This window comes from Janthinobacterium sp. SUN100, assembly GCF_030397705.1.
GTDB lineage: Bacteria > Pseudomonadota > Gammaproteobacteria > Burkholderiales > Burkholderiaceae_D > Janthinobacterium > Janthinobacterium kumbetense.
This window is the reverse complement of sequence record NZ_JAPUBU010000008.1, coordinates 115344-230686: the sequence shown is the minus strand read 5'-3', so window position 1 is coordinate 230686 and position 115343 is coordinate 115344. Positions and strand designations below refer to the sequence as shown.

The following is a 115343-nucleotide window of genomic DNA, read 5'->3' as shown; positions in this document are numbered from 1 at the left end:
ATGACAGGCAGTACCGCAGCCCCGTCGGCTACGATCCCGCGCTGGCGCGCGCCTTGCTGGACCGCTTCGGCTACAAGGCGGGCGCCGACGGTTTCCGCACGCAGCCGGACGGCACGCCCCTGATCCTGACCATGCATACGGAACCGAGCACGGTGGGACGCTTGCGCGATGAGTTGTGGCGCCGCAACCTGAACGCCATCGGCGTGCGTGTGGAGTTTAAAAGCGACAAGAAGACGGAAATCATCAAGGCCTCGCGCCTGGGCAAGGTGCAGATGTTCGAGACCAACTGGATCGCCGACTTCCCCGATGGCGATAACTTTATGCAATTGTTGTACGGCGGCAACGTTGGCCGCGCCAACTATGCCCGCTTCAACTTGCCCGATTACAATAAACGCTATGAGGAGGCGCGCCTGCTATCCGATACGCCGCGCCGACGCAGTCTGTACTTCGACCTGTTTCAGCTGATCCACGCTTACACGCCGTGGGTGTTGCTGACGCATCCCATCTCTGCCGACCTGCAGCAACCGTGGCTAAAAAACTACAGGCGCCACCCCGTGGAATTCACGTCCTGGCGTTATCTGGACGTGGACAAAACCAGGGCTAGCCCCGCAGGCAAGTGACCATGTCGCTGAAAAGGGCATTCATTCCAAAAAGTTATGGTTAGGAAAGCATTTTTCATTGGCTGGGCCCGGATGCATCGCGCTACTCTGAAAATGAAAACAAATAAAGTCATGCGCAAATGTCATAAAAAAATGTACTGCGAGACAGACAGTTGCGACGTGAAAAAAAACAGCCTGACTTGAGAACTCAAGTTTCGATTGCCCAAATAAAGGAGAGACCCGTGAAATTGAAGAAGCTAGCGCAATTGGTGGCATTGATGGGGGTGGTGGGACCGGTGATGGCACAGGAAGCGGCGGCGCCAGCAATGCAACGGGTCGAAGTCACGGGCAGCAGCATCAAGCGCGTCGCCAAGGAAGGCGCGCTGCCGGTGCAAGTCATCACCTTTGATCAGATCGAAAAGCAGGGCATCACGACGACCGAGCAACTGGTGCGCACCCTGTCGGCGAATGGCACGGGCGCCGATAACATGACTTCGGGCAATAACGTGTTTGGCGCCGATGCCGACCGTGTCAGCGGCGGCGCCTCGTTCGCCTCGCTGCGCGGCCTGGGACCATCGAGCACCCTGGTGCTGTTGAACGGCCGCCGCATCGCCACGCATGGCGCCAGCGGCAAGTCGGTCGACCTGAACTCCATTCCGCTGGGTGCAATTTCGCGTGTGGAAATCCTCAAGGATGGCGCCTCGGCCATCTACGGCACGGACGCCATCGGCGGCGTGATCAATTTCATTCTGAAAACCAATTACAGCGGCGTGGAAGCGTCCGTTTCCACCAACGATACGCAGGCAGGCGGCGGCGCCACGCGCCGCGCTTCGCTGCTGGCAGGCACGGGCTCGCTGGAAAGCGATCGCTACAACATCATGGCCAGCCTGACCGTCGACAAGGCGCAGCGCCTGAACGGCAGCGACCGTTCCTTCGTCAACGGCTACCAGCCGGGCCGTGGCCTGTCGCCCGATACCACGGGCACGCCGTTCGCCAACCAGATGGCGGGTGCCGGCACGGCGCTGGGCGCCTCGTTCCAGCTGCCCGGCGACGCGAATAAATACCTGCAAGCCAATCCGTTGAGCTTCCAGGGCAAGTGCGACAGCATCGCCGGCATGTCGCAGTACCAGACGGAGCTGTGGAAAGACGTGACCTCGCCGCTGCGCACCAAATATTCCTGCGCCTACGACTATGGCGCCGACTATGTGCTGCAATTCCCCGTCGAACGGGCCAATCTGTTGTCGCGCGGTACGTTCCAGCTGGCGCCAGACCACCGCATGTTTGTCGAAGTGCTCGGTTCGCGCACCAAGGCCACGGCCATTTTGACGCCGATGCAGGTGCAGGCGACCATCGCCAACAAGAATCTGTATCCGGTCGGCGGCGCGTATTACCAGGACCTGTCGGCCTACATCCCGTCGTTCGACAAGACCAAGCCGATTTCCTACAAATGGCGCGCCAATGACGTGGGGAACCGCACGCAGGAAAACACGACCGACAATGCCCGCGTGCTGGTGGGCTTTGAGGGTAACTTTGGCAAGTGGGATTACAAGGCCGGCATTTCGCGCGCCGAAAGCAGCACCAAGACCAAGCTGACGGATGGCTATTCCTATACGGACAAGCTGTACGCGGCATTGGCGACGGGCATCATCAATCCGTGGGTGGGCGCCGGCCAGAGCCAGACGGAAGCGGCCAAGCAATTGATCGAATCGACCAAGTTCCGTGGCGACTTCCAACATGGCAAGACAACCCTGACGCAGATCGATGGTTCCGTCTCGGGCGAGCTGTTCCAGCTGCCGGCCGGTGCGCTGGCCATGGCAGCCGGTTTTGACTTGCGCCGCGAAGGCTACAGCTTCGGGCAAGATGTCGACGCCATCCAGATCCTGCTGGCGCCAGGCAATGCCGCATTGAAAGATGCCAGCCGTACCGTCAAGGCCGTGTATGCCGAATTGCTGGTGCCGGTCACGAAGGACCTGGAAATGCAGCTGGCCATCCGCCGCGATGATTACAGCCTGGTGGGCGCGACGACGAATCCGAAAGTGGCCTTCCGCTACCAGCCGACGGACTTCCTGCTGTTCCGTGGTTCGGCCAGCAAAGGTTTCCTCGCGCCAAGCTTCCAGCAGCTGTACTCCGGTTCGCTGAGCCAGGAATTGCCGAACGGCGTGATCGACCAGGAAGGCTGCGCCAAGCATCCGGGCGTGCCCGAATACTGCGCCATCGACCGCCTTGACTACAAGACGGGCGGCAATACCAACCTGAAACCGGAAACGTCGAAGCAGGGCAGCGTCGGTATCGTCATCGAACCGGTGAAGGGCTATTCCGCTTCGTTCGACTACTGGGCCATCAACACCAAGGACCGCATTCTGAACCGTACGCCGCAAATCGTGCTGACCAACTACCAGGCGCTGAACCAGTACATCCACCGCAATCCGGACGGCACCATCGAGTACGTGCAGGCGGGCTGGATCAACGCGGCAGGCAGCCGCGTGCGCGGGCTGGACGTGGGCTTGCGCGGCGAAGGCAAGATCCGGGACGCGAAATGGACGGCGACCCTGGATGGCACGTATATGGACAGTTTCAAGTTTGCGGAATATCAAGGCCAGGAATACCAGGAACTGGTCGGCAAGTTTTATACGCGCGACCTGTACCTGCGCTGGAAACACAATGCCAGCTTCGGCGTATCGCGCGGCGACTGGAGCGGTTTGCTGATCCAGAGTTTTTCGTCGGGCTACAAGGACCAGGTGCCGAATGGCGGCAAGGGCGCGCCGCCACCGGGCTTCAAGCCGGACGTGTCCAGCTACACGACGTATAACTTGTCGGGCACGTACACGGGCTTCAAAAATACCACCATCACCGTGGGCATCCAGAACTTGTTCGACCGCGATCCACCGTTCACCGCGCACAACGTGGATGAAGTGGTGGGCGCCGGCTGGGACCCGCGCGTGGCCGACCCGCGCGGCCGTTCGCTGTCGTTCCAGCTGAAGTACAAGTTCATGTAAGGCAACCATGCCGGCGGCGATCCCGCCGGCATGCTAACCTCGTGCGGCGGCGCCTGGCGTCGCCGTTTTTTATTCCAGGAAAGGGCCGCATGTCCAGTCAGACCAATCTCAGCCGGCGCCACTTCGGCGGCTTGCTGGCCGCCACCCTCGGGGCGGCAGGCACACCGGCATGGGCGGCGGCCGCGCAAGGGAAGGGAAAACGCATGCAACAGCAACACGCATTGATCAAACCGGCGCGCCTGCGCGACGGCGACCTGGTCGCCATCATCGCACCGGGCGGTTTTACGGATGAGGAGTCCATCGCCAAGGCCCAGCGCAATATCGAATCGCTGGGACTGCGCGCCAGCCTGGGCGCGAACATCCGCGCCGTGCACGGCAACTATGCGGGCACGGTGCAGCAGCGCCTGGACGACTTGCACGCCGCGTTCCGCGACCCGGACGTCAAGGCCGTGTGGGCCATCCGCGGCGGCTCCGGTTGCATTTCGCTGCTGGCGCTGCTCGACTATGGCTTGATCCAGCGCAACCCGAAAGTGCTGATCGGCTATTCCGACATCACGGCGCTGCACCTGGCCATCGGCCGCCAGACGGGCCTGGTGACGTTCCACGGCCCCGTGGCGTCATCCACGTTGTCCGATTACACGGTGACGCAGCTGCGCAATGTGCTGATGACGCCGCAAGATAGTTACACGATCCCGATGGCGCTGGACAACCACCGCCGCGCGCAGACGCAGCCGAACTTCGCCATCCGCACCGTGCACGGCGGCCAGGCGACGGGACGCTTGACGGGCGGCAACCTGTGCATGGTCAGCGCGCTGGCCGGCACGCCGTATGCGGCCGATTTCCGCGAGCACATCCTTTTCCTCGAAGAAATCAATGAAGTACCGTACCGCATCGACCGCATGCTGTGCCAGCTCGACCTGTCCGTGGGCTTCAACACGGCGGCGGCATTGATGCTGGGCATCTTCGAGCATTGCGAGGCGGCCGAGGGCGACACGGCGCTGACCCTCGATGCCACCCTGGACCAGCATTTGCTGCCATTGAAGGTGCCGGCCGTCAGCGGCTATTCGTTTGGCCACATCCGCCACCAGTTCACGATACCGATGGGCATCCTCGCCACCCTGGATGCGGATCGGCAAACCTTGACCTTGCTGGAAGCCGCCGTGAGCTAGTCTGTTCGTTCGCGCACGGCACAGTACGGGGATAGTCAGTATGCTAGGGGCATGTGCGGCAAGGCATCGGGCCATGCCGGCATCCTTGAACGGTTTGCTCATGATCAACCGCCGCGCCAGCGCCTACATTTTGAGCCACCCGCTGGCCTTCGTGCTGCAGGTGCTGAAGGGCTTTCGCGCCAACCAGGGCTTGCTGCTGGCGGGCGCCGTCGCGTATTACTCGCTGCTGTCCATCGTGCCTTTGCTGATGCTGGTGGTGGTGGCCCTGTCGCACGTGATCGCGCAGGACGAATTGCTGCAGACAATCGGCCATTACCTGGAATGGCTGGTGCCCGGGCAATCGAAGGCTATCGTGGCGGAAGTGGCGCATTTCCTCAACAATCGGGGCGTGATCGGCTGGCTCTTGCTGCTGACCATGCTGTTTTTCAGTTCGCTGGCGTTTACCGTGCTGGAAAACGCCATGAGCGTGATTTTCATTCACCGCGTGGCCATCCGCCGCCGCCATTTCCTCATTTCCGCCGTGTTGCCGTACTGCTACATCCTGTGCCTGGGCGTGGGTATCTTGCTGATCACCCTGGTGGCGGGCAGCTTGCAGGTGATGAGCGAGGAAAGCGTGCGCTTCTTGCGCCACGACTGGGGCCTGGAAGGCGTGTCCGGCGTGTTGCTGTATTTGCTGGGGCTGGCGGGGGAAATCCTCGTGCTCAGCTCAATCTACCTGGTCATGCCCGTCGGACGGCTGTCGATCACGCATGCGCTGATCGGCGGCGTGACGGCGGCCCTGCTGTGGGAAATCGCGCGCCATGTGCTGGTCTGGTATTTTTCCACCTTGTCGCAGGTCAATATCGTGTATGGCTCGATGACGACGGCCATCGTCGTCATGTTCAGCCTGGAAATAGGCGCCACCTTGCTGCTGCTGGGCGCGCAAGTGATTTCCGAGTACGAAAGGGTGGTGCGAGGCGGCGAAGAAGACAAGCCGCTGGCGCTAAGGACTTGATTTAAAAAGATTATTGCACTGCACAAAAAGCTGTGCTATACTCCGTTCAGTGATTGAGATTCGCTTGCGAATAGTCTCACTATCCAGGCTCAGCGCGGCGACCGACAGGTGTAATGTCGATGGCGTGACAGTGCGAAAGAGTGGATTTTTGTAATTCCGGATACGTTGGTCGATTTACACTTGGAGTCACCATGCAGATAGCATGGGAGTCCGAAAATCAGGAGGCACTTTGCAGATAGCACTGGCGTCCATGACACGATTAAAGCATTGGTAATACATTGGAACAAAGCCCGCGACCGCGGGCTTTTTTTTCGTCTGTGGCTGGCGCCTTGGGCAACCTACTGCGCAGCCCGTTCTCGACTCGGCGTTACTCAAGCCGACATCGAGCTTGCTCGCGACGGTTGCTCAAGGCGCCGAGACTTTTACCGCTTCACGCGCCTTCTTTCCTTGCTTATAAAGCTCTGGCGATGAGTATCTTCTGGATATCGCTGGTCCCCTCATAAATCTGGCACACGCGCACGTCGCGGTAGATGCGCTCGACGGGGAAGTCGGATACATAACCGTAGCCGCCGTGCACCTGGATGGCGTCCGAGCAGACTTTTTCCGCCATTTCCGACGCAAACAGCTTGGCCATGGCCGCTTCTTTTAAACACGGCAATCCCGCATCCTTCATGGCCGCCGCGTGGCGTATGAGTTGCCGCGCCGCTTCGATCTGCGTGGCCATGTCGGCCAGGCGGAATTGCACGGCCTGGTGTTCATAGATGGGCTTGCCGAAACTTTCGCGCTCGCGCGCATAACTTAACGCCGCTTCGTACGCGGCGCGCGCCATGCCGACGGCTTGCGAGGCGATGCCGATGCGGCCGCCTTCCAGGCCGGACAGGGCGATCTTGTAGCCTTGTCCCTCTTCGCCGATCATATTTTCCGCCGGGATGCGGCAATTCTCGAACAGGATTTGCGCCGTGTCCGACGAATGCTGGCCCATCTTCTGTTCCAGTCCCGCCACGATGTAGCCGGGCGTGTTCGTCGGCACCCAGAAGGCGCTGATGCCGCGCTTGCCAGCCGCCTTGTCGGTCACGGCCATGACGATGGCCACGTCCGCATACTTGCCGCTGGTAATGAATTGCTTCGTGCCGTTGATCACGTAGTCATTGCCGTCGCGCGTGGCCGTCGTGCGCAGGGCGGACGCGTCGCTGCCCGTGTGTGGTTCCGTCAGGCAAAACGCACCCAGCATGGTCCCTTGCGCCAGCGGACGCAGCCATTGTTCCTTTTGCGCATCGTTGGCGTACATCATGGCGATGCTGCACACGGGGCAATTGTTGACGGAAATGATGGTCGAGGTGCCGCCATCGCCGGCGGCGATTTCTTCCAGCACCAGAGCCAGGGACACGTAGTCGAGGCCGGCGCCACCCAGCGCTTCCGGCACGGCCACGCCAAAGGCGCCCAGCGCGGCCAGTTCCTGCAATTCTTCTTTCGGGAAATGATGTTCCTTGTCCCAGCGGGCCGCGTTGGGCGCCAGGCGCTCGCGCGAAAAACTGCGCAGCGCTTCCTGGATCATGGTCTGTTCTTCATTGAGTATCATGGGACGTCGTCTCGTTTGTTTTTATCGTGAATTCAGGGAGTTACCAGCCGATGGGCTTGCCATCGTAGTTGCGGAACACGGCCTTGTCCGTGGCCGGCAGGCTGGCCAGGGTGGCGCGGATGCCGGCAGCGCTTTCCTCGGGGGAAATATCGGCGCCGGAGCCGCCCATGTCCGTGCGCACCCAGCCCGGGTGGAAAGCCACGCAGCTGACGCCTTGCGGGCCATGCACGAGGGCAGTGTCGATCAGCACGGAATTCAGGGCCGCCTTGCTGGCGCGGTACAGCGAACCGGTGGGATTGCCCCGCTCGCTCAAGGAACCCATGTGCGAGGACAGCACGGCCAGCTTGCCTTTCGCGTTGGCCACCAGCGGCGCCAGGATCGGCAGCAACCGCATGGCCGCCAGCACGTTCGTGTGCATGACGAGGTCGAAATCGGCTTGCGCGGGGAAACCGTCGTGGCGGGGGCCGTACACGCCCGCGTTGAGGATGGCCACGTCGAGCTTTTCATCGTCGAGTTTCCAGCCCAGGCCGGCACAGCCTTCCACGTCCGTCACGTCCAGCTGGTGCGCTTCCGCGCCCAGTTGCTTGAGGGCGTCGCAAGCGTCCGGTGTGCGGGCCGTGGCGATGACACGCCAGCCATCGTGACGGTATTGACGGACGATTTCGTGGCCGATGCCGCGCGAGGCGCCGATGATCAATGCGGTAGGCATATGTTTTCTCCCTGAAAATAAAATGAAAGGGCGCGCACCGTGAACTGCGGTGCGCGCCCGTGCTCAGGAAGAGCTTATACCAGTTCGATCGCCATCGCCGTCGCTTCGCCGCCGCCGATGCACAGGGCTGCCACGCCGCGCTTGCCGCCGGTTTTTTTCAGGGCGCCCAGCAGGGTGACGATGATGCGCGCGCCCGAGGCGCCGATCGGGTGGCCCAGCGCGCACGCGCCGCCGTGGATGTTGATCTTGCTGTGTGGAATGTCGAGGTCGTGCATGGCGGCCATCGGCACGGCCGCGAACGCTTCATTGATCTCGAACAAGTCCACATTGCTGCTGTTCCAGCCCGTTTTCGCGTACAGTTTTTTCACTGCGCCGATGGGGGCCGTGGTGAATTCGTTCGGCGCTTGCGCATGCGTGGCGTGGCCGTGGATTTTCGCGATGACGGTGCAACCGAGTTTTTTCGCCGTCGATTCGCGCATCAGCACGAGGGCTGCCGCGCCATCGTTGATCGACGAAGACGAGGCGGCCGTGATGGTGCCATCCTTCTTGAACGCCGCCTTCAAGGTCGGGATTTTTTCCAGGCGGGCTTTTTGCGGGCCTTCATCGATGCTGACGATGGTGTCGCCGCCGCGGCCGGACACGGTCACGGGCACGATTTCCCATTCGAAACTGCCATCCTTGGTGGCCGCTTGCGCGCGTTTGACGGATTCGATGGCGAAGGCATCCTGCGCTTCGCGCGTGAAGTGATATTGGCTGGCGCACTCTTCGGCAAACGTGCCCATCGAGCGGGCGTTGCCCTTTTCATCGCGGCTGTAGGCGTCTTCCAGGCCATCCATCATCATGTGGTCATAGATCATGCCGTGGCCGATGCGGTAGCCGCCGCGCGCCTTCGGTACCAGGTAAGGGGCGTTGGTCATCGATTCCATGCCGCCCGCCACTACCACGTCGGCGCTGCCGGCGAGCAAGGTGTCATGCGCGAACATGGTCGTCTGCATGGCCGAGCCGCACATTTTCGACAGGGTCACGGCGCCCGTGGAATCGGGCAAGCCAGCCTTGCGCAAGGCTTGGCGCGCTGGCGCCTGGCCCTGGCCCGCCATCAGGCAATTGCCGAAAAACACGTGTTCCACGGCATCCGGCGCCACGCCGGCCCGTTCCACGGCGGCGCGGATGGCCACGGCACCCAGGTCGCTGGCGGTGACGTTGGCAAAGTCGCCCTGGAAGGCGCCCATGGGGGTGCGCGCGGCACCGACGATTACGACTGGATCATTCATGTTGGATCTCCGGTTAGGGGTGGGGATGATGACTGCATACAAAAACGCAGGTGCTGCGGATAAGGGAAGACGTCCTCGATATGGCCGTCTTCGATGCGCTGTTTGCGCGCCTGCCAATATTGCGCCGTCAACAGGTCGGCATGGTGCTGCATGAAATAGGTGCGGATACGGGGATTGCCCAGCAGGAAGGTGCTGAATTGTTCGGGAAACACATCGTGCTTGCCGATGGGATACCAAGGTTCGGCCGACATTTCTTCTTCCTCCGTGCGCGCCTGGGGAATGACGCGGAACTGGCAATCGGTGATGTACTCGATTTCATCGTAATCGTAAAAAACGACACGTTGATGACGCGTGACGCCAAAATTTTTATACAGCATGTCGCCCGGAAAGATATTCGCCGCCACCAATTCCTTGATGGCATTGCCGTACTCGACGATGGCGTGTTCGACCAGGTCGTCGCGGCCTTCCTTCTCGGCATTGCTCAGCCACATGTTCAGCGGCACCATGCGCCGCTCGATGTACAGGTGGCGGATGATGATCTGTTCGCGGTCTTCTTCGATCAGCGAGGGGGCGAACTGTTTCATCTCGGCCAGCAATTCCTCGGCAAAACGGGCGCGGGGAAAGGCCACGTTGGAATACTCGAGCGTGTCGGCCATGCGGCCCACCCGGTCGTGGTGTTTCACCAGCAAATATTTTTGCTGGACTTGCGCGCGCGTGGTTTCCTTGGGCGGCGGGAAAAAATCCTTGATCACCTTGAAGACATACGGAAACGACGGCAGGGCAAACACGAGCATCACCAAGCCGCGGATGCCGGGTGCGCTTTCGAAGTGGTCCGACGAGTGTTTCAAGTGCTGCAGGTAGTCGCGGTAAAACAGCGTCTTGCCCTGTTTTTGCAAGCCCAGTATCGTATAAATCTCACTGCGCGGCTTGCGCGGGAGCAAACTTCGGAGAAATTGCACGTAGGCCGACGGTACTTCCATATCGACCAGGAAATACGCGCGCGTAAACGAAAACAGCACGGCGATCTGTTGTTGCTCGAACAGCACCGTGTCGAGCACCAGCTTGCCGTGACGGTTGTGCAGGATGGGCACGACAAACGGGTATTCGCGGTTGCCGTTGATGCCCTTGCCGACCAGATAGGCGCCCTTGTTGCGGTAGAACAAACTGGTCAAGACCTGGATCTGGTGGTTCGGTTCGATCCTGTCGCCGCCGAACAGCTGCTGCAGCCGCGCTTCCACCTGGGCCACGTCACGCTCCAGGTTGGCAAATGCGCAATCCAGCTGGAAGTGCGTCAGCATGCGCGTCAGGGTGTGGCGCAAGCCGTCCTTGCCCGGGTAATACACGCGGTAGGTGGGGACCGGGTCTTGCGTTTCGATGTATTCCGTGGACACGACGGGACGCACGAAAATATAGTCGTTATTGAAATACGTGCGGTGCAGGATGTTGCAGCAGACGGAATTGAAGAAGGTTTCCGCCAGTTCCGGCTGCTTGTGTTCCGTCAGCATGCCGATGTAGTGCAGCTTGAGTTCGCGCCACACTTCATCGCTCAACTCCGACTCTTCATACTCATCTTCGAGCATCTGCACGCATTCCTGCACGCGCTTGTCATAAAAGTCGATGCGTTCGCGGGCCGCCGTCTGTGCCGCGGCCCAGGCGCCTTGCTCGAAATACTGCTTGGCTTGCTGGCTGGTTTCGCGGAACAGGCGGTAATGCTTGTCGAAGCCGTCGCGGATGGTGCGCGCGATATCGAATGCAATCTGGGAAGAGAGCAGTTTGGGGAAGGCAATGTGCGTCATAGCTGTGCTCGCATAAATAGCTCTTCACCCAGTCGATAGCCGCGCGCCCGTGCTTACTTGGTTTCCGCAAACAGTTCGCGGCCTATCAGCATGCGGCGGATTTCGCTGGTCCCGGCGCCGATTTCGTACAGCTTGGCATCGCGCCACAGGCGGCCGGCAGGGAATTCGTTGATGTAGCCGTTGCCGCCCAGGGCCTGGATCGCTTCGCCCGCCATCCACGTCGCCTTCTCCGCACTATACAGAATGGCGCCGGCCGCATCCTTGCGCAACTGGCGCACGGCTTCCGGCGTGGTGGCGCGGTCGCACGCCTGGCCCACGGCATACACATATGCCTTGCACGCCATCATGGTCGAATACATATCGGCCAGTTTGCCCTGCATCAATTGGAATTCGCCGATGGGCTGGCCGAATTGCTTGCGGTCATGTACGTAAGGCACGACCAGGTCCATGCAAGCCTGCATGATGCCCAGCGGGCCGCCGGACAGCACGGTGCGCTCGAAGTCGAGGCCCGACATCAGCACGTTGACGCCCTTGCCCAGGCCTCCCAGCACGTTTTCGGCCGGCACTTCGCAATCCTGGAACACCAGTTCGCCCGTGTGCGAGCCGCGCATGCCCAGCTTGTCGAGCTTTTGCGCGATGGAAAAGCCCTTGAAATTCTTTTCGATCAGGAACGCCGTCATGCCGCGCGGACCCGCTTCCAGGTCGTTTTTCGCGTACACCACCAGCACGTCCGCATCGGGGCCGTTGGTGATCCACATCTTGGTGCCGTTCAAGACCCAGCGGTCGCCCTTGAAGTCGGCGCGCAGCTTCATGCTGACGACGTCCGAACCCGCGTTCGGTTCCGACATGGCCAGCGCGCCGATGTGTTCGCCCGTGATCAGCTTTGGCAGGTACTTGGCCTTTTGTTCAGCCGTGCCGTTGCGCTTGATCTGGTTCACGCACAGGTTCGAGTGGGCGCCGTAGGACAGGCCGACGGAAGCCGAGGCGCGCGAAATCTCTTCCATGGCGATGATGTGCGCCAGGTAACCCATGCCGGCGCCACCGTACTCTTCGCTGACGGTAATGCCGAGCAGGCCCATATCGCCCATCTTGCGCCACAGGTCCATGGGGAACTGGTCGGTGCGGTCGATCTCGGCCGCGCGCGGCGCGATTTCGGCGGCGGCAAATTGTTGGATCGCTTCGCGCAGCGAGGCGATGTCTTCGCCGTGGTCAAAGGTCAAGCCTGGGAGATGGAGCATGTCGTCCTCGTCGTTATAAGTGTGGCGGTCATGGATGCCGGGTCAGTGAAGCTATGATACTCAGTTGTGACGTTTACGTAAACGTAAAGCGATGCGCGCGCGGCCTGCGCCGCCGCATCGCTGCCTAGCTGGTTTGCGCCTTATCCAGGTTCAAGTCCGCCAGCATGTGCGCGCAAGCGTCTTCATGCGCGCTGATTTCCGCCAGTGCCATTTCGATATCGATGCGCTGCTGTTCCAGGGTTTGCCGGTGTTGCGCCAGCACGCCCAGGAAGCGGTCCATCTGCGCGCGCGTGTCCTTCGGCGACTCGTACATGTCGACCAGGCTCTTGATCTCCGACAGCGCCAGGCCCAGGCGCTTGCCGCGGAGGGTCAGTTTCAATCGGGTGCGGTCGCGCGGCGTGTAGACGCGGCTGCGCCCGCCCGCGCCTTCGCGTTTCGGACTGAGCAAGCCCTGGTCTTCATAGAAACGGATGGCGCGCGCCGTGATGTCGAATTCCCGCGCCAGTTCGGTAATGGTATAGGTCGTCATTGCTGCGGGCGGTGTCGGTTGCATGGGTGGTCGGTCGCTGGATGGGTGCTGCAGGGTAATGGGGGGCAAAGTGCCGTTTACGTCAACGTCAATACTATTGTAGCGTGCCCTGCCCGTGCTGCAACAAAGAAAAAAGAGGACGTGGACAGGGGAATTTGGCGAATAAGGCAACAGTTACTGAAAATAAATTGATTCTTCTGGCGCAAACGCGCTTAAGATCGAGAGTTGGTGGCCAAGATGACACCAAAAAGAGCTTTCCTGGCATAACAGCGACATTCTTTTCGCTGCGATGGCAGTAAAATTTTTCGGGCGCAGATTCTTTCCAACCGGCACGATCAAAAAACAACGTTTCACTCTGAGCACGTTGTTCGAATCGTTTCCATGTTGGAAACAAAATGGCCCTTCTGAAAACTTTGTCTACAAGAAATTGTATGACATGGGCATTGCGTACATCGGTAGAGGAGGGCATTATCCGATACCGTACGTTGTAATGCCAAACCGAGGCTTTGAATCGTGCTGCAGTGCGAAAATCAAGGCCAGCCGCGAATTTGACCCGAAGCCACGCAGAATCACAAGAGAAAATTCGGCCCACTTTTCTACCCGGAAAGCCCGGCCGGAGTGTTAATTGTTAATTGATGCTCTTTTCAAATGTAACATTCTGTATGGTCATTCAAGAAACTGACTTTCATGTTACAACATGAAATAGTACACCTATGAATTCTTCTAACGAACGCGAAAGCTTCAGCCAGCGACTTCAGTTGGCTCTCAAAAACGCCCATTATTCTCCAGACAGCCCGACCAGACTGGCCCGGGAATTCAATATCCGTTTCGACGGGCGCCCGATTACCGTGCATGCAGCTAGGAAATGGTTAGTAGGTGAAGCAATTCCGACGCAAGAGAAATTGCGCATGATTGCCCAATGGTTGGGCGTTCCGGCGGAATGGTTGCGTTTTGGCGGCCCGGAAAGCGCCACGCCGAATGGCGAAGCGGGCAGCGCTTTGTCGCGGTTTGAGTCCGCCGATGTGAAATTAATTGCCGATTTGCAAAGATTGGATGAACATCATCGTCAAATCGCGCGAGAATTTATTCGCATGCTGGTCAGAGTCAACTACCAAAAGTAAGCATTCAGGCCATCCCCGGCCGGCGCCGTCCGCCTTTCGCTGGCGGCGCTCTTCCTGTCCTTTTATTTGCGCAACGTCATACTGGAGACATGATTTTGTCGCACAATAAGACCTCGCATGTTGCGCTGCAGCGGAATTATTTGACAATAATCCCGCGCGCAGCGGCGCAGCGGCCAATACCAGCGCATAATCACATCAGAAGCAGCCAGTTCATCCACTACGGAGCCGAGCATTTGAGCCGTCTTATGAAAAGTAACTACAGCAATACCGCGCAGCTGAAGGACTTGATGACCGTGCCCCCCATGACTGCCGCGCAACATGCGGAAGTGATGCGCAAACGGATCGCCCACCGCAGGATGGTTGAAGAAGCCAGGGATTTGAAGCAGGCCAGTGCCCACCAGTTCGACAAGCGGTGAGGGATGCCTGACCAAAGCTGCTGCGCGTCGGCATAGGTAGTTTGCGATGCTCACCGGCTCGGCGCCCCCGTACTAAAGTACGGTTGCATTTCTCGGCCGCAAATCACTGCCGCTCGCTACGCTTTTGTCAGGCATCGTGACGTGCGTAGTTGGTGATGTAGTCTGTTAGTTTGTTGTTGACTGGTCTGAGGCTTTCAAACCATTCCAGCGCGGCGCCAGGCTGTGCTCGATGCCCAGCAGGTCGATGACGCGCGCTACCGTATGGTCGACCATCTCCGCAATGCTTTGCGGGTGGTGATAAAAGCTGGGTAGTGGGGGGAAGATGATGCCGCCCATTTCCGTCACGGCCGTCATATTGCGCAGGTGCGCCAGGTTGAACGGCGTTTCGCGCACCATCAGGATCAGGCGGCGGCGCTCCTTGAGCACCACATCGGCTGCCCGCGTGATCAAATTATCCGACAGGCCATGGGCCACGGCCGCCAGGGTCTTCATCGAGCACGGCGCGACGACCATGCCATCCGATTGAAACGAGCCGCTGGCGATGCTTGCGCCGATGTCGCGCAGCTTGTGCACCACGTGCGCCTGCGCTTCGATGTCCTTGCGCCCCACGCCCGTTTCCTGGTGCAGGGTCAATACGGCTGCATCCGACAAGACCAGATGCGTCTCGACGCCGGGGATGGCGCCGAGCAATTGCAGCAGCCGCAAGCCATACACGGCGCCCGTGGCGCCCGTGATGGCCACGACGATACGGCGCGGCCGCTGCTGTTGACTATCAGGCATCGAGCAGGGACTTCAGTTCGCCCGATTCAAACATTTCATTCATGATATCGGAACCACCGATGAACTCGCCTTTGACATACAGCTGCGGAATGGTTGGCCAGTTCGAGTAATCCTTGATGCCTTGGCGCACTTCCGGGTCATCCAGCACGTTGACGGTAGCGATGTTTTCCACGCCGCATGCTTTCAGGATCTGGATGGCGCGGCCGGAAAAGCCGCACTGCGGGAACTGGGCCGTGCCCTTCATGAACAGCACGACTGGCGTGTTCGTCACGGTTTCTTTGATCCAGGTTTGTACGTCGCTCATAGCTGCCTCTGATGGGTAAATAAATAGATGCCGTCATTTTATAAGAAAACGCCGGCACGGGTATGCGCTCAAGTCATAAATCGGGCAAGTCAGCCACGTTGACGCTTATAACTGTTTGCCCAAGCACACCGATTGTGCCGCGCCCACGTATTTGCCCCAGGCAACGACGGGTGCATAGCCGTGTTTGGCATAAAACGCCACGGCGCGGGTATTCGCCACGCGGGTGGACAGGTGCAGCCGCGCATAGCCGAAGCAGCGCGCCTGCGCCTCCACATGGGCCAGCAGGGCCGCGCCCAGGCCACCTTGGCCGGGGCGCGCATACATGCGCTTGAGTTCTGCCGTGGAGCTGTCCGGCCCGCCCAGCGGGCGCAGGGCGGCGCAGCCCAGCAGTTCACCGGCGCCATCGCGGGCAATATAAAAACCGCCGCGCGGCGTGGCCGCCTCGGCATCGAAGGAAGAACGGCCGCTGTCGCCATTGATGCGCAGCAATGCTTCCGACAATTCGTCGAGCAGCAGCTGCGCATCCGGGCCGGCCGCGTCCGCCGCCAGGATGACAAGGTCCTGCCCGGCGGCCACGAACTTAACCGCGCAGCTTGGCGAACGCGGCGGCCATGCTGCCGGCCGGTTCCGGCGCGTTGCGCGACTGCGACTGGTGCTGCGCCATGCTGCGGCGGTCGTTGCGGTCGCCACGTTGCTCCGGCTTGCTGCCCGCCTGCGGCGCGCTATCCGTCAAACGCATGGTCAGCGCGATGCGCTTGCGCTTCTCGTCGACTTCCAGCACTTTGACGCGCACGACTTGTCCCGCCTTGACCACCGTGTGCGGGTCCTTGACGAAGGTGTTCGACAGGGCCGAGATGTGCACGAGGCCATCCTGGTGCACGCCGATGTCGACGAAGGCGCCAAAGGCGGCCACGTTGGTGACCACGCCCTCGAGAATCATGTCCGGACGCAAGTCGCGGATTTCTTCCACGCCTTCCTTGAAGGTGGCCGTCGTAAATTCCGGACGCGGATCGCGGCCCGGTTTTTCCAGTTCCTTCAAGATATCGGAAATGGTCGGCACGCCGAAGGTTTCATCCGCATACTTGGCGGGGCTGAGTGTTTTCAGCAGCGCCGTTTCGCCGATGACAGCCTTGATATCCTTCTTGATATCGGCCAGGATCTTTTCCACCAGCGGGTACGATTCCGGGTGGACGGCCGAGGCGTCCAGCGGATTTTCGCCGCCCATCACGCGCAAAAAGCCCGCTGCCTGTTCGTAGGTCTTGTCGCCCAGGCGCGGCACGGCTTTCAGCGCCGCGCGCGAGGCGAACGCGCCCTTCATGTCGCGGTAGGTGACGATGCTTTGCGCCACGCTGGCCGACAGGCCGGAGACGCGCGCCAGCAGCGGCGCCGACGCCGTGTTCACGTCCACGCCCACGGCGTTCACGCAATCTTCCACCACGGCATCGAGCGAACGGGCCAGTTGGCTTTGACTCACGTCATGCTGGTACTGGCCCACGCCGATCGATTTCGGGTCGATTTTCACCAGTTCGGCCAGCGGGTCTTGCAGACGGCGGGCGATGGAGACGGCGCCGCGCAGGGACACATCCATGTCCGGCAACTCTTTCGAGGCGAACTCGGACGCCGAATACACCGACGCGCCCGCTTCCGAGACGACGATCTTCGTCATCTTCGCTTCCGGATGCTGCTTGATCAAATCCTGCGCCAGCTTGTCCGTCTCGCGCGAGGCGGTGCCGTTGCCGATGGAAATCAGGGACACATTGTGCTTGGCGGCAAGACGGCCCAAGGTATGCAAGGAACCATCCCAGTCGTTCTTCGGCTGGTGCGGGTAGATCACGGCCGTGTCGACCACTTTACCGGTGGCATCGACCACGGCGACCTTGACGCCCGTGCGCAAGCCAGGGTCCAGGCCCATGGTGGCGCGCTGACCGGCGGGCGCGGCCAGCAGCAGCGCTTTCAGGTTGGTGGCGAAGACGTTGATGGCGTCGAGTTCCGAGCGTTCGCGCAGCGCGCCCATCAGTTCCGTTTCCAGATGCATGAAGCTTTTCACGCGCCAGGTCCAGCGCGCCGTATCGGCCAGCCATTTGTCGGCCGGACGGCCCTGTTGCTTGATGCCGAAGCGGGCGGCGATGCGGCCTTCGCACGGGTTGTGCGGCGCATCCCATTTCGGTTTTTCCGCCTCCGTATCCAGGCGCAGGGTGACGTCGAGGATGCCCTCGCGGCGGCCGCGCAGCAGCGCCAGCGCGCGGTGCGATGGCACTGTGGAAATGGTTTCCGAGTAATCGAAATAATCGGCGAATTTTTCGCCTTCGTCCTGCTTGCCTTCCACCACTTTCGATTCGACGATGCCGTGTTCCTGCACGTATTCGCGCAAGGTTTGCAGCAGGGTTGCATCTTCGGCGAAACGCTCCATCAGGATCTGGCGCGCGCCGTCGAGGGCCGCCTTGGTGTCCGCCACGCCCGGGTTGTTGCCGTCGGCACTCGTGAACGCTTCGCGCAGGAACTTGCCCGCTTCCATTTCCGGCGTCAGTTCCGGATTGTCCAGCAAGCCGTCGGCCAGCGGCATCAAGCCCGCTTCGATGGCGATCTGCGCCTTCGTGCGGCGCTTTTGCTTGTATGGCAGATACAAGTCTTCCAGGCGCGTCTTGTCTTCCGCGTGCATGACGGCGTCCAGCAGCTCGGGCGTCATCTTGTTCTGTTCCGTGATCGAGGCCACGATGGCGGCGCGCCGCTCTTCCAGCTCGCGCAGGTAGCGCAAGCGCTCTTCGAGCAGACGCAGCTGGATATCGTCGAGGCCGCCGGTCGCTTCCTTGCGGTAACGGGCGATGAAGGGCACGGTGGCGCCTTCGTCGAGCAGTTCGATGGCGGCGGCAACCTGCACCGGTTTGGCGGCAAGTTCAAGGGCAAGACGTTGTTCGATAGTGGGCAGCATGGTTGTTTCCAGAGCGATCAAGCCTGGAATGATACGCAATCGGCGCGATTGCGCAATCTTGACAGCGCAAATGGACTGTGCGTTGACAACAGCTAACGGGGTGGCAGCAGCGGGGCCGGCAGCAGCGGGCTGGCGGGCGTCGGCGGCGGCGGGCGCTGCGGCGTGACGGATTTGCCAAAGGCATTGCCCATGCGGTGTTCGAGGGCGGCGCGGTTGTACAGGCCCAGCTGGTTCGACGGGCGCTGCATGATCGCTTCCGCGCCGGACAGGGCGGGCGGCTGCCGGTTCACGGTGTTGCTATCTGGCAATAATTTTTCATTCAAGCAAGACATCGATTGCGCGCGCTTGCCATTGACTTCCACTTCCACGCAACCCTTCTCCGGCGCGGCCGCCTTCACGACGACGGTGTGCTCGTCCGCCTGCGCGGGCAGGGCGGCGCAGGCCAGCAGCAATAGTGATAACAGGCGTGCCATGGTGGCTCCCGCAGTGGTGGATCAGGCGTTCAGCATAGCAAGATCATATGTCGCGGCGATGACACAGGCCGGCATGCGGGCCGATGCCATGTCATGCAGTTGTCATTTTATGAAGCTACCATCTTGCCATTCTGCAGACAACATTGCAGTCAAGACACTTCATGAGCAGGATTTTTCGTTGATTCCCCTGGAAAATGACACTAAGCCACCGCCGCGCCGCAACGGGCAATGCCCTGTCCGCCTGCTTGCTGATGACATTCATGACATTGATGACATTCGTGCGGCCGGCTGCGGGTGCGGACGGTGCTGACGCCAGCGCGCACTCGACCCTGCGCTTCGACTTGCCCGCCCAGCCGCTCGATGCGGCCCTGGTGGCGTTCGGCGAAGTGACCGGGTATTCCGTGCTCGTCAGCAGCCAGCTGGCGGCCGGTCGCGTGGCAGCGCCCGTGCGCGGCGACTACACGCCGGCCGAAGCGCTGCAGCGCTTGCTGGCAGGCACGCAGCTGGGCGCGCGCTTCAGCGGCAGCAACGCGTTTACCTTGCTGGCGCTGGCCGACGTCCCCGTGGCGCCGGCGCCCGTGCCAGCCGAGGCCGCCCCTGCCGCGCTACCGTTGCAAGGCTATGCGGCCATCCTGCAGCGCTCGCTCACGCGCGCCCTGTGCCGCTTGCATCCGGACGCCTTCGGCCGCTACCGCCTGGCTTTCCAGCTGTGGCTTGACGAGCGGGGCAAGGTGCGCGCCGTACACGTGCTGGAACCGAGCGGCGTGGAACAGCGCGACCGCGCCGTGCTGCAGCGTTTGCGCAGCCTGCTGATGGATGGCGCGCCACCGGCGGGCTTGCCGCAGCCGCTGACGATTTTATTGACGCCGCGGCCCGATCCGGATGCCGACTGCGCGCCCTACCTGCTGGCCGGGGCGCCCTGACCATGCCGGAATTGCTCAAAACCACCTTGCGCAAGCTGTTCCTGGAACGCTACGGACAGTTTCGCCGCCACTTGCAGCGCCGCCTGGGCTCGGAAGACCTGGCCAATGACGCGCTGCATGAAACGTATCTGCGGGTCGAACGGATGAATGCGCCCGAGGCCATCAGCTACCCGTCCGCCTACTTGATGCGCATCGCCATCAACATTGCGGAAGATCAACGCCGCGACAATGCGCGCCTGCTCAGCTTGCCGGATATCGACGACCTGTACGAGATGGCCGACGAGCTGGCCGACCCGGCCCGCACCTTCAGCGCGCGCGCCGAACTGGAAGAACTGGAACGGGCCTTGCAGGAGTTGCCGAAACGCCGGCGCGCCATCGTCATCGCCGCCCGCGTCGACCAGTTGCCGCACCGCGATATCGCCGAGCGCTTCGGCATTTCCGCCCGCACGGTAGAGAAGGAATTGCGCGCCGGCCTGGAACATTGCTGCGAGCGCATGGGACGCGATTTCATTCAGCGCTTCGGTCCCGGCGCGGGAAAAACGTCTAAACATCATGACTGAACAAGCGGAAGACGACATGAGTGTCATCCAGAAGGAAGCGCAGGCGTGGGTCGTGCGCCTGGCCTCGGGCCAGGTCAGCGAGCGCGATGCGCAAGTGTTTCGCCACTGGTGCGCGCGCAGCCGCAAGCATGCCAACGCGTTTGCCGAGGCGCGCGCCGTGTGGGGCGCCATGGCGCCGGCCGCGCGCGCCGTCAAGCGGGCGCAGGCGCCTGTCAACACGGCGCGGCGCGCCTGGCTCGGCGGCGCCGTGGCCGCCTCGCTGGGCTTGCTGGTGCTGCGCCCGCCCATGGACCTGTGGCCGGCCGTCGCGGGTCTTGCCGCCGACTACGCCACGGGCACGGGCGAACAGCGCGAAGTGGCGCTCGATGGCGGCGTGCTGGTGCAGATGAATACGCAGACGCGCCTCGACGCGGCGCCCGTGCAGGACGGCGCCGCGGCGCTGGTGCTGCTGGCGGGCGAGGCGGAATTCCAGGCCGGCTTGCGCGGCGCGGCGCGCGTGCGCGTGCAGGCGGGCGACGGCACCGTGTCGGCCGGCAGCGCCCGTTTCAATATCCGCCTGTTCGGCCAGGAAGTGTGCGTGACGTGCCTGGCGGGCCGCCTGCGCGTGGCGCAGGCCGGCAACGATGCGGAACTGGCGGCCGGCCAGCAGCTGCGCTACCGGCCCGAGCATTTCGGCATCGCCCGCGCGGTGGCCAGGGGCGACGTCAGCGCGTGGCGCCAGCGCTTGCTGGTGTTCAAGCAAAGCACCCTGGCCGAGGTGGTGGACGAGGTGAACCGCTACCGTCCCGGCAAGCTGATCCTCAATGGCGACGCCTTGAAACTCACGCGCGTGCAAGCGAGCTTTTCGCTCGACCGTCTCGACGACGTGATCGCCCTGATCCAGGACGCGTATGGCGCGCGCGTGACGCGGCTGCCGGGCGGCATCGTGCTGTTTGGCTAGCGATGCACGCCGATGGCATGCCGCCAATTATGACATTTTCATGACCTTTTGCAGTCCCGGACCTTGTTCCCTGTCAATGCTGCTGGAAGCCGCGAATCAGTGCCTGCCGCCCGCCCCGTGCGTGCCGCGCGCCGCCTCGCGATATCGGTCAGCAACGGAACATGAAAAGGGAATGTCGCCATGCAGCGAAGCAAGTCGGTCACGAAACACGCATCCTCCTCCGCCATGGCGGGCAACCGCAGCGGGCGCCCGGTGCGCCTGAAACCGCTGGCGCTGGCCATCGCCGTGCTGCTGCAGGCAGGCGGCGCGCAGGCGCAGCAGCCGTTCAGCGGCGCCTGGTTTGCCGGCAAGGGTGCGCAGCAGGGCACGGCCGCGGCCACGGGACGCTTGCCGAATGGCCAGGCCATCCTCGGGACGGACAATAAGCAGGCGCAGCAGCAAAAAGCCAATGCCCAGCTGCAAAGTTCGCTGAACAATCTGCAACTGGCGGCGCGCGCCATCGCCGTGCAGCAGGCGGCCCAGCAGGCGGCGCGCCAGGCGGCCATCGCCGCCGGCTCGAAGGTGCCGGAAGGCCTGGCCGAAGGCGGCTTGAAAGTCGACAGCAACAGCCTGACGGCGGGCTGGTTCAATGCGAACGGCCCCACGCAGGCGCAGGCCGACGGCAAGACCGTCGTGACCGTCAAGCAGACGGCCGACAAGGCGATCCTGAACTGGGAAACGTTTAATATCGGCCAGAATACCACCCTGCAATTTGACCAGTTGGCGAACTGGTCCGTACTCAACCGCGTCAACGATCCGCTGGCCCGTCCCAGCCAGGTCCGCGGCCAGATCAAGGCCGACGGCACGGTCATGCTGGTCAACCGCAACGGCATCGTGTTTACGGGCAGCAGCCAGGTCGACACGCGCAGCCTGGTGGCCGCCGCCGTGGGCATGAGCGACAGTCAATTCAAGAAGGGCATCTACAGCGAAACGCAGGGCACGGGCTTCAAGCCCACGCTGGCCAATGACCTGGCGCTCAACGGCAGCGTGGTCACGCACGCCAACGCCACGGCCGACGTGGTGGTGCAGGCCGGCGCGCAGATCAGCACGCGCAAGCCGCAGACGGTGACGGAAGGCGGCGGCTATGTGCTGCTGGCCGGGCGCGAAGTGCATAACGGCGGCAGCCTGTCGGCGCCGAATGGGCAAGTCACGCTGGCCGCCGGCGACAGCTTCGTCATCCGCAAGGGGCTGGGGACGGACGCCAACCAGACTTCGAGCACCCGTGGCAACGAGGTCGACGTCAAGTTCAACGCGCAAAGCGGTGCCGGCAAGGTGACGAATGCGGGCCTGGTGCAGGCGCTGACCGGCGACGTCACCCTGACGGGCCGCGACGTGAAGCAGGCCGGCGTGTTGCTCAGCAGCACCAGCGTGACGACGCGCGGCACCGTGCACCTGAAGGCCGACGGCAGCGAAGGCCTGGTCACGCTGGCTCCTGACAGCCTCACCACGGTGCTGCTCGACGACAGCGGCGCCACCGCGCTGGATGTGCAGCGCGACGCGCTCATCAAGGATTCGGCGCTGCTCAGCGACGGCGCCTATAACCGCCGCGACCTGTCGCTGATCCAGATTGCCTCCGGCGGCGATATCGCCTTCGACAGCGGCTCGCTGACCCTGGCCACCGGCGGCCAGGTCAATGCGCTGGCCACGCGCCGCACGCAAGTGGCGCGCGGCGCCGCCATCGACGTCTCCGGCGCCGTCGGCGTGAACGTGGCGATGGCTTCGAACAATGTGCTGATCAATGCGCAGGGCAACGAGCAGCGCGACGCGCCGGGCAACCGCGACAGCAAGGCCCTCAACAGCACCGACCTGTGGGTCGACCGGCGCGACCTGGTACGGGTCGCGGCCGGCACCAACGGCTATCCGACTGACCGCTGGTACACGGGCGGCGGCTTGCTCGAAGTGAGCGGCTATCTGAACACCAGCGGCCACGGCATCGGCGAATGGGCGGCGCAGGGCGGCACGGTGGCCTTCCAGGGCGGCGAACTGGTGACCCAGGCCGGCTCTAAGCTCAACGTGTCCGGCGGTACTTTCGACGTCCAGACGGGCATGATTCGCCAGAGCTGGCTCAGCGGCAAGGATGGCCAGCTGTACCGGCTGTCGACGGCGCCCGGCGACGTGCTGTATACGGGCGTCTACCAAGGCTACGCCGCGCACCACCAGCGCTGGGGCGCGGAAACGACGGAAAATTTCGCCAATCCCCTGATCGGCGCCCAGCAACGGCTGGAAAACGGCTATACCGTGGGCCGCGATGCGGGCCGCGTGGTGGTGGGAACCACATCGGCCGTGCTCGAAGGCGCGATCGAATCGAGCGTATTCCAGGGCGAGCGCCAGCAGGATGCGCGCGACGCCACCCTCGACAGCTACCGCCAGTCGCAGTTGGCCGCCGCCCGCAGCGGCCAGCTGGTGCTGGGCCAGCTGGCGCCCGTGTATGACGCCGCCAGCGCGCAGCTGCGCGACAATCCCGCGGCGCTGCTGAAGGCCATCCACATCGGCGCCGGCGGCGCCAGCGCCGGCAATCTCCTGCGCGAAGATGCGCTGCCCGAGAATCTGGTCGGCAAGACCTACCTGGACGCCGGCTGGCTCAACGCACAACACCTGGGCGGCATCAAGGCCTATGCCGGCAGCGCCATCGAGGTCGACACGGCGGTGCAGGTCACGCCGGGCGGCGAAATCGCGCTGCATGCGCCCCAGGTCAAGGTCAACGCCGGGCTGACGGCGCGCGGCGGCAGCATTGCGCTGGGCGACATCGTCAGCAAGCCGACCACCGGCACCACCGCCTGGCTCGATACGCCGGTCGCCACGCCGGCGGCCGGAGCAAAGGTGGGCATCGAGGTGACGGCCGGCGTGACGCTCGACACGCGCGGCCTGTGGAGCCAGCTCAAGCTGGATCCGGCCAACACGTCCGGCTTGCCCTATGTCAACGGCGGCGCGGTGGCGCTGGTCAGCAGCGGCACCGTCAACCTGGCGGCCGGCAGCGTGATCGACACGTCCTCGGGCGCGGCCGTGCTGGCCGACGGCAAGCTGAAGGGCGGACGCGGCGGCGACATCAGCTTGCGCTCGAATCAGAACGATCCCAACGGCGTCAAGTCGGAGACGCTGGTGCTCGATGGCGAACTGCGTGGCTACGGCGTCAACGGCGGCGGCACGCTGACCATCGACAGCGGCACCGGCGTGGCGCTGGGCGGCGGCGTGCTGGCCGGCAATGGTGTGTTGCTTGCAGGCCAGTCCGTCCCCGTGCACCTGACCTTGGCGGAAGCGTTCACCATCAAGGCCGGCACCGTGCTCGATGCCGATTTCAGCTACGTGAGTACGCTGGTCCCTGCCGGCCAGCCCTTGCTGGACTTGCCGGATTTCAGCGCGGCGCGTCCCTACACCCTGCCGGTCGCCTGGGTGGTGCCGCCCGCCTCGATCAGCTATGAATTCATCTTCATCACCGACAGCAAAGGCATCGTCTACACCAGCGGCATGACCGTGCCGGCCGGCGTCACGCTCACGGGCGTGCGCGGCAAGCTCGGTTCCGGCTACCTGGTGCCGGCCAACGCCTTCCCGAACGGCATGCCGGTGCCCGCTTTCAACGCCAGGGTGGCCGCCGGTACCGCGTTCGTGGCTGACGTGACCTTGCAGGCGGGCGAGCGCTTGCTGGCCGGCAACCGTGCGCCGAAGGACCTGGTGGTCAAGCCGCTGCTGGTGCTGGACAATGAGATGTTCCAGCGCGGCTTCGCGCACTACAACATCAACGGTCAGCAGGGCGTGCAGGTGGCGCAGGGCGCCACCATCGACGTCACCATGCCATTGCTGCGCGCCGACCTGGCGCTGGCGGCGCAATTGCCGACCGGCACCGATTCCGCCGCCGTCCTGCAACCGTGGCTGGCCCCGCTATGGCAGGAAAATGCCGTGAAAGGCGTGCTCAAGCAACGCGCCGGCGCCGATATCGCGCTGTCGGGCGGCACCCGCAACGCCAAGGCGCCGGTGGTGGTGGGCCAGGGCGCCACGCTGCGCGTGGATGACGGCAAGAGCATCAGCCTGACCGGCAATGGCCAGATCACCGTGGAAGGCACATTGAGCGCGGCCGGCGGCCGCATTTCCGTGTTGCCGGGCATGCTGGTCACCGGTGGCGAGATCAACCGTCCAGACGGCAGCGCCAATGCCCAGTCGATCTGGATCGGCGAGCGTGCGGTACTCGACGTGGCCGGACGCGCGGCCACCGCCACCGACGCCCAGGGCGGCGTGTATGGCCATGTGGGCGCCGGCGGCACCATCGAGATCGGCGCCAGGCATAACCTCGACGCCACCCAAGTCGAGGCGGCCGACGCCTTTGTCATCGTGCGCCCCGGCGCACGCCTGGAAGCATCCGGCGCCGCCGCCTTGCTCGACCTGCCCGGTCAGGGCAGCGTGCAGGTGGCCAGCGACGGCGGCAGCATCGCGCTGAGCTCCTTCCGCGGCTTGTTGCTTGACGGCACCATGCATGCGGCAGCGGGCGGGACAGGCGCGGCCGGCGGCACCTTGGCGCTCAACCTGGAAGCGCCGAACTACGGCATCGTCGGCAAGCTCGACTTGAAGGGCCTGGGCGTGGAAGACGCGGTGCGCGTGCCGCGCGAGCTGGTGCTGTCGCGCCTGCAGGGCGAAAGCAGCCTGGCCGCCGACCTGCAGGTGGGCGACAGCGATCCGGCATTGCGCTATGGCGTGGCCCGCCTCGGTGCGGACCGCGTGGCCGCCGGCGGCTTCGACCACCTGGCCTTGCTGTCGAACGGCTTGATCAGCTTTGATGGCAACCTCGACCTGTCGATGGGGCAGAGCCTGCGCCTGACGTCCAGCGCATTGGCCCTGGCCGGGGATGCCGGCGGCGCCAGCGCGCAAGTCAAGCTGGCGGCGCCCTACATCCGCCTGGCCGGCACCAGCCGCACCCAGAGCGACGACCACCTGATGCCCAATCCGGTGCGCGGCTCCGGCAACGGCGGCGTCGGCAGCGGCAAACTGGGCGTGCCCAACGTGGACGACCACGCCAGTCTGACGCTGAATGCCGCGATGATCGACCTCGCCAATGCCGTCAATGTCGGCAGCAACGGCGTGATCGGGCAAAACGCCGCCGCCGACCTGGAAGTCAAGCGCGATGCCTTTGGCGAGCTGGCGCTGCGTTCGAGCGGCGACATCCGCATGCGCACGGCGGCCGCGCTGTACACGCCCGGCAACCTGACCCTGGCGGGCGCGCAAATCTATCCGGTGAGCGGCGCCACCGGCAAGGTGGAGGTGGGCAAACGTAACGTGATCAACGAATTCGGGCAATTGGCGACCGAGTTCGATCCGGCCCGCAAGCTGACCATCGAGCGCAGCGGCGACCCTGCCGCGCCGTTGCCGGCCCTGCCCTACTCGGTGTTCGGCTCGCTTGAACTGAGTGCCGGCACGGTGAACCAGGGTGGCGTGGTGCGCGCGCCGCTGGGAAAAATCACGCTGGGCCAGAATACGAATGGCGCAGTGACCGGCTACACCAATCTGCTGCCTGGCAGTGTGACGTCGGTCAGCGCCAACGGCCTCGTGATGCCGTACGGCGGCTCGCTCGATGGCCTGAGCTACATGATGGACGGCGTCGACGTCGCGTACAAGGGCGTGGGCAATGACCCGGCCGTCGTGCTCACCGGCAAACACGTCGATGTGCGCGCCGGCGCCGTGCTCGACCTGTCAGGCGGCGGCACCCTGACCGGCGCGGCCTTCCTGGCCGGACGCGGCGGCTCGACGGACGCCCGCCTCAACCCGCTGGTGCAGACGTCCGGCAAAGGCAGCTTCGTGCTGCCGGGCCTGGCCACGAATCCCGTCTACGCCATCGTTCCGGGCGCGCAGCCGGGCTATGCGCCCATCGTGGCCGAGAATGGCGCCGGCGATCCGGCGCTGGGCCGCCAGATCACCGTCGGCGCCGGCGTGCCCGGCCTGGCCGCCGGCACCTATACCTTGCTGCCGTCGAGCTTTGCGCTGCTGCCCGGCGCGTTCCGGGTGGAGCTGAACGGCCTGGCTGCCGGCGGCTTGCCCGTCGGGTCGGCCACGGCCATGCGCAACGGCTCGTTTGCTACCGCCGTGCAGCTGGGCACCAGCAATACCGACCGGCGCGCGGCGCTGCCATCGCAGGCGGTATTGACGCCGGCCGACGTGCTGCGCAGCTATTCGCAATACAATGAAACGAGCTACGGCGCATTCGCGCTGGCGCAGGCGGTGCGCGACGGCGTGCCGCGGCCGCTGCTCGAACGCGACGCCAAGGCGCTGCACATCGAACTGGTGCAGTCGAATGCGGGTGCTGGCGGCACGGGCGTGATGCAAGATGCGCTGCGCTTTGCCGGCACGACCAACTACACGCCAGGCAAGGACGGTTTCGGCGGCAGCGCGCTGCTGCTGGGCGGCTCCGGCAAGAACTACGAAATCATCGGCGGCGCCAGCGCGCCCACCGTCGACTTCAAGGGCATGGCGGTGCGGGTCGACGCCCTGAACGCCATCGGCGCCCCGCGCCTGGGCATCGGCGCTTTGCCTACCGTCAACTACAGCAGCACCAACGGCAACCAGCAAGCCAATATCGCCCAGTTCCAGGGCGGCGTCGATAACATCGTGGTGCGCGACGGCGCCGTGCTCAAGGCTGGCGAAGTATTCCTGGTGACCAATAGCAAGGCTGGCGGCATCGTCATCGAACAGGGGGGCGGCATCAATACCCTGGGCCGTGGCGCCGCCGCCTGGGATTCCAGCAACGGCTATGTGTATGCGCCGGGCAAGTCCAGCGTGCTGGCCGTGTCGAATGGCCGGCTGGACATGCTGGCGCCCGGCGTGAGCACTGATCCGCGATCCGGGCCGGGCCGCATCGACATCGGCGCCTGCGCGGCGGGCGCCGTGTGCAGCGGCAGCACGCCGCTGTATTCGGAAGGCAGCATCGTCGCCGCCACCGACCAGAGCTTCAACCTGCGCGACGCCACCACCTATGGCACCCGCAACCTGGTGCTGGCTGTGGGCGGCATCAATGTGGGCAGCGCGGCGTCGCTGGCCGCCATGGCCGCGCGCGACGCGTTGCCGGCCGGACTGACCCTGAACCAGGGCATCCTCGACCGCCTGCTGCGCGGCGACGCCAGCGCGGGCGCGCCGGCGCTGGAAAGCCTGGCGCTGACGGCGCGCGACGCCATCAATTTCTATGACAGCGTCGAATTGTCGACCATCAACGCGAGCACGGGCAAATCGTCGCTGGAGCGGCTGGTGATCGGCACCCCCGCGATCTACGGCTCCGGCGGCAGCGACGCCGTGGCGCGCATCAAGACCGATGTGCTGGTATGGAACGGCGCCACGACGGCGCCGGGCCTGGTCGCCAGCGGCGGCGCCGGCGGCGGCAGCGGACGCCTGCAGGTCGACGCCCGCCAGGTCGAGTTCGGCTATGGCCCGAACAGCCGGCCCGACACCATCCACGGCATGGACCGCCTGATCCTCGGTTTTGCCGATGTCGCCATCAATGCCAGCGAGCGCATCACGGCCAACCACGCGGGCTCGCTGTCGGTGTACCAGTCGCAAAGCGGCTGGGATGCGGACAGCAAGGGCTATCTGCGCAGCGGCGGCAACCTGGCGCTGAACACGGCGCTGCTCACGGGCGCCGCCGGCTCCGTCAACAAGATCAAGGCGGGCGGCGACATTCACGTCGCCAGGCCGTCCGGCGCGGCCGCCACCGTCCCGGGCGCGGCCGCGCTGGCCGGCGCACTGGGCGCCGAAGTGGCGCTGGACGGGCGCAGCGTGACGCTCGACACGGCAGTGCTGTTGCCAAGCGGAAAGCTCAGTGTGTCCGCTGAGCAAGACGTGGTGCTGGGCGACGGTGCCCGGCTTGACCTGGCCGGGCGCAAGATCGATTTCAACGGCGTGCCCAAGTACAGCTGGGGCGGCGACGTGGTGCTCGACAGCCGCCACGGCGACGTGCGCCAGGCGGCCGCTTCCACCATCGATTTCTCGGCCGTCTCCAATCGCGCCGGCAAGCTCACCGCCACCGCGCTGGACGCGCAGGCGGGCAGCGTGGCGTTGCTGGGCAGCATCACCGGCGGCAGCAGCGGCCACTACGACGCGGGCGGCACCGATGTGCCGTTCGCGGCGGGTGGCCTCGACGTGCGCGGCCAGCATATCGAGGATTTCAAGGGCTTGAACCAGCGCCTGAGCAAGGGCGGCGTGTTCGGCAGCCGCAGCTTCCAGCTCAAGCAGGGCGACCTAGTGCTGGAGAATGAATTGAAGGCGCGCGAAATCACGGTGTCGGTGGATGGCGGCCGTCTGGCCGTCAACGGCACCGTCGACGCCAGCGGCGAGCAGGTGGGCAGCATCCGCCTGGCTGCGCGCGACGGCGTCAGCGTGGCCGGCAGCGCGCTGCTCGACGCCCACGGCAGCGTGCTGCGGGTCGACAGCTACGGCCAGGTGATCGAGGCGCCCAACCGCGCCGTGATCGACATCGATGCCGGCAGCGGCCGTCTGGTGCTCGATACCGGCGCGCGCATGGACTTGCGTGCCGGCACGGCCGGCAAGCCCGAGCGCATCGCCTCGCTGGGCACGCTGGAACTGAGCGCCCGGCGCCTCGGCGGCGCCACCGGCAACGACGTTGCCATCGATGCGGCCGGTCCGCTGGCCATCGACGGCGCCCGCGCCATCACGGTCAACGGTTTCTGGTCGTACACGGACGCCCGCCCGGGCACGGAAACGACGGCCGACGGCCGCCCTTACCAGATCATCGACCAGGCTTACCTGGACCGCAAGCACGACGATAGCATCGATTTCATGAAGGGCGCCCTGGCCAACGACGGGCTGATGAACGGCCGCCTGTCCGGCCTGCGCAACTACAAGGACGCCTTCCACCTGCGTCCGGGCGTGGCCATCCTCAGCGCCACGCCGGACGGCGACCTGCATGTCGATGGCGACATCAACCTGTCGGGCCACCGCTACGCCAGCGTCAATCCGCACACGCAGAAGACCGGCGTGGCCGGCTCCGGCGAAGCGGGCGCGCTGGTGCTGCGCGCCGGCGGCAACCTGAACGTCTTCGGCAGCATCAATGACGGCTTCGATGGCAAGGCCTTGCCGGTCACGCCGGACGACAAGGGCTGGATGCTGGCCAAGGGCCGGGTGCCGTTCGGCGCCGACGTCATCGTGCCGCATGGCGAGTTGGTCACGCTGGCCGACGACACCTTCTTCCAGTCCGGCCGCACCCTGAACTACGACTTGCCGATGAAACCGATGAGTTTGCGGGCGGGCACGGCGCTGCCGTCGCAAGCGACCTTGACGGCCGACGTGGAATTGCCGGCCGGCACGGTGCTGGGCGGCGCCGTGCGCAATGCCGCCGGCGCCGTCGTGTATGCGGCCGGCACCGTGCTGGCGAAGGCGGTCAAGCTGGGCAGCGGCACGCGGCTCGACGCCGGCACCCGCTTGCCTGTGGGAATGTCCGTGGCGGCCATGACCTGGCCCGGCGGCGTGCCGCTGCCGTACCCGGTGGGCGCCGTCAGGGACACGCCGAGCCCCGACTACGACGGTGACGGCTTCCCCGATACGCCCGCCAATGGCGTGGCGCTGGCCGGCGAACTGAAGCTGCGCAAGGGCGCGCTGGTGCCGAGCGAAACCTGGGTGCGGCTGCCTGACGGCGCCGATTCGGTGGCCCTGCGTCCGGCCGATGCCGACGGCAACCAGGGCCGCAACTGGGCGTTGGCGCCGATGCTGGCCAGCGGTTCGCAGTCGTGGTCGTTGCGCCTGGTGGCCGGTGCCGACATGCAGGCGGCCGATACCCGCGCGCTGCGCCCCATGGGCGACAACCGCAGTCTGCTGCTGGCCGATCACCACTACGGCGCGGTCCTGGGACTCAGCTTGCCGAAGGTGGCGGCGCCGCCGATCGACGGCGTGGCGGGCAATTTCTACTGGATGGGCGACTCGGAACTGTATGTCGGCTATCCCGCCGGCACGCAGGTCAATCTCGCCGAATTTGAGAGCGTGGAAGCTCTGCTGGCGTACAACCAGTGGAACGTGGGCGACCTGGTGACGTGGCTGCCCGAAGGCGCCAGTTTCCCCATGGTAGCGCTGCCTGCGCGGCAACAGCTGTTCAGCGTGCTGCGTACCGGCACGGGCGACCTCGACCTGCTGGCCGGCGGCAACTTCAGCCAGAATTCGCCGTACGGCGTGTACACGGCCGGTACCCAGGCGGCCAATGTGGCGGCGGCTTACCGGCTGCCGCGCGCGGCCGATCGCAAGGGTTCCATCCTCGGCCCCGATGGCGACGCCTTCAAGCCCTACGTCGACGGTGGCGCGCAAAGCCTGTACCAGGCCTGGTATCCCGAGCATGGCGGCAATGTGCTGGTGCGCGCCCAGGGTGACGTCACCGGCGACCTGGTGGGTGGCGGCTACAGCACGGAGCGTCGCCCCGACGACGTGGGCTATTTGCGTCCGCAGCAGGACAGCAGCGCCGTCGGCACCTGGCTGTGGCGCCAGGGCACCGGCAGCGCGGTCGCCCAGGGCGATGGCGTGCCCACCGCCTGGTGGATCAACTTTGGCAGTTATGTCGCTGGCGGTCTCGGCACGAACTACCTGTACGAGACCCAGCCCGTGATGACCGGCTTTACCGGCATCGGTACCCTGGGCGGCGGCAATCTTGTACTCGAGGCGGGCAGGGCCGCCGGCATGCTGTCGCCGCGCACCGATCGGGGCGCCAAATTCGTCACGCGCAGCCAGGGCCTGAACCTGGCGGTGGCCAGCACCGGCCGGGTATCGGCCGACGGTTCCGCGCTTACTCTGACCGGTGGTGGCGACCTCGACGTGCGCATTGGCGGCGGCCTCAATCCGGTGGCCGAAGTGCGTTCGTTTGCCGACACGACCGACGAGATCACGCCGGATACCCGTTTTTCCGGCACGCGTGGCGACCTCAATAGCACCTTCGTCAACCTGCGCGGCGCCTTGCGCATGGAGGCGGGATCGGTGGGCGGCATCGAGCTGCGTTTCGACATGGGCGACAGCCAGGAGTCGCGTGCCCATCAGGTCTACACGGCCACCTCGTCCATCGCGGGCGGCGGGCCGGTGGTGGTGCCGGGCGACTCCGGCGTGCGCATCGATGCGCGCGGCGACCTGGTGCTGGGCGGCGTAGGCGACGCCGGCCGCGTCACCCAGATCAACAACGGCACGCCGTTCACCGCGAAGGGCGTGGCGCAGGACGGCGAGGGCTACAGCTGGTTCTCGCTGTGGACGCCGTCGACCGCCATCGACCTGTTCAGCGCGGGCGGCAACCTGACGCCATCCACGGCCTGGAGCGACGACCGCGCCAGCGGCAATCAGGCTTCCAGCGGCGGGCGTTTCGTGATGCCGTCGCAATTGCGCGCGGTGGCCGCCAGCGGCAGCCTGTATGTCGGCAACTCCGCCCAAGGGGCGAGGGATATGGACACCAGCACCAATGCGCCGGCGCGGCCGGCCACCGGCCTGCTGCTGGCGCCATCGCCGGTCGATGCGCATTTCACCCGCCGCACGCCGGGGCAGCTGGAATTGCTGGCCGCCGATTCGATCTACGCCGGCGCCTATACGGTGACGGCGTCGGGCGCCGATCCGACCGCGCTGCCGAGCCCGTTCAATCCGGGTTTCGCGGGCGTTTCCGGCACCACCGCGTATGGCGACACGTACACGCATAACGTCAACCAGGAGGCACAGGCGCCCAGCATGCTGTTCGCGTCGCGCGAAGCGGGCGCTTCACCGCAGCGTTATCCGCTGTTCACGCTGACGCCGCCCACCGCCTCGGGCTACGCGGTGCAAGACCAACTGCCGGCGCGCTACTACGCGCTGGCGGGCGACATCGTCGGCTTGCGCACCGGTTCCATCATTACGCGCGGCGGCGGCAAGTCGGCCAGCCACAGCACCTGGTACGAGGGCGCCGGTCCCGTCGATATCCGGGCCGGACGCGATATCGTCAACTCCGGCACGGCGCTGGGGCTGGTCGAAGCGACGCCACAGGGACTGCTGGGCTGGACTTCGGAGATCGCGTACGCCAACCCGTCGCTGCCGCTGCGGCCGACGGAAAACTTTGTCGGTTCGGCGCGCGGCAATCTGATACTGCACAACAATCCAGACGAGGTGTCGGTGGTGCGTGCCGGCCGCGACATTCGCTATAGCACGTTCTACGTGGGCGGTCCGGGCACGCTGGAAGTGACGGCCGGGCGCGATATCGACATGGCCGACAAGGCCGAGCTGAAGAGTATCGGGGCGGTGACGCATATCACGCCTGGCGACCGTAGCAGCGGCGCCAGCATCGCGGTGGCGGCCGGGGTCGGGGCGTACGGTCCCAACTATGACGCCTTTGCCGCGCGCTATCTCGACGCTGCCAACCTGATCGACCCAGGCAAGCCGCTGGCCGACCAGCCCGGCAAGGCGGTGGCCGTGTATGGCGGGCGCCTGGGCCTGGCCGACTGGTTGCGCGCGGAATTCGGCTACAGCGGCGACGCGGCGGGCGCGCCCGCCTTCCTGGCGGCGCGTCAAGGCGAGCTCGACAAGTCTCTCCAGGCCAGCAGCAGCGGCGCCAGGCGTGACCTGCAGCGCGAATACGGCCTGTCGAGCCAGCTGCATCTGGTCAACTGGCTGGAAACCCGCTACGGCGCCGGCCAGCGCAACAGCGCCGGGCTGACCTTCGATGCCGGCAGCATGGACGCGCGCAAGTTTTTCGCGGCCTTGCCGGCCGAGCAGCAGCGCGTCTTCCTGCGCAACGTCTATTTCGCCGAACTCAAGGCTGGCGGGCGCGAGTACACGGCTGCCGGCGGCGTGCGCGAAGGCAGCTATCTGCGCGGCCGCGAAGCCATCGCCACGCTGTTCCCGAGCAAGGATGCGCAGGGCAAGCCCGTGACCTATGCAGGTGACCTGACCATGTTCAGCGGCGCCACCTACTATCTGGACGGCACTTCAGGCGGCAGCACCAAGCGGCCGCGCAAGGGCGTCAATTACCTGACGCGCCAGCAATATGTGCTGGGGGGCGACATCCACGCCCCCGTGTTCGACCTGGCCGATGCCGGCATCCACACCGATTTCGGCGGCAACATCGACATCCTGACCCCGGGCGGGCGCACCCTGGTGGGCGTCGATGGCGGCTTCGTGCCGGGCGAAGGCTCGGGCGTGCTGACGCAGGGCGCCGGTGAAATCCAGATCTACGCCCGCGACAGCATCCTGCTGGGCCAGAGCCGCATCTTCACCACCTTCGGCGGCAACATCCTGGCCTGGTCGGCGCAGGGCGACATCAATGCGGGCCGCGGCTCCAAGTCCACCGTGGTGTTTGCGCCGCAGCGCCGGGTCTACGACGACATCGGCATGGTGACCTTGTCGCCGACCACGCCGAACACGGGCGCCGGCATCGCCACCCTGAACCCGATCCCGGAGGTGCCGTCCGGCGACATCGACCTGATCGCCCCGCTGGGCAGCATCGACGCGGGCGAGGCGGGCATCCGCGTCTCGGGCAACGTCAACCTGGCGGCCTTGCAGGTGGTCAACGCGGAAAACATCCAGGTGCAGGGCAAGGCCACGGGCATGCCGGCCATCGCCGCCGTGAACGTGGGTGCGCTCAGCAATGCCAGCGCGGCCGCCTCGCAAGCCGTGACGGCGGCGCAGGACGTGCTGCAGCGCGAACGGGCGGCCACGCGCCAGGCGCAGCCGTCGCTGTTCACGGTGAAGGTGCTGGGCTTTGGCAACGAGCAGGCGGACGAAGCCGGTGTTGGCAAGCACACGGGCGGCGAACCGCAGGCGTCCAGCTACCAGCCGGCCGGCGTGGTGCAGGTGCTGGGGGCGGGGCCGTTGACGGCGCCGCAGCTGCAGGCGCTCACGCCGAACGAGCGGCGCGGTTTGCAGCCTTGAGCGGAGTTTTATGAACATTTGATGACATTCGGCAGTCGCCGCGCGCGGCGGCTGTCTAGGCATCAGTAGATCAGCATTAGCAACAAAAATACGCCGGCCCAGCGCCGCAACACAGGGCAACCGTTTGATTTTAAGGTGAATGGAAGATGCGTGAAATGACAACCAAGGGCAGGGGCGTGCCGCCAGCGGCGCCTGCAACCGCCTTGACGATGCTGTGCCTGGCCATGCTGGCGCTGCCCGGCATGGCGCGCGCGCAGGACGCGGTCCCGGCGGCCGCTCCCGTGGCCGCGCCGGAACGGCAGGTGACGATCGAGGAATACCTGGTGCGCGGCAATACCGTGCTCGATGCGCGTGCCATCGAAGAGGCGGTGACGCCCTTCCTGGGGCCGGGCCGCACCCTGAAGGACGTGGAAGGGGCGCGCGACGCCCTTGTTGCGGCATATCAAGCCCGCGGCTACCAGTCCGTCTACGTGGACTTGCCGGAGCAGCAGGTGGAGCAGGGCGTGGTGGTGCTGCAGGTGAGCGAAACGAAGGTGGGACGCTTGCGCGTCGTCGGCGCGCAATACAACTCGCCGCTCGACGTGCGTCAGCAAGTGCCGGCCTTGACGGAAGGCAAGGTGCCCGACTTTACGCAGGCGCAAGTGGAGCTGACGGCCCTGAACCGCGGTCCCAAGCGCCAGGTGATGCCGCTGGTCAAGCAGGGCAGCCTGCCCGGCACCATGGACGTGGACTTGAAGGTCGAGGACAGCAGCCCGTGGCGCGCCAGCGTCGGCTTGAACAACGATTACAGCGCCGATACCAAGAAGTTGCGCAGCAGCATGTCGGTCGGTCACGACAATCTGTGGCAGATGGGACATAGCGCCACCATCAGCTTTTTCGGCACGCCGGGCGACCTGAACCAGACCAAGGTGTGGTCCGCCTCGTACGTGGCGCCGATCGGCACGCAGGGCTGGAGCGTGGAAGCGACCGGCTACCAGTCGAACAGCAACGTGGCCAGCACGGGCGGCACCAGCGTGCTGGGCAAGGGCCACGCGCTGGGCATGAAAGTCAACTACACGGTGCCCAACAGCGGCATCTGGTGGCACAGCTTTTCTGCCGGCATCGATTTCAAGGATAACCAGGAAGCCTTGAAGCTCAATGGCACGGGCAGCAATATTCCGCTCAAGTATGTGCCCCTGAGCGTGTCGTATAACGGCTTTGCGCAGACGGATGCGGCGACGTACGGCCTGGGCCTGTCGCTGGTGGCCGGCACGCGCGCCGCGTTCGGCTACGGCAGCGACAGCGCCGCCTACGACAACAAGCGCTACAAGGCCTCGCCCAGCTTCCTCGTGCTGAAGGGCGATGCCAACGCCACGTACACCCTGGGCAGCGGCGCGCAGCTGCACGGGCGCATGTCGGGCCAGCTGGCCGACGCGGCGCTCGTGTCGGGCGAGCAGATGGCCGCCGGCGGCGCCAACTCCGTGCGCGGCTACCTGTCGGCCGAAGCGACGGGCGACTACGGCATTTCCGGCACCGTCGAATGGCGCACGCCCCAGCTGACGTATTTCAGCCGCCTGGAAAACTGGCGCCTGTTTGCCTTTGCCGATGGCGCGCGCCTGCGCCTGCGCGATCCGATGATCGAGCAGAAAGACCTGTTCGGCCTGGCCTCCGTGGGCGTGGGCAGCAGCTTCCAGTTCCTGCGCTACCTGAATGGCCGCATCGATTTCGCTTACCCGCTGCGCGATGGCCCGCGCACGCACAAACACGTGCGCCGCATCAATTTCAACCTGTCGGCCAGCTACTGACGGGCCAGCTCACCAGCACTGCACTTTTTTAGACTTTTCTTCGGAGAATCACTGTCATGCAACGTTTTCTTTTCCTGCTCACGATCCTGGGCACGCTCGTTCCCGGCCTGGCGCATGCCTGGTGGCAGCCCGACTGGGCTTACCGCAAACCCGTCACCGTCGACGCCGGCCCGAAGGCGGGCGCCGTGGGCGGCGATCCCGGCCGCATTCCCGTGCTGCTGCGCTTGCATTCTGGTAACTTCAACTTCGAAGGCGTCAGCGACAACGGCGCCGACCTGCGCTTCGTGGCGGGTGACGACAAGACGGTGCTGAACCACCAGATCGAACAGTTCAACCCGCTCCTGGGCATCGCCCTGATCTGGGTCGACGTACCGGCCCTGACGGCCGGCACGCCGCAGCAGCTGTGGATGTACTACGGCAATCCGAAGGCGCCCGCTTCCGGCAACGGCCAGCGCACCTTCGACCCCGATTACAGCCTCGTGTACCACTTCACCGAGCCTGGCGTGCCTTCGCGCGACAGCACCGCCTACGGCAACCATGCCCAGACAGCCGTGCCGGCGCTGGACGGTTCCGTCATCGGCGCCGGCGCCCGCCTGGGTACGGCACCGCTGATGCTGCCTGCCTCGCCTTCGCTGGCGCTGGCCGCCGGCGCGCCCTTCACCTTTTCCGCCTGGGTGCGTCCCGACAACCTGGGCCCGCAGCAAGTGCTGTATGCGCGCCGCGACGGCGCCAACGAATTGCTGATCGGCATCGACCAGGGCGTGCCTTTCGTGCAGGTGAATGGCCAGCGCAGCAAGCCCGGCCAACCGATCCAGGCCGCGCAATGGTCGCACCTGGCTGTGAAAGCCGATAAAGCCAACGTGGCCCTGTACGTGGGCGGCCGTCCGGCCGTGTCGCTGGCCACCGCGCTGCCAGCCTTCACCAGCGCCGCGTCGGTGGGCGCCGATGCGGCGCCGGTCGCTTCCGGCACCGCCACCCTGAACAACTTTACGGGCGCCATCGACGAGCTGCGCCTGTCGCGCACGGCCCGTCCCGACGCCCTGCTGCTGGCCGACGCCGTCTCGCAAGGTTCCGAATCGCGCCTGGCCGTGTTTGGCGCCGACGAACAGCAGGCCGGCAAGAGCCATTTCGGCTTCATCATCGCCGCCATGCCGCTCGACGCGTGGATCGTCGTCGGCGTGCTGGGCCTGATGATGGTCTTGTCGTGGATCATCATGATCGGCAAGGGCCGCAGCTATGGCGCCATCTCGCGCGCCAATGCGCAATTCATGCAGTCGTTCCACGAAGCGGCCGGCGCGCCGCTGGACCACCTGGCGCGCAACGGCAAGCTGAGCACTTCCGTGAAGACGGATTCCTCGCTGTGGCGCCTGTATGACGTGGCCATCGACGAGATGCGCCGCCGCCACGACCGCGGCTACGACTTGAACGCCGTGTCCAACGCGACGATCGGCGCCATCCGCGCCGCCATGGATGGCGTGATGGTGCGCGAAAGCGAGCGCATGTCGAAACGCATGATCTGGCTCTCGACCACCATCGAAGGCGCGCCGTATGTCGGCCTGTTCGGCACCGTGATCGGCATCATGCTGGTGTTCGTCGTGGCGGCCATGGCCGGCGCCGTGGACATCAACTCGGTGGCGCCGGGCATGGCGGCAGCGCTGTTGTGTACGGCTGCAGGCCTGGGCGTGGCGATTCCCGCCCTGTTCGGCTACAACTGGTTGTCGTCGCGTTCGGACGCCATCGTCGCCGATATGGCTGTCTTCGTCGACGAATTCGCCACGCGTCTGGCTGAAGAGCAGGGCGACGGACGCCAGATGCGTCCCGTGCTGCAACAGGCGTGAGGGGCGCATAACCATGGCCACCTCCGCCAAGTTTACCCCCCGCAAGCGTAGCGGCGGCATCAACATCACGCCCTTCGTCGACGTGCTGCTGGTGGTGCTGGTGATCTTCATCCTGACCAGCAATGCCAGCATTCCCGGCATCAAGGTCGACCTGCCCAAGGCCAGTTCGGCCATGGCGCTGGAAAAACCGAAGACCAAGGCCATCACCATCGACAACGCGGGCCAGGTCTTCCTCGACGCCTATCCCGTCACCTTGCCCGAGCTGGAAGAGCGCTTGCGCACGGAAAAGGCCCTGACGCCCGACTTCCCCGTGATCGTGCGCGGTGATGCCGCCGTGCAATACGCGAAAGTGGTCGAAGTGCTGGACTTGCTGCGCCGCATAGACCTGAACCAGGTGGGCCTGGTGACCGGCAAGCCGGCATGAGGAGCGCAAGGTGAAGCGTGACGACATGATGAAGATGGCTGCCTCGGAACCGTCGGGCGCGGCGCAGTGGTGGCGCCGCTGGGGCGGCGTGGCCGGCGGCGCGCTGCTGGCCGGCGCGCTGGCCGCGCTGGTCTGGTATTTGCTGTCGGACACGGCCGCGACCAAGCGCGAAGTGGCGGCCCCGCCGATGCTGATGCTGCCCCCTCCGCCGCCACCGCCGCCGGAACCGGAAAAACTGCCGGAACCGACGCCCGACAAGGTGGTGCCGGAAGTGTCCGAGCCGGAACCGACGCCGGCCGACAAGCCCATGGATGACGCGCCGGAAAGCCCGTCGCCGGACAAGGGCGACCCAGTCACCATCGATGGCGCGGCGCAGGCCGGCAGCGACGCCTTCGGCATCCAGGCCGGACGCGGCGGCGGCATGACGGGCGGCGGCGGTGGCGGCGGCCTCGGCGCGGGATCGTATGGCCGCTATGTCGCCAACGCGCTGCAGCTGGCCTTTGCCCGCGATCCGCGCACGCGCCAGCTGGCGTTTGCCGACATCCGCGTCGACCTGTGGCTCGATACGGAAGGCAAGACGACGAAAGTGCAGCTGGTGCAAGGCACGGGCAATGCGCAGACGGACGAGCAAGTGCTGGCCATGGTGCGCGACTTCCGCGCCGACGAGCGGCCGCCGGCGTCGCTGCGTTTCCCGGCACGTGTGTCGATCAAGGGCCGCCGGCCATAGCGCCCCCAATTCATATTAATTTTTTTCGAGAGAAACAATGAATTCCTTATTTTCTTCCCCACAGCGCCTGCGCCGCCTTCCGCTGGCGCTCGCTGCCCTGGCCCTGAGCGTGGCGGCAGGCGCCGTGCAAGCGCAAGCACCGGCCGACAGCACCATGGTCAAACTGATCCGCGGCCTGATCCAGAGCGGCGCCCTCAACAAGGATGCCGGCGAAGCGCTGCTGGCGCAGGCGCAAAGCGAAGCGCTGGCCGCCGCGCAAGCCCGTCCGGCGGCAGCGCCGGCGGCCCTGGCGCAGGTGCAGCCGGGCGACGTGCGCGTGCCGTATATTTCGCAAACCGTGCGCGAGCAGATCCGCGACGAAATCAAAGGCCAGGTCATGGCCGAGGCGAAGGCGGGCGGCTGGGCGGCGCCGAATGAGACGCCGGCCTGGACCAAGCGCATCCGCGTGGAAGGCGACGTGCGCGCGCGCTACGAATCGCGCTATTACGACATGGCCAACAGCAATATCGAGATCGACTGGCGCTCGCTCAACAGCGGCAGCGGCTACGACGTCAATTCGAACACCAACCTGGCCCTGCCGGCGCTGCTGAACACGCGCGAAGACCGCAAGCACTTGCTGCGCGCGCGCGCCCGCCTGGGCATCCTGGCCGACATTTCCGACAGCACGCAGGCAGGCATCCGCCTGGCAAGCGGCAACGACGACAGCCCGGTGTCCACCACGCAAACCCTGGGCGGCGGCCTGGGCAAGAAAAACATCTGGCTGGACCAGGCCTGGCTGTCCTACCAGCCCGCTTCCTGGCTGAAACTGACGGCGGGCCGCTTCGACAATCCGTTTGTTTCCAGCGATGAATTGTTTTCCAGCGAACTTAATTTCGACGGCATCGCCGCCAAGGTGCAGCAACCGGTGGGTGACAGCAAGGACGTCACCGTGTTCGGTACCCTGGGCCTGATTCCGCTCGAGTATTCGTCCGATAATGCGCCTAGCCGCAGCCAGGCAAAAATGTCCAGCGAAAACAAATGGCTGCTGGGCGCGCAAGTGGGCGCGTCGTGGAAGATCAATAGCGACCACCAATTGCGCGGCGCGCTGGCCTACTACAACTTCCGCAACATCAGCGGCGAGTATTCGCAGCCGTGCGCGCTGTATGCGGGCGCCGATGGCTGCAACACGGACTGGTCGCGTCCGTCGAGCATGCAAAAGGGCAACAGTTTGATGCTGTTGCGCAATATCGCCCTGAATCCGCTGGACCCGGCGAACACGCCGCAGCCGCAATTCGTGGGCCTGGCGTCGAAATTCCGCCTGGCCAACCTGAATGCGCGCTGGGATAGCAAGGTGGCCGGCGGCACGGACTTGCGCATCGAAGGCGATTATGTGCGCAACATGGCCTACGACAAGAACGAAATGTGGGCGCGCGCCAAGGGCGGCATCATGAACAATTTCGGCGGCACGGGCGGCGTGTCGCAAGCCGATTTCCGGAGCGGCGGCAATGCCTACATGCTGCAGGCGACCCTGGGCAAGGCCAGCCCGGCGGCGCGCGGCGACTGGAACGTTTTACTGGGCTACAAGCGCATCGAACCGGATGCCTTGCCTGATGCTTACAACGATTCCACCTTCCACCTGGGCGGCACGAATGCGCGCGGCTACTACCTGGGCGGCGCGTATGCGCTCGACAAGAATACCTGGCTGAACGGCCGCTGGACGTCGAGCCGCGAAGTGTTCGGTTCGGCACTGTCGATCGACACCCTGCAAATCGAATTGAACGCGCGTTTTTAAGGAGCCATGATGTTGATATCCAACAAAATGCGCGTGCCGCTACTGTTGCTGAGCTTGCTGGCCGCTGGCACGGCCCAGGCGCAGGGACAGAAGGGCCAGAGCATGGAAGAGCGCCTGCGCGCCGAGTTGCGCAATGTCACGGCGCAATTGCAGCAGACGCGCGGCGAGCTGGAATTGCTGAAAGCCAAGGGTGCACCTGCCGCCAAGGCGGCGCCCGTCGCTGCGCCTGCCAGCGATGGCTTGAAAAAGGAACTGGCGCGCAGCCAGTCGCAACTGGCGCAGGAGCGCGCGCAACGGGAAAAACTGGGCGAGCAGCAGCAGCGCAGCGCCGCCGCCGCGCAAGAGGCAAGCGCCAGCCTGGCGCAGTACCGCCAGGCCAGCGAACAGCTGGCCGCCACGGGCAAGCAGCTGGAAGCGGAGCGTGTGCGCCTCGACGGCGAAGTGGCGTCGCAGCGGGGCGCCCTGGCGCGCTGCGAAAGCAAGAATGCCCAGCTGTATGCGGCCGGGCAGCAAATCCTGCAAGCGTACGAGTCGCTGAACGTGCTGGACGTCATGAAGGCGCGCCAGCCGTTCGCCGCGCAAAGCCGGGTCAAGCTGGAGCAAATCGCCCAGCAGTACGGCGACCAGCTGTATCAGGGCCGCTTTGATGCGCGTCAAACGGAAGCGGCAGCAACGCCGGCCGCCCCCGCGCCGGCCCCCCAATAATTTTACTTTTCGAAATGAATGGAATGACGATGGAAAACACGAATAGCTTGCTGACCACCCTGAATGCGGAACAAACGGCCGAGGCCATCAAGGCGGCCGGCTGCGCCGTCACCAGCATCGAACACGACGGTGTCGTGCGCCTGCACAGCGCCAGCCATGGCATCGGCTTTCAGGTGCTGTGGGGCAATGAAGCATCGCCTGGCCAGTATGCGGATCTGACCCTGAGCTGCCCGCTGCGCGTGCAGGGCGGCGACTTGCCGGCCGGCTTGCTGGCCGAATGGCACCGCAGCAAGCGTTTTGCCCGCGTGGCCCAGCATGGCGATTTCGTCGTGCTGGAAATGGATGTGCTGGTCGCCGGCGGCGTCAGCCGTGAGTACCTGAATATCAATCTGCAACTGTGGACGCAGATGATGGGTCAGTTCTTCTTGTTTTTGCGCAACTTTACGCCGGCCGATACGAGCACCGCACCGCTGGTCGAAGCCGTCAACGTGGCAGAAGAAGAAACTGTGCCGGCCTGACAAGCGGGCCAACGGCGGTAAAAAAGGCCCATGACGGGCCTTTTTTGCCGTCTGCGGGTCCCAAGTGTCGTATTAAATACTTATTTTTTAGGCATCGCGCATTAAAACTGCTCAAAGAGCGTGTGTGAATCAAGCCAGCAACGGCTGTATGGCGGATAATATTGCCTGTTGCCGATTTGGATACGACCTTTACACAAAAATGCGCCCCATGGATTTTACCCGCGACGAAACCAGTGAAACCCCAGTTGCCCCGGCCAGCGCGCCGGGAGCGCCTTTGCCGTATGCCGTCGCCACCTGGCTGCAGCGGGTGGAGGCAGCCGCCCATCCGAAAGCCGTGCTGAGCATTGCCGAACCGGACCCCAAACTCAACCAGCATCGATTGATCTACGTGCTGGCGCCCACCAGCGGTGGCCGCCACGTGGCCCTGTGCCTGTACAAGGCGCGGCTGCGGCCGAATGGCGACGTGGCGGCGGCGTCCCCCATCAGCGAAATCTTTTCCCTGCTGTCGGCGCCCCCCACGTTCCTGACGCCAGCCGACGAAGACCTCGTGCGTTTCTTCGTGGCCATGCGCAGCGGGCAGAATTCGCAGACGGGCAGCGCCACGGAGCCGAAGGGCAAGGTGGGCGCGGCCCTGCTGAAAATGCTGGCCGAGCAGGATAAATTGTTGTGGGCTAATTCCTGGGCCGATGTCGGCAATGGCCTCGTGTACCCGTTGAAGGAAGGTCCCGTGCGTCCCGCGCGCCTGTTCTGGCGCGACGAAGGCAAGACCATGCGCCTGGGCTGGCAAGTGGACCCGCCGGAAGGCGCGAAGCACCATGGCGCCGACCAGATCGACTACATGCTGCCCACGGACCCGCCGTGGTACATCGACAACCTGTCGTGCGGCGTGCTGGAACTGAACCAGGGCGGCTCCGACATTTCCCTGGCCGACTTGCAGGCGCTGGTGGCGCAGGCGCCGCCCCTGAACGCGAACGACAAGGTGCGCGTGTCGCAACTGCTGCTGGCGCAAGGCTTGCAGCATTTGATGCCGCTGCCGCAACCGTTGCCGCAGCGCTTGCGCAAGGATGTGCCGGCGCAACCGGTCTTGCTGTTAGACAGCGCCATGCTGGCCGATGGCGGCGCGCAGCGCTGGAGCGACTTCGCCGTGCTGTCCTATGACTACGATGGCGAAAGAGTCTCGTTCGACCCGTCGCAGCGCGTGGTGCGGCAAGTGGGCGATGTGACGGAAATTATCCAGAGAAACACGGTCGATGAAGCGCGCGCGCTGGCGACGTTGGCCGAGCTGCAATTCAAGAAGCCGGGCTCGGCCCCCTTGAGCGGCTTGAAGGGCGCCTTGCAACTGCCTTCCCAGGCGGAATGGCTGCGTTTTGCCGAGTCCGGCATCGACGCCTTGCTGGCGCAGGGCTGGATCGTGGAAAAGACGGCCAAGTACCGCTACGATGTGAGCGACGTGGGCGACTGGTACGCGGAAATCGACGACCAGGACCCGGACAGCGGCAACGCCTGGTTCGAGCTGGAACTGGGCATCGTCGTCAACCACGAGCGCGTGCCGCTGCTGCCCGTGCTGGTGCAGCTGATCCGCAATGCGCCCAACGATTTCAACCCGAAAGTCATCGAGGCGCATGCGGACGATGACCAGATGCTGGCGACCTTGTCGGATGGCACGCGCGTGGCCCTGCCGTGGGGCAGGGTGCGTCCCATCCTGAACACGCTGGGGGAACTGTATTTCAGCGACAAGATCAAACATGCGGTGCGCATGTCGACCCTGGATGCGGCGCGCCTGGAAGAGCTGGCGCGCGGCCTGGACATGCAGTGGACGGGCGGCGAGCAGCTGCGCGCCATGGGCCGCAAGCTGAGCCAGTTCGGCGCCGTGGAAAAAGTGGCGGCCCCAGCCGGCCTGCAGGCGACCCTGCGCGACTACCAGGCCGATGGCCTGGCGTGGATGCAATTCCTGCGCGATCACGACCTGGCCGGCATCCTGGCCGATGACATGGGCTTAGGAAAAACCGTGCAAACCCTGGCGCATATCCTGGTGGAAAAGGAGGCGGGCCGTTTGACGCATCCGGCGCTGGTGATTGCACCGACGAGTTTGATGGGCAACTGGCAGGACGAGGCGGCAAAATTTGCGCCCGGCTTGAAGGTATTGCTGCTGCAAGGCAAGGACCGTGCCCAGCAATTCGACCAGATCGACCAATGCGACCTGGTGCTGACCACCTACGCCCTGTTGCCGCGCGATGAGGAAACCTTGCGCGAGCACGATTTCCATCTCGTCATCCTCGACGAATCGCACTACATCAAGAATACGCGCAGCAAGGCGGCGCAAAGCGCGGGCCTGCTGCGCGCGCGCCACCGCCTGTGCCTGTCCGGCACGCCGCTGGAAAATCACCTGGGCGAGCTGTGGTCGCAATTCCACTTCCTGCTGCCGGGCTTGCTGGGCGACGAAAAGACGTTCAACACCCAGTTCCGCCATCCGATCGAGCGCCAGGATGATCCGCTGCGCCGCATGCTCTTGAATCGCCGCATCAAGCCTTTCCTGCTGCGCCGCACGAAGGACAATGTGGCCAAGGAATTGCCGCCGAAAACGGAAATGGTGCGCAAGGTGGAATTGACGGGGCCGCAGCGGGACCTGTATGAAACCGTGCGTCTTGCGATGGATCAAAAAGTACGCGAAGAAATCGACAAGAAGGGCGTGGCGCGCAGCCAGATCGTCATCCTCGAAGCGCTGCTGAAACTGCGGCAAGTGTGCTGCGACCCCCGCCTCGTGAAATCCTTGCCGGCGAAGAAGCAGTCGGCCGGTTCGGCCAAGCTGCTCGACCTGATGCAGATGGTGGAAGACTTGCTCGACGAAGGGCGCAAGATTCTCGTCTTCTCGCAATTTACCAGCATGCTGGAATTGATCGAGGAAGAACTGGAATCGCGCGACATTCCCTACGCCTTGCTGACGGGTGAAACGAAGGACCGGGGCGCGCAAGTGGCGGCCTTCCAGCAGGGCGCCGTACCGATCTTCCTGATCAGCCTGAAGGCGGGCGGCGTGGGCCTGAACCTGACGGCGGCCGACACGGTCATCCACTACGATCCGTGGTGGAATCCGGCGGCGGAAAACCAGGCCACGGACCGCGCCTGGCGCATCGGCCAGGACAAGCCCGTATTCGTCTACAAATTGATCGCCAAGGGCACGCTGGAAGAAAAAATCCAGCTGCTGCAGCAAAAGAAATCGGAGCTGGCGCAATCGATCCTGGCCGAAGGCGAATCGCAAAAGATGGCCCTCACACAGGAAGACTTGCAGCAGATTTTCGCCCCGCTGGAGGATTAACGTTGCCGCACGCTTATACTTGGTGATTCTTTCTTGCCAGGTATAACGCATGCTGCCCTTTCTCCTTCTGCTGCTTGCCGGCGTCATCCTCATGGCGCTGCGCTTCGTCCAGTTGCGTCGCGCCTTGCTGCGCGCGCGGGCGGGCGAAGCGCAATTCCGCCTGCTGGCCGAACACGGCCGCGACGCGGCCTTCCTGCTCGACGCCGCCACCCTCGAATTGATCTATATCAGCCCCGCCGCGCAGCGCCTGACGGGATACGACTTGCCCGCCTTGCGCGCGCATGCGGCGCGGCTGGCGGCGGACGTGCCGGCCAGGCTGCAGCGCTGGCGCGACGGTGACGCCAGCCGTTTGACCCTGTTGCGCGAAGTGGAATTGCCGCACGCCGACGGTCACCAACTGGCCCTGGAAATCCATTCCACCATCGTGCCCGCGGCGGCAGGGCGGGGCGTGACCCTGGCGGGGACCTTGCGCGACGTCAGCGCCGCCCAGGCGCAGGAAGCCGAGCGGGAAAAGGAGCAGAAGCGCTTCGCCTCGATGCTGTCGCACGAATTTCGCACGCCGCTGGCCACCATCGACGGCGCCATCCAGCGTCTCGTTTCGACGTCCACCGAGGCGGACGAGGCCACGCGCAAACGCTACGTGAAAATCCAGACGGCCGTCGACCGTTTGTTAGGCATGATCGACGACTATTTGTCGCCCGAACGCATGGCGGCCATCGGCCGCGAGCGGGCCGCCGATGGCATCGCGCCGCTGGCTTTGCTGCAGCAGGCGGCCGCCACCGTGCCTGCCAGCCACCGCGTGCAGCTGGAACTCGACGAAGACTTACCGGCCAGGCTGCGCTGCGACGTGCCCGGCATGGCGCTGTGCCTGAAAATCCTGCTGGACAACGCCGTCAAGTTCAGCCCGCCGGGCAGCGCCATCACCTTGTCGGCCAGGCTGGTGCCCGAGGGCGGCGTGGCCCTGTGCGTGCGCGATGCGGGACCCGGCTTGCGGGAAGAAGAACTGGCGCAATTGTTCGAAAAAGGAAGCCGTGGAACTAATGCCACGCATCCGGGCGCGGGCCTGGGCCTGTACATGGCGCGCGCCGTGGTGGACGTGCATGGCGGGAGTTTGCAGGGGCATAATCTGCCCGAAGGCGGGGCACTTTTCCGCATTTGGCTGCCGCTTCCTGTCTAGACAAGGAAAAGCCTTGCTTCCGCTGAAGGCAACCGTGATAATTCCTTGACGTAAACCTATTGTGCCGTCCATCATGGTGTAGAAGTGCATGGCATGGTTTGCCCTCGGTGTGCTCACTAACGGAAGAATGGCGTAGCAATGACGAAAATACTGATCGTCGAAGACAATCTCGACTACGCCGAAGACATGGCGGAGTTCCTCGTTGAGCTCGAACACGAAGTCCATATCACCAGCTCCGCTGGCGGTATGTGGACGGCGTTGAGCCATGGCAATGTCGGCGTGGTCGTACTGGACCTGGGTTTGCCCGATGAAGACGGCTTCAACGTTATCCCCCGCATGCGCCAGCTGTATCCGCAAATCGGCGTGCTGGTGCTGACGGGGCGTGTCGCCTTCGACAGCCGCATCCTGGGCTTGCGCCTGGGCGCCGACCACTATCTGACCAAGCCGATCAAATTCCCCGAACTGGCGGCGCACATCGAAGCGCTCGACCGCCGCGTGGGGCCGCAAGATCCCGTGCCCGAGCCGGGCAAGTGGACCCTGAAAGTAAGCGCTCGCCAACTTGAGTTGATGGGCGCCGTCATCGCCTTGACGGAAAAGGAATTCAACTTCCTGCACCTGCTCACCATCAACACCCGCCCCGTGCCGCGCGACGTCATCGTGGCCGGCATGGGGGGCGAAGATCCCGATGCGGGCCGCCGGGTCGACATGCTCGTGTATCGTTTGCGCAAGAAAGCCAAGACGGGCCTGGGCCAGGACTTGCCGCTGCGCAGCGCGTATGGCGAAGGCTACAGCCTGTCGGCCAGTTTCAACCTCTCCTGATGACCTTGTTGCGCCGCCCGCAAGTGGCCGGCGCAATAAAAGGGACAGAGTCAACCGCTTTTTTCCGCATTTCAAATAAAACAGGGTCAGAGTCGTTCCTTGCGCGCGCAAGTGTGTAAAATCAAGGCCTTAGCCTTCTTTTTACCGATTCTGCCATGGCCCGTTTGCCCCGCCTCATCATTCCAGCACTGCCCCATTACGTGATTCAGCGCGGCAGCAACCGCCAGCCCGTGTTCCAGGACGCGGCGGACTATGCGCAATTCCTGTCCTGGCTGAAAACGGGGGCGAAAATGTTCAAGGTGGCCATCCACGCCTATGTTTTATTGCCTGATCAGCTACATTTGCTGGCCACGCCGGCCGATGCGACGGGCCTGGGACAGCTGATGCAGTGGCTGGGACGCTATTACGTGCCGTATTTCAACCAGAAATACGGCCGCGAAGGCGCCTTGTGGCAGGGACGCTACAAAACGTCCGTCATCGATCCCGACAATTTCTTCCTCACGTGCTGCCGCTACCTGGAATGCGTGCCCGTGCAAACGGGCTTGGCGGGCCAGGCGCTCGATTACAGCTGGTCCAGCTATGCCCACCATGCGGGCGTGCGTCCCGATCCCGTCATCACCGACCATGCGCTGTACTGGGCGCTGGGCAACACGCCGTTCGACCGCGAGGCGGCGTATCTGCGCCTGTTCGAGCAAGGCCTGGGCAGCAGCCAGGTGAAAGTGGTGGAACAGGCTGTATTGAAGGGCTGGCCGCTGGGTTCCGACGCTTTCAAGCAGGCGCTGGAGCAGAAAATGCAGCGGCAAGTGCTGCCTGCCAAGCGGGGCCGTCCCCGCAAAATCGTGGCCGACGCGGCCGCCAATTAAAAAGCATTCGCATTTAAAACAAAAAATGGTTCCTTTCCACGATTTTATTGAAATTGCTTCGACTATGTCCCTATTAAATTTTTAGAGCGACAGAATCTAATTTAATTCGACTCCGACCCTAATTGTTGTAGTTGAGTTTTTTGTTGCGTTGCACTACTCTAGTTTTTCGATAGTCATATGCAGCGGAGAAGCCCATGAAAGCGCAAGGCCTGTACGACCCAGCCAATGAACACGATGCCTGCGGCGTCGGTTTCGTCGCCCATATCAAGGGCAACAAGACCCATTCGATCGTCGAACAGGGTTTGCTGATTCTGAAAAACCTCGATCACCGGGGCGCCGTGGGCGCCGATGCGCTGATGGGCGATGGCGCCGGCATCCTGATCCAGATTCCCGACCAGTACTACCGCGAAGAAATGGCCAAGCAGGGCGTGGAATTGCCGCCGCCTGGCGAATACGGCGTGGGCATGGTCTTCCTGCCGAAGGAACACGCATCGCGCATCGCTTGCGAGCAGGAAATCGAACGGGCCGTGCGCATCGAGGGCCAGGTCGTGCTGGGCTGGCGCAACGTGCCCATCGATACGGACATGCCGATGTCGCCCACCGTGCGCGCCAAGGAACCGGTGATTCGCCAGATCTTCATCGGCCGCGGCCCGGACATCATGGTCACCGACGCGCTCGAGCGCAAACTGTATGTGATCCGCAAATCGTCGGGCCACGCCATCCAGGCATTGAAACTGCTGCACGGCAAGGAATTCTTCGTGCCGTCGATGTCGGCCCGTACCATCGTGTATAAAGGCTTGCTGCTGGCCGATCAGGTGGGCGTGTACTACAAGGACTTGCAGGATGCGCGCTGCATCTCGGCCCTGGCCCTCGTGCACCAGCGTTTCTCGACGAATACCTTCCCCGAATGGCCGCTGGCCCACCCGTACCGCCTGATCGCCCACAACGGCGAGATCAACACGGTGAAAGGCAACTTCAACTGGATGCGCGCGCGCGAAGGCGTGATGAAGTCGGCCGTGCTGGGCGACGACCTGCAGAAACTGTTTCCGCTGATCTATGAAGGCCAGTCCGACACGGCGTGCTTCGACAATGCGCTGGAACTGCTGCTGATGGCCGGCTATCCGATCGCCCAGGCGATGATGATGATGATTCCGGAAGCGTGGGAAAACCACACGACGATGGATGACAATCGCCGCGCCTTCTATGAATACCACGCGGCCATGATGGAACCGTGGGACGGCCCCGCCGCCATGGCGTTCACGGACGGCCGCCACATCGGCGGCACTCTGGACCGCAACGGCTTGCGCCCGGCACGCTACATCGTCACGGACGACGACCTGGTGGTGATGGCGTCGGAATCGGGCGTGCTGCCGATTCCTGAGTCGAAGATCATCCAGAAATGGCGCTTGCAGCCTGGCAAGATGTTCTTGATCGACCTGGAAGCGGGCCGCATCATCGACGACCAGGAACTGAAAAACACCTACGCCAACGCCAAGCCATATAAAGCGTGGATCAACTCGGTGCGCATCAAGCTCGACGAGATCAAGCTGGCCGAAGGACAGGCGAAACAGGACCGCGCCCAGGGCGAAAAAGAGCAGCCATCGTTGCTGGACCGCCAGCAGGCGTTCGGCTACACGCAGGAAGACTTGAAATTCCTCATGGCGCCCATGGCCGTGGCCGGCGAAGAAGCGACGGGCTCGATGGGCAATGACTCGCCGCTGGCCGTCATGTCGAACAAGCTCAAACCGCTGTATAACTACTTCAAGCAGCTGTTCGCGCAAGTGACGAATCCGCCGATCGACCCGATCCGCGAAGCGATGGTGATGTCGCTCGTGTCCTTCATCGGCCCGAAACCGAACTTGCTCGATACCAACAACGTCAATCCGCCGATGCGCCTGGAAGTGGCGCAGCCCGTGCTGGGCTTTGACGACATGGCCCGCTTGCGCAACATCAGCGCCCACACGGGCGGCAAGTTCAAGTCGTACGAACTGGACATCTGCTACCCGCTGGCCTGGGGCAAGGAAGGCGTGGAAGCATGCCTGGCCTCGCTGTGCGCGGAAGCCGTCGACGCCGTCAAGTCGGGCCACAACATCCTGATCGTCTCGGACCGCGCCATTTGCGCCGACCAGGTGGCGATCCCCGCGCTGCTGGCCACCTCCACCGTGCACCAGCACCTGGTGAGCAAGGGCTTGCGCGCGTCCACCGGTCTCGTCGTGGAAACGGGCTCGGCCCGCGAAACCCACCACTTCGCCTTGCTCGCTGGCTACGGCGCGGAAGCCGTCCACCCGTATCTGGCCATGGAAACCCTGGTCGAGATGGCGCACGGCTTGCCGGGCGATTTGTCGGGCGACAAAGCCATCTACAACTACACCAAGGCAGTGGGCAAAGGCTTGATGAAAGTCATGTCGAAGATGGGCATTTCCACGTATATGTCGTACTGCGGCGCGCAAATCTTCGAAGCCATCGGCTTGAACAAGTCGCTGGTGGACAAATACTTCAAGGGCACGGCCTCGAACGTGGAAGGCATCGGCGTGTTTGAAGTGGCGGAAGAAGCGCTGCGCCTGCATGCGCTGGCCTTCGGCAACGATCCCGTGCTGGTGGACAAGCTCGACGCGGGCGGCGAATACGCATTCCGCGTGCGCGGCGAAGACCACATGTGGACGCCGGATGCGATTGCGAAATTGCAGCATTCCACGCGCAGCAACAATTTCTCCAGCTATAAAGAGTATGCGCAAATCATCAACGACCAGAGCCGTCGCCACCTGACCCTGCGCGGCCTGTTCGAATTCAAGCTCGACCCGACCAAGGCCATCCCGCTCGACGAAGTGGAACCGGCCAAGGAAATCGTCAAGCGCTTCGCCACGGGCGCCATGTCGCTCGGTTCCATCAGCACGGAAGCGCACGCGACCCTGGCCGTGGCCATGAACCGCATCGGCGGCAAGTCGAACACGGGCGAAGGCGGCGAAGATCCGAACCGCTACACACAGGAATTGAAGGGCATCCCGATCCGCCAGGGCGACACCATGGCGTCCGTCGTGGGCGCCGAGCAGATCGTCGTCGATATTCCCCTGCAGGAAGGCGATTCCATGCGCTCGCGCATCAAGCAGGTGGCGTCGGGACGTTTCGGCGTCACGGCCGCCTACCTGAACTCGGCCGACCAGATCCAGATCAAGATGGCGCAGGGCGCGAAACCGGGCGAAGGCGGCCAGTTGCCAGGCCATAAGGTGTCGGAATACATTGCCAGCCTGCGTTTTTCCGTGCCGGGCGTGGGCTTGATTTCGCCGCCGCCGCACCACGATATCTATTCGATCGAAGATCTGGCGCAGCTGATCCATGACTTGAAGAACGCCAATCCGCGTGCATCGATCTCCGTGAAACTAGTGTCGGAAGTGGGTATCGGCACGGTGGCTGCCGGCGTGACCAAGGCCAAGGCCGACCACGTGGTCGTCGCCGGCCACGACGGCGGCACGGGCGCTTCGCCATTGTCGTCCGTGAAACATGCGGGCACGCCGTGGGAGCTGGGTCTGGCAGAAACGCAACAAACGCTGGTACTGAACGGCTTGCGCAGCCGCATCCGCGTGCAAGCCGACGGCCAGATGAAGACGGGCCGCGACGTGGTCATCGCCGCCCTGCTGGGCGCCGACGAGATCGGTTTCGCCACGGCGCCGCTGGTGGTCGAAGGCTGCATCATGATGCGCAAATGCCACTTGAATACGTGCCCGGTGGGCGTGGCCACGCAAGATCCGGTGCTGCGCGCCAAGTTCTCGGGCAAGCCCGAGTATGTCGTCAATTACTTCTTCTTCGTTGCCGAGGAAGCCCGTCAATTGATGGCGCAGCTGGGCATCCGCACGTATGACGAACTGATTGGCCGCGTGGACTTGCTCGATAAATCGAAGGCGATTTCGCACTGGAAGGCGCAGGGGCTGGACTTCTCGGCCATCTTCTACAAGCCGGAAACCCCAGATGGCCAGGCCTGTCGCCACGTGGAGTTCCAGGACCATGCGCTGGAAAAGGCACTCGACCACAAGCTGATCGCGCAAGCGCGCGCGGCGCTGGAAAAGGGCGAGCGCGTCTCCTTCATCTCGCCCGTGCGCAACCTGAACCGCACGGTGGGCACCATGCTGTCCGGCGAAGTGGCGAAGAAATACGGCCATGCCGGCTTGCCGGACGACACCATCCACATCCAGCTGCAAGGCACGGCGGGCCAGTCGGCCTGCGCCTTCCTGGCGCACGGCATCACCATCGACCTGGTGGGCGAGGGCAACGATTACGTGGGTAAAGGTTTATCCGGCGGGCGCATCATCGTGCGCCCGAATACGGAATTCCGCGGCTGGGCGGTGGACAACATCATCATCGGCAATACGGTGCTGTACGGCGCCATCGCCGGCGAAGCCTTCTTCAATGGCGTGGCGGGCGAACGCTTTGCCGTGCGCAACTCGGGCGCCACCACGGTGGTCGAGGGCCTGGGCGACCATGGCTGCGAATACATGACGGGCGGCACGGTGGTGGTCCTGGGCAACACGGGACGCAATTTCGCGGCCGGCATGTCGGGCGGCATCGCCTATGTGTATGACCCGGCGGGCGACTTTGCCAGCAAGTGCAACACGGCCATGGTCAGCCTGGACAAGGTCGTCTCCGCGGCGGAACAGCATCTGGACCGCGACGCCTGGCATACGCAGCACCGCGACGGCGTGCCGGAAGCGGATGAAGTCATCCTCAAGCGCCTGATCGAGCGTCACTTCAAGCACACGGGCAGCACCCGCGCCCGCGTCTTGCTGGACGACTGGGCCGCGGCGCGCGGCAAGTTCGTGAAAGTCTTCCCGAACGAATACAAGCGTGCGCTGATTGAAATGGCTGCCGATGCCGCCATGGAAGTCCAAGCCGTCGCCGCCTGAGCCAGCCAAGATCAATCGCATAGAGCAATGACAGGGAGCGGCCCGGCCGCTCCCAGCCAGCAAATACAAAGGAAACATCGTGGGTAAAATTACCGGCTTCATGGAATTCAAGCGCCAGGACGAACACTATCTGGAGCCTGCCGCGCGTCTGAAGAACTACAAGGAATTCGTGCTGCATCTGTCGGACGCGCAAGCAACCGTACAAGGCGCGCGCTGCATGGATTGCGGCATTCCCTTCTGCACCACGGGTTGTCCCGTGAATAACATCATTCCCGACTGGAATGACCTGGTGTACCGCGGCGCTTACCGCGAAGCGCTCGACATCTTGCATTCGACCAACAACTTCCCGGAATTTACGGGCCGCATCTGCCCGGCGCCGTGCGAATCGGCCTGCACCCTGGGCATCCATGAAGATCCGGTCGGCATCAAGTCGATCGAGCACAAGATCATCGACATGGGCTGGGAGCACGGCTGGGTCACGCCGCAGCCGGCAGGCTTCAGTACCGGCAAGAAAGTGGCCATCGTCGGTTCCGGCCCTGCGGGCTTGGCGGCGGCGCAGCAGCTGGCGCGCGCCGGCCACGCCGTCACCGTGTTCGAGAAGAGCGACCGGGTCGGTGGTTTGTTGCGTTATGGCATCCCCGACTTCAAGATGGAAAAGTCGCACATCGACTTGCGCGTGAAACAGATGGAAGCCGAAGGCGTGGTGTTCCGCACCAGCGTACTGGTGGGCAAGGATTTCCCGGCCCACGTCAACAACTGGGCCAAGGAAACCATTTTCCCGGAAGACCTGGAAAAAGAATTCGACGCCGTCATCATGGCCGGTGGCGCCGAGCAGCCGCGCGACTTACCCGTGCCGGGCCGCGAGCTGAAAGGCGTGCATTTCGCCATGGATTTCCTGCCGCTGCAAAACAAGGTCAACGCGGGCGACAAGCTCAAGGACCAGATCAAGGCCACGGGCAAGCACGTGGTGGTGATCGGCGGCGGCGACACGGGTTCCGACTGCGTCGGCACGTCGAACCGCCATGGCGCCGCCTCGGTGGCCCAGTTCGAACTGATGCCGCAGCCGCCGGAACAGGAAAACAAGCCGCTGGTCTGGCCGTACTGGCCGACCAAGCTGCGCACCTCGTCTTCGCACGAGGAAGGCTGCGAGCGCGACTGGGCCGTGGCCACCAAGCGTTTCGAAGGCAAGGGCGGCAAGGTGGAAAAGCTGATCGCCTGCCGTGTCGAATGGAAAGACGGCAAGATGAGCGAAGTGCCGAACTCGGAATTCGAGATGAAGGCGGACCTGGTCTTCCTGGCCATGGGTTTTGTTTCCCCTGTACAACAGGTGCTGGAAGCGTTCGGCGTCGACACGGATGCGCGCGGCAATGTCAAGGCGACAACAGACGGCGCCGGCTGCTACCAGACCTCGGTGGCCAAGGTATTTGCCGCCGGCGACATGCGCCGTGGCCAGTCGCTGGTGGTGTGGGCCATCCGCGAAGGGCGCCAGTGTGCGCGCGCCGTCGATGAGTTCCTGATGGGGGCTTCCCTGCTGCCGCGCTAATTAACGAGCAATTGTTCGTTTTTTGCCAGGGCCACGGCGCGGAATGCGGCGTGGCCCTTGTTATTTTTACTTGTCAAGTCAACAGCTGTGAACATCGCCGGACAGGGACGCGATGTGCGGGCCAAATTTCCACTACAATATCTGACTTTCGATTCATTAGTGTTGTATTCTTCCCCTTTACGGGGCTGTCCCGAGGGGTGTCTCAGCAGAGGTTGGCGTTTCTGCACTACAATACGCCATTAAAATAGTGAGCTTCGTCGTGCCAAATCTTGTTGAGATCCGTGATTTACACTTTGCCTATGGAGAACGTTCGATTTTATCGGGCCTTCAAATGGATTTCCCACGTGGAAAAGTTGTGGCCGTCATGGGTGGCTCCGGCAGTGGCAAGACGACCGTATTGCGCTTGATCGGCGGGCAGTTGCGTCCCAGTTCCGGCGCCGTGAATGTCGACGGCCAGATCGTGCATACGCTGGGAACCGACGAGCTATATCAGCTGCGCCGCAAGATGGGCATGCTGTTCCAGCACGGCGCGTTGTTTACAGACTTGACGGCGTTCGAGAACGTGGCGTTCCCCCTGCGCGAACACACGGATTTGAATGAAGAGCTGATCCGCACCCTGGTGCTGATGAAGCTGCACGCCGTCGGCTTGCGCAATGCGGCGCAATTGAAGCCGGCCGAGATCTCGGGCGGCATGGGCCGCCGCGTCGCGCTGGCGCGCGCCATCGCGCTCGACCCCGAACTGATCATGTATGACGAGCCGTTCGCCGGCCTGGACCCGATTTCCATGGGCGTGACGGCGAATTTGATCCGCAATCTGAACGATGCGCTGGGTTCCACGTCTATCCTGGTATCGCACGATGTGAAGGAGTGTTTCGCCATCGCTGATTATGTCTATTTTCTGTCATCGGGCAAGATTGTGGCGCACGGCACGCCGGCCGAGATGGCCGTGTCGACGCATCCGTACGTCAAGCAGTTCGTCAATGCCGAGGCCGATGGCCCCGTACCGTTCCATTACCCGGGCAAGTCGCTGGCCGACGACCTGGGCTTGCAGGCGGGGGGCGGCCGATGATCGCGCGTTTCCTGGCGGCGATCGGAGCATGGTTGCGCAATTCGGTACAAGACCTTGGCTTTGCCGTGCGTTCGTTTTTCATCATCATCGCCTCGTCGGGCGGCCTGTGGCGCCGTCCGCGCTTGGTGATTGAGCAACTGTTTTTTATCGGTAACCGCTCGCTGGTGATTACCGCCGTCTCCGGCCTGTTTGTCGGCATGGTGCTGGGTTTGCAAGGCTATTACACCCTGACCACGTATGGCGCCGAGCAGTCGCTGGGCTTGCTGGTGGCGCTGTCGCTGACGCGCGAACTGGGCCCGGTCGTCACGGCGCTGCTGTTTGCCGGCCGTGCCGGCACCTCGCTGACGGCGGAAATCGGCCTGATGAAGGCGGGCGAGCAATTGTCGGCCATGGAAATGATGGCCGTGAACCCGATCCAGCGCGTGCTGGCGCCCCGTTTCTGGGCCGGCGTGATCGCCATGCCGATCCTGGGCGCCATCTTCACGGCCGTCGGCATCATCGGCAGCTACCTGGTCGGCGTGGTGCTGATCGGCGTCGATGAAGGCTCGTTCTGGTCGCAGATGCAGGGCGGCGTGGATGTCTGGAAAGAAGTGGGCAATGGCACCATCAAGAGCCTGGTGTTCGGTATTGCGGTGACCTTCATCGCGCTGTTCCAGGGTTACCAGGCACAGCCGACGCCGGAAGACGTGTCCGGCGCCACCACGCGCACGGTGGTCATTTCATCGTTGATGGTGTGGTGGCTCGATTTCATGATGACGGCGTTGATGTTTAGCAAGTAATTGCCAATCAGCGACAAAACAGCGGGCCTGGGCAAGATGTTGCGCAGGCGGCAGCAAGTAAAAATTATTTAGGATTGTTTATGCAACGTAAATCTTTGGATGTTTGGGTCGGCTTGTTCGTCTTGCTGGGTGTGGCGGCATTGATGTTTCTGGCGCTCAAGGCCGGCAATATGAGCTCGCTGTCTTTCAGCAAGACGTATACCATTAGTGCCAAGTTCGACAATATTGGCGGCCTCAAGCCGCAGGCGCCCGTCAAGGGCGCTGGCGTGGTGGTGGGGCGCGTGGCGGAAATCCGCTTTGACGACAAGACGTATCAGGCGCTGGTGAAACTCGACATCGAAGATGGCTACAAATTTCCGAAAGACAGCTCGGCCAAGATTTTGACGGCCGGTTTGCTGGGTGAGCAATATATCGGCCTGGAAGCAGGCGGCGATCTGGCGAACCTGGCGGAGGGCGACAAGATCGCCCGTACTCAATCGGCCACAGTGCTGGAAGACCTGATCAATCAGTTCATCTACAGCAAGGCAGCGGAAGGAAAGGACAGCAAATGAGCGAGTCGACCAAACAATCCCAAGGCAGCCTGGCGCGTATCGGCCTGGCCCTGGCCATCGCCGCCAGCGTGAGCGCTTGCGCCACCGGCACCAATCCGCGCGACCCGCTCGAGGGTTACAACCGCGCCATGTTCAAGTTCAACGATACCGTCGACCAGGTGGCCCTGAAACCGGTCGCCACGGCTTACAAGACCGTCACGCCATCGTTCGTGCAAACGGGCGTGGGCAATTTCTTCGGCAACTTGTCCGATGTGTGGAGCGCCGTGAACAACTTGCTGCAAGGCAAGGGTGAGGCGGGCTTGCAAGACGTCGTGCGCGTCAGCATGAACTCGACCTTCGGCATCTTCGGCCTGATCGACATCGCGTCGCAGGCGGGCATTCCGAAGCATAACGAAGACTTTGGCCAGACCCTGGGCTGGTATGGCGTCCAGCCTGGTCCGTACGTGATGCTGCCGCTGCTGGGCCCATCGACCGTGCGCGACACGGTGGCCCTGCCGCTCGATATCACGGGCGACCCATGGCGCTACAAGGATCCTGTCTCGGTGCGCAATATCGGCACGGTGACGCGCGTCGTCGACAAGCGCGCCGCGCTGCTCGACGCGACCAACCTGATGGAAGCGGCCGCGCTGGACCGTTATGAATTCATCCGCGACGGCTTCCTGCAGGCGCGCGAAAGCAAGGTTTTCGATGGCGATACGGACCGCCGCGACCGCAAAGTGCCAAAAAACGACACCAGCGATTACGAGCCGGCCTATGAGGCGCAACCGCAGCCTGTCCCAGCGGAAACGCCGCCTGCGACGGCCGCGGCCGATGTGGCGCCGGCGGACCTCGTAACATCTGGTAGCAATACCGTGGCTTCCCAGGCTAGGCCTCAGGAGTAAACTGCGGTAAAGAAACACCACGGCTGCGATCGACGCCAGCCGGTGCATAGCAACACCATGAAAGGTAGAACCATGAAATTGATGAAACAACTGCTGGCGATGGCCACCATCGCCTTTGCCACCGCCGCCCAGGCCGCTCCCGCCGTGGAAGCGCCGGACGTCTTGGTCAAACGCATCAGCCAGGACGTGATCGAGACGGCCAAGAACGACAAGGCCATCCAGGCTGGCGATATCAAGCGCGTCACCGAATTGGTGGAAAGCAAGATCCTGCCGTACGTGGATTTCCAGCGCATGACGGCCTTGGCCGCCGGCCGCTTCTGGCGCGACGCCACGCCGGACCAGCAAAAACAGCTGTCCAGCGAATTCCGCACCCTGCTGATCTACACGTATTCGGGCGCTTTGTCGCAGATCAAGAACGAAACCGTGGAATTCAAGCCGCTGCGCGCCGACCCGGCCGACACGGAAGTGGAAGTGCGCTCGCAGGTAAACGTGGCGCGCGGCGAACCCGTGCCCCTGAACTACCGCGTGGCGAAAACCCCATCCGGCTGGAAGATCTATGACATCAACGTGCTGGGCGCGTGGCTGGTGGAAACGTACAAAAGCAGCTTCGCCAGCGAGATCAGCAAGGGCGGCATCGATGGCCTGATCAAGACCTTGCAGGCAAAAAACAAGGCCCTGGCCAGCCGTCCCGCTGCCAAAGCCAAATAATCGGCTATCATATAGCTCCTGACCCAGCTCCAGACCAGCGCAGCCCGACGCCATGCCCGACTCTCTCGACACCTTGCAGTCCCTGACTTCCCTGACCGTGCACAATGCCACTTCGGCATTGGAGCAGGGTCTGGACGCCATCCGCTCGGGTCAGACGAAGTTTGACTTGCGCAACGTCAAGGCCGTCGATTCGGCAGCCGTCTCCGTCATGCTGACGTGGCAGCGCGCCGCGCAGGATGCCGGCGGCGTGCTGGAGCTGAAAAACCTGCCGGACAACCTGAAAAACCTCACCAAGCTGTATGGCGTCTGCTCGCTCGTTTCGAGCACGTTGACGACCGACGACTGCGCCAGCGCCGGCGGTCACGCCGAACGCAGCCCGTCCGACCTGCATCATCATTGATCCTGTCCCACTCCCCGCATCAGCAGTAGCTTTCAAGCCGGCAGGCCAGCAGCGCCGTCGGATTGATCTCCAAGTGTTCCACGAAGTTTCCAACTATAATTGACTGTTGCGCCACCCTCTGCGGAAGGGGCGCCCTGCACCGGCCAGCCGGCCTGCATTGCACCGGCAACTGGCGCATCACACCAGACGCATTACACTTGAAACAAGCACATGACCGCAATTCAAATAACGAATGTAGAAAAGAGCTATAAATCGCTCAAGGCGCTGGGCGGCGTGTCGCTGGCCATCGAAGAAGGCGAGTTTTTCGGCCTGCTCGGCCCGAATGGCGCCGGCAAGACCACCCTCATTTCCATCATCGCCGGCCTGATACGCCCCGACGCGGGCACCGTCAAGATCCATGGCCACGACGTGGTCACGGACTTCCGCAATGCGCGCCGCAACCTGGGTGTGGTGCCGCAGGAACTGGTATTCGACCCGTTTTTCACCGTGCGCGAAACCCTGCGCCTGCAGTCCGGCTATTTCGGCTTGCCGAACAACGACAAGTGGATCGACGAGGTCATGGAAAACCTCGACCTGACCGGCAAGGCCGACACGAACATGCGCGCCCTGTCCGGCGGCATGAAGCGCCGCGTGCTCGTGGCCCAGGCGCTGGTGCACAAGCCGCCCGTCATCGTGCTCGATGAGCCGACGGCCGGCGTCGACGTGGAACTGCGCCAGACCCTGTGGAAGTTCATCTCGCGCCTGAACCGCGAAGGCGGCCACACGGTCGTGCTGACCACGCACTACCTGGAAGAGGCGCAAGCCATGTGCCAGCGCGTGGCCATGCTGAAAACCGGCAAGGTGGTGGCGCTCGACACCATGTCGGCCCTGATCCGCCGCATCGCCGGCTCGCAGCTGCAGCTGCACCTCAAGAATGGCAGCCTGCCGGCCGACTTGCAGCACCTGGTGCTGCACCCGGAAGAACAGCAGGCGCCGAACAAGTTCAGCCTGCGCGTCAACGAATACAGCGAAGTCGAAAAAATCCTCGCCCGCCTGCGCGAAGCGGGCGCCGAGATCGATGAAATGCAATTGCAACAAGCCGACCTGGAAGATATCTTCTTGCAGATCATGGATAAAGGTACCGTATGATTTCGACAGGATTTCGCACCCTCGTCTACAAAGAGACGCTGCGCTTCTGGAAAGTGGCGACGCAAACCGTGGCCGCGCCCGTGCTCACGTCGATGCTGTACCTGCTGGTGTTCGGCCACGTGCTCGACGGCCGCGTGGAGCCGAGTCCCGGCGTCAGCTACACGGCCTTCCTGATTCCCGGCCTGGTGATGATGAGCGTGCTGCAAAACGCGTTCGCCAATTCCTCGTCCTCGCTGATCCAGTCCAAGATCACGGGCAACCTGGTGTTCGTGCTGCTCACGCCTTTGTCGCACTGGGAAATCTTCTCGGCGTATGTACTCGCTTCCGTCGCGCGCGGCCTGGCCGTGGGCTTTGGCGTGTTTGCCATCACGTGCTGGTTCGCCGACCTGTCGTTTGTCGCGCCGCTGTGGATTGTCGTCTTCGCCTTTTTGGGCGCCGCCATGCTGGGCACCATGGGCCTGATCGCCGGCATATGGGCCGAGAAATTCGACCAGTTGGCCGCCTTCCAGAACTTCCTGATCATGCCGGCCACCTTCTTGTCGGGCGTGTTTTATTCGATTCACTCGCTGCCGCCGTTCTGGCAGACGGTATCGCATCTGAACCCCTTCTTTTACATGATCGACGGTTTCCGCTACGGCTTCTTCGGCGTGTCCGACGTCAGCCCGTGGCTCAGCTTGTCCATCGTCGCCGGCTTCCTCGTGATCCTGGCGCTGGCGTCGATCCGCCTGCTGAAGAGCGGCTATCGTTTGCGACATTGATTACGACACTCATTGCGCCGTTGATTGCGGCACATCACATCACTACATTATTCAATATCAAGGACTTATCGTGACCACCACTCCAGAACTGATCCACGGCTATCTGTCGGCCGGCCTCGAATGCACGCACCTCGAAGTGGAGGGCGATGGCCAGCACTTCCAGGCCGTGATCGTTTCGCCCGCGTTTGCCGGCAAGCGCCTGATCCAGCGCCACCAGATCGTCTACGCGGCGCTGGGCGACCGCATGCGCGAAGAAATCCACGCGCTGTCGATGAAAACCCTGACACCTGAAGAATTCCAAGGATAAGCACATGGACAAGCTCCTCATCAACGGCGGCAACCGCCTGAACGGCGACATCGCCATCTCCGGCGCGAAAAACGCCGCCCTGCCCATCCTGTGCGCGGGTCTGCTGACCGCGGGCGACCTGGACCTGACGAACGTGCCGCACCTGCACGACGTGGCCACCATGTTGAAGCTGCTGGGCCAGACTGGCCTGAAAGTGCAGCAGGACGGCGACCGCGTCGTTCTCAACGGCAGCGCCATCGACACGCTGGAAGCGCCGTATGAACTGGTGAAAACCATGCGCGCCTCGATCCTCGTGCTGGGCCCCCTGCTGGCGCGCTTCGGCGAAGCCAAGGTCTCGCTGCCGGGCGGCTGCGCCATCGGTTCGCGCCCCGTCGACCAGCACATCAAGGGCCTCGAGGCGCTGGGCGCCGAGATCCGCATCGAAGCGGGCTACATCTACGCCAAGTGCGCCAAGCTGAAAGGCGCGCGCATCGTCACCGACATGATCACCGTCACCGGCACCGAGAACCTGCTGATGGCAGCGACCCTGGCCGAAGGCGAGACCATCCTGGAAAACGCCGCCTGCGAACCGGAAGTGACCGACCTGGCGCACCTGCTGGTGGCCATGGGGGCGAAGATCGACGGCATCGGCACCAGCCGCCTGGTGATCCAGGGCGTCGATACCCTGCACGGCGCTTCGCACGCGGTGATCGCCGACCGTATCGAAACGGGGACCTTCCTGTGCGCCGTGGCGGCCACCGGCGGCGATATCACCCTGCGCAACGTGCGCACCGATATCCTCGACGCGGCGCTCGACAAGCTGCGCGCCATGGGCCTGACGATGACCTTCGGCGCCGACTGGATCCGCGCCGAGATGTCGGCCCGTCCGAACCCCGTCAGCTTCCGCACCACGGAATACCCGGGCTTCCCGACCGACATGCAGGCGCAGTTCATGGCGGTGAACACGATCGCGAATGGCGCCAGCCGCGTCACCGAGACGATCTTCGAGAACCGCTTCATGCACGTGCAGGAAATGAACCGCCTGGGCGCCGACATCACCATCGAAGGCAACACGGCCATCATCGCCGGCGTGAAGCAGCTGCGCGGCGCGCCCGTGATGGCGACCGACCTGCGCGCCTCGGCGTCGCTGGTGATCGCGGCCCTGGCCGCCGATGGCGAAACCCTGATCGACCGTATCTATCACCTCGACCGCGGCTACGACCGCATGGAAGTGAAATTGTCGGCCGTCGGCGCGAACATCGTACGCATTAAATAACAAGGAACGAGCATGAACGGATCGAACACGGGCGACAATTCGCAGCTGATACTGGCGCTCTCGAAAGGCCGCATTTTTGAGGACACCATGCCGCTGCTGGAAGCGGCCGGCATCAAGGTGCTGGAAAACCCGGAGACCTCGCGCAAGCTGATTTTGGCCACCAACGATCCGAACGTGCGCGTCATCATCGTGCGCGCCAGCGACGTGCCGACCTACGTGCAGTACGGCGCGGCCGATTTCGGCGTGGCGGGCAAGGATGTCTTGCTCGAGCACGGCGGCGAAGGCCTGTACCAGCCGATCGACCTGAATATCGCCTCTTGCCGCATGTCGGTGGCGGTGCAGGCCGGCTTCGACTATGAAAAGGCCGTGCACCAGGGCGCGCGCCTGCGCGTGGCCACCAAGTTCGTGCACACGGCGCGCGAGCATTTCGCCGCCAAGGGCGTGCACGTCGACCTGATCAAGCTGTATGGCTCGATGGAGCTGGCGCCTCTGGTGGGCCTGTCGGACGCCATCGTCGACCTGGTCAGCACGGGCAGCACTTTGCGCGCGAACAACCTCGTCGAGGTCGAGCACATCATGGAAATTTCGTCGCGCCTGGTGGTCAACCAGGCTGCGCTCAAGCTCAAGCGCGAGCGCTTGCAGCCGATCATCGAGGCGTTTGAACGCGCTTCGCAAGCCTAGATACCTTCAGTAGCAGAAAGCCGATTATGCCGATACAGATACGCAAGCTCGATTCAAGCCAGGATGGTTTCCAACAATCGCTCGATACGCTGCTGGCGTTCGAGGCGGGCACCGATGCAGCGATTGAAACGTCGGTCGCAAAAATCCTGGCCGATGTGAAAACGCGCGGCGACGCCGCCGTACTGGAATACACCAACCGTTTCGACCGCATCCCGCATGGCGGCGCGGCGGAAATGGCGGCGTTTGATATTTCGCAAGCCGAATTGCAGGCAGCCTTGAACGGCTTGCCGTCGGCCCAGCGCGAGGCGTTGCAGATCGCCGCGCAGCGCATCCGCGCCTTCCACGAACGCCAGCGCGAGGAATTGCGCGGCTTTACCTACACCGAGCCCGATGGCACGGTGCTGGGCCAGAAGATCACGCCGCTGGACCGGGTCGGCATATACGTCCCGGGCGGCAAGGCCGCCTACCCGTCGTCCGTGCTGATGAACGCCATTCCCGCGCACGTGGCGGGCGTGGGCGAAATCATCATGGTCGTGCCGACGCCCGATGGCGTGAAGAACCAGATGGTGCTGGCCGCCGCCGCGATTGCCGGCGTGACGCGCGTGATCACCATCGGCGGCGCGCAAGCCGTCGGCGCGCTGGCCTACGGCACGCAGACGATTGCCGCCGTGGACAAGATCGTCGGTCCCGGCAACGCCTACGTGGCTGCCGCCAAGCGCCGCGTGTTCGGCATCGTCGGCATCGACATGATCGCCGGACCGTCGGAAATCCTCGTGCTGTGCGACGGCACGACGGACCCCGACTGGGTCGCGATGGACCTGTTTTCGCAGGCCGAGCACGACGAGCTGGCGCAGGCCATTTTGCTGTGCCCCGACGCGGACTACATCGCCAAGGTCGAGGAAAGCATCGCCAAGCTGCTGCCGACGATGCCGCGCCAGGCCACCATCAGCACGTCGCTGGCCGACCGCGGAGCGCTGATCAAGGTGCGCAGCATGGCAGAAGCGTGCGAGATCGCCAACAGCATCGCCGCGGAACACCTGGAAATCTCGGCGGAAAACCCGCAGAAGTGGGCAGAGCAGATCCGCCACGCGGGCGCCATGTTCCTGGGCCGCTTTTCGTCCGAATCGCTGGGCGACTATTGCTGCGGCCCCAATCACGTGCTGCCGACCTCGCGCACGGCGCGTTTCTCGTCGCCGCTGGGCGTATACGACTTCCAGAAGCGTTCGTCCATCATCCACGTCAGTGAAGCGGGCGCGCAAACCCTGGGCCGCGTCGCCGCCACCCTGGCGTATGGCGAAGGCTTGCAGGCGCACGCGCGCAGCGCCGAACTGCGTCTGAAGCCGCAGCCATGACGAATATGGCGGAGCAGCCGGACTGGGTCAACCGGGTCTATTGCGAAGATGCGCTGGCGGGGCTGGCGCGCATTCCCGATGGCTCGGTGGACCTGATCCTGACGGATCCGCCGTACAACCTGGGCAAGGATTACGGCAATGCCTCGGACCAGCAGTCGGTGGCCGACTACCTGCGCTGGACGGAACAGTGGATCGATGCGGCGCTGCCCAAGCTGAAAGCCAACGGCAGCCTGTATATCTTCCTCACCTGGCGCTATTCGCCGGAGATCTTCGTCATGCTGAAACAGCGCATGGCGATGATGAATGAAATCATCTGGGACCGCCGCGTGCCGTCCATGGGCGGCAGCGTGCGCAGCTTTTCATCGGTGCACGACACCATCGGCTTCTTCGTCAAGCGCAAGGATTACTACTTCGACCTTGACGCGGTGCGCATCGCCTACGACGCGGCCACCAAGAAAGCCCGTTCGCGCTCGATTTTCATCGGCGCCAAATGGCTGGAAGTGGGCTACAACCCGAAAGACTTGTGGAGCGTGTCGCGCCTGCACAAGGAACACCCGGAACGGGCCGACCACCCGACGCAAAAGCCGCTCGAAATCATCGAGCGCATGCTCAAGGCCTCGTGCCCGCCCGGCGGCGTGGTGCTCGACCTGTTCATGGGCAGCGGCACCACGGCCCTGGCGGCGAAGCGCTGCGGGCGCGATTTCGTCGGCTTTGAGCTGAATCCCGATTACTGCGCCATCATCGAACAGCGATTGGCGGCGCTGGCGCAGGAGCTGGCCGAACCGGCCGCGCCGCAGGCGGAAAAGAAGAAGGCGCCGGCCAAGCGCCGCGCCGCCGCCGTACCCAAGGCCGCCAAGGCGGCCAGTAAAAAACCGGCTGCCGTGAAAAAACCGCCCGCCGCGAAAAAAGCGCCGGCCCGCAAGGCGCGCAGCGCCGCCGTGCCGGAAGACGTCGTCATTTAGTCTCCATTTAATTCCATCAGGAGTGTTTGCAGCATGTCTTTCCTCGATCAGTTAATCAGCAACACCGTGCGGTCCGATGTGCGGGCCGTCAAAAGCTACCAGGTAGCCGATGCCAGCGGTTACATCAAACTCGATGCGATGGAAAACCCGTATCCGCTGCCGCCGCAGCTGCGCGAAGAGCTGGGTGCGCGCCTGGCCGGCGTGGCGCTGAACCGCTATCCGCCGTCATACGCCAGCCTGCAGGCGGCCATCTGCGCCAGGCTGGGCGTGCCCGCCGGCTTCGACGTCATGCTGGGCAACGGCTCCGATGAGCTCATTTCCATCCTGGCCATGGCTTGCGCCCACCAGGAGCCGGGCAAGCGCGCCGTGCTGCTGGCGCCCGTGCCCGCCTTCGTCATGTATGCGCGCTCGGCGCAGTTCGCCGGCATGGATTTCGTCGGCGTGCCCTTGCAGGCCGACTTCAGCCTGGATATGCCGGCCATGCTGGCGGCCATCGAACAGCACCGCCCGGCGCTGGTGTTCCTCGCCTATCCGAACAACCCGACGGGCAACCTGTTTGCCAGCGCCGACATCGAACGCATCCTGGCCGCCCTGGGCGACACGGGCATCGCCGTCGTCGACGAAGCCTATGAACCGTTCGCGCAGCACAGCTTCATGGGCCGCCTGCCCGAGTTCGAGAACCTGGTGGTGATGCGTACCGTGTCGAAACTGGGCCTGGCCGGCATCCGCCTCGGCTACATGTCGGCCGCGCCGGCCCTGCTGGCGCAATTTGAAAAAGTGCGCCCGCCGTATAACGTGAATGTGCTGACGCAGGCGGCGGCCGAATTCGCGCTCGACCACCTCGATGTGTTGAATGCCCAGGCGGATCTGCTCAACAGCGCGCGCGATACGCTGGCGCTGCGCCTGGCGGAGCTGCCGGGCGTGACCGTGTTTCCCTCGAAGGCAAATTTTCTTCTGATTCGTGTGGCTGATTCCGACGATGTTTGCGCAAAACTGCTTGCCCGCAGGGTTTTAATTAAAAATATGAGTAAAATGCATGCTGCGCTGGCCAATTGCCTGCGCATCAGCGTCAGCACCCCGGAAGAGAATTCCCTTTTTTACGATGCCTTCAAGGTATCCCTCGTTTAGCCTATCGCCAGAGCCTCCCATGAACCGCACCGCAGAAATCACGCGCAACACCAATGAGACGCAAGTTCGCGTCGCCCTCAACCTCGATGGCACGGGCCAGCAAAAGCTCAATACCGGCGTGCCCTTCCTCGACCATATGCTGGACCAGATCGCCCGCCACGGCTTGATCGACCTGGATATCGAAGCGACAGGCGACGTGCATATCGACAACCACCATACGGTGGAAGACGTGGGCATCACCCTGGGCATGGCCGTGGCCAAGGCTATCGGCGACAAGAAGGGCATCCGCCGCTACGGTCATGCGTACGTGCCGCTGGACGAGGCGCTGTCGCGCGTGGTGCTCGATTTTTCGGGCCGCCCGGGCATCGAATACCACATCCCGTTTACGCGCGCCATGATCGCCGGCTTCGACGTCGACCTGACCCTGGAATTTTTCCGCGGCTTCGTCAACCATGCGGGCGTGACATTGCATATCGACAACTTGCGCGGTACGAATGCCCACCATCAATGCGAAACCGTGTTCAAGGCCTTTGGCCGCGCGCTGCGCATGGCTGCCGAGCTCGACGAGCGCGCGGCCGGCATCATTCCATCGACCAAGGGCAGCCTGTAAACGCCGCTCTCGCTATATTGTAGATTCCGGGATCAAACATGAATAAAATTGTGGTGGTGGATTACGGCATGGGCAACCTGCGCTCGGTAGCGCAGGCCCTGCGCGCCGTGGCGCCGGAAGCCGACGTGCGCATTTCCGGATTGGCGCAAGACATCGACAGCGCCGATCGCATCGTCTTGCCGGGCCAAGGCGCCATGCCCGACTGCATGCGCAGCCTGCGCGAATCGGGCGTGCTCGAAGCGCTGCTGCGCGCCGCCGACAGCAAGCCCGTGCTGGGCGTGTGCATCGGCGAGCAAATGTTGTTCGACGGCAGCGAAGAGGGCGATGCGGCCGGTTTGGGCTTGCTGCCAGGCAAAGTCGTGCGCTTCCAGCTCGACGGCCAGGTGCAGGAAGACGGCTCGCGCTTCAAGGTGCCGCAAATGGGCTGGAACCAAGTGCGGCAAACGGCGTCCCATGTCATGTGGGATGGTATCGCCGACAACGCCTATTTTTACTTTGTGCACAGCTATTTTGCTCAACCTCAAGAAGCGGCGCACACGGTGGGCGAGACTGTCTATGGCGCGCCGTTTGCTTGTGCCGTCGCCCGTGATAATATTTTCGCGACACAGTTTCACCCTGAAAAAAGCGCTGCCGCTGGCTTGCAGCTGTACAAGAACTTCGTTCACTGGCAACCTTAACGTTAGCTATCCGGCTTTTTTTCCGCCTCTCACTCACTCTAAATCACACTGACCATGCTGCTCATTCCCGCCATCGACCTGAAAGACGGTCACTGCGTACGCCTGAAACAAGGCGATATGGAACTTGCCACCGTATTTTCCGAAGACCCGGCCGAGATGGCCCGCCATTGGCTGATGCAAGGCGCGCGCCGGCTGCACCTGGTCGACCTGAACGGCGCCTTTGCCGGCAAGCCGAAGAACGAAGGCGCCGTGAAGGCCATCCTGAAGGCCGTGCAAGATTTCGCCGTGGAAAATGACATCGAGGAAATCCCCGTGCAGCTGGGCGGCGGCATCCGCGACCTCGACACCATCGAGCGCTACCTCGACGCCGGCATCACCTACATCATCATCGGCACGGCGGCCGTGAAAAGCCCCGGCTTCCTGCACGACGCCTGCGGCGCCTTCCCGGGCCACATCATCGTCGGCCTCGATGCCAAAGATGGCAAAGTGGCAACGGATGGCTGGAGCAAGATGTCGGGCCACGAAGTGATCGACCTGGCGAAAAAATTCGAAGCCTACGGCGTCGAATCGATCATCTACACGGATATCGGCCGCGACGGCATGATGGGCGGCATCAATATCGAGGCCACCGTCAAGCTGGCGCAAGCCGTCAAGATCCCCGTCATCGCTTCGGGCGGCCTGCACAATATCGGCGACGTGGAAGCGCTGTGCGCGGTCCAGGCCGAAGGCATCGAAGGCGTGATCTGCGGCCGTTCCATCTATGAAGGCACGATCGACCTGGCGCAGGCGCAGGAACGCGCCGACGAACTGACCGACGCCGCCGTTTAAGCCAGCCCGGCCGGGGTGTGCGCGTGCACGCCCTGGCCTGGCGACAATCTGGATACCATCATGCTTGCAAAACGTATCATCCCCTGCCTGGACGTGACCAATGGCCGCGTTGTCAAAGGCGTCAATTTCACGGAATTGCGCGACGCCGGCGACCCGGTGGAAATTGCCCGCCGTTATGACGAGCAGGGCGCCGATGAAATCACTTTCCTCGACATTACCGCCTCGAGCGACAACCGCGGCCTGATCTTCGACATCATCGAAGCCGTGGCGTCGCAAGTGTTCATTCCGCTGACCGTGGGCGGCGGCGTGCGCGTGGTGGAAGACGTGCGCCGGCTGCTCAACGCGGGCGCCGACAAGGTCAGCATCAACACCTCGGCCGTGACGAATCCCCAGCTCGTGTACGAGGCGTCGCAAAAGCACGGCTCGCAATGCATCGTCGTCGCCATCGACGCCAAGCAAGTGTCGCCCGGCAAGTGGGAAGTGTTTACCCATGGCGGGCGCACCGCCACGGGCCTGGACGCCTTTGACTGGGCGCGTAAAATGGAAAGCCTGGGCGCCGGCGAAATCTTGCTCACCAGCATGGACCGCGACGGCACCAAGGTGGGCTTCGACCTGGGCCTGACGCGCGGCGTGTCCGACGCCGTCAGCATCCCCGTCATCGCCTCGGGCGGCGTGGGCGGCTTGCAAGACCTGGTCGATGGCATCAAGGTGGGCCGCGCGGACGCCGTGTTGGCCGCCAGCATCTTCCACTATGGCCAGCACACGGTGCAGGAAGCCAAGCAGTTCATGGCGCAGCAGGGCATTCCCATGCGCCTGGCGTAAATAAAATAGTACCCAGGATACAGAACATGCAAAACGGAACCATCGTAGCAAGCAATGCCAAGTGGCTGAAAAAGGTCAAATGGGACGAGCACGGCCTGGTGCCCGTGATCGCGCAGGAAGCGGGCAGCAATGACGTGCTGATGTTCGCCTGGATGAACCGCGACGCGCTGGCGCGCACGGTGGAGCTGGGCGAAGCCGTGTACTGGAGCCGTTCGCGCAAGAAACTGTGGCACAAGGGCGAAGAATCCGGCCACACGCAAAAGGTACTGGAAATCCGCCTCGATTGCGATGAAGACGTGGTCTTGCTGAAAATCGAGCAAGCCGGCGGCATCGCTTGCCATACGGGCCGCCATTCGTGCTTCTTCCAGAAATTCGAAGGCGACGAGAAAACGGGCGAATGGCAAGTCACCGACCCCGTCCTGAAAGACCCCGAGACGATTTACGCGGAAAGCAAGAGCAAATGAGTGAAACGTTAAAACGCCTGGCCGCCGTGATCGAATCGCGCAAGCTGGCCAACGGCGGCGACCCCGCCACCTCCTATGTCGCGCGCCTGTTTGCCAAGGGCGATGACGCCATCCTGAAAAAAATCGGCGAAGAAGCGACGGAAACGGTGATGGCCGCCAAGGATGCGCGCCGCGACAACGACCCGTCGAAGGTCTTGTACGAATGCGCCGACCTGTGGTTTCACAGTCTGGTGATGCTGGCGCAGTTCGACCTGACGCCGCAGCAGGTGCTCGACGAGCTGGCGCGCCGCGAAGGCCTGTCCGGCCTGGAAGAAAAGGCGGCACGCAAGGATGAGCTGCGCGACGCCGGCGAAACAGACAAACACTGACCTACTGGAGCGTGTGTGGATAACTGTATTTTTTGCAAGATTGCTGCAAAACAAATTCCCTCGACCATCGTGTATGAAGACGAGGACTTGCTGGCCTTCAAGGACATCAACCCGGCCGCCCCCGTGCATCTGCTGTTGATCCCGAAGCGCCACGTGGCCAGCCTGTCCGACTGCGATGACAGCCATACGGAGATGCTGGGCAAGCTGCTGCGCCTGGCGCCGAAGCTCGCTGCCGAGTTCGGCTGCGCCGTCACGTATGACGCCGATGGCGCGCCGGCCGGGGGCTTCAAGACCATGATCAACAGCGGCCCGAACGGCGGGCAAGAGGTGTATCACCTGCACATGCATGTGTACGGCGGTCCCCGCCCCTGGCGCGGTCAACACTGATTTCGCTGCGCGCCGGGTTCGCGTGTATACTACCGGCATTGGTCGACGCTATTCGGGCACCGTCCCGCAAGGAGAATGTGATGGGTTCATTGAGTATTTGGCACTGGGTGATCGTTCTGGTCATTGTGATGCTGGTCTTCGGCACCAAGAAACTGGGCAATATCGGCGGTGATATCGGCAAGGCCGTCAAAGGCTTCAAGGATGGCGTCAAGGGCGAAGATGACGCCCCGGCAGCCAACACCCCTCCTGCTGCGCCATCGCAAGTGGCCGACAAAAGCACCATCGACGTCGAAACGAAAGAGAAAAGCAAGTTCTGATAGCGTGGCGGGGCGCTTGCCTCGTCCGGTAACAGCCCTTGTCCGCTTATGATCGATCTCGGTCTCTCTAAAATCGCCATCATCGGCGTGGTTGCGTTGATAGTCATCGGCCCTGAAAAGTTGCCGAGAGTGGCGCGCATGGCCGGTACCCTGTATGGCCGCGCGCAACGCTATCTGAACCAGGTGAAATCTGAAGTCTCGCGCGAAATTGAAATGGAAGAGCTGAAAAACCTGCAGAAGGAAGTGCAGGATGCGGCCCATTCCGTCAAGCAAAGCGTGGAGAAATCCATGCATGGCGTGGAAAACTCGATCTCCGGCAACCTGGCCGAGGTGGAAAGCGCCTGGCGCGGCGATGCCAGTTCGTATGAGGGGCAGCACGATGCCCATGAAGCCATGCTGCGCGCGACCAACGATGACCTGGCCCGCAAGGCGCGCGAATTCCGCCGCAAGAAGCTGGTGCGCAATTCCGCCATCCCCGGCTGGTACAAGCAGCGCCATGGCGGCAAGCTGCACGTGCAGTCGGCGGCTGCCCGCGTGGCGCGCTTTCGTCCGCGCGCCAGTTCCTCCTCCTTTTACTCATGAGTAGCAAATCTCCGGTGGAAGAAACCTTTATCTCGCATCTGGTCGAGCTGCGCAACCGCCTGGTCAAGGCCTCGATCGGTATCGCCGTCGTCTGCGCCGTGCTGTTTTACTGGCCCGGGCCTTCGCATATCTACGATTTTATCGCTGCGCCGATGATCGCCTCGTTGCCTGCCGGCTCGAAAATGATCGCCACCGGCGTCATTTCACCGTTCCTGGTGCCGATGAAAGTGACCTTGGTGATCGCCTTCATCGTCGCCTTGCCCTGGGTGCTGTACCAGATGTGGGCGTTTATCGCCCCCGGCCTGTACACGCATGAAAAGCGCCTGATCGCGCCGCTGGTCATCTCGTCGTCCCTGCTGTTCATGGCCGGCGTGGCCTTCTGCTATTTCTTTGTGTTTGGCCGCGTGTTCCACTTCATCAGCGATTTCTCTCCCTCGTCGATCGCCGTCACGCCCGATATCGAAAACTACCTCGATTTCGTCATGTCGATGTGCCTGGCCTTTGGCGCCACCTTCGAAGTGCCCGTGGTGGTGGTGATCCTCGTGCGCATGGGCTTGGTTACTATCGCGAAACTCAAGGAAGTGCGTCCCTACATCATCGTCGGCGCCTTCGTGATTGCCGCCATCGTCACACCGCCGGACGTGGTCAGCCAGTTCTCGCTGGCCATCCCGATGTGCCTGCTGTTCGAGCTGGGCCTGCTGGTGGCGCCCATCTTCGTCAGGGCTACCCAGGCGCCGGAAGAAGCGTCCTAGACGCAAGCTGGCACGTGCAAGATACGCAGGCAAAAGCCGCTGACCTCCTTCCGGAGCAGCGGCTTTTTCATGGTTGCGCAAGTGAGTGTGTGCTTACTGCAGCATCAGCTTGCTGAGGATGCCCAAGTTGAGCAGGATCAGGGTGCTCATCATCCAGTACACGTGCTTCATGTCCGCGCCATGGCGCAAGTCCATGCGCTCCAGGCGGGCATCGAGTTTTTGCTCCAGTGCATCTATTCTGGTATCGAATTTCAGTTCCAGCGCATCCACTCTGGTATCGACCTTTTGCGCCACCAGCTTGATTTCCCCCAGCAGATTGCGCTCCAGCGCCGCCAGTTCGCCATGCACGACCACGGCCGAGCCCAGTACTTCACCCAGTGCCGTCGCATGCGCTTCCGCCTGCTGGGTGGGCACGCCGGCCGAGGCGAGGCGTTTGGCGTCATCGAGGGTGTCGAACTGGATGGGCATATGCATGGACGCTCCTGTATCCAGCCTAGCAGGAAAATCGGCAATTGCCAGTGAGGAGTGCGGTGGCGCCTGCCTTCCCATGAGCTTAATGGACCGGCGCGCCAGTGGTTTGCGGCGGCGCAAACGCATGCAAAAAGGGCGCCGCGGCGCCCTTTGCAAGCTGACGGCGAGCGCCAGTTAATTCATCAATTCCTTGATGACTTTCACGGGCGCGCTGCCGTAGCTGAGGAATTGCTCATGGAAATCCTTCAGCACGAATTTGCTGCCCAGCGCTTGCTTGCGCTGTTCGCGCAAGTCCATGATTTCGCTGTAGCCGCTGAAATAGCTGGTCAGTTGCACCGAGCTCAGCTGCACGCGGCGCCATTTTTCCTTGGCTTCACGCTGGGTCTGGAAGGCTTGGCGCGTCAGCAGGTCGAGCGCCTGCGCTTCCGTCATGCCCTGCACGTGCACGCTGTAGTCGAGAATGGTATTGGTGACGCTGCGCAAGTTCCACTTCGAATACATCAACCACATTTCCGGCGCGTTATTGCCATAGCCGGACTCGAGCATCATGCGTTCGCCATACACGGCCCAGCCTTCGATCATGGCGCCGTTGCCGAAGATGGACTTGACCAGCGATGGCGACTTGTTGGCGTACACGAGCTGCGTGTAGTGGCCGGGGATGGCTTCGTGGATATTCAGGATCTGCAAGATCCAGTGGTTGTATTCGCGCAAGCTGCTTTCCGCCTGTTCCGGCGTTTCGCCGTCGAGCGGCGTCACGTTGTAATAGGTGCGGTCTTGCGGGCGATACGGGCCGGGCGCTTCGATGCTGGCGCCAGCCACGCCGCGCTGGTAGGCGGGCGTTTCGCGCACGACCAGGGGCTTTTTCGGGTCCATCGTCAGCAGGTTGTGGCTGGTCACCCATTCCTGCAGCTCGGGAATCTGGCGGCGGATTTCCGGCACGAAATCGGCAGGCGCCACATGGTTGCTGGACAGCTTGTCGATCACCATGCCAATCTTTGCCGTGCGGTCCGCCGGCTTGGCCGTGGCGCCCATGGTTTTCACCCACAGTTCGTCGGACAGGCTATCCATGTGCTCGAGCAGCTTTTCGCGCGCGGCCAGGGCTTTCTGGTACATCTGTTCGGCGCTCACGCTGGCCTGGATATCGTAGGCGAATTTCTGCTCATACAACTCCTTGCCGATGCGGAAGGAGCGCGCGTTGCCGTTCTGCGCCAGCGCGGCATCCTGTTCCGTCAGCCACGCGGCGTAGCCTTGCACGGCCGTGCGGGCCGCGGCGATGCGGGCGGTGTACAGCTGTTTTTCCACCGGCGTCAGGATGGAGCCCTGTGCCGTCTTGTTCAGGTCGTCAAGCACGCTGAGCACGCCGGCGCTCTGGGCGATGGCCAGCTGCGTGTGTTCGCGCGTGGGGTGAGTGATACTGGCGCGCGCGGCCGCATAGTATTGCGGCACGGTGGCGATGCGCTTGAGCAAGGTGCGCAGGCGCTGCGGCTGGGCCGCGTATTCCGTGTTCAGGATGAAGTCGATGGAACCGGCCACGTTGTATTGGGCGGGATTCCATTCGAATTCGCGGAAGGTGGTCAGATACCAGCGGTCCGATTGCAGTTTATTCGTCAGCAGGGCCAGGTCGGTACGTTGCTTGTCCGACATTTTGCTCGCATTCAGCTTGCCGAATTTGCCGAGCCATTCTTCGATGAAGGCCAGTTGCTTCTGGCGGCTGGCCGCGTCGGGAATGCTCAGGTTGGCGGCGCCATCGTATTTGCCGACCGAAATCGCGCTTTCCGGGTCCAGGCGCCACAGGGCCGTGAGGAACTGGCCGCTGAGGTTATTCATGGAACGGTCGCTGCTGTTCTCGCTGGCGACGGCCGCTACCGTGGCTGCCGTGGCGGCGCTGACGACGGCCGCCTTCTTGCCGACGGTTTTTTTCTTGCTGCTGCTGGTGCTGGCCTTGCCTTGCTTCTGCGGCTTCTTGGCGGCGCTGGCCGGTGTCAGGGTAAAGGCCATCATCAATGCGGCGAGCGCAACTTTATTTTTTATCAGCATAGTTTATCTCTTGAATATTTTGCTGTTTGTCCTGATCAGAAAATAATAAACTGATAATATAAGTAACAAACAACTATTGAAAGGTTGGCCTTGCTTGCCTGGGCGGCCCAAAGATTAGCATTAATTGCCGCCGCTGCGCAGTTTTTTGCGCCGGGAGTGCGCGGCGCTAGACGACAATGGCGCTGCCGTGCAGCAATTCCTGGTGGCGCGCATTGATGGCTGCCACGGCATCCTTGCCGCGCGCCATGCCGGTGGCGTGGATTTCCGTTTCCTGCGTGTAGCGCTGGCTGACTCGTACCGTATAAGACTGGAACAGCCAGCTCCAGAAGTTCGTTTCATAGACGGCTTCATCCATGTCGCGCCATTTGACGCCCGTCAGTTTCTTTTTCCACGGCAAGATGCCGGACGCCAGCCAGACGCCCGCTTCGTCGTAGTACAGCTGATAGCTGCGGATGGTCAGCAGGCGGTAGCCGACGATCAGGGCCGAGCCGATCAGCACGACGAAGGCGGCGCGCGCGTTGTACTTGAAGGCCAGCGGCAGGGCGGCAAAGAACAGCAGCACGGCGATGAGGAAGGTGCTGACGTAGGCGGTCCAGGATTTGCCGCACAAAAAGGTGGCGCGCTGGCCGGCGCTGGTGGCGATATAGTCGGTCATGGCGTGGCATCAAAACAGGGAAAAACGATCATCGCATGGAACGCGGTGGCGCCGCTCATTTTTTCAATCTCATTGCTTCAACCCCTCCTGCAGCATGCCCAGCATGTCATTGGCCGACATGCGCGCGGCCGCGTCGCTGCCTTCCAGCAGGCTGTCGGCCAGGTCGCGCTTGTGCTGATGCAATTCGACGATGCCTTCCTCGATCGTATGTTTCGCCACCAGCCGGTAAATGGTGACGGGGCGCAATTGCCCCATGCGGTGGGCCCGGTCCGACGCCTGGTCTTCCACGGCCGGGTTCCACCACGGGTCCATGTGGATCACGTAGTCGGCCGCCGTCAGATTGATGCCCATGCCGCCCGCCTTCAGGCTGATGAGGAAAACGTCGCCCTCGCCCGCCTGGAAGGCGTCGACGCGGCGCTTGCGCTCCTGCATGGGCGTGCTGCCATCGAGATACTGGTAACTGACGCCATGCTGCTCCAGGTGCTGGCGGATCAGGGTCAAATGGTCGACGAACTGGCTGAAGACGAGCACCTTGTGGCGGTTTTCCAGCAAGCCCGACAACAACTGGGCGAACGCCGCCAGCTTGCTGCTGGCCAGGCCCAGCTCGGGCGCCACCAGTTGCGGGTTGCAGCAGGCGCGGCGCAGCTTCATGATCTCGGCCAGGATCTGGATGGCCTTCTTCGACGCTGGCCCTTCCACCATGGCCAGTTTTTCCAGCGCTGCGCGGCGCAAGGATTCGTACAGCGCCGTTTCTTGCGGCGACAATTCCACTTCCAGCACGATTTCCGTGCGCGACGGCAATTCCGACAGCACTTGCGTCTTCGTGCGGCGCAAGATGAATGGTGCGATCAGGCGGCGCAGCCGCAGGCGCGCGCCGGCCGCCGCGCGCTTGTCTTGATCTTTCTCAATGGGTCCGGCAAAGCGCAAATTAAACTGATCGAGGGTACCCAGCAAACCGGGGTTGATGAAGCGGAACAGGTTCCACAATTCACCCAGGTGGTTTTCCAGCGGCGTGCCGCTGGCCACCATGCGGAAGTCCCCCTGCAGGGCCATCACGGCTTGCGAGCGCTTGGTGGCGCCATTCTTGATGGCTTGCGCTTCGTCGAGCACGATCGTATGCCAGCGCACGCCGGCAAACATAGTGGCTTCCTGTTGCAGCAAGCCATAGCTGGCCACCACCACGTCGAACGGCTGCAATGTTTCCAGCATGTCGGCGCGGTCGCCGCTGCCAAACAATTTGATGTTCAAGGTGGGCGCGAAGCGCTGCGCTTCGCTGATCCAGTTCATGCACACGGACGTGGGGGCGACGACGAGAGTGGGGCCGTGCGGCGCGCGCGCCAGGATCAGCGCCAGCGCCTGCAAGGTTTTACCTAAACCCATGTCGTCGGCCAGGCAGGCGCCCACGCCCCAGTGCGCCAGGCGCGCCAGCCAGTTAAAACCGGCCAGCTGGTAGTCGCGCAAGTCCGCCTGCAAGGTGCTGGGCAGCTGCGGCTGATAGTCGTCGAGGGCGCGCAGGCGCAGCAAGTGTTCGCGCCACAGTTTGTCGGCCTTCACGCCGCCCGCGTCGTTGGCCAGCTCTTCCAGCGCGAAGGCGGCCAGCGGGTGGATGTGTACGCCATCGGCATGCGCCTCGCCATATGCGGCCAGCTCCGACAGCCGGCGGTGCAGCTCGTCGCTCAGAGCCAGGAACTGGTTGTCGCCCAGGGCCACGAAGCGGCTTTTGTTGTTCTGCATCAAGTCGAGCAGGGCGCGTAAATCCATCACCTTGTCTTCATCGATCTGCACTTCGCCGCTGGCGGCAAACCAGTCTTTCTCGCTCTTGATGTTGAGGCGCATCTGGCCGCTGTCGATGCGTTTCGACACGCGCATGGTTTCGCCTTCGGGCCATGCCAATACCATGCCGTCCGGGTCCAGCGCCTGCAGCTCCACCAGCAGTTGCAAGCCTAGGGCAGGCTGGCCCAGCAGCCACTCGCCATGCTCTTCTTCCGCCTCTTCCAGCACCAGGCAGCGACCAATGAGCTGGCGCTGCGCTTCGCGTTCCGCGTTCAAGTCGCGCCGCGCTTGCACGGCCCGGCCCGCCACATCGGCAAACACGCTCTCGGCGCCGCTGCCCGGTGCGTAATAGGCGCCGTTGTCGAGCAGGGGCCGCACCAGAATCTGCATTTTCAGACCCTGCTGGTAGGGCAGCAGGTGCACGTGCAGGCGGTGGTCGGCCGTGATCGCTTCCGCATCGCCCGCGCCGCCGCCGATGTCCGATTGCACGGTGACCATGGACGAGATGGCGCCGATCGCCTGCATCACCTGTTTTTCCGCATGCAGGGGCACGGACAGGCCCAGGCCCACGATGGCGCCGATGCGCCGGTGTTCGTCGAGGATGTGCACCACGCGCAAACGCGTCGGCGTCTCGCGCTGCACCACGACATTGCTGCCGTTGTCGGGCAATGGCGGCTGCATGCCCAGCCACAGTTGCCCCTCGTGCGACTTGATGAGGAGCTCGGGCGCGCCGGCGATCAGCTCCACGCGCGTGTCGGGGTGATCGAGCCAGAACACGAGCGGGTGGCCCACCAGCAAGACGGCTGCCTTGTCCAGCTCGACTTCATAGCGGGGCGCCGACGAATAATATTGTTTAAAAGGCGCGATGCTGCCCGCCGCGCGCGCATCCTGCGGCGTGAGGAAATCGATGTCGCCCGCCTCCTCGGCCAGGCGTTTCAAGCCCATGGCGCGACCCTTGCTCCAGCCGCCCCGCGCGTCGCGCTTCTGCTCGCGCACCTCCACGGCCGTCAGGCCGAAGCGCGGGTCGAACGCCACCAGCCACACGAGGCGCGACACGCCGCCCAGCGCCTCGGCGGGCGCGTTCTGCTGCAGGTTGATCAGCGCGCTCAGCTGGCGCTGCCACGCTTCCTGGCGCTCGAACCACGGCGCCATGTCCGTCAAGCCATGTTGCGCCCGCTTGGCCGTCGCATAGCGCTCCTGCTGCGGCTCGCCCATCAAGCCCAGCAAGCCGGCCGCCTGCGCGGCGATCAAATCGTAGCCGGCCGTATCGGCTTGCTGCACCAGCGATCGCAGCTGATCCTTGCGTTCGCTCAACTGCGGCAGCGCCAGCCAGTAGTACAACAAGGCTTGGAACAGCTGTGCCTGCAGTGCCGTTTCCCAGCTGCGCGTGGGGATGCTTTCCGCCAGCTGCACGCCGGCGCGCACCAGGCGCAGGGTATTGAGTTGCTGGTAGACGATGCTGTCGTGGTTCGGTTGCGCGTGCAGGGCGATATCGAGGTAAGTTTCCGCGCTTTTCAGCAGCTTGGCGTCGTTGCTGCGCAGCAAGGCCAGCACGTACAAGTGGCCGCCGATGCCCGTGAAGCACAGCTTGCGCTTGCCTGTTTCCTTGCGCAAGCCCTTCAAGGCCGTCTCGAAGCCCGCCACGGCGTGCGCATGTTCGCCGCGCAACAGGGCGATGCCGCTGTCGAGAAACAGCACCTGCGGGCCCTGCTGGCCTGCCAGGTAGCGCGCAGCCGCGTCGAGTTCGCCGCACAGCAGGGCGTCTTCGGCCAGGGCCAGCGGCAGGGCGGCGCCGATATGGTCGCCGGCCGCCGCCTGGCGCGCGTGGTGGGCGCGCGCGTACGCGCGGATGGCGTGCGCCGTGCCCGGCTCGCGCGGCGCATTGCCCAGCAGCACGGCGAGGATGTCATCCTGCAGTTGCGGCATGACGAAAGACAACATTTCCGGCTCGAACGGCCGACCGAAGATTTCGATCAGCGGATGCAGCTGCTGCGCTTCATAGCACGCCATGCAGGCGGCCAGGATGGCGGCCACGTGACGCACCTCGTCATTGCGCAGCAGGGCGATGCGCAGGCGCGCCACGCCTTGGCGGTAGCTGCGCAGCTCCACATAGCCATCCCAGTTGCGGCGCACGGGATTGATCAGCTCGATGGCCTGGCACAGGTCGCGAAACACCAGGTGCTCGATGGCCGCGCGCATGGCGGGCCAGCGCAGCCTCGCTTCGCAGGCAAAGCCCCGTCCCACGATTTCCGACGCCAGCGCCAGGCGCGTCAGCCGCAGCAGCATGTTCGTCACCACCAGCAGGGAAAACGGCGTGCCGTCCGGTTCGACGACATTGGCGCGCTGCAAGTGTTCGTACACGGCATGCTTGCCCACCGGTTCGCCCGTGATCGCCAGCAGGGCCAGGATCATCTGCTCATGCTGCTCCAGTGCGGCGAACTCGTCCAGCAGATGCTGGTCGACATTTTGCTCGGTCATGCGGGCAAATTGGCGATATGCACGGGAGGCTCGCCGGCCGCCACGGGCAGGCCGAACATGCGCTGGTAGAAATACAGTTCCGCGTCCAGGGTGCGCACGATGTTTTCCGCCTTGCGGAAGCCGTGGCCCTCGCCTTCGAGCGGCACATACGCGACGGGCACGCCGCGCGCCTGCAGGGCGTCGACCATCAACTGCGACTGCTGCGGCGGCACCACCTTGTCATCGAGGCCCTGGAAGAAGATCATCGGGCGCGACAATTTATCCGTGTGGTGGATGGGCGAGCGCTCGCGGTACAGCGCCTCGGCTTGCGGCTGCGAAGCGATCAGGTAGTCGGTGTAGCGCGATTCGAACTTGTGCGAATCGTTGTCCAGGCCCTTCAGGTCGGATACGCCATAGTAACTGGCGCCCGCCTTGAAGACGTCGTGGAACGTCAATGCGCACAGGGTCGTCAGGCCGCCCGCGCTGCCGCCGCGGATGATCAGGCGCTCCGGGTCGGCCAGGCCGTTGGCGGCCAGGTAGCGCGCGCCGGCGATGCAGTCTTCCACGTCGACGATGCCCCACTGCCCGCGCAGCGCGTCGCGGTATTCGCGGCCGAAGCCGCTGCTGCCGCCATAGTTGACGTCGAGCACGCCGATGCCGCGGCTGGTCCAGTACTGCGTCGCCAGTTTCAAGGTATTGCTGGCCATGCTGGTGGGGCCGCCGTGGCTGATGACGATGACTGGTGGCAATGTTCCTGCCGGCGCCTGCACGTCGCCATTCGTGGGCGCATAAAAGAAGGCGTGCGCCGTGCGGCCATTGTTGCTCGGATAGCTCAAGCTGCGCGGCACGGACAGGTAGCCGAGCGCAGGCAGGGCCGTGATCGACTGGGCCAGCACTTCCAGCTCGTGGTTAGCCAAATCGATGCGCGCCAGTTCCAGCGCAATGGTGGGGCTGCCGCCCAGCAGCGCGACGAAGCCGGGGCCCACGCGCAGCTCGCGGATTTCCTGGTACGGGTGCGGTATCGGCTCGAGCTTGGCCGCCGCCACGTTCAATTGCGCCAGGTAGCTGATGCCGGCCTGGATATACGTGCAGACGATCTCGTCGTCGGACAGGAAACCGTACATGCTGCCGCCGAAGGTCCAGTGCGGCGTGGCAAATTCCGCTTCCATCGGGCACAGCGCCTCGATGTCGGCGCCGTGCAGGCGGTACAGATTCCACCAGCCGCTGCTGTCGGAAACGAAGTGCAGCAAGCCGTTCGGCGACCATTCCGGCTGGCAGATCGATTCGCGCGCGCCGCCGGCGATCAGGCGGGGCGAGCCCAGGCTGCCGTCCGCGTGCACGTCGGCCAGCCACAGTTCCGTGCCTTGCCACGGCAGGCGCGGGTGGTCCCAGCTGATCCAGGCCAGCTGGCTGCCGTCCGGCGACAAACGCGGCGCCGCATAGAAATCGTGGCCGCGCGCCAGCACCGTTTCGCGCCCGTCGAAGCCGACGGCGGCCAGGCAGTTTTCCGGCAGGGCATGACCTTCCTGCGGATGCTGCTCGCGCACGGCGATCAGGCGGGAACGGGCCGCATCGACGACGAAATCCGCATGGCGCGTGTTGCCGCCCGTGGTGAACGCTGCGGGCGCGCCGTCGCCGCTCACGCGGTACAGGCAATTGTCGGCGAAATGCGAAAAGTAGACGGTATCGCCGGCCACGGCATACGCGCCGCCGCCATATTCATGCACGCGGGTGCGCACATTGAAGGGCGCCGGCGTCAATTCATCGACGCGCGCGCCGCGCTGGCGCAGCAGGGTGTTGCGGCCCGCCTCGCTGGCGCGCCCGGCCAGCCAGAACACGTCGCCGCCATCCGCACCGCCCAGGGCCAGCTGCGTCAGCGGCGAGGCGCCGGCGGCGACGATGGCCGCGCTGATCGGCGATGGCCAGATGCCATAAGGGGTGCTGGATGCGGTCGAGGTCATGCGGGCTCCGTATAGTGAGGGGATCAAGGGCCGCCAGGCAGGGTCAAGGCGCGCGGCGGCGTGCATCATCATAATGGAAGGGCTGGCACAACGAAAGTCATCGCTGTGCGTGGCAAATGCTGCAAAGCGGCACCGGAATCAATGAAATGGCGGCGATTGGATGCGATAATACCGCTTCTCCAAGCTATTGATTGCCTTCCATGCCACAATTTGCTCCGCTCCAGAACGATACTTTCCTGCGCGCCCTGCTGCGCCAGCCGACTGAGCACACCCCAGTCTGGCTGATGCGCCAGGCGGGCCGCTATTTGCCCGAATACCGCGCCACGCGCGAGCGGGCCGGTTCCTTCCTGGGCCTGGCAAAGAATCCCGATTACGCCACGGAAGTGACCTTGCAGCCCCTGGAGCGTTTCCCGCTCGACGCGGCCATCCTGTTTTCCGACATCCTGACGGTGCCTGACGCCATGGGACTGGGCCTGTATTTCGCCGATGGCGAAGGCCCGAAGTTCGAGCGCCCGCTGCGCACGGAACAGGATGTGAAGGCATTGCAAGTGCCGGACCTGGAATCGCTCGACTACGTCTTCAAGGCCGTCACGCAGATCCGCACGGAACTCAACGGCCGCGTGCCGCTGATCGGTTTTTCCGGCAGCCCGTGGACCCTGGCGTGCTACATGGTGGAAGGCGGCGGCTCGAAAGAGTTCCACACCATCAAGAAGATGCTGTACAACCGCCCGGACCTGATGCACCACATCCTGGCCATCAACGCCACTTCCGTGGCGCAGTACCTGAATGCGCAAATTGATGCCGGCGCGCAAGCCGTGATGATTTTCGATTCCTGGGGCGGTGCGCTGGCCGATGGCGCCTACCAGGAATTCTCGCTGGCCTACATGCAGCAAGTGGTGGCGCAATTGAAACGCGACAAGGATGGCGTGAAAATCCCTGCCATCGTGTTTACCAAGGGCGGCGGCCAGTGGATCGAGCAGATCGCCGACATCGGCGCCGATGCCGTGGGCCTGGACTGGACCGTCAACCTGACGCGCGCGCGCCAGCTGGTGGGCCATAAAGTGGGCTTGCAAGGCAATCTGGACCCGGCCATCCTGTTTGCCAGCCCCGAGCAGATCCGCGCCGAAGTGGCGAAAGTGCTCAACGCCTTCGGCGCGCCGTCGGAAGGCACGGGCCACGTGTTCAACCTGGGCCACGGCATTTCCCAGTTCACGCCGCCGGAATCGGTGGAGGCGATGGTGGAAGCCGTGCACAGCATGAGCCGCGCCATGCGCAGCGGCCAGTAAGTAGCCGTTTTCCCCTGGCGCAGGGGCAGAAAGGCAGGCTTTCCAGCGAAAGCCTGCCTTTTTCTTTGCTGCGCCTTCGCAAGAAATACCGACTTATGCACAATTTTTTTTGCTGCGGAAATAAGAGGCAGTCGAAAAGCCATGCCCGGAGACGCTCTGCAAGTGCTTGATTATTAAGACATAAAAAAAGCCTTGTTCGGCGGACTTTGTTGCTATTGATAAGGTTATTCTTTCGTTCGCCTGCCTTATTCCTTCATTGTCCACAAAGTTATCAACAGATTCTGTGGATAAAATTGAAAAGTATTTTGTTAACCGATACTTAGCGCCGATGTTCAGGTTTCACCTGAAGTGCATGTTGCACTGCATGATAATTGAACAATGTTTCGTCGCCCGGCAGGGAAAAACGAACGCTTGCCCGGCAATTGTCAACTTTGCAGCATGCGGCCGCCGGTTTTCCGGATCGGCCGCCGCAAAAGCGGGCTGATTTCTGTATAAATAAATTACAAATGGTTCAGTTATGCACAGCGGCGGAAATGCCCTGCGGTTTTCCAGCCTCCCGGGCGTCAATTTTTAAGTCGTTGATTTTAAATACTTAATTTTTCTTGCGTGCCGCTCTTGACGGCGATCGAAATTTTCTGTCCACATTTTTCTGAAAGTTAATTTTGCTTTGTCCACAAAGTTATCCACAGAATTTTCTTCAGGCACGATGCCACGGCATCCTGCCTGCCGTTAGGCGTTTGAGGGGCGAAACAAGTATCATGGCCCGCTGGCTTGATGCCGGACATCCCGCGCGCCATCGATTCTGCGGCGCGCTTTTTTATTGAGATAGGCCCTACCCCCATGTCGCAGTGCATTTTGACGTCGTGCATCCTGAACATCGCGCTCGACACGCCCTTGAACGCCCTGTTCGACTACCGCTGGAACGCGGCGGCGGATGCGGACGCTGCCGTGCCTCTGCCGCAAGTGGGGCAGCTGGCGCTGGTGCCGTTCGGCCGGCGCGAAGTGATGGGGCTGATCGTCGGCGTGTCCGACAGCACCGACGTGCCCGCCGCGAAACTGAAGGACGTGCTGGCCGTGCGCAGCCAGCTGGCGCCGTTGTCGGAGCAATGGCTGGCGCTGGCCGCCTTTGCGGCCGATTACTACCAGCGTCCGCTCGGTGAAGTGGCGCTGCCGGGTTTACCGAAGAATTTGCGCGTGCTCACCACCGTGGCGCTCGACCGCGCCATCAAGAAGCTGGGCAAGCTGGCCGACGCGCACGACGGCACGCCTCTGAACATGCCGGCCCTGAATGCTGCCCAGCAAGAAGCGGCCGACGCCATCGGCGGCGCGCAGGGTTTCAAGCCGACCCTGCTGTACGGCGTGACGGGCAGCGGCAAGACGGAAGTGTATCTGCAGGCGTGCGCCCAGGTGCTGGCGCGCGAGGACGATGCGCAAATCCTGATCCTGGTGCCGGAAATCAACCTGACGCCCCAGCTGGAAGGCAATATCCGCGCGCGCTTTCCCGGCGTCATGCTGGCCACCCTGCACAGCAGCCTGTCCGAAGGCGAGCGCATGCTGCACTGGCTGGCCGCGCACCAGGGCCAGGCGCGCATCGTGCTCGGCACGCGGTTGGCCATCCTGGCGTCGTTGCCGAAACTCAAACTGATCGTCATCGATGAAGAGCACGATCCTTCCTACAAGCAGCAGGAAGGCTTGCGCTATTCCGCGCGCGACCTGGCCGTGTGGCGCGCCTGGCAATTGCAGATTCCCATCGTGCTCGGTTCGGCCACACCGTCGCTGGAAAGCTGGCACCATGCACAGACGGGGCGCTACCGCAAGCTGGAGTTGCGCGAACGGGCCGTCAAGAATGCAGTGTTGCCGCGCGTCAAGATTCTCGACATGGAACGCGACCGGCCGAAAGATGGCCTGACTTCGCATTTGGTAGCTGCCTTGAAACTGCGCATGGAGCGCGGGGAACAGTCGCTGCTGTTCTTGAACCGGCGCGGCTATTCGCCAGTGATCTGCTGCGAATCGTGCGGCTGGATCAGCAACTGCACGCGCTGCACCTCGTTCATGGTGCTGCACAAGCCCGAACACCGGCTGCGCTGCCACCATTGCAGCCTGGAACTGCGCATTCCCCGCCATTGCCCCACCTGCGGCAACGTCGACCTGCAGCCGCTGGGACGGGGCACGCAGCGCGTGGAAGAGGGCTTGCAGCAATTGTTTCCAGAGGCGCGGATCTTGCGCATCGATGCCGATTCCACGCGCAAGAAAGGCAGCGCGCAGGAAGCGTTCGACACCGTGCACCGGGGCGAAGTGGATATCCTGATCGGTACGCAGATGGTGGCCAAGGGCCACGATTTCAAAAAGCTGACCCTGGTCGGCATTCTGAATCCGGACACGGCCCTGTTTTCCCAGGATTACCGGGCCAGCGAACGGCTGTTCGCCCAGCTGATGCAGGTGGCGGGCCGGGCCGGACGGGCCGCGCAGACGGAAGGGGGCAGCGTGTCCGAAGTGCTGATCCAGACGCGCTATGCGCGCCATCCGCTGTACGACGCCGTCGTCAACCACGATTACGACCACTTCGCCACCACCTTGCTGGAAGAGCGGGCGCAGGCGGCGCTGCCGCCGTATCTGTTCCAGGCCCTGCTGCGCGCGGAAGCACCCGAGCTGGCCACGGCCATCGAGTTCCTGCAGGCGGCCAAGGAATGCATGGAACACCCGCAGGTGACCATCAACGACCCGATTCCCATGAGCATGACGCGCGTCTACAACGTGGACCGCGCGCAGCTGCTGCTGGAATCCGCCTCGCGTCCCGCCCTGCAAGCGTTTTTAAAGGAATGGCTGATGGAGTTGCGCGCCATGAAGACGCGCGTGAAATGGTCGCTGGAAGTGGACCCGCTGGATATTTAAATTAATTCACTGAATTAGTTCAGATAGTCGCGCGCGGACTTGACGATCTGCTCGGACAGCAGCTTGGTAAACGGCGTGTCCAGGGTCCAGGCATGCCAGCTCAGCGGTACGTCCAGGGTACGGCCCGGCATCAGATCGACGAGACGGTCCGTCGCCAGCGCTTGCGCGGCCAGGCGCTGCGGCATCAAGCCATAGGCCAGGCCATCCTGGACGCAGCCGCGGCGCGCCGTTTCCACCGGCAAGGTGTGGTGCGGAAACGGTTCACGCATGTTCAATTGTTCCGCGAGGAAACGCGCCAGCAAGCCGTGCTGGCCCACGACGGCCGGCGCCAGTTGCACCGCTTCGGCAATAAAACCGTCGCCGAACCAGTGGCCCGCAAACACGGGCGTGGCCACGCAGACATAGCGCAAGGTGCCCAGCGGCGTGACGCTGGTGGCGGCCGCCGCATCGATCGCTGTGCCCGACTCGGCCGCCACGCAGCCGAACACGGAGCCGTCGCGCACCATCTGCAAGGCGCTGTCGCTGTCGGCCAGGCGCACGTCGAGCTGGCAGCGCGGCGGCGCCAGCAGGGCGGACAAGGTGTCGGGGAACCACGTGGCCAGGCTGTCGGCATCGATGGCGATGGCGATTTCCGGCATGCTGACGCTGTTGCCCAGGTCGATGTCGAGCGAGGCTTCCATCAGCTTGACGTTGCGGTGATGCACGATCAGGCGCTGGCCCAGGCCTGTCGGCACGGCTGGCTGGCCACGGATGATCAAGAGGCGCCCGCTGGCGTCTTCCAGCGCCTTGATGCGCTGCGAGACGGCCGACTGGGTGATGCCCAGCGCCAGGGCGGCCTTGTCGAAACTGCCATGGCTGGCGACGGCGTCCAGCACGGCGAGCGCGCGATAATCGAGTGATCCCATTAGCTCAGCTTATAAATTTTGAAAATGATTAGTTATACTAATGCATATATTGCTGCAAAGTAAAACCTTATTTTCAGCAAACGGGTAGTATCGAACGCTGTGAGCAACCTCAAACGGATGGACAGCGGCATGAAGACGATACGAGTGGATGTGGCCGTGATCGGCAGCGGCACGGCCGGCATGACGGCGCACAGGGCGGCGCGCATGCAGGGCAAGCGCGTGCTGATGATCGAAAGCGGGCCGTACGGCACGACGTGCGCCAGGGTGGGCTGCATGCCCAGCAAACTCTTGATCGCGGCGGCCGAGGCGGCCCATGCGGTGGCTGCCGCGCCGGCTTTCGGCGTGCATGCAGGCCCCGCGCGCATCGATGGCCGGCAAGTGATGGCCAGGGTGCGCAGCGAGCGCGACCGTTTTGTCGGCTTCGTGCTCGACGGCGTCAACGCCATTGCCGACGAAGAAAAACTGCGCGGCCATGCGCGTTTTATTTCCCCCGGCACATTGCAGGTGGATGAACACACCTTGGTGGAAGCGGCCAGCGTGGTGATCGCCACCGGTTCCACGGCCATCGTGCCGCCCGAGTGGCAGGCGGCGGGAGACAGAGTCATCACCAGCGACGCCGTGTTCGAGTGGACGGACTTGCCCGCTTCCGTGGCCGTGGTCGGCAGCGGCGTGATCGGCCTGGAACTGGGCCAGGCGCTGGCGCGTCTCGGCGTGCGCGTGACCCTGTTTGCGCGCGGCAATAAAGTCGCGCAGCTGACGGACCCGCTGGTGCTGCGCGAGGCGGACGCCGTGCTGGCGCGCGAACTCGATATCCGCTTCATGACCGGCGTCGCGCACGTGGCAAAAACGCCCGATGGCAAGGGCATCCTGCTCACCAGCCGCGATGCCGCGGGCGTGGAAAAAACCGAGCAGTTCGAGTATATGCTGGCCGCCATCGGCCGCCGCCCGAACGTGGACAAGATCGGCCTGGAAACGGCGCAAATCGAGCTCGACCGTCATGGTGTCCCCCTGCATGATGCGCACACCATGCAGTGCGGCAAGAGCGCCATCTTCATCGCCGGCGATGCCGACAATGCGCTGCCGCTGCTGCCCGAAGCGGCCGACGAGGGCCGCATCGCGGGCGACAACGCGGCGCGCTTTCCGGACGTCAAACCGGGCTTGCGCCGCACGCCGTTGACGATCGCCTTCACGGAACCGCAGATCGCCACCCTGGGCGCGACATACCAGCAATTGTGCGTGAGCCACGCGGGCCGTTTCGCCGTCGGCGCCGTGTCGTTCGGCAACCAAGGCCGCAGCCGCGTGATGCTGCAAAACCAGGGCTTGCTGCGCGTGTATGCGGAATTCGGCAGCAAGCGCTTTCTCGGCGCCGAGCTGATCGGCCCCCGGGCGGAACACCTGGGCCATTTGCTGGCTTGGGCGTGCCAGGCGCAGCTGACGGTGCCGGCCATGCTCGACATGCCGTTCTACCACCCCGTCATCGAGGAAGGCGTGCGCACGGCCTTGCGCGAACTGGCGCTGCACCTGGAAAAAGACCCGGAACACGCGCCCGGCTGCGCCGACTGCACCCCCGGCCCTTGAATGCAACTTTGCGATTTACATAATTTTGTAGACAAGCTCACATGATTGCGCGATCATCGCTGCCACATTGAAATATTGATTAAAAGCAAAAAACATTTCAATCGGTACATACCGCTGATGCCAGGATGGTAAAAACAGGCGGGTGCAGGCGATGATGGAGACGATGTGAAAATTCGGCGCATTTACGCGGGAGAACTCGCACTGGGCGTGGCCTTGCCCTGGGACGTGCACGGCGAAACGGGCGGCTTGCTGGCCAGGCTGGGCCATGTCATCAGCAGCGAGAACCAGATCGAATTGCTGCTGGCGCGCGGCGTCATCGCCGATGCCAGTGCCGACGTGCCGCGCACGGCCACGGAAGCGCCGTCGGCCTTGCGCATGCTGAACCTCGTCACGGCGGGCCTGGCCCTCGTCTTGCCGGCCATTGCCGCCGGGCAAGCGGGCAGCCACCTGCCGCTGGCCGCGCTGGCGCAGCTGGTGGAAGAGGCGGTCGTGCTGGACGCCGACGTGGCGCTGGCTTGCATCTTGCACAACCAGGGCGCGGGCGACTTTGCCGTGCGTCACAGCGTCGACACGGCCGTCATCACGGCCTTGCTGGCGCGCGCCCTGAAACTCGATGAGGGCGTGATCCGCAGCGTGGTGCTGGCCGCGCTGAGCATGAATGTGGGCATGCTGGAACGCCATGCGGATTTTCAGCACAAGGCGGGGCCGCTGGATGCGCAGGAACGCGCCTATTTGCGCGCCCATCCGCAAGCCGGTGTCGACTTGCTGCGCGCGACGGGCGTGACGGACGCCGTCTGGCTGCAAGCCGTGTTGCAGCACCATGAAAATATCGATGGCAGCGGCTATCCGCTGGGCACGCAAGGCGAGGCGATCGGCATCGGCGCCCGCCTGATCATGCTGGCCGACCGCTATTGCGCGCGCGTATCGAAGCGCAGCTACCGCCAGCCCTTGCTGCCGAACGTGGCCCTGCGCGAAATGTTGATGGCCGACAAGGCCACCCTGGATGCGCCGCTGGCGTCCTTGCTGGTGCGCGAGCTGGGCATCTACCCCATCGGCACCTTCGTGAAACTGTTGAATGGAGAAATCGGCGTCGTCACGCGCAAGGGCTTGAATGCCAGCACGCCCCACGTGCAATCGCTGATCGGCCCCCGCGGCGCGCGCCTGGACGTGCCGCTGCGGCGCGATACGCGCGTGGACTTGCACGCCATCCGCGAAGTGCTCAGCGCGGAGCAGGCGGGGCTGCAGTTCCGGCCCGACCAGCTATGGGGCCGCAGCGCCAGAACGTAGAGCGCCTGGAAAGACGCCCATGGCGTTGTTGCATTGCCTAGTCGTACTTTCGTACTGTCTTCGGCAATGCGCCTAGCCCTGAGCGTTTTCCAGACACTCTCTACACGAATAGCTTAATTCAGCAAACCCGCATCGAGCCGCCCTTCGAGCGCCAGTTCGCGCATGATGCGCACGGTGTCGATGTCGGACTCCTTGTAGGCGGAACGGCGGAAGTCGTCGTACAGGGCGTTGGCCGCATCGGTGGCCGCGTCGTGGCCGTCGTCGTACTGGAAGCGCACCCACAGGCTCGCTTCGTCGGGCATCTCGATGGTCATCACCAGCGAGGAGGCACTGATATCCTTTTGCGCCGGCACTTCGTAGCGCACCTGCAGTTGCGGCACCAGCACCACCTTGTCGTTGATGACCAGTTCGCCATAGCGCAGGCTGCGCGCGAAACCGGCGTCGCTGCGCTCGCTGATCTGGCATTCGTCCAGGTGGGGCACGAACAGCTTCGGCGATTCGGCGCGCAAGACGAGGCCGCGCCAGACCTGTTCCAGGGTCAAGGTGTCGATCAGCGGGTTCAATGGATCGTTGATTTCAATCAGGTGTTCAAATTTCATGGGACTGCCATTCGGTAAGTGGGCGCGCAGGGGCGATATAGGCGGAATGGTACTCCAGGCGTGGCATCGCCGCACGCATTGCAGCGGCCCAGATGGCGGCATATGGCGATATATCAATGCCATTGCCTGTTTTTCGGGCATGCGCCAGCGTGCAAAAGGCGGGCGCGACGCTGTTACAATGGGCTGCTGTTCCCTGCGGAAATACCCTGATGTCCAAAGCACCACAGTTCGGTCTGAATGCGCCCCAAAGCGAAGCGGTTACCTACCTCGACGGCCCCTGCCTGGTGCTGGCGGGCGCCGGCTCGGGCAAGACGCGCGTGATCACGCAAAAGATCGCCCATCTGATCGAAGACCGGGGCTATGACCCGCGCACCATCGCCGCCTTGACCTTCACCAACAAGGCGGCACTGGAAATGCAGGAACGCATCGCCAAGCTGTTGAAACAGCCGCGCCAGGCCAAGCAGTTGACGGTGTCGACTTTCCACTCGCTGGGCGTGAAAATCCTGCGCCAGGAAGCCAATGGCGTGGGGCTGAAGGACCGCTTTTCCATCATGGACAGCGACGACTGTTTTTCCCTCGTGCAAGACCTCGCCATTACCACCGATAAACAGGTGATCCGTGGCATCCAGAACGCCATGTCCTTGTGGAAAAATGGCCTGATCGATCCGGACATGGCCCTGGCGCAAGCCAAGGATGAGGACGAGGCGAATGCGGCGCGCATCTACCGCAGCTACGTGGCAACGCTCTCTGCCTACCAGGCCGTCGATTTCGACGATTTGATCCGCCTGCCGGTGGAGCTGTTCCGCAACAACGGCCCCGTGCGCGACAAGTGGCAGCGCCGCCTGCGCTATCTGCTCGTCGACGAATACCAAGATACGAACACTTGCCAGTACGAACTGGTGAAACTGATGGTGACGGGTATCGGCAAGAAGCCGATGTTTACGGCCGTGGGCGACGATGACCAGGCGATCTATGCGTGGCGCGGCGCCACCGTGGAAAACCTGAAGACCCTGGAGACGGATTTCCCCGATTTGCGCGTGATCAAGCTGGAGCAAAATTATCGCTCCACCATGCGCGTGCTCAATGCGGCCAATGCCGTCATCGGCAACAATCCCAAACTGTTTGAAAAGTCGCTGTGGTCGGAACACGGCCTGGGCGAGCCGATCAAGGTGCTGGGCATGCAGACGGACGAGCAGGAGGCGGAGCAGGTCGCCATCATGATCTCGGCCGACCATTTCGAGCGCAAGAACAAATTTTCGGATTACGCCATTTTGTACCGCGGCAACCACCAGGCGCGCATCATCGAGCAGTGTCTGCGCAAGGAGCGCATCCCGTACACGATCTCGGGCGGCCAGAGTTTCTTCGACAAGGCCGAGATCAAGGACATCATCAGCTACCTGCGCCTGCTGGCCAACGAAGACGACGATCCGGCGTTTATTCGCGCCGTGACGACGCCGCGCCGGGGCGTGGGCCAGTCGACGCTGGAGGTGCTGGGCGCGTTTTCGGGCCAGTGGCAGTGTTCGCTGTTCCAGGCCGTTTTCAAGGGCGGCATCGAGGCCAAGCTGACGGATCGCCAGCTGGGGCCGTTGCGCGACTTCTGCAACTTCATCAACGACCTCGAATCGCGCGCCAGCCGTCCGGGCGCGGCCGGCAGCGGCGATAACGCGGCCGAGGTGCTGGACGACATGATGAAGGAAATCCACTACGAATCGTATCTGTACGATGCCTTCGAGGAACGGCAAGCGCAAAGCAAGTGGCAGAACGTGCTGGAATTCGTCAACTGGCTCAAGGAGCGGGGCCGGGGCGGCAAGGACCGCGACGGCGAAGAAAAGAACGTGCTGGAATTGACGCAGATGGTGGCCCTGATGACCATGCTGGAAGGCAAGGACGAGGAGCAGGACGCCGTGCGCATGTCCACCCTGCACGCGTCGAAAGGCCTGGAATTTCCGCACGTATTTCTGGTCGGCGTGGAAGAGGGGATTTTGCCGCACAAGGGCGACGCGGATGCGCCGGCCGAAACCATCGCCGCGCGCATCCAGGAAGAGCGCCGCTTGATGTACGTGGGCATCACGAGGGCCCAGCGCACCTTGCACGTCACCTGGTGCAAGAAGCGCAAGCGGGCCGGCGAGCAAGTCCATTGCGACCCGTCGCGTTTCATCAAGGAAATGCAACTCGACGTGGGCGACGCCGTGCCCACGGAAGCGGAAGTGATTTCGCCGAAAGAACGGCTGGCGCGCATGAAGGCGCTGTTGGCCGCGCCGAAAGTGTAAGCGGCGTTCAGGCTTCCGCGGCGCCGTCCGGCGTGGTTTTCGGCACGATGGCCAGCTGCATGCCCAGCGCATCGAGCATCTTTAAAATGGTTTCGAAGCGCGGCTTGCTGCCTTCGCGCAAGGCCTTATACGCGCCTTCACGCGTGATGTCGGCACGGGCCGCCACCTTGCCCATGCCGTAGGCGCGCACCACGTCGTTCATGGCCGACTGGAACAGTTCGGCATTGCCGGTGGCGACGATTTCGCTCATGTAAGCGGCCACGGCGGCCTTGCTGGTCAGGTGTTGCGTCGGGTCGAATTTGCTCAGTCCCAATGCTTCCAGGTCGTCGAGGTCGAAGGTGTCGTGGTCGATGTCGTGGTTCATTTCTTTCGTACTCCTGTCGAGGGGCTTGCTGCTGCTTTCTTGAGGGCCGCCTGCCGGGCTTTCAGCTCCCGCAGGATGGCTTGCGCCTGCCTGATGTCGCGCTGCTGGCTGGATTTATTGCCGCCCAACAGCAGCAAGATCAGGGTGCCCCGGTTCGTTTCATGAAAATACACGCGCCAGCCCGGTCCCGTCTGTAAAAAACGCAGTTCGCACACGCCTTCACCCACTGGCCGCCAGTCGCCCTTTTTACCGTGCTGCAAGTGCTTGATGCGCGCATCGATGGCAGCGGCCGCCACGTCGTGCAGGGAATCTTCCCAGCGCCGGTATTCGGCCGTCTTGCGCGTGTCGATCAGCAGTGGCTCGGTTGGTGTTGGTGTTGGTTCAACCATTGTAATCGTTTGTTCTCATTCGTCAAGCGGCTTGATCAAGCTATAAGGAGAGAATAGGCAAGAATCGGCGCCGCACCGGGAAGAATGCCGTTTGTTTGTCCTGGCGCACGCCGCTGCGGCGGTAGAATGCCGCTTTCAGTCAGAAATGAGCAGAAGCACCATGGACAATGCAGAACAGATGGAAGTACGTTTCGTCGATATCGAAATCAAGCTGGCGCAGCAGGAAGACCTGGTCGAGTCGCTGAACCAGATGGTGTACCAGCAGGGCAAGCGCATCGACCAGCTGGAAGCGATGCTGCACAAGCTGGGCGAGCACGTGCGCGACGGGGCGCAGCAGGCAAATGGCGGGCTGGTCAACGAACGCCCGCCGCATTACTAAATCGGCATCGTGATGCGGGGTGCATGAAAACCGTTCATCACCGGCGGGCGCACTACCATCGGTTTTGCTGGTGACGCAAGTGTTTCAGGCTGTTATTATTTCAGGCTGGCCCGCGACACAATCGCGGCTCTCTTGCGTTCCTTGAAAGTAGACATGACCCGTCCAACAATGCTCGTCATCGCCGCCAGCCTGATGCTGGCGCCAGCCGCTTTTGCCGCTACCGCCACCACCGCGCCAACCACCGCCGCTACCGCGGCCGCGGCGCTGCCCGTTTCGAACCCGTTTGCGCAAGCCAGCAGCCTGCCATTCAACTACCCGCCATTCGATAAGGTGCAGGACGCCGACTACGCGCCGGCCTTTACGGCAGGCATGGCCGCCAACCTGGCGGAAATCAATGCCATCGCGAATAACCCGAAAGCAGCCACCTTCGACAACACCATTGTGGCCATGGAACGCTCGGGCCAGCTGCTGAGCCGCGTGCGCACCGTGTTTTCCGTGATGTCCGGTTCGAACACGAATGACACGATCCAGGGCCTGGAACGCGAACTGGCGCCGAAAATGGCGGCCCACAGCGACGCGATCATGCTCAACGACAAATTGTTCAAGCGCATCGACACCCTGTACGCCAAGCGCGGCAAGCTGGGCCTGGATGCGGAATCGAAACGCTTGCTGGAACGCTATCACACGGACTTCGTGCGCGCCGGCGCCAAGCTGTCGGCGGCGGACAAGGAAAAGCTGCGCGCCTACAACGGCCAGCTGGCTGCCCTGTCGACCAAGTTCGCACAGAACGTGCTGAAGGAATTGAACGCGTCGGCCGTCGTCGTCGATACGCGCGAAGAGCTCGACGGCCTGTCGCCGGCCGCCATCGAAGTGGCCGCCGGCCTGGCCAAGAAGCGCGGCCTGGACGGTAAATACGTGATCGCCCTCGTCAACACGACGGGCCAGGCGCCGCTGTCGCTGCTGACCAATCGCGCCGTGCGCGAACGCATCATGGCCGCTTCGCAAGCGCGCGGCAGCCGTGGCGGCGAGTTCGACAACACCCAGGAAGTGCTGGAACTGGCGAAACTGCGCGCCGAACGTGCCGCGCTGATGGGCTACCCGAACTACGCGGCCTACTCGCTGGAAGACCAGACGGCGCACGACACGACCGCCGTGAACGCCTTGCTGGGCGAGTTGGCGAAGCCGGCCGTCGTCAATGCGCGCCGTGAAGCGGACGATATCCAGAAGGTCATCGATGCAGGCAAAGGCGGCTTCAAGGTAGGTGCCGCCGACTGGGCCTTCTACAGCGACAAGGTCCGTGCCGAACGCTATAACTTTGATGAAAATCAACTCAAACCGTACTTTGAAATGCACAGCGTGCTGACCAAGGGCGTGTTCTTTGCCGCAGGTAAATTGTACGGCTTGACCTTCAAGCAGCGCACCGACTTGCCCGTCTACAACACCGACATGCTGGTGTACGACGTCTTCAATGAAGACGGCACGCAGCTGGCCATCTTTACCCTGGACCCTTACGCGCGGAGCAACAAGCGCGGCGGTGCCTGGGCGAATGCCTACGTGGGCCAATCGATCTTGCTGAACCGCAAGCCGGTCATCGCGAATAACCTCAACATTCCGAAGCCGGAAGCGGGCCAGCCGACCCTGATGACGTTTGACGAAGTCAACACCATGTTCCACGAATTCGGCCATGCGCTGCACGGCATGTTCTCGAACGTGAAATACCCGCGCTTCGCCGGCACCAGCGTGCCGCGCGACTTCGTCGAATACCCGTCGCAAGTCAATGAAATGTGGGCGCTGTGGCCGGAAGTGCTGCAAAACTACGCCAAGCACTATCAGACGGGCGCGGCCATCCCGGCCGAGCTGCTGGCGAAAGTGACGGCGGCCGACAATTTCAACCAGGGCTATAAAACCACGGAATACCTGGCGTCGGCCTTGCTGGACCAGCGCTGGCACCAGCTGACCCCGGCACAGATCCCCACCGACGTGCTGGCGTTTGAAAAAACCGCCTTGAGCGAAGCGGGCGTCGATTTCGCCCCGGCGCCGCCGCGCTACCGCACCACCTACTTCTCGCACGCGTTCGCGGGCGGCTATTCGGCCGGCTACTACGCGTATCTGTGGTCGGAAAAGCTCGACGCCGACACGGTCGAGTGGTTCAAGGAAAACGGCGGCCTGACGCGCAAGAACGGCGACTGGTTCCGCAGCAAATTGCTGTCGCGCGGCGGCAGCGCCGATGCGCTCGATATCTACCGCAACTTCCGCGGCCGCGATGCGAAGATCGAGCCGCTGCTGGAACGCCGTGGCTTGAACGGCAAGTAATCCCCCGTCACCGGCCTGGCCGGTGCTGAACATCGATGGCCGCCCCCGCAACGGGCGGCCATTTTTATTTGGCGATTCTGCTCGTAAACCGTGGTAAACCGCGCAGTTGGCGTGATGCACCACAGGATCGCCCATGTTGGATGACGCCTGTGTGACAGGCTGCTATGATCTGCCACTGGCCCGCGACGCGATCGCGGTTCTTCCCGCGCTTCCTGAAAGATGTCATGATCCGTCCACAACTGCTCGTCATCGCCGCCAGCGTCATGCTGGCCCACGCCGCCCCATCCGCCATGGCTGCCGCCACTGCAAAAACCGCGCCTGCCGCCGCCGTCAGCGCCCAGAACCCCCTGCTCAAAGCGAGCCCGCTGCCATTCCAGATGCCGCAGTTCGGCCTGATCAAGGATGAACACTACGCGCCGGCGTTTGCCGAAGGCATGAAACGCCAGCTGGCTGAAGTCAACGCGATCGCCAGCAACCGCCAGGCGCCCACGTTCGAGAACACCATCGTGGCCCTGGAGCGCACGGGGCAGCTGCTGCACCGCGTGCAAAGCATCTTCAGCAACATGACGTCGACCAACACGAACAGCGTGCTGGAAGCGGTGGAAGTGGACGTGTCGCCGAAGCTGGCCGCGCATGGCGACGCCATCACCCTGAATCCGAAACTGTTTAACCGCATCGACACCCTGTACGCCAAGCGCGACAAGCTGGGCCTGGATGCCGAATCCTTGCGCCTGCTGGAACGCTATCACACGGATTTCGTGCGCGCCGGCGCCAAGCTGTCCGATGCGGATAAAGAAAAACTGAAAGCCTATAACGCCGAACAGGCGGGCCTGGAAACGGCTTTCGCGCAAAACGTGCTGAAGGAAACGAATGCCAAGAGCATCGTCGTCGACACGCGTCTTGAGCTGGCCGGCATGACGGACAGCGATATCGATACGGCCGCCACGGCAGCCAAGGAACGCGGCTTGACGGGCAAGTTCGTCATCGCTCTCGTGAACACCAGCGGCCAGCCGCCGCTGGCGGTATTGACGGATCGCAAGACGCGCCAGCGCCTGATGGATGCGTCGCTGAACCGCGGCAGTCAGGGCGGCGAGTTCGACAACCGCGCCATCGTGCTGAAGCTGGCCAAGCTGCGCGCCGAACGGGCCACTCTGCTCGGTTACGCCAATTACGCCGCGTATTCGCTGGAAGACCAGACGGCCAAGACGACCACGGCCGTCAATACCCTGCTGTCGGAATTGGCGAAACCGGCTGTCGCCAATGCGCGCCGCGAAGCGGCCGACCTGCAGCAAATCGTCGATGCCGAGAAGGGTGGTTTCCAGGTGGCCGCGGCCGACTGGGCCATCTACACGGACAAGCTGCGCAAGCAGCGTTTCAATTTCGATGAAAACGAGCTGAAACCGTACCTGGAATTGAACAGCGTGCTGAACAACGGCGTCTTCTTTGCCGCGAACAAGTTGTACGGCATCAGCTTCAAAGAACGCAAGGACTTGCCGGTTTACAACCCGGACGTGCGCGTCTACGACGTGCTGGACGCCAACGGCAAGCCGCTGGCCCTGTTCATCGCCGACTTCTATGCGCGCGGCAACAAGCATGGCGGCGCGTGGATGAATGAATACGTGTCGCAGTCAATGCTGATGGGCACGCATCCCGTCGTGGCCAACCAGCTGAACATTCCAAAGCCGCCCGCCGGCCAGCCGACCTTGTTGACGTTCGATGAAGTGACGACCATGTTCCACGAATTCGGCCATGCGCTGCACGGCATGTTTTCGAACGTGAAATACCCGCGCTTTGCCGGCACCAGCGTGCCGAGCGACTTCGTCGAGTATCCATCGCAAGTCAATGAAATGTGGGCCGTCTGGCCGGAAGTGCTGCAAAACTATGCCAAGCACTACCAGAGCGGCGCGGCCATGCCGCAGGAGTTGCTCGACAAGGTGACGGCGGCGAAGAAATTCAACCAGGGTTTCATGACGACGGAATACCTGTCGGCGGCCCTGCTGGACCAGCGCTGGCACCAGCTGGCGCCGAGCCAGGTCCCGACCGACGTGCTGGCCTTTGAAGCGGCCTCGCTGAAGGATGCGGGCGTCGATTACGCGCCCGTGCCGCCCCGCTACCGCACCAGCTACTTCTCGCACAGCTTCTCCGGCGGCTACTCGGCGGCGTATTACGCCTACCTGTGGTCGGAAAAGCTGGACGCGGAATCGGTCAACTGGTTCAAGGAAAACGGCGGCTTGACGCGCAAGAATGGCGACTGGTTCCGCAGCAAATTGCTGTCGCGCGGCGGCAGTGTCGATGCGCTGCAGCTGTTCCGCGACTTCCGCGGCCGTGATGCCACCGTGGAACCATTGCTGGAACGCCGCGGCTTGAACGCCAAGTAAGACGTCCCCATCAGAAGCTTGCGTTGCGTTGACCTGGCGCACGCAAGCTTTCCGTGCCGGCGGCGTAGAATTGAGTAAGATGTAAACAAGAAGGCAGTCGAAAGAGTATATGAGTCAGCAAGATTTGAATGGCATTACCCTGGAAGGTATCGTGACGCGCCTGCACGCCCACTACGGTTGGGACGGCTTGGCCAAGCACATCGATATCAATTGCTTCATCAGCGATCCCAGCATCAAGTCGAGCCTGAAGTTTTTGCGCAAGACCCCGTGGGCCAGGAGCAAGGTGGAACAGTTGTTCCTGGACACGCAATTTACTGACTGACAGGAAAAAACATGGATAGCAAACTCAAGGAATCGCTGCAACAACTGCATTCGACGCTGGAAACCAGCGGCCCCGTCGATGAAGAACTGCATGGTTTGCTGCAAAAACTCGATGTCGACATCAAGTTGCTGATGGAAAAGCGCGCCGCGCAGGAACAGGAAGAAGAGTCGACCACCTATGGACTGGCCGAGCGCAGCCAGGAATTGTCGGCCAAGTTTGCCGTCAAGCATCCGAAACTGGAGCCTGCCTTACGCGAATTGGGTGAAATTCTCGCCAATATGGGTATCTGATGCGCCTCTGAAAACCTACTGCGCAGCCCACTGCCGGGCATCCGTTGCTCACCGTACCTTCGTACGGTTCCGCTACTCAACCCGGCATTGAGCTTGCTCGCTACGGTTTTGAGAGGCGCCGAGACGGTATTGATGTAATGATAAAAAACTGCTCCTCAGTCACAATTTCTCGATGGGAATTTCCCAAGTGATTGAAAAATAAACGTTTTTTGTACTGAAATCCAACAGTAAAAAGCAGGCCGTCAGGTTGGAAATGGCCAATTCCGGTACAATCCGTACCCTATGAGCTCCCCTACCAATTTATTTGCGACCGTTCCCAAGCGGTCTGCCCGCGCTGCCGTGGCGCCTTTCCTGCCGATGTCGCGTGCCGAGATGGACACGCTGGGCTGGGACCAGTGCGACGTCATCCTCGTCACGGGCGACGCCTACATCGACCATCCGAGTTTCGGCATGGCCCTGGTCGGCCGCCTGCTCGAAGCGCAGGGTTACCGCGTCGGCATCATCAGCCAGCCGGACTGGCTGTCGGCCGACGCGTTCCGCATCCTCGGCAAGCCGCGCCTGTACTACGGCATTACCGCTGGCAACATGGATTCCATGGTCAACCAGTACACGGCCGACCGCAAGATCCGCTCCGACGACGCCTACACGGCGAACGCGGAACCGAACAAGCGCCCTGACCGCGCCGTCACCGTGTACGCCCAGCGCGCGCGCGAAGCGTATCCGGACGTGCCCATCGTCATCGGCAGCATCGAAGCGTCGCTGCGCCGCATCGCCCATTACGATTACTGGTCGGACAAGGTCCGCCGTTCCGTCTTGCCCGATTCCAAGGCTGATTTGTTGATCTTCGGCAATGCCGAGCGGGCGCTGGTCGACCTGACGCACCGCCTGGCTGCCGGCGAATCGATCAAGGATATCCGCGACTTGCGCGGTACGGCCTTCATGGTGCCGTCCGGCTGGTTGCCCGGTGATGACTGGGGCGTGCACAATTCCACCCGCGTCGACGTGCCCGGCAAGATCGATCCGCACTACAGCCCGTACGAGATGGTGCAGGAAGACAAGACCGCCTGCGCGACCGAGAATGCGTCGAAATCGGCCGAAGTCATCAAGCCGATCCGCATCATGAGCCGCGAAGAGCGCCTGGCCATGGCCAAGGAAAAGCACGACAAGACGGTGGTGCGCCTGCCCGCCTATGACGTCGTCAAGGATGACCCCGTCATGTATGCGCACGCCTCGCGCGTGTTCCACCTGGAATCGAATCCCGGCAATGCGCGCGCCATGGTGCAGGCGCACGGCGAACGCGACGTGTGGCTCAACCCGCCGCCGCTGCCGCTGGCCATGGACGAGATGGATGGCGTGTACGACATGAATTACGCGCGCGCCCCGCATCCGAGCTATGGCAAGGCGCATATCCCTGCCTGGGAAATGATCCGCTTTTCCGTCAACATCATGCGCGGCTGCTTCGGCGGCTGCACCTTCTGCTCGATCACGGAGCATGAAGGACGCATCATCCAGAGCCGTTCGGAACCGTCGATCTTGCGCGAGATTGAACATATCCGCGATAAAACCAAAGGCTTTACGGGCACCATTTCCGATATGGGTGGTCCGACGGCGAATATGTACCGCCTCGCCTGCAAGGAAAAAGAGATCGAAGTCTCGTGCCGCCGGCTGTCCTGCGTCTACCCGTCCATCTGCGTCAACCTGGGCACGGACCACAGCAAGCTCATTTCCCTGTACCGCAAGGCGCGCGCCATTCCGGGCATCAAGAAAGTCTTGATCAGCTCGGGCTTGCGCTACGACCTGGCCGTGCGTTCGCCCGAGTACGTGAAGGAACTGGTGACGCACCACGTCGGTGGCCTCTTGAAAATCGCGCCCGAGCATACGGAAGAGGGCACCTTGTCGAAGATGATGAAGCCCGGCATCGGCGCGTATGACGAGTTCAAGGAAATGTTCGACCGTTTCTCTTTGGAAGCAGGCAAGAAGCAGTATTTGATTCCCTACTTCATCGCCGCCCATCCGGGCACGACGGACGTGGACATGCTGAACCTGGCCCTGTGGTTGAAGAAAAACAATTTCAAGCTGGATCAGGTGCAAACCTTCATGCCCACGCCGATGGCTATGGCGACGACCATGTATCACACGCGCAAGAATCCTTTGCGTAAGGTCACGGCGGACTCGGAAGTGGTGGAAACGGCGCGCAGCGGCAAGATCCGCCGCACGCACAAGGCGTTCCTGCGCTACCAGGACCCGGCCAACTGGCCGATCCTGCGCGAAGCGCTGGTCAACATGGGCCGTGGCGATTTGATCGGCAATGGCGACAAGCATTTGATTCCTGCCTGGACCTCGTCCGAGTCGGGCGGCCTGGCCGCCGGCGAACGCAGCCGCCAGACGCATGGCGCCGGCACGCCGGACAAGTTCAAGGTTACGCCGGGCAAGAACCGCATCGCCTTGGGCGGCACGGCCGCGGCGCCGAAGGCGACCGCCGTCGAGTCGAAGGTGCGTCCATCGATCTTGTCGACCATCAAGACGAAGGCCAAGCCGGCCGCCGTGCCGATGGGCCGTGGCAGCAAGCCGCCAGCCAAGGGCGGCCATGCCGCGCCGGCACGGGGCGGACGCAAGTAAACGACCTCGTGCCCTCGGGCATCGCCTGAAAACCCGGCAACGCACACAGCGTTGCCGGGTTTTTTGTTATCTGCGCACCAGGATGGGGCGCAAAAATGTGGGGGCAGCAGAATTTTTACCAATATTTAAAAAATGAATAGAGCAAAAGGCAATTTTCCCTTGTGGCAACTTGGTGTTTGAAAATATACTCGTTGAATATTTAGCCGTACGGCAACAATGCTGCCATTCTGGCAAGCGCCAGCGTACGCGTCTTCCAGCGTTTAGATGAAAAGAGATGCCAATTGAAATGCCTTTCCTGCCAGGCCGAAAATAAGCCGGGCGCAAAATTCTGCTCTTCCTGCGGCACGACGTTTGCCCTTGCTCCTGCCGCCGCCGCTCCCGTGCCAGGCAAAGCCTGTGGCCAGTGCGGCCATGATTGCAAGCCGGACGCCAAGTTCTGCCCCAAGTGCGCATTCAGCTTTGCCGTGGCGCCCGTTGCCGCAGCGGTGCCGCCGCCGCTGCCAGAAGCGGTCATCGAGCCGGTCATCGCACCCGTTATCGAGCCGGTCATCGAGGCTGCGATCGCCCCCGTGATCGAGCCGCTTATCGAGCCCGTCACTGAGCCCGTCATTGCATCCATACCCGTGCCAGAACCTGAGCCTGCCCCAGCGCCAGTGGCGGAGCCTGTCGCGCCGCCACCGCCAGTGCTGGAAAAGCGCCGTGCCGATCCTGGCCCCGCAGCGGAACCTGCTCCCGCACCCGCCAGCGTGCCCGCAGCGGCATCCGACAGCCCGGCCGGTGGCAGCCGCATCAAGCTGATCGTCGCAGCCGTCGCGGCGGTGGTGGTAGTGGGTGCGGCAGGCGGATACTATTACCTGTCAGCCAAGCCTGCCGAACCCGCGCCAGTCCCCACGCCGACGCTTCCCGCCGAAGACACGACGGCTGTCGCCGAGCAGCCGCTGGCCATCAGCGACCCTGCGTTCGATGGCGCCGCAACGGCAGACCATGCCGCGACACCTGCTGCCGAGCCTGAGCCTGAGCCAGCGGCAGCTCCCGCACCGGCGCCAGCGCCAGTACCGGCGCCGGCACCTGTCGCGGAAAAGCCCGCCAAGCCCGTCAAGGTGACGCCGCCGGCCGCGCCTGCCAGCAAGCCTTCCGGTCTCGAAAGCGTGATCACGGACAGCCTGTCGGAAGCGAGCCACTGCATGAGCCAGCGCAAATACGACTGTGCCATTGCCAACGCGAATGCCGTGTTGCGCATGGACACGGGCAACCGCTACGCGCTCGACATCAAGCGCAAGGCGAAAGAAGCGCAGGACAAGGCGCTGTCGCAAATCCAGATCGAGTAAGCCGCGCTGCTTGCCTTCCCCCTATTTTGATCTTTCCGGAGAATAACGTGAAAAACCTGAAACAAATGGCCAAGCCCCTGGTGGCGATGCTGGTCGTGTCCTCGATGCTGGCCGGTTGCGCCGCGCCGGGCGGCCCTGGCGCCACCGGCAATACCACTACCGCCGGCACGGACGCGGCCAGCGGCGAATGCAATACGGCCATGCTGGCCGGCATCGGCGCCGTCGTGGGCGGCTTGCTGGGCGGCGGCAACAACACCGTGCGCGGCGCGGCCCTGGGCGCCAGCCTGGGCGCGCTCGCCTGCGTGGCCTTGAATTATCAAAGCCAGCAAGTCAAGACGGCGCAGCAGGTGCAGACCGACTACAAGGTGGCCAACAAGGGCAAGCTGCCCGAGCAGTCGACCCTGGTGAAATACGAGACGGGCTTTACGCCGTCCTCCGTGCGTCCGGGCCAGAAGGCGCAGACCAATTCGTATATCGAAGTGGCGGCCGGCACGCGCGATCCGAACCCGCTGGTGGAAGAGGAATTGAGCCTGTACAAGCCAAATGGCGACTTGATCAAAACCGTGCGCAAGGTGGTCAGCAGCAATAACGGCAGCGGCGCCTACAAGGGCGGCTTCTCGATTCCCATGCCGGAAGGCGTGCCGCAGGGCATTTACCCGGTGCGCACGGCCCTGTATCTGAATAGCAAGCGCGTCGGTGGCCAGGACGTCAAGCTGCAGATCGTCCAGCGCCAGGCGCCGGCATCCGAGCTGCAACTGGCGCTGGCCTACTAACACCGTGCTACCACGGGGCGGCCAGGCAGGCCGTCCCCTTCCGATTTCCCCCTTTCAGGCTAGACATGACCATTTCCACAGAAGCAGCTAAACCTCTTCCCTTTTCTTCCGCCGTGGGCTCGCTGATCGAAGCGACCGACGCCATCAGGAACTTCCGCGCGATTGCCTTGCTGGCCCTGACCTTCATCGGTGCCGTGCTCGTCGGTGGCGTGCTGACGATGCTTGCCGGCGGCATGAGCAGTGCGTTGCTGGCCTTCCTGGGCGCCTTGATGGCCTTCCTCGTGATGTTCTACGGTTCCAATGCCGTGGGCATCCTGCTGATGCGCGATGCGCAAGGCCAGCCGGGCATGAGCCTGGTGGATGCCGTGCTCGTTTCGCTGTACACGAGCCACCGTCTGATCGCGGTCGTCTTCCTTGAATTTCTGATCGTGCTGGCGGCCATGATCGCCATCGCCATCATCTTGTTCGTCTGCAAGATCCCCGTGCTCGGCCCCGTGCTGTACGCGGTCGTCTTCCCGCTGTCGGCCATCGTGCTGGGCGTGCTGGTGTTTGCGCTGTTCTACGTGATGCTGCCGCTGGCCGGCCCCGCCGCCTGGTCGGGCGCCAGCGTGTTCCAGATCATTGCCCGCCTGAACCAGATCGTGCGCACCAAGCTGGTGTCCGTGATCTTGCTGGAAGTGCTGCTGTTCCTGATCACCGCGTTTGTGGCCCTGCTGATCTTTGGCGTGCTCGGTACCGGCGTGTCGCTGACCACGGGCATGTCGGCTGGCATCCTCAGTCTGGGCGAGATGAATATGTATGCGCTGGCTGCGGGCCTGGGTCGCGGCGGCTCCGGTTCCGGCTACATCGTCGCAGCCGGCCTGGGCGGCGGCTTGCTGATGGCGGCCGCGGCCGTAGTGCCTGGCCTGATCTTTACCAAGGGCGTGTGCATCATTTACCTGGACGCCACGCGCAATGTCGACTTCAGCGCCTCGGAAGCGAGCCTGAACGACGGCCTGGCTACGGTCAAGAAAAAAGCCGAGGAAGCGCGCGAGCGCGCGCGTGCCCTGGCCGAGCAGGCGAGCGCCCCCGCCGCGCCCGCCGCTGCCGCTGCACCGGCCGCCGCGCCGGCTGACAGCCTGCAGTGCCCAAGCTGCAAGGCACCGGTCGCATCCGATGATGTCTTCTGCGGCGAATGCGCGCATAAACTCAAGTAAAGGCACGCCATGGCTCACTTCTGCACCAAATGCGGCACCGCCCATGTTCCCGGCGCGCGTTTTTGCGATGAATGCGGCAAGGCCGTAAACGCCGCGCCGTCGCCCGCACCTGCGCCGTCGCCCGTCGCGCCCGTCAAGCCGACCGGTGTGCAGCGGCGCCACCTCCTCCTTGCCGGCGGCGTGCTGGCGGTGGTCGTCGTGGCCGGTGGCGCACTGGCGTGGTTGCTGGCGCCAGAGGCAGCCTCGTCCAGCAGTTTCAGCCGCGCCATCGATGCCCACCTGGCGGCCGACGAGGCGGCGCGCGACAAGTTGCTGTGCCTTGCCAACTTGCCGTACCAGAAGGAAGAGATCCGCGTGGCGTCGTACGATAGTTCTACTCGGCAATGGCTGGATATCCTTGTGCGTAGCGGGCTGTACAGCGCACCCGTCGAACAAGGCAGCGGCGGCTGGGTTGCGCAATCGCAATTTGTCTACGCGCTGGCCGCGCCGGGCAAGGCGGCCTTGCGCGGCGACAAGCTGTGCGTGGCCAAGGGCGTGAAAGTGGCCAAGGTCAGCGGCTACGATCAGGTGCGCGACCTGGGCGAACAGCAGGTGGCGATGGCCAAGGCCACCCTGGCGTTGACCGATGAGGCGGCGTGGTTCGCCAAGTCGCCGGACCGCGCATTGATCCTGCAACGCTTGCCGGACGGCGACCTGGAGGTGCGGCTGCCGCTGGCGCTGGTCGACAAGCAGTGGCAAGTCATCGACCAAGCGCAGATGAGCCAGGCGGCCATGACCGGTGTGATGGGCAAAGCGCGGGCGGCGCAGGGCGCGGGCATGCTGGACAAGCTGAAGAGCGTGTTCAGCTTTGGCGGCCACCCGGCGGTGGGGAAATGGCAGGCGGCGATGGGCAATGTCCTGGAATTTACACGCGACAGCGTGATCAATAACGGGACCTCGACCAAGGCCACCTTTACCACCAACGGCAATACCGTGACGATCGCACCGGAAGGCGCGGGCGAAACGGCAATGGACATTATCGTCAGCGACGATGGCAGCACGGCACAGATCAGCATGGGCGGCATGCGGGTGACGACGCTGCGCCGCATGCGCGATTAAGCAGCTGTCCAGGCGGCGCAGCTTGCCGCCTTGCAGCATTCCAGAAGCCCGGCCATGCCGGGTTTTTTTTCGCCGCCGACCAGGCAAGGGAGGCAGGTATTTATCTTGACATCAAGATAGTTCGCGCCCACACTGGTCTTTTATCTTAATGTCGAGATAGTTTCATGGCCTCTTCCTTTGCCCGCCCCGCCTGGGGCGATATTCTGCTCACGGCGCTGGCGCCCCTGATCTGGGGTTCCACGTATATCGTCACGTCCGAACTGCTGCCGCCGCACCGGCCCTTCACGGCAGCCCTGATCCGCGTGCTGCCGGCCGGTCTGCTGTTGCTGCTGCTGATGCGGCGCCTGCCCGCGCGGCGCGACTGGGGCCGCGTGCTGATCCTGTCCGCGCTGAATATCGGCGTGTTCCAGGCGCTGCTGTTCGTGGCCGCCTACCGCTTGCCGGGCGGCCTGGCGGCCGTGGTGGGGGCCATCCAGCCGCTGCTGGTGATGGGTCTCGCCTGGGGCGTGGAAGGACGCCGCCCCGCCCGCCTGGCCCTGGGCGCCAGCGTGCTGGGCGTGGCCGGCATGGGCGTCTTGCTGTTGTCGCCACGCACGGTGTGGGAACCCATCGGCATCGCCGCCGCGCTGGGCGGCACGGCCTGCATGGCGGCCGGCACTTACCTGACGCGGCGCTGGAAGCCGGACTTGCCCGTGCTGGCGCTGACGGGCTGGCAATTGCTGCTCGGCGGCCTGATGCTGGCGCCCGTCGCCTGGCTGGCCGACGCGCCCTTGCCGGCACTGTCCTGGCAGCAAGTGCTGGCCTACGCCTACCTGTGCCTGGCCGGCGCCCTGCTGGCATATGCCTTGTGGTTCCGCGGCATCGCCCGCCTGTCGCCCGTGGCCGTGTCCTCGCTGGGCTTGCTCAGCCCCCTGATGGCCGTCGTGCTGGGATGGGCCTTGCTGGGCCAGGCCATGACGGGCTGGTCGATGCTGGGCTTGCTGCTGGTGCTGGCCAGCGTGCTGGCGGTGCAGTGGGCCAGCGCCCGTCCCGCAACAAAGTCCTGACTTCCGCGTATTTCCCTCCGGCAGGCTGATGGCATCAGCCTGCCTGTTTCCCTCTGGGCGCTCCCTTTTTGCTGCACCGCACATACAGTTTTGCTTGCACTGATATGGGGCATTGAGGCACTATTCGCTTCGCGCAAACGTTTGCGCGCAACGAATTTCCTAAAAAGCATGCAGTACACGTGCTTGACCAACAACTCTGGAGACGCTCATGACATCCCGTATTCGCCTGAAAATGATTGCCGCCGCTGTCCTGGTATGTGCCTTGCCCGCCGTGCCGGCGATGGCGCAGACACCTGCCAAACCAAAGGTGGCGCTGGTGATGAAGTCGCTCGCCAACGAATTTTTCCTGACCATGGAAAATGGCGCCAAGGCGCATCAGAAGGCGAATGCCGCCAAGTATGACCTGCTGTCGAACGGCATCAAGGATGAAACGGATACGTCGAGCCAGATCAAGCTGGTCGAGCAAATGATCGTCTCGCGCGTCAACGCGCTGGTGATCGCGCCGGCCGACTCGAAAGCGCTGGTGCCGGTGCTGAAGAAAGCCATCGACGCGGGTATCATCGTCGTCAATATCGACAACAAGCTCGACGCGGGCGCCCTGAAAGAGAAGGGCATCACCGTGCCGTTCGTCGGCCCGGACAACCGCAAGGGCGCCAAGGTCGTCGGCGATTACCTGGCGCAGCAAATCAAGAAGGGCGAGCCCGTCGGCATCATCGAAGGCGTGTCCACCACCTACAACGCGCAGCAGCGCACCCTGGGTTTCCAGGATGCCATGACGGCAGCCGGTGCCAAGGTAGTCAGCGTGCAGTCGGGCCAGTGGGAAATCGCCCCCGCCAACACGGTGGCGGCCGCCATGCTGAACGCCAATCCGAATATCAAGGCTTTGCTGTGCGGTAACGACAACATGGCCATCGGCGCCATTTCCGCCATCAAGGCGGCCGGCAAGACGGGCAAAGTGCTCGTCGTCGGCTACGACAACATCAACGCCATCAAGCCGATGCTGGCCGATGGCCGCGTGCTGGCTACAGCCGACCAGTTCGGTTCGCAACAAGCCGTGTTCGGCATCGAGACCGTGCTGAAAGCCCTGGCGCAGAAGAAGAAACAGGCCGAGCTTGGTGGTGTCATCGAAACCAAGGTCGAACTGGTCGCCAAGGGCGCCAAGTCCTGATCGTTTGATCCCGCCGGGGCCGGCGCCCGCTTGCTCACCGAGCAGGCGCCGCCGGCCCCGCCGCCACTACCGCGGAGTTTTATCATGCCCACCGACATTCCCCCGGCGCCAGCCGCCATCCCCTTGTTAACGCTCGATAACATCGGCAAGTCCTATGTCGGCCCCGTCCTCGGTGGCGTGGGCCTGCGCTTCGCCCCTGGCCAGGTGCTGGCGCTGACGGGCGAGAACGGCGCGGGCAAGAGCACCTTGTCGAAGATCATCTGCGGCCTGGAGCAAGCCACCACGGGCACGATGCTGCTCGACGGCAAGCCATACCAGCCCGCCTCGCGCGGCGCCGCCGAGGCGCTGGGCATCCGCATGGTGATGCAGGAACTCAACCTGATTCCCACCCTGTCGATCGCGGAAAACCTGTACCTGAAGAATTTGCCGCAGCGTTTCGGCTTCATCGACCGTACGCGCCTTGAGCGCGACGCGCGCGAACAGATGGAAAAAGTGGGCTTGGGCGGCCTCGACCCGTGGACCTTGGTCGGCGAACTGGGCATCGGCCACCAGCAAATGATCGAGATCGCGCGCAATTTAATTGGCGCTTGCCGCCTGCTGGTGCTCGATGAACCGACGGCCATGCTGACGCACCGCGAAGTGGAATTGCTGTTCCTGCAAATCGAACGCCTGAAAGCCGACGGCGTGTGCATCATCTATATTTCCCACCGCCTGGAAGAACTCAAGCGCGTGGCCGACCGCATCGCCGTGCTGCGCGACGGCCAGCTCGTGTGCGACGACGATATCGCGGGCCACTCCGCAGCCGACCTGGTCAGCCTGATGGTGGGCCGCTCGGCCGACGACGCCGTCGACCTGAGCGGCCGTACAATCGGCGCACCGCTGCTGCGCGTGCGGGGCCTGGCGCGCGGCAAGGTCGTCAACCCGACTTCGTTCGACTTGCGCGCCGGCGAAATCCTCGGCATCGCCGGCTTGATCGGCTCGGGCCGCACGGAATTGCTGCGCCTGATCTTCGGCGCCGACCGCGCCGACGCCGGTGACGTGTTCCTCGGCGACAGCGAAACGCCCGCCGCCTTGCACTCGCCGCAGGCCGCCGTGCAAGCGGGCATCGCCATGATCACGGAAGACCGCAAGGGCCAAGGCTTGCTGCTGCGCCAGTCCATCGCCGTCAACACGACTTTGGCCTCGCTCGACACCGTCAGCGGCGCTGGCTGGCTCAACGACGCGGCCGAAGCGACGGTGGCCGACGACTATATCCAGCGCCTGGGCATCCGCTCGCGCAACAGCGCGCAAACGGTGGCGGAATTGTCCGGCGGTAACCAGCAAAAGGTGGTGATCGCCCGCTGGCTGTACCGCGACTGCCCCGTCATGCTGTTCGACGAGCCCACGCGCGGCATCGATATCGGCGCCAAGTTTGATATTTATCAGGTGCTGGCCGAACAGGCGCGCCAGGGCAAGGGCCTCGTCATCGTGTCGAGCGACTTGCGCGAACTGATGCTGATCTGCGACCGCATCGCCGTCATGAGCGCCGGCAGCATCGTCGACACCTTTGAGCGCGGCGCCTGGAGCCAGGACGCGCTGCTGTCGGCCGCCTTCTCCGGCTATTTGACCCCCACTTCCACTCCAGCTGCGGCCTGATCCGCCGGAAAGATTCCCATGACCACTACTTCTTCCCCATCGTATCTGCAGCGCAGCCTGGCCGACCTGAAAAACTATGCGGGCCTGATCGGCGCCTTGGTCGCCATGTGCGTACTGTTCTCGTTTGCCAGCGAAAACTTCTTCACGCTCGCCACCCTCAGCACCCTGTCGAACAATATCCCGACCCTGGTGGTGATGGCCGTCGGCATGACGTTCGTGCTGATCATCGGCGGCATCGATTTGTCCGTCGGTTCCGTGATGGCGCTGGCTGCGTCCGTGCTGTCGCTGGCCGTTGTGCACTGGGGCTGGCCCGTGTGGAGCGCGGCCCTGCTGGGCATGTTCGTCGCCGCCCTGTGCGGCGCCACCACGGGCCTCATTTCCGTCGGCTGGCGCATTCCCTCGTTCATCGTCTCGCTGGGCGTGCTGGAAATGGCGCGCGGCATGGCGTATCAAGTGACGAACTCGCGCACGGAATACATCGGCAGCGCCGTTGACGGCATCAGCTCGCCGATCGCGTTCGGCCTGTCGCCCGCCTTCATCGCCTCGATCGCCATCGTCGTCATCGGCCACCTGGTGCTCACGCGCACGGTGCTGGGCCGCCACTGGATCGGCATCGGCACGAACGAGGAAGCCGTACGTTTGTCCGGCATCAATACAAAACCGTCGAAGGTGCTGGTGTTCGCCCTGATGGGCTTTCTTGCCGGCGTGGGCGCGCTGTTCCAGGTGTCGCGCCTGGAAGCGGCCGACCCGAACGGCGGCGTGGGCATGGAATTGCAAGTGATCGCCGCCGTGGTGATCGGCGGCACGAGCCTGATGGGCGGCCGCGGTTCCGTCATCAGCACCTTTATCGGCGTGTTGATCATTTCCGTGCTGGAAGCGGGCCTGGCGCAAGTGGGCGTGTCGGAACCCGTGAAACGCATCGTCACGGGCCTGGTGATCGTCGCCGCCGTGGTGCTCGACACCTACCGCCGCCGCGGCGAACGCGCCTAAGCGCCACATCGCCCATGGCAACCATCAAGCAAGTGGCGCAGGCGGCGGGGGTGTCGTTTACCACCGTGTCGCACGTCCTCAACAATACCCGCCCCGTCAGCGACGAGGCGCGTCGCGCCGTGCTGGCGGCGGCGGAGCAATTGCATTACGTGCCCAGCGCGCTGGCGCGTTCCCTGCGCAGCCGCAGCACGGGCACCATCGGCCTGATCATTCCCAACAATACGAACCCGTATTTTTCGGAAGTGGCGCGCGGCATCGAGGACAGCTGCTACGCGGCCGGCTACAGCGTCATTTTGTGCAATTCCGATGACGACCCCGTCAAGCAGCGCGATTACCTGAACGTGCTGCTGACCAAGCGCTGCGACGGCCTGATCCTGTCCGCGCTGGCCGACAGCGACGGCGAATTGCTGCGCAAGATGAAGGTGCCGGCCGTGCTGCTCGACCGCGCGCCCAGCGACCTGTCCATCGATGCCGTGGCCGTCGACAACCGCGCCGGCGGCGTGCTGGCCGCGCGCCATTTGCTGGGCCTGGGACGCCGGCGCCTCGCCTGCATCGCCGGTCCCCGCGAAGTGAGCATTTCCAACGACCGCATCGCCGGCGTGCGCAGCGCCATGGCGGACGCCGGCGTGGTCCTGGCCGACGCCCTGTGCCGCCACAGCGATTTTACGAGCGCGGGCGGCTATGCGGCCGCGCTGGACTTGCTGGCGCTGCCGCCAGAGCAGCGCCCCGATGCCTTGTTCTGCTGCAATGACCTGATGGCCTTCGGCGCCTTGCGCGCCGCCGCCGAGCGCGGCATTGCCGTGCCGGGCGAACTGGCCGTCGTCGGCTTCGACGATATCGACCTGGCCAGCTTCGTGCATCCGGCCCTGACCAGCGTGGCGCAAAATACGCGCGAACTGGGCCGCATCACGGCCGCCTGCCTGCTGGCGCGCATCGCCGACCCCGCCTTGCCGCGCCAGCAGCGCAGCATCGCCCCGGAATTGCACGTGCGCGGCTCCAGCGCGGCCGTCACGCTATCTTCTTCCGCACCTACTTCTTCACCTGCAACTGAACTGATGGGAATGACATCATGATCGTGGTTATCGGCAGCATCAATATGGATCTGGTCTTGCGCGTGCCGCGCATGCCCCTCCCCGGCGAAACCCTGACGGGCGGCGCCTTTCGCACCATTCCTGGCGGCAAGGGCGCCAACCAGGCCGTGGCCTGCGCGCGCCTGAGCGGCAAGGTGGCGGGCGCCCAGCAAGTGGCCATGGTGGGCTGCGTGGGCGACGACGCGTTCGGCGCGACGTTGCGCTCCGCGCTGGTGGGCGACGGCATCATCGACAGCCACATCACCACCTTGCCGGGCGTGGCGTCCGGCATCGCCTCGATTCTTGTCGATGACAATGGCCAGAACAGCATCGTCATCGCCGGCGGTGCCAACGATCTGTTGAGCCCGGCACACATTGATGCGGCGCAAGGCTTGATCGAACAGGCCGATATCGTCGTGCTGCAGCTGGAAACGCCGATGGCCACCGTCGTGCATGCGATCAAGCTGGCCCGTTCGCTGGGCAAGACCGTGGTGCTGAACCCGGCCCCGGCGGCCAGCTTGCCGGACGGCGTGCTGGAACTGGTCGACTACCTGATACCGAATGAAATCGAAGCGGCCATGCTGGCCGGCGTCAGCCCGGATGGCGCGGATGCCAAGGCGCTGGCCGCCGCGCTGCAAAAGCTGGGCAGCGACAACGTCATCATTACCCTCGGTTCCAAGGGCGTGCATGCGGCCCTGTACGGCGGCGATTACACCTTCCCCGCCGAAGTGGTGCAAGCCGTCGACACGACGGCCGCCGGCGACACCTTCATCGGCGGTTTTGTGGCGGGCCTGGCGTCCGGCATGGACGAGGCGGAAGCGATCCAGCAAGGCCAGCGCGCGGCCGCCTGGAGCGTCACCAAGCCCGGCGCGCAAACCTCGATCCCTCACTTGCACGAGCTGTTCTAACGACACGACGCCCATGAAAAAATCACCGCTGCTTAATATCGCACTGTCGCAACTGATCGCGTCGCTCGGCCATGGCGACATGCTCGTCATCGGCGACGCGGGCTTGCCGTCGCAGCCGGGCGTGCCCCTGATCGACCTGGCCCTGACGCGCGGCATCCCTGGCTTCATCGATACCGTCAACACGGTATTGACTGAAATGCAGGTGGAATACCATTTGCTCGCCAGCGAGTTGCCGCAGCACAATCCAGCCATGGCGGCGCAGGTGGCGGCCTTGTCCCTGCCCGATGCGCGCCAGGTGACGCATGAGGAGTTCAAGCAATTGAGCAAGGGCGCGCGCGCCATCGTGCGCACGGGCGAGTGCAGTCCGTACGCCAACATCATTTTGGTGGCCGGCGTCGTGTTCTAGCGCAAACAATGGCGACATTGTTTGCCAAAAACATCAACGCTATTGTCCTCACTGAAATAGTTATCCATTGGCAAAAGGGGCGGCTACAATAGCCTTACCCCTGCCAGCTCGGCAGCTTCCTGTGGTGTTCCGCCATGCCGATGAAAGCCCGCGACGCTTTCCGCCTTGTCTTGCCGCTCGCCGGCAGGCTGGCGCGCGCCTGGCGCGGCTTTGTCTTCCTGCTGCTGTGCCTGGCCACACCAGCCCGGGCGCTGGAACCCGTTACCCTGCAACTCAATTTCACGCACCAGTTCCAGTTTGCCGGTTATTACGCGGCCATCGAGCAAGGCTATTACCGCGAAGCGGGGCTGGACGTCAGGCTGGTCGAAGGGGGCGGCGGGCCGCTGGCCGAGGCGGCCGTGCTGGCGGGCCAGGCCGAGTATGGCGTGGGCAACAGCACTTTGTTGCTCAGCCGGCTGGCCGGCAAGCCCCTGGTGGTGCTGGCCGTCGTGTTCCAGCATTCGCCCAGCGTGCTGCTGATGCGCCAGCAGGGCGGCGCGCCCGACGTGCGCAAGCTGGTGGGGGCGCCCGTGATGATCGGCGCGGCCGGCGACGTGGCCCTTGCCGCCGATGAAGTGTCGCTGTTCCTGGCGAAAATGGGCGTCGCGCCGCAGCAGATGCGCCACTTGCCGCCCAGCTACCGCATCGAAGATTTGATCGATGGCAAGGTCGACGCCGTCGCCGCGTATTCCACCAACGAACCGGACTACCTGGACCGGGCGGGCTTTCCCTATTACCAGTTCACGCCGCGCACGGCCGGCATCGATTTCTACGGCGACAACCTGTTTACCAGCGAGCACGAACTGCGCCGCCATCCCGAGCGCGTGAAAGCGTTCCGCGCGGCCAGCCTGCGCGGCTGGCAATACGCGATGGCGCACCGCGAGGAAATGGCGCAACTGATCCACGTCAAATACAGCCAGCGCCACGACCGCGCGCACCTGCTGTACGAGGCGCAGCAGATGGAATTGCTGCTGCAGCCCGTGCTGGTGGAGCTCGGCTACATGAATCCCCAGCGCTGGCAGCACATCGCCGACACGTATGCCAGCATGGGCGTGCTGCCGCGCAATGCCACGGACAGCCGCGCCTACAAGGGTTTTTTGTACCGTCCCGT

At 63.5% G+C, this 115343-nt stretch carries 91 protein-coding genes and 1 pseudogene (2 of these 92 cut by a window edge); 71 read left to right on the top strand and 21 right to left on the bottom strand.

Going from position 1 to position 115343, the window contains the following annotated elements; translation table 11 throughout:
• The 4 genes from O0881_RS29020 to O0881_RS29005 all read left to right on the top strand — a co-directional run.
• Positions 1–620, top strand: the end of a protein-coding gene (locus O0881_RS29020) for an ABC transporter substrate-binding protein (protein ID WP_289914086.1). The gene continues 1198 nt to the left of window position 1, outside the view; the window shows 620 of its 1818 coding nt (coding positions 1199–1818); the start codon falls outside the window, past its left edge; it ends in the stop codon at positions 618–620.
• A gap of 221 nt (positions 621–841) precedes the next feature.
• Complete coding sequence (locus O0881_RS29015; protein ID WP_289914078.1) at positions 842–3595, top strand: TonB-dependent receptor; 2754 nt, start codon at positions 842–844, stop codon at positions 3593–3595.
• A gap of 89 nt (positions 3596–3684) precedes the next feature.
• On the top strand, positions 3685–4764 hold the full coding sequence (locus tag O0881_RS29010; RefSeq protein WP_289914077.1) for an LD-carboxypeptidase: 1080 nt from the start codon (positions 3685–3687) through the stop codon (positions 4762–4764).
• A 73-nt stretch (positions 4765–4837) separates the two neighbouring features.
• Positions 4838–5758 (top strand): YihY/virulence factor BrkB family protein, encoded by a 921-nt coding sequence (locus O0881_RS29005; RefSeq protein ID WP_289914076.1) that lies wholly within the window; start codon positions 4838–4840, stop codon positions 5756–5758.
• Positions 5759–6209: 451 nt separating this feature from the next.
• Here O0881_RS29005 and O0881_RS29000 read toward each other — a convergent pair whose 3' ends face one another.
• The 7 genes from O0881_RS29000 to O0881_RS28970 all read right to left on the bottom strand — a co-directional run bounded on the left by O0881_RS29000 (position 6210) and on the right by O0881_RS28970 (position 13349).
• Positions 6210–7337 carry an acyl-CoA dehydrogenase family protein gene (locus O0881_RS29000; RefSeq protein WP_289914075.1) on the bottom strand — a complete coding sequence of 376 codons (1128 nt, stop codon included), beginning with the start codon at positions 7335–7337 and terminating at the stop codon, positions 6210–6212.
• Between the two features lie 40 nt (positions 7338–7377).
• The gene (locus O0881_RS28995) at positions 7378–8046 is read right to left on the bottom strand and encodes an SDR family oxidoreductase (protein ID WP_289914074.1); all 669 of its coding nucleotides are present in this window, start codon (positions 8044–8046) and stop codon (positions 7378–7380) included.
• Positions 8047–8120: 74 nt separating this feature from the next.
• Complete coding sequence (locus O0881_RS28990) at positions 8121–9317, bottom strand: acetyl-CoA C-acyltransferase (RefSeq protein ID WP_289914073.1); 1197 nt, start codon at positions 9315–9317, stop codon at positions 8121–8123.
• On the bottom strand, positions 9314–11113 hold the full coding sequence (gene aceK / locus O0881_RS28985) for a bifunctional isocitrate dehydrogenase kinase/phosphatase (RefSeq protein WP_289914072.1): 1800 nt from the start codon (positions 11111–11113) through the stop codon (positions 9314–9316). The genes O0881_RS28990 and aceK overlap by 4 nt, the downstream gene beginning before the upstream one ends.
• Positions 11114–11166: 53 nt before the next feature.
• Positions 11167–12351 (bottom strand): isovaleryl-CoA dehydrogenase, encoded by a 1185-nt coding sequence (locus O0881_RS28980; protein WP_077398251.1) that lies wholly within the window; start codon positions 12349–12351, stop codon positions 11167–11169.
• A gap of 124 nt (positions 12352–12475) precedes the next feature.
• Entirely contained in the window at positions 12476–12880 is a 405-nt protein-coding gene (locus O0881_RS28975; RefSeq protein ID WP_289914085.1) for a MerR family DNA-binding transcriptional regulator, read from the bottom strand.
• A 94-nt stretch (positions 12881–12974) separates the two neighbouring features.
• Positions 12975–13349: a hypothetical protein gene (locus O0881_RS28970; protein WP_289914071.1), complete on the bottom strand. Its 375-nt coding sequence runs from the start codon at positions 13347–13349 to the stop codon at positions 12975–12977.
• A gap of 244 nt (positions 13350–13593) precedes the next feature.
• Between O0881_RS28970 and O0881_RS28965 the strand changes: the two genes are divergently transcribed.
• Both O0881_RS28965 and O0881_RS28960 read left to right on the top strand, forming a co-directional pair.
• Positions 13594–14001 carry a hypothetical protein gene (locus tag O0881_RS28965; protein WP_034753756.1) on the top strand — a complete coding sequence of 136 codons (408 nt, stop codon included), beginning with the start codon at positions 13594–13596 and terminating at the stop codon, positions 13999–14001.
• 89 nt (positions 14002–14090) lie between these two features.
• Positions 14091–14417, top strand: coding sequence for a hypothetical protein (locus O0881_RS28960; protein ID WP_099666061.1), 327 nt, complete (start codon positions 14091–14093; stop codon positions 14415–14417).
• Positions 14418–14582: 165 nt separating this feature from the next.
• Here O0881_RS28960 and O0881_RS28955 read toward each other — a convergent pair whose 3' ends face one another.
• From O0881_RS28955 to O0881_RS28935, 5 genes are all read right to left on the bottom strand, one after another.
• Positions 14583–15197, bottom strand: a complete 615-nt coding sequence (locus O0881_RS28955; RefSeq protein ID WP_289914070.1) for a UbiX family flavin prenyltransferase — start codon at positions 15195–15197, stop codon at positions 14583–14585.
• Positions 15190–15501: a Grx4 family monothiol glutaredoxin gene (gene grxD / locus O0881_RS28950; protein WP_034753766.1), complete on the bottom strand. Its 312-nt coding sequence runs from the start codon at positions 15499–15501 to the stop codon at positions 15190–15192. The genes O0881_RS28955 and grxD overlap by 8 nt, the downstream gene beginning before the upstream one ends.
• A gap of 105 nt (positions 15502–15606) precedes the next feature.
• Complete coding sequence (locus tag O0881_RS28945; RefSeq protein ID WP_289914069.1) at positions 15607–16077, bottom strand: GNAT family N-acetyltransferase; 471 nt, start codon at positions 16075–16077, stop codon at positions 15607–15609.
• A 4-nt stretch (positions 16078–16081) separates the two neighbouring features.
• Positions 16082–18430, bottom strand: a complete 2349-nt coding sequence (locus O0881_RS28940) for a Tex family protein (RefSeq protein WP_289914068.1) — start codon at positions 18428–18430, stop codon at positions 16082–16084.
• A gap of 92 nt (positions 18431–18522) precedes the next feature.
• Positions 18523–18903, bottom strand: coding sequence for a hypothetical protein (locus O0881_RS28935; RefSeq protein ID WP_289914067.1), 381 nt, complete (start codon positions 18901–18903; stop codon positions 18523–18525).
• A 260-nt stretch (positions 18904–19163) separates the two neighbouring features.
• On the opposite strand from O0881_RS28935, the gene O0881_RS28930 reads away from it, so the two are divergent.
• The 41 genes from O0881_RS28930 (at position 19164) to tatC (ending at position 73350) form a co-directional block, all read left to right on the top strand.
• Positions 19164–19826 carry a secretin and TonB N-terminal domain-containing protein gene (locus tag O0881_RS28930; protein ID WP_289914066.1) on the top strand — a complete coding sequence of 221 codons (663 nt, stop codon included), beginning with the start codon at positions 19164–19166 and terminating at the stop codon, positions 19824–19826.
• Positions 19827–19828: 2 nt separating this feature from the next.
• A complete protein-coding gene (locus O0881_RS28925; protein ID WP_035823145.1) occupies positions 19829–20386 on the top strand; it encodes an RNA polymerase sigma factor in 558 nt (185 codons plus the stop codon).
• Positions 20379–21326: a FecR domain-containing protein gene (locus O0881_RS28920; RefSeq protein WP_099666066.1), complete on the top strand. Its 948-nt coding sequence runs from the start codon at positions 20379–20381 to the stop codon at positions 21324–21326. Before O0881_RS28925 ends, O0881_RS28920 begins: the two co-directional genes overlap by 8 nt.
• 180 nt (positions 21327–21506) lie before the next feature.
• On the top strand, positions 21507–35207 hold the full coding sequence (locus tag O0881_RS28915; protein ID WP_289914065.1) for a filamentous haemagglutinin family protein: 13701 nt from the start codon (positions 21507–21509) through the stop codon (positions 35205–35207).
• 146 nt (positions 35208–35353) lie between these two features.
• Positions 35354–36991, top strand: a complete 1638-nt coding sequence (locus O0881_RS28910) for a ShlB/FhaC/HecB family hemolysin secretion/activation protein (RefSeq protein WP_289914064.1) — start codon at positions 35354–35356, stop codon at positions 36989–36991.
• A gap of 56 nt (positions 36992–37047) precedes the next feature.
• Complete coding sequence (locus O0881_RS28905; RefSeq protein WP_289900557.1) at positions 37048–38829, top strand: MotA/TolQ/ExbB proton channel family protein; 1782 nt, start codon at positions 37048–37050, stop codon at positions 38827–38829.
• A 13-nt stretch (positions 38830–38842) separates the two neighbouring features.
• Positions 38843–39253: a biopolymer transporter ExbD gene (locus O0881_RS28900; protein WP_034753784.1), complete on the top strand. Its 411-nt coding sequence runs from the start codon at positions 38843–38845 to the stop codon at positions 39251–39253.
• Positions 39254–39263: 10 nt separating this feature from the next.
• On the top strand, positions 39264–39980 hold the full coding sequence (locus tag O0881_RS28895; protein WP_289914063.1) for an energy transducer TonB: 717 nt from the start codon (positions 39264–39266) through the stop codon (positions 39978–39980).
• 37 nt (positions 39981–40017) lie between these two features.
• Positions 40018–41751: a putative porin gene (locus O0881_RS28890; protein ID WP_289914062.1), complete on the top strand. Its 1734-nt coding sequence runs from the start codon at positions 40018–40020 to the stop codon at positions 41749–41751.
• 6 nt (positions 41752–41757) lie between these two features.
• Positions 41758–42456, top strand: coding sequence for a hypothetical protein (locus O0881_RS28885; RefSeq protein WP_289914061.1), 699 nt, complete (start codon positions 41758–41760; stop codon positions 42454–42456).
• Between the two features lie 29 nt (positions 42457–42485).
• Entirely contained in the window at positions 42486–42974 is a 489-nt protein-coding gene (locus O0881_RS28880) for a YbjN domain-containing protein (protein ID WP_070280193.1), read from the top strand.
• A gap of 208 nt (positions 42975–43182) precedes the next feature.
• Positions 43183–46287, top strand: coding sequence for a DEAD/DEAH box helicase (locus O0881_RS28875; RefSeq protein ID WP_289914060.1), 3105 nt, complete (start codon positions 43183–43185; stop codon positions 46285–46287).
• A 49-nt stretch (positions 46288–46336) separates the two neighbouring features.
• Positions 46337–47464 carry a PAS domain-containing sensor histidine kinase gene (locus O0881_RS28870; RefSeq protein ID WP_289914059.1) on the top strand — a complete coding sequence of 376 codons (1128 nt, stop codon included), beginning with the start codon at positions 46337–46339 and terminating at the stop codon, positions 47462–47464.
• A gap of 138 nt (positions 47465–47602) precedes the next feature.
• Positions 47603–48283 (top strand): response regulator transcription factor, encoded by a 681-nt coding sequence (locus O0881_RS28865; RefSeq protein WP_034753797.1) that lies wholly within the window; start codon positions 47603–47605, stop codon positions 48281–48283.
• 155 nt (positions 48284–48438) lie between these two features.
• Positions 48439–49146: a transposase gene (locus tag O0881_RS28860; RefSeq protein ID WP_099666073.1), complete on the top strand. Its 708-nt coding sequence runs from the start codon at positions 48439–48441 to the stop codon at positions 49144–49146.
• A gap of 194 nt (positions 49147–49340) precedes the next feature.
• Positions 49341–54041 (top strand): glutamate synthase-related protein, encoded by a 4701-nt coding sequence (locus O0881_RS28855; RefSeq protein ID WP_099666074.1) that lies wholly within the window; start codon positions 49341–49343, stop codon positions 54039–54041.
• Between the two features lie 79 nt (positions 54042–54120).
• Positions 54121–55584 carry a glutamate synthase subunit beta gene (locus O0881_RS28850; RefSeq protein WP_070257787.1) on the top strand — a complete coding sequence of 488 codons (1464 nt, stop codon included), beginning with the start codon at positions 54121–54123 and terminating at the stop codon, positions 55582–55584.
• Positions 55585–55843: 259 nt separating this feature from the next.
• Positions 55844–56653 carry an ABC transporter ATP-binding protein gene (locus O0881_RS28845; RefSeq protein ID WP_289914058.1) on the top strand — a complete coding sequence of 270 codons (810 nt, stop codon included), beginning with the start codon at positions 55844–55846 and terminating at the stop codon, positions 56651–56653.
• Complete coding sequence (gene mlaE / locus O0881_RS28840) at positions 56650–57432, top strand: lipid asymmetry maintenance ABC transporter permease subunit MlaE (protein ID WP_034780952.1); 783 nt, start codon at positions 56650–56652, stop codon at positions 57430–57432. Before O0881_RS28845 ends, mlaE begins: the two co-directional genes overlap by 4 nt.
• Positions 57433–57512: 80 nt before the next feature.
• Positions 57513–57983 (top strand): outer membrane lipid asymmetry maintenance protein MlaD, encoded by a 471-nt coding sequence (gene mlaD, locus O0881_RS28835; RefSeq protein ID WP_070346035.1) that lies wholly within the window; start codon positions 57513–57515, stop codon positions 57981–57983.
• Positions 57980–58864: a VacJ family lipoprotein gene (locus O0881_RS28830; protein WP_077398231.1), complete on the top strand. Its 885-nt coding sequence runs from the start codon at positions 57980–57982 to the stop codon at positions 58862–58864. Before mlaD ends, O0881_RS28830 begins: the two co-directional genes overlap by 4 nt.
• A gap of 72 nt (positions 58865–58936) precedes the next feature.
• Positions 58937–59572 carry an ABC transporter substrate-binding protein gene (locus O0881_RS28825; RefSeq protein ID WP_099666076.1) on the top strand — a complete coding sequence of 212 codons (636 nt, stop codon included), beginning with the start codon at positions 58937–58939 and terminating at the stop codon, positions 59570–59572.
• 52 nt (positions 59573–59624) lie between these two features.
• Positions 59625–59972 (top strand): STAS domain-containing protein, encoded by a 348-nt coding sequence (locus O0881_RS28820; protein ID WP_077398229.1) that lies wholly within the window; start codon positions 59625–59627, stop codon positions 59970–59972.
• Positions 59973–60182: 210 nt separating this feature from the next.
• On the top strand, positions 60183–61100 hold the full coding sequence (locus tag O0881_RS28815) for an ABC transporter ATP-binding protein (protein WP_077398228.1): 918 nt from the start codon (positions 60183–60185) through the stop codon (positions 61098–61100).
• Positions 61097–61858: an ABC transporter permease gene (locus tag O0881_RS28810; protein WP_099379209.1), complete on the top strand. Its 762-nt coding sequence runs from the start codon at positions 61097–61099 to the stop codon at positions 61856–61858. Before O0881_RS28815 ends, O0881_RS28810 begins: the two co-directional genes overlap by 4 nt.
• Positions 61859–61928: 70 nt before the next feature.
• Complete coding sequence (locus O0881_RS28805) at positions 61929–62165, top strand: BolA/IbaG family iron-sulfur metabolism protein (protein WP_034753824.1); 237 nt, start codon at positions 61929–61931, stop codon at positions 62163–62165.
• 4 nt (positions 62166–62169) lie between these two features.
• Complete coding sequence (murA, locus tag O0881_RS28800) at positions 62170–63420, top strand: UDP-N-acetylglucosamine 1-carboxyvinyltransferase (protein WP_099666078.1); 1251 nt, start codon at positions 62170–62172, stop codon at positions 63418–63420.
• A gap of 12 nt (positions 63421–63432) precedes the next feature.
• Entirely contained in the window at positions 63433–64101 is a 669-nt protein-coding gene (gene hisG, locus O0881_RS28795; protein ID WP_077398226.1) for an ATP phosphoribosyltransferase, read from the top strand.
• A gap of 26 nt (positions 64102–64127) precedes the next feature.
• The gene (gene hisD, locus O0881_RS28790; RefSeq protein WP_289914057.1) at positions 64128–65453 is read left to right on the top strand and encodes a histidinol dehydrogenase; all 1326 of its coding nucleotides are present in this window, start codon (positions 64128–64130) and stop codon (positions 65451–65453) included.
• A gap of 5 nt (positions 65454–65458) precedes the next feature.
• On the top strand, positions 65459–66415 hold the full coding sequence (locus O0881_RS28785) for a site-specific DNA-methyltransferase (protein WP_289914084.1): 957 nt from the start codon (positions 65459–65461) through the stop codon (positions 66413–66415).
• Between the two features lie 33 nt (positions 66416–66448).
• Positions 66449–67543 (top strand): histidinol-phosphate transaminase, encoded by a 1095-nt coding sequence (gene hisC / locus O0881_RS28780; RefSeq protein ID WP_289914056.1) that lies wholly within the window; start codon positions 66449–66451, stop codon positions 67541–67543.
• Between the two features lie 19 nt (positions 67544–67562).
• Positions 67563–68153: an imidazoleglycerol-phosphate dehydratase HisB gene (hisB, locus tag O0881_RS28775; protein WP_010402123.1), complete on the top strand. Its 591-nt coding sequence runs from the start codon at positions 67563–67565 to the stop codon at positions 68151–68153.
• 38 nt (positions 68154–68191) lie between these two features.
• Positions 68192–68830 (top strand): imidazole glycerol phosphate synthase subunit HisH, encoded by a 639-nt coding sequence (gene hisH, locus O0881_RS28770; RefSeq protein WP_099666081.1) that lies wholly within the window; start codon positions 68192–68194, stop codon positions 68828–68830.
• 54 nt (positions 68831–68884) lie between these two features.
• Entirely contained in the window at positions 68885–69658 is a 774-nt protein-coding gene (hisA, locus tag O0881_RS28765) for a 1-(5-phosphoribosyl)-5-[(5-phosphoribosylamino)methylideneamino]imidazole-4-carboxamide isomerase (RefSeq protein WP_070219639.1), read from the top strand.
• A gap of 60 nt (positions 69659–69718) precedes the next feature.
• Entirely contained in the window at positions 69719–70480 is a 762-nt protein-coding gene (gene hisF, locus O0881_RS28760; RefSeq protein ID WP_099666082.1) for an imidazole glycerol phosphate synthase subunit HisF, read from the top strand.
• A gap of 26 nt (positions 70481–70506) precedes the next feature.
• The gene (hisI, locus tag O0881_RS28755; protein WP_034753847.1) at positions 70507–70944 is read left to right on the top strand and encodes a phosphoribosyl-AMP cyclohydrolase; all 438 of its coding nucleotides are present in this window, start codon (positions 70507–70509) and stop codon (positions 70942–70944) included.
• Positions 70941–71312, top strand: coding sequence for a phosphoribosyl-ATP diphosphatase (locus tag O0881_RS28750; RefSeq protein ID WP_034753849.1), 372 nt, complete (start codon positions 70941–70943; stop codon positions 71310–71312). Before hisI ends, O0881_RS28750 begins: the two co-directional genes overlap by 4 nt.
• 15 nt (positions 71313–71327) lie before the next feature.
• Positions 71328–71699, top strand: a complete 372-nt coding sequence (locus tag O0881_RS28745; protein WP_099666083.1) for a histidine triad nucleotide-binding protein — start codon at positions 71328–71330, stop codon at positions 71697–71699.
• Positions 71700–71779: 80 nt separating this feature from the next.
• A complete protein-coding gene (gene tatA, locus O0881_RS28740; RefSeq protein WP_034780931.1) occupies positions 71780–72016 on the top strand; it encodes a Sec-independent protein translocase subunit TatA in 237 nt (78 codons plus the stop codon).
• Positions 72017–72064: 48 nt separating this feature from the next.
• Positions 72065–72598: a Sec-independent protein translocase protein TatB gene (gene tatB / locus O0881_RS28735; protein WP_289914055.1), complete on the top strand. Its 534-nt coding sequence runs from the start codon at positions 72065–72067 to the stop codon at positions 72596–72598.
• A complete protein-coding gene (tatC, locus tag O0881_RS28730) occupies positions 72595–73350 on the top strand; it encodes a twin-arginine translocase subunit TatC (RefSeq protein ID WP_077398220.1) in 756 nt (251 codons plus the stop codon). The genes tatB and tatC overlap by 4 nt, the downstream gene beginning before the upstream one ends.
• A 93-nt stretch (positions 73351–73443) precedes the next feature.
• On the opposite strand, the gene O0881_RS28725 is transcribed toward tatC, so the two are convergent.
• From O0881_RS28725 to O0881_RS28705, 5 genes are all read right to left on the bottom strand, one after another.
• The gene (locus O0881_RS28725) at positions 73444–73824 is read right to left on the bottom strand and encodes a hypothetical protein (protein WP_289914054.1); all 381 of its coding nucleotides are present in this window, start codon (positions 73822–73824) and stop codon (positions 73444–73446) included.
• 171 nt (positions 73825–73995) lie between these two features.
• On the bottom strand, positions 73996–75855 hold the full coding sequence (locus O0881_RS28720; protein WP_289914083.1) for a DUF885 domain-containing protein: 1860 nt from the start codon (positions 75853–75855) through the stop codon (positions 73996–73998).
• A gap of 169 nt (positions 75856–76024) precedes the next feature.
• Entirely contained in the window at positions 76025–76513 is a 489-nt protein-coding gene (locus tag O0881_RS28715; protein WP_251351544.1) for a hypothetical protein, read from the bottom strand.
• Positions 76514–76582: 69 nt separating this feature from the next.
• Positions 76583–80764 (bottom strand): DEAD/DEAH box helicase, encoded by a 4182-nt coding sequence (locus tag O0881_RS28710; RefSeq protein ID WP_289914053.1) that lies wholly within the window; start codon positions 80762–80764, stop codon positions 76583–76585.
• Positions 80761–82704 (bottom strand): S9 family peptidase, encoded by a 1944-nt coding sequence (locus O0881_RS28705; protein ID WP_289914052.1) that lies wholly within the window; start codon positions 82702–82704, stop codon positions 80761–80763. Before O0881_RS28705 ends, O0881_RS28710 begins: the two co-directional genes overlap by 4 nt.
• A 200-nt stretch (positions 82705–82904) precedes the next feature.
• On the opposite strand from O0881_RS28705, the gene hemE reads away from it, so the two are divergent.
• Together hemE and O0881_RS28695 are read left to right on the top strand one after the other, a co-directional pair.
• Positions 82905–83990: a uroporphyrinogen decarboxylase gene (gene hemE / locus O0881_RS28700; protein WP_251351547.1), complete on the top strand. Its 1086-nt coding sequence runs from the start codon at positions 82905–82907 to the stop codon at positions 83988–83990.
• Positions 83991–84830: 840 nt separating this feature from the next.
• On the top strand, positions 84831–86882 hold the full coding sequence (locus O0881_RS28695) for a primosomal protein N' (protein WP_289914051.1): 2052 nt from the start codon (positions 84831–84833) through the stop codon (positions 86880–86882).
• Positions 86883–86896: 14 nt separating this feature from the next.
• On the opposite strand, the gene O0881_RS28690 is transcribed toward O0881_RS28695, so the two are convergent.
• Positions 86897–87787, bottom strand: coding sequence for an ArgP/LysG family DNA-binding transcriptional regulator (locus tag O0881_RS28690; RefSeq protein WP_289914050.1), 891 nt, complete (start codon positions 87785–87787; stop codon positions 86897–86899).
• Between the two features lie 129 nt (positions 87788–87916).
• On the opposite strand from O0881_RS28690, the gene O0881_RS28685 reads away from it, so the two are divergent.
• Entirely contained in the window at positions 87917–89365 is a 1449-nt protein-coding gene (locus O0881_RS28685; protein ID WP_289914049.1) for a dihydrolipoyl dehydrogenase, read from the top strand.
• A 165-nt stretch (positions 89366–89530) separates the two neighbouring features.
• Complete coding sequence (locus tag O0881_RS28680; protein WP_289914048.1) at positions 89531–90652, top strand: HD domain-containing phosphohydrolase; 1122 nt, start codon at positions 89531–89533, stop codon at positions 90650–90652.
• A gap of 113 nt (positions 90653–90765) precedes the next feature.
• Here O0881_RS28680 and O0881_RS28675 read toward each other — a convergent pair whose 3' ends face one another.
• Positions 90766–91251: an SRPBCC family protein gene (locus O0881_RS28675; protein ID WP_099666092.1), complete on the bottom strand. Its 486-nt coding sequence runs from the start codon at positions 91249–91251 to the stop codon at positions 90766–90768.
• 209 nt (positions 91252–91460) lie between these two features.
• On the opposite strand from O0881_RS28675, the gene O0881_RS28670 reads away from it, so the two are divergent.
• Positions 91461–93521 (top strand): UvrD-helicase domain-containing protein, encoded by a 2061-nt coding sequence (locus tag O0881_RS28670; protein WP_077398209.1) that lies wholly within the window; start codon positions 91461–91463, stop codon positions 93519–93521.
• 7 nt (positions 93522–93528) lie between these two features.
• On the opposite strand, the gene O0881_RS28665 is transcribed toward O0881_RS28670, so the two are convergent.
• Both O0881_RS28665 and O0881_RS28660 read right to left on the bottom strand, forming a co-directional pair.
• Positions 93529–93885, bottom strand: coding sequence for an addiction module antidote protein (locus O0881_RS28665; RefSeq protein ID WP_251351552.1), 357 nt, complete (start codon positions 93883–93885; stop codon positions 93529–93531).
• On the bottom strand, positions 93882–94274 hold the full coding sequence (locus O0881_RS28660) for a type II toxin-antitoxin system RelE/ParE family toxin (RefSeq protein WP_251351553.1): 393 nt from the start codon (positions 94272–94274) through the stop codon (positions 93882–93884). The genes O0881_RS28665 and O0881_RS28660 overlap by 4 nt, the downstream gene beginning before the upstream one ends.
• Positions 94275–94434: 160 nt before the next feature.
• Between O0881_RS28660 and O0881_RS28655 the strand changes: the two genes are divergently transcribed.
• From O0881_RS28655 to O0881_RS28565, 19 genes and pseudogenes are all read left to right on the top strand, one after another.
• The gene (locus O0881_RS28655; protein WP_034753936.1) at positions 94435–94653 is read left to right on the top strand and encodes a SlyX family protein; all 219 of its coding nucleotides are present in this window, start codon (positions 94435–94437) and stop codon (positions 94651–94653) included.
• A gap of 153 nt (positions 94654–94806) precedes the next feature.
• Entirely contained in the window at positions 94807–96966 is a 2160-nt protein-coding gene (locus tag O0881_RS28650) for a M3 family metallopeptidase (protein ID WP_289914047.1), read from the top strand.
• 224 nt (positions 96967–97190) lie between these two features.
• Positions 97191–99344: a M3 family metallopeptidase gene (locus O0881_RS28645; RefSeq protein ID WP_289914046.1), complete on the top strand. Its 2154-nt coding sequence runs from the start codon at positions 97191–97193 to the stop codon at positions 99342–99344.
• A 109-nt stretch (positions 99345–99453) separates the two neighbouring features.
• Positions 99454–99666 carry a VF530 family protein gene (locus tag O0881_RS28640; RefSeq protein WP_070219603.1) on the top strand — a complete coding sequence of 71 codons (213 nt, stop codon included), beginning with the start codon at positions 99454–99456 and terminating at the stop codon, positions 99664–99666.
• Positions 99667–99677: 11 nt separating this feature from the next.
• Entirely contained in the window at positions 99678–99956 is a 279-nt protein-coding gene (locus O0881_RS28635; RefSeq protein WP_034753883.1) for a DUF4404 family protein, read from the top strand.
• A 357-nt stretch (positions 99957–100313) separates the two neighbouring features.
• Positions 100314–102575, top strand: coding sequence for a YgiQ family radical SAM protein (locus O0881_RS28630; protein ID WP_289900575.1), 2262 nt, complete (start codon positions 100314–100316; stop codon positions 102573–102575).
• 281 nt (positions 102576–102856) lie between these two features.
• A pseudogene (locus tag O0881_RS29265) lies at positions 102857–102964 on the top strand (zinc-ribbon domain-containing protein); the annotation flags it as partial.
• 234 nt (positions 102965–103198) lie between these two features.
• Positions 103199–103903, top strand: coding sequence for a hypothetical protein (locus O0881_RS28620; RefSeq protein WP_289914044.1), 705 nt, complete (start codon positions 103199–103201; stop codon positions 103901–103903).
• Between the two features lie 47 nt (positions 103904–103950).
• On the top strand, positions 103951–104676 hold the full coding sequence (locus tag O0881_RS28615; RefSeq protein ID WP_289914043.1) for a hypothetical protein: 726 nt from the start codon (positions 103951–103953) through the stop codon (positions 104674–104676).
• A 65-nt stretch (positions 104677–104741) separates the two neighbouring features.
• Entirely contained in the window at positions 104742–105872 is a 1131-nt protein-coding gene (locus O0881_RS28610) for a zinc ribbon domain-containing protein (RefSeq protein ID WP_289900537.1), read from the top strand.
• Between the two features lie 9 nt (positions 105873–105881).
• On the top strand, positions 105882–106970 hold the full coding sequence (locus O0881_RS28605) for a zinc ribbon domain-containing protein (protein ID WP_289914042.1): 1089 nt from the start codon (positions 105882–105884) through the stop codon (positions 106968–106970).
• Positions 106971–107134: 164 nt separating this feature from the next.
• Positions 107135–108016: an EamA family transporter gene (locus O0881_RS28600; protein WP_289914041.1), complete on the top strand. Its 882-nt coding sequence runs from the start codon at positions 107135–107137 to the stop codon at positions 108014–108016.
• A gap of 232 nt (positions 108017–108248) precedes the next feature.
• Positions 108249–109184 carry a sugar ABC transporter substrate-binding protein gene (locus O0881_RS28595; RefSeq protein ID WP_257219069.1) on the top strand — a complete coding sequence of 312 codons (936 nt, stop codon included), beginning with the start codon at positions 108249–108251 and terminating at the stop codon, positions 109182–109184.
• Between the two features lie 84 nt (positions 109185–109268).
• Positions 109269–110819: a sugar ABC transporter ATP-binding protein gene (locus tag O0881_RS28590; RefSeq protein WP_289914040.1), complete on the top strand. Its 1551-nt coding sequence runs from the start codon at positions 109269–109271 to the stop codon at positions 110817–110819.
• A gap of 18 nt (positions 110820–110837) precedes the next feature.
• The gene (locus O0881_RS28585; RefSeq protein ID WP_289914039.1) at positions 110838–111809 is read left to right on the top strand and encodes an ABC transporter permease; all 972 of its coding nucleotides are present in this window, start codon (positions 110838–110840) and stop codon (positions 111807–111809) included.
• 14 nt (positions 111810–111823) lie between these two features.
• On the top strand, positions 111824–112882 hold the full coding sequence (locus O0881_RS28580) for a LacI family DNA-binding transcriptional regulator (RefSeq protein WP_289914038.1): 1059 nt from the start codon (positions 111824–111826) through the stop codon (positions 112880–112882).
• Entirely contained in the window at positions 112879–113787 is a 909-nt protein-coding gene (gene rbsK / locus O0881_RS28575; protein ID WP_289914037.1) for a ribokinase, read from the top strand. Before O0881_RS28580 ends, rbsK begins: the two co-directional genes overlap by 4 nt.
• A 13-nt stretch (positions 113788–113800) precedes the next feature.
• On the top strand, positions 113801–114193 hold the full coding sequence (rbsD, locus tag O0881_RS28570) for a D-ribose pyranase (protein WP_099666108.1): 393 nt from the start codon (positions 113801–113803) through the stop codon (positions 114191–114193).
• A gap of 134 nt (positions 114194–114327) precedes the next feature.
• A protein-coding gene (locus O0881_RS28565) for an EAL domain-containing protein (RefSeq protein ID WP_289914036.1) crosses the window boundary here: on the top strand, positions 114328–115343 show its start. Its footprint extends 1828 nt past the window's final position; only the first 1016 of its 2844 coding nucleotides appear in the window; the start codon lies at positions 114328–114330; its stop codon lies off the right edge, out of view.

Bases quoted from the DNA above. Each gene is read 5' to 3' on its own strand.
- hisG (WP_077398226.1), top strand. From the start codon at position 63,433: ATGAACGGATCGAACACGGGCGACAATTCGCAGCTGATACTGGCGCTC.
- O0881_RS28670 (WP_077398209.1), top strand. From the start codon at position 91,461: ATGTCCAAAGCACCACAGTTCGGTCTGAATGCGCCCCAAAGCGAAGCG.
- O0881_RS28915 (WP_289914065.1), top strand. From the start codon at position 21,507: ATGCAGCGAAGCAAGTCGGTCACGAAACACGCATCCTCCTCCGCCATG.
- mlaD (WP_070346035.1), top strand. From the start codon at position 57,513: ATGCAACGTAAATCTTTGGATGTTTGGGTCGGCTTGTTCGTCTTGCTG.
- hisB (WP_010402123.1), top strand. From the start codon at position 67,563: ATGAACCGCACCGCAGAAATCACGCGCAACACCAATGAGACGCAAGTT.
- hisI (WP_034753847.1), top strand. From the start codon at position 70,507: ATGCAAAACGGAACCATCGTAGCAAGCAATGCCAAGTGGCTGAAAAAG.
- O0881_RS28580 (WP_289914038.1), top strand. From the start codon at position 111,824: ATGGCAACCATCAAGCAAGTGGCGCAGGCGGCGGGGGTGTCGTTTACC.
- O0881_RS28655 (WP_034753936.1), top strand. From the start codon at position 94,435: ATGGACAATGCAGAACAGATGGAAGTACGTTTCGTCGATATCGAAATC.
- O0881_RS28855 (WP_099666074.1), top strand. From the start codon at position 49,341: ATGAAAGCGCAAGGCCTGTACGACCCAGCCAATGAACACGATGCCTGC.
- O0881_RS28860 (WP_099666073.1), top strand. From the start codon at position 48,439: ATGGCCCGTTTGCCCCGCCTCATCATTCCAGCACTGCCCCATTACGTG.
- O0881_RS28870 (WP_289914059.1), top strand. From the start codon at position 46,337: ATGCTGCCCTTTCTCCTTCTGCTGCTTGCCGGCGTCATCCTCATGGCG.
- O0881_RS28650 (WP_289914047.1), top strand. From the start codon at position 94,807: ATGACCCGTCCAACAATGCTCGTCATCGCCGCCAGCCTGATGCTGGCG.
- O0881_RS28750 (WP_034753849.1), top strand. From the start codon at position 70,941: ATGAGTGAAACGTTAAAACGCCTGGCCGCCGTGATCGAATCGCGCAAG.
- O0881_RS28675 (WP_099666092.1), bottom strand. From the start codon at position 91,251: ATGAAATTTGAACACCTGATTGAAATCAACGATCCATTGAACCCGCTG.
- O0881_RS28920 (WP_099666066.1), top strand. From the start codon at position 20,379: ATGACTGAACAAGCGGAAGACGACATGAGTGTCATCCAGAAGGAAGCG.
- O0881_RS28865 (WP_034753797.1), top strand. From the start codon at position 47,603: ATGACGAAAATACTGATCGTCGAAGACAATCTCGACTACGCCGAAGAC.
- mlaE (WP_034780952.1), top strand. From the start codon at position 56,650: ATGATCGCGCGTTTCCTGGCGGCGATCGGAGCATGGTTGCGCAATTCG.
- O0881_RS28955 (WP_289914070.1), bottom strand. From the start codon at position 15,197: ATGCCTGATAGTCAACAGCAGCGGCCGCGCCGTATCGTCGTGGCCATC.
- hisC (WP_289914056.1), top strand. From the start codon at position 66,449: ATGTCTTTCCTCGATCAGTTAATCAGCAACACCGTGCGGTCCGATGTG.
- O0881_RS28830 (WP_077398231.1), top strand. From the start codon at position 57,980: ATGAGCGAGTCGACCAAACAATCCCAAGGCAGCCTGGCGCGTATCGGC.
- O0881_RS28705 (WP_289914052.1), bottom strand. From the start codon at position 82,704: ATGACCTCGACCGCATCCAGCACCCCTTATGGCATCTGGCCATCGCCG.
- O0881_RS29010 (WP_289914077.1), top strand. From the start codon at position 3,685: ATGTCCAGTCAGACCAATCTCAGCCGGCGCCACTTCGGCGGCTTGCTG.
- O0881_RS28685 (WP_289914049.1), top strand. From the start codon at position 87,917: ATGAAGACGATACGAGTGGATGTGGCCGTGATCGGCAGCGGCACGGCC.
- O0881_RS28690 (WP_289914050.1), bottom strand. From the start codon at position 87,787: ATGGGATCACTCGATTATCGCGCGCTCGCCGTGCTGGACGCCGTCGCC.
- O0881_RS28815 (WP_077398228.1), top strand. From the start codon at position 60,183: ATGACCGCAATTCAAATAACGAATGTAGAAAAGAGCTATAAATCGCTC.
- O0881_RS28600 (WP_289914041.1), top strand. From the start codon at position 107,135: ATGGCCTCTTCCTTTGCCCGCCCCGCCTGGGGCGATATTCTGCTCACG.
- O0881_RS28885 (WP_289914061.1), top strand. From the start codon at position 41,758: ATGATGTTGATATCCAACAAAATGCGCGTGCCGCTACTGTTGCTGAGC.
- O0881_RS28875 (WP_289914060.1), top strand. From the start codon at position 43,183: ATGGATTTTACCCGCGACGAAACCAGTGAAACCCCAGTTGCCCCGGCC.
- aceK (WP_289914072.1), bottom strand. From the start codon at position 11,113: ATGACGCACATTGCCTTCCCCAAACTGCTCTCTTCCCAGATTGCATTC.
- O0881_RS28820 (WP_077398229.1), top strand. From the start codon at position 59,625: ATGCCCGACTCTCTCGACACCTTGCAGTCCCTGACTTCCCTGACCGTG.
- O0881_RS28635 (WP_034753883.1), top strand. From the start codon at position 99,678: ATGGATAGCAAACTCAAGGAATCGCTGCAACAACTGCATTCGACGCTG.
- O0881_RS28630 (WP_289900575.1), top strand. From the start codon at position 100,314: ATGTCGCGTGCCGAGATGGACACGCTGGGCTGGGACCAGTGCGACGTC.
- O0881_RS28880 (WP_070280193.1), top strand. From the start codon at position 42,486: ATGGAAAACACGAATAGCTTGCTGACCACCCTGAATGCGGAACAAACG.
- O0881_RS28940 (WP_289914068.1), bottom strand. From the start codon at position 18,430: ATGCTGCCCACTATCGAACAACGTCTTGCCCTTGAACTTGCCGCCAAA.
- O0881_RS28965 (WP_034753756.1), top strand. From the start codon at position 13,594: ATGAATTCTTCTAACGAACGCGAAAGCTTCAGCCAGCGACTTCAGTTG.
- O0881_RS28725 (WP_289914054.1), bottom strand. From the start codon at position 73,824: ATGCATATGCCCATCCAGTTCGACACCCTCGATGACGCCAAACGCCTC.
- O0881_RS28640 (WP_070219603.1), top strand. From the start codon at position 99,454: ATGAGTCAGCAAGATTTGAATGGCATTACCCTGGAAGGTATCGTGACG.
- O0881_RS28980 (WP_077398251.1), bottom strand. From the start codon at position 12,351: ATGCTCCATCTCCCAGGCTTGACCTTTGACCACGGCGAAGACATCGCC.
- O0881_RS28990 (WP_289914073.1), bottom strand. From the start codon at position 9,317: ATGAATGATCCAGTCGTAATCGTCGGTGCCGCGCGCACCCCCATGGGC.
- O0881_RS28960 (WP_099666061.1), top strand. From the start codon at position 14,091: ATGATTTTGTCGCACAATAAGACCTCGCATGTTGCGCTGCAGCGGAAT.
- murA (WP_099666078.1), top strand. From the start codon at position 62,170: ATGGACAAGCTCCTCATCAACGGCGGCAACCGCCTGAACGGCGACATC.
- O0881_RS28935 (WP_289914067.1), bottom strand. From the start codon at position 18,903: ATGGCACGCCTGTTATCACTATTGCTGCTGGCCTGCGCCGCCCTGCCC.
- hisH (WP_099666081.1), top strand. From the start codon at position 68,192: ATGAATAAAATTGTGGTGGTGGATTACGGCATGGGCAACCTGCGCTCG.
- O0881_RS29005 (WP_289914076.1), top strand. From the start codon at position 4,838: ATGCCGGCATCCTTGAACGGTTTGCTCATGATCAACCGCCGCGCCAGC.
- hisA (WP_070219639.1), top strand. From the start codon at position 68,885: ATGCTGCTCATTCCCGCCATCGACCTGAAAGACGGTCACTGCGTACGC.
- O0881_RS28825 (WP_099666076.1), top strand. From the start codon at position 58,937: ATGAAATTGATGAAACAACTGCTGGCGATGGCCACCATCGCCTTTGCC.
- O0881_RS28645 (WP_289914046.1), top strand. From the start codon at position 97,191: ATGATCCGTCCACAACTGCTCGTCATCGCCGCCAGCGTCATGCTGGCC.
- O0881_RS28610 (WP_289900537.1), top strand. From the start codon at position 104,742: ATGACCATTTCCACAGAAGCAGCTAAACCTCTTCCCTTTTCTTCCGCC.
- rbsK (WP_289914037.1), top strand. From the start codon at position 112,879: ATGATCGTGGTTATCGGCAGCATCAATATGGATCTGGTCTTGCGCGTG.
- O0881_RS28590 (WP_289914040.1), top strand. From the start codon at position 109,269: ATGCCCACCGACATTCCCCCGGCGCCAGCCGCCATCCCCTTGTTAACG.
- O0881_RS28925 (WP_035823145.1), top strand. From the start codon at position 19,829: ATGCCGGAATTGCTCAAAACCACCTTGCGCAAGCTGTTCCTGGAACGC.
- O0881_RS28970 (WP_289914071.1), bottom strand. From the start codon at position 13,349: ATGCCCTCCTCTACCGATGTACGCAATGCCCATGTCATACAATTTCTT.
- O0881_RS28995 (WP_289914074.1), bottom strand. From the start codon at position 8,046: ATGCCTACCGCATTGATCATCGGCGCCTCGCGCGGCATCGGCCACGAA.
- O0881_RS28665 (WP_251351552.1), bottom strand. From the start codon at position 93,885: ATGAACCACGACATCGACCACGACACCTTCGACCTCGACGACCTGGAA.
- O0881_RS28585 (WP_289914039.1), top strand. From the start codon at position 110,838: ATGACCACTACTTCTTCCCCATCGTATCTGCAGCGCAGCCTGGCCGAC.
- O0881_RS28710 (WP_289914053.1), bottom strand. From the start codon at position 80,764: ATGACCGAGCAAAATGTCGACCAGCATCTGCTGGACGAGTTCGCCGCA.
- hisF (WP_099666082.1), top strand. From the start codon at position 69,719: ATGCTTGCAAAACGTATCATCCCCTGCCTGGACGTGACCAATGGCCGC.
- hisD (WP_289914057.1), top strand. From the start codon at position 64,128: ATGCCGATACAGATACGCAAGCTCGATTCAAGCCAGGATGGTTTCCAA.
- O0881_RS28715 (WP_251351544.1), bottom strand. From the start codon at position 76,513: ATGACCGACTATATCGCCACCAGCGCCGGCCAGCGCGCCACCTTTTTG.
- O0881_RS28695 (WP_289914051.1), top strand. From the start codon at position 84,831: ATGTCGCAGTGCATTTTGACGTCGTGCATCCTGAACATCGCGCTCGAC.
- O0881_RS28605 (WP_289914042.1), top strand. From the start codon at position 105,882: ATGGCTCACTTCTGCACCAAATGCGGCACCGCCCATGTTCCCGGCGCG.
- hemE (WP_251351547.1), top strand. From the start codon at position 82,905: ATGCCACAATTTGCTCCGCTCCAGAACGATACTTTCCTGCGCGCCCTG.
- O0881_RS28890 (WP_289914062.1), top strand. From the start codon at position 40,018: ATGAATTCCTTATTTTCTTCCCCACAGCGCCTGCGCCGCCTTCCGCTG.
- O0881_RS28975 (WP_289914085.1), bottom strand. From the start codon at position 12,880: ATGACGACCTATACCATTACCGAACTGGCGCGGGAATTCGACATCACG.
- O0881_RS28785 (WP_289914084.1), top strand. From the start codon at position 65,459: ATGGCGGAGCAGCCGGACTGGGTCAACCGGGTCTATTGCGAAGATGCG.
- grxD (WP_034753766.1), bottom strand. From the start codon at position 15,501: ATGAGCGACGTACAAACCTGGATCAAAGAAACCGTGACGAACACGCCA.
- O0881_RS28930 (WP_289914066.1), top strand. From the start codon at position 19,164: ATGACATTGATGACATTCGTGCGGCCGGCTGCGGGTGCGGACGGTGCT.
- tatB (WP_289914055.1), top strand. From the start codon at position 72,065: ATGATCGATCTCGGTCTCTCTAAAATCGCCATCATCGGCGTGGTTGCG.
- O0881_RS28905 (WP_289900557.1), top strand. From the start codon at position 37,048: ATGCAACGTTTTCTTTTCCTGCTCACGATCCTGGGCACGCTCGTTCCC.
- O0881_RS28595 (WP_257219069.1), top strand. From the start codon at position 108,249: ATGATTGCCGCCGCTGTCCTGGTATGTGCCTTGCCCGCCGTGCCGGCG.
- tatA (WP_034780931.1), top strand. From the start codon at position 71,780: ATGGGTTCATTGAGTATTTGGCACTGGGTGATCGTTCTGGTCATTGTG.
- O0881_RS28660 (WP_251351553.1), bottom strand. From the start codon at position 94,274: ATGGTTGAACCAACACCAACACCAACCGAGCCACTGCTGATCGACACG.
- O0881_RS28810 (WP_099379209.1), top strand. From the start codon at position 61,097: ATGATTTCGACAGGATTTCGCACCCTCGTCTACAAAGAGACGCTGCGC.
- O0881_RS29000 (WP_289914075.1), bottom strand. From the start codon at position 7,337: ATGATACTCAATGAAGAACAGACCATGATCCAGGAAGCGCTGCGCAGT.
- tatC (WP_077398220.1), top strand. From the start codon at position 72,595: ATGAGTAGCAAATCTCCGGTGGAAGAAACCTTTATCTCGCATCTGGTC.
- O0881_RS28900 (WP_034753784.1), top strand. From the start codon at position 38,843: ATGGCCACCTCCGCCAAGTTTACCCCCCGCAAGCGTAGCGGCGGCATC.
- rbsD (WP_099666108.1), top strand. From the start codon at position 113,801: ATGAAAAAATCACCGCTGCTTAATATCGCACTGTCGCAACTGATCGCG.
- O0881_RS28910 (WP_289914064.1), top strand. From the start codon at position 35,354: ATGCGTGAAATGACAACCAAGGGCAGGGGCGTGCCGCCAGCGGCGCCT.